General features: G+C 70.9%; 102 protein-coding genes, 1 other RNA gene and 1 pseudogene (2 of these 104 cut by a window edge). 32 read left to right on the plus strand and 72 right to left on the minus strand.

The features are described 5' to 3' along the window. The 13 genes in view from HQQ78_RS03460 to HQQ78_RS03520 are tightly spaced (at most 11 nt apart) and all read left to right on the plus strand, a layout consistent with a single transcriptional unit that may run on beyond the window. A protein-coding gene (locus HQQ78_RS03460) for a low molecular weight phosphatase family protein (RefSeq protein ID WP_173151038.1) crosses the window boundary here: on the plus strand, positions 1–139 show its final stretch. It extends 500 nt beyond the left edge of the window; 139 of the gene's 639 nt are visible here — the last part of the coding sequence; the start codon falls outside the window, past its left edge; its stop codon occupies positions 137–139. Next, on the plus strand, positions 139–1,113 hold the full coding sequence (locus HQQ78_RS03465; protein WP_173151039.1) for a hypothetical protein: 975 nt from the start codon (positions 139–141) through the stop codon (positions 1,111–1,113). Before HQQ78_RS03460 ends, HQQ78_RS03465 begins: the two co-directional genes overlap by 1 nt. Further along, the gene (locus HQQ78_RS03470; protein ID WP_371740332.1) at positions 1,110–2,930 is read left to right on the plus strand and encodes a polysaccharide biosynthesis protein; all 1,821 of its coding nucleotides are present in this window, start codon (positions 1,110–1,112) and stop codon (positions 2,928–2,930) included. The genes HQQ78_RS03465 and HQQ78_RS03470 overlap by 4 nt, the downstream gene beginning before the upstream one ends. Next, positions 2,927–3,940 carry a glycosyltransferase family 4 protein gene (locus tag HQQ78_RS03475; RefSeq protein ID WP_173151040.1) on the plus strand — a complete coding sequence of 338 codons (1,014 nt, stop codon included), beginning with the start codon at positions 2,927–2,929 and terminating at the stop codon, positions 3,938–3,940. Before HQQ78_RS03470 ends, HQQ78_RS03475 begins: the two co-directional genes overlap by 4 nt. Beyond that, the gene (locus HQQ78_RS03480) at positions 3,933–4,898 is read left to right on the plus strand and encodes an NAD(P)-dependent oxidoreductase (protein WP_173151041.1); all 966 of its coding nucleotides are present in this window, start codon (positions 3,933–3,935) and stop codon (positions 4,896–4,898) included. Before HQQ78_RS03475 ends, HQQ78_RS03480 begins: the two co-directional genes overlap by 8 nt. A gap of 11 nt (positions 4,899–4,909) precedes the next feature. Further along, positions 4,910–6,151 carry a glycosyltransferase family 4 protein gene (locus HQQ78_RS03485; RefSeq protein WP_173151042.1) on the plus strand — a complete coding sequence of 414 codons (1,242 nt, stop codon included), beginning with the start codon at positions 4,910–4,912 and terminating at the stop codon, positions 6,149–6,151. Then, positions 6,148–7,209, plus strand: a complete 1,062-nt coding sequence (locus HQQ78_RS03490; RefSeq protein WP_173151043.1) for an SDR family NAD(P)-dependent oxidoreductase — start codon at positions 6,148–6,150, stop codon at positions 7,207–7,209. The genes HQQ78_RS03485 and HQQ78_RS03490 overlap by 4 nt, the downstream gene beginning before the upstream one ends. After that, positions 7,206–8,300 carry an SDR family oxidoreductase gene (locus HQQ78_RS03495; protein WP_173151044.1) on the plus strand — a complete coding sequence of 365 codons (1,095 nt, stop codon included), beginning with the start codon at positions 7,206–7,208 and terminating at the stop codon, positions 8,298–8,300. Before HQQ78_RS03490 ends, HQQ78_RS03495 begins: the two co-directional genes overlap by 4 nt. Next, positions 8,297–9,448 (plus strand): non-hydrolyzing UDP-N-acetylglucosamine 2-epimerase, encoded by a 1,152-nt coding sequence (gene wecB / locus HQQ78_RS03500; RefSeq protein WP_173151045.1) that lies wholly within the window; start codon positions 8,297–8,299, stop codon positions 9,446–9,448. Before HQQ78_RS03495 ends, wecB begins: the two co-directional genes overlap by 4 nt. Continuing rightward, a complete protein-coding gene (locus HQQ78_RS03505; RefSeq protein WP_173151046.1) occupies positions 9,448–10,575 on the plus strand; it encodes a glycosyltransferase in 1,128 nt (375 codons plus the stop codon). Before wecB ends, HQQ78_RS03505 begins: the two co-directional genes overlap by 1 nt. Further along, positions 10,572–11,807: a lipopolysaccharide biosynthesis protein gene (locus HQQ78_RS03510; protein WP_173151047.1), complete on the plus strand. Its 1,236-nt coding sequence runs from the start codon at positions 10,572–10,574 to the stop codon at positions 11,805–11,807. The genes HQQ78_RS03505 and HQQ78_RS03510 overlap by 4 nt, the downstream gene beginning before the upstream one ends. Then, entirely contained in the window at positions 11,804–12,562 is a 759-nt protein-coding gene (locus HQQ78_RS03515) for a glycosyltransferase (RefSeq protein ID WP_173151048.1), read from the plus strand. The genes HQQ78_RS03510 and HQQ78_RS03515 overlap by 4 nt, the downstream gene beginning before the upstream one ends. A gap of 1 nt (position 12,563) precedes the next feature. Beyond that, entirely contained in the window at positions 12,564–13,835 is a 1,272-nt protein-coding gene (locus HQQ78_RS03520; protein WP_173151049.1) for an O-antigen ligase, read from the plus strand. Positions 13,836–13,914: 79 nt separating this feature from the next. Here HQQ78_RS03520 and HQQ78_RS03525 read toward each other — a convergent pair whose 3' ends face one another. The 10 genes from HQQ78_RS03525 to HQQ78_RS03570 all read right to left on the minus strand — a co-directional run bounded on the left by HQQ78_RS03525 (position 13,915) and on the right by HQQ78_RS03570 (position 27,671). Then, positions 13,915–15,012 carry an acyltransferase gene (locus HQQ78_RS03525; protein ID WP_173151050.1) on the minus strand — a complete coding sequence of 366 codons (1,098 nt, stop codon included), beginning with the start codon at positions 15,010–15,012 and terminating at the stop codon, positions 13,915–13,917. Between the two features lie 45 nt (positions 15,013–15,057). Further along, a complete protein-coding gene (locus HQQ78_RS03530) occupies positions 15,058–16,311 on the minus strand; it encodes a nucleotide sugar dehydrogenase (protein ID WP_173151051.1) in 1,254 nt (417 codons plus the stop codon). A 75-nt stretch (positions 16,312–16,386) separates the two neighbouring features. Then, positions 16,387–17,436 (minus strand): LCP family protein, encoded by a 1,050-nt coding sequence (locus tag HQQ78_RS03535; protein WP_173151052.1) that lies wholly within the window; start codon positions 17,434–17,436, stop codon positions 16,387–16,389. Between the two features lie 111 nt (positions 17,437–17,547). Then, a complete protein-coding gene (locus HQQ78_RS03540) occupies positions 17,548–20,178 on the minus strand; it encodes a glycoside hydrolase family 2 protein (protein ID WP_173151053.1) in 2,631 nt (876 codons plus the stop codon). 159 nt (positions 20,179–20,337) lie between these two features. After that, on the minus strand, positions 20,338–21,153 hold the full coding sequence (locus HQQ78_RS03545) for an ABC transporter ATP-binding protein (RefSeq protein ID WP_056046094.1): 816 nt from the start codon (positions 21,151–21,153) through the stop codon (positions 20,338–20,340). Beyond that, on the minus strand, positions 21,150–22,067 hold the full coding sequence (locus tag HQQ78_RS03550; RefSeq protein ID WP_173151054.1) for an ABC transporter ATP-binding protein: 918 nt from the start codon (positions 22,065–22,067) through the stop codon (positions 21,150–21,152). Before HQQ78_RS03550 ends, HQQ78_RS03545 begins: the two co-directional genes overlap by 4 nt. Further along, a complete protein-coding gene (locus HQQ78_RS03555) occupies positions 22,064–23,059 on the minus strand; it encodes an ABC transporter permease (protein WP_082460275.1) in 996 nt (331 codons plus the stop codon). The genes HQQ78_RS03550 and HQQ78_RS03555 overlap by 4 nt, the downstream gene beginning before the upstream one ends. Before the next feature lie 10 nt (positions 23,060–23,069). Beyond that, positions 23,070–24,059: an ABC transporter permease gene (locus tag HQQ78_RS03560; RefSeq protein ID WP_123570318.1), complete on the minus strand. Its 990-nt coding sequence runs from the start codon at positions 24,057–24,059 to the stop codon at positions 23,070–23,072. A gap of 34 nt (positions 24,060–24,093) precedes the next feature. Beyond that, positions 24,094–25,758, minus strand: a complete 1,665-nt coding sequence (locus HQQ78_RS03565) for an ABC transporter substrate-binding protein (RefSeq protein ID WP_173151055.1) — start codon at positions 25,756–25,758, stop codon at positions 24,094–24,096. 587 nt (positions 25,759–26,345) lie between these two features. Then, positions 26,346–27,671 (minus strand): ROK family transcriptional regulator, encoded by a 1,326-nt coding sequence (locus HQQ78_RS03570; RefSeq protein WP_216844149.1) that lies wholly within the window; start codon positions 27,669–27,671, stop codon positions 26,346–26,348. 41 nt (positions 27,672–27,712) lie between these two features. Between HQQ78_RS03570 and HQQ78_RS03575 the strand changes: the two genes are divergently transcribed. Both HQQ78_RS03575 and HQQ78_RS03580 read left to right on the plus strand, forming a co-directional pair. Continuing rightward, positions 27,713–28,597: a LacI family DNA-binding transcriptional regulator gene (locus tag HQQ78_RS03575; protein ID WP_173151056.1), complete on the plus strand. Its 885-nt coding sequence runs from the start codon at positions 27,713–27,715 to the stop codon at positions 28,595–28,597. Positions 28,598–28,827: 230 nt separating this feature from the next. Further along, positions 28,828–30,363, plus strand: a complete 1,536-nt coding sequence (locus tag HQQ78_RS03580; protein WP_173151057.1) for a hypothetical protein — start codon at positions 28,828–28,830, stop codon at positions 30,361–30,363. A 280-nt stretch (positions 30,364–30,643) separates the two neighbouring features. Here HQQ78_RS03580 and ssrA read toward each other — a convergent pair. The 13 genes from ssrA to HQQ78_RS03645 all read right to left on the minus strand — a co-directional run bounded on the left by ssrA (position 30,644) and on the right by HQQ78_RS03645 (position 42,548). Beyond that, positions 30,644–31,021: a transfer-messenger RNA gene (gene ssrA, locus HQQ78_RS03585) on the minus strand. Positions 31,022–31,150: 129 nt separating this feature from the next. Then, positions 31,151–31,627: an SsrA-binding protein SmpB gene (gene smpB, locus HQQ78_RS03590; RefSeq protein WP_056046102.1), complete on the minus strand. Its 477-nt coding sequence runs from the start codon at positions 31,625–31,627 to the stop codon at positions 31,151–31,153. 116 nt (positions 31,628–31,743) lie between these two features. Continuing rightward, positions 31,744–32,658 carry a permease-like cell division protein FtsX gene (gene ftsX, locus HQQ78_RS03595; RefSeq protein WP_123570322.1) on the minus strand — a complete coding sequence of 305 codons (915 nt, stop codon included), beginning with the start codon at positions 32,656–32,658 and terminating at the stop codon, positions 31,744–31,746. Beyond that, complete coding sequence (gene ftsE, locus HQQ78_RS03600; RefSeq protein ID WP_043593759.1) at positions 32,655–33,398, minus strand: cell division ATP-binding protein FtsE; 744 nt, start codon at positions 33,396–33,398, stop codon at positions 32,655–32,657. Before ftsE ends, ftsX begins: the two co-directional genes overlap by 4 nt. A 103-nt stretch (positions 33,399–33,501) precedes the next feature. Further along, a complete protein-coding gene (prfB, locus tag HQQ78_RS03605; protein WP_056046106.1) occupies positions 33,502–34,611 on the minus strand; it encodes a peptide chain release factor 2 in 1,110 nt (369 codons plus the stop codon). Between the two features lie 79 nt (positions 34,612–34,690). After that, entirely contained in the window at positions 34,691–35,560 is an 870-nt protein-coding gene (locus HQQ78_RS03610) for a hypothetical protein (RefSeq protein ID WP_173151058.1), read from the minus strand. Then, positions 35,557–36,147, minus strand: a complete 591-nt coding sequence (locus HQQ78_RS03615; RefSeq protein WP_173151059.1) for an RNA polymerase sigma factor — start codon at positions 36,145–36,147, stop codon at positions 35,557–35,559. The genes HQQ78_RS03610 and HQQ78_RS03615 overlap by 4 nt, the downstream gene beginning before the upstream one ends. 128 nt (positions 36,148–36,275) lie before the next feature. After that, positions 36,276–36,878 carry a hypothetical protein gene (locus HQQ78_RS03620; protein ID WP_173151060.1) on the minus strand — a complete coding sequence of 201 codons (603 nt, stop codon included), beginning with the start codon at positions 36,876–36,878 and terminating at the stop codon, positions 36,276–36,278. Positions 36,879–36,944: 66 nt separating this feature from the next. Then, positions 36,945–38,771, minus strand: coding sequence for a choice-of-anchor G family protein (locus HQQ78_RS03625; protein ID WP_173151061.1), 1,827 nt, complete (start codon positions 38,769–38,771; stop codon positions 36,945–36,947). Then, positions 38,768–39,769 (minus strand): hypothetical protein, encoded by a 1,002-nt coding sequence (locus tag HQQ78_RS16305; RefSeq protein WP_173151062.1) that lies wholly within the window; start codon positions 39,767–39,769, stop codon positions 38,768–38,770. Before HQQ78_RS16305 ends, HQQ78_RS03625 begins: the two co-directional genes overlap by 4 nt. 8 nt (positions 39,770–39,777) lie before the next feature. Beyond that, the gene (locus tag HQQ78_RS03635) at positions 39,778–40,386 is read right to left on the minus strand and encodes a signal peptidase I (protein WP_159826335.1); all 609 of its coding nucleotides are present in this window, start codon (positions 40,384–40,386) and stop codon (positions 39,778–39,780) included. Between the two features lie 11 nt (positions 40,387–40,397). Continuing rightward, the gene (locus HQQ78_RS03640) at positions 40,398–41,153 is read right to left on the minus strand and encodes an acyl-CoA dehydrogenase (RefSeq protein ID WP_173151063.1); all 756 of its coding nucleotides are present in this window, start codon (positions 41,151–41,153) and stop codon (positions 40,398–40,400) included. Between the two features lie 228 nt (positions 41,154–41,381). Continuing rightward, on the minus strand, positions 41,382–42,548 hold the full coding sequence (locus tag HQQ78_RS03645; RefSeq protein WP_056046118.1) for a cysteine desulfurase family protein: 1,167 nt from the start codon (positions 42,546–42,548) through the stop codon (positions 41,382–41,384). Positions 42,549–42,626: 78 nt separating this feature from the next. On the opposite strand from HQQ78_RS03645, the gene glgX reads away from it, so the two are divergent. From glgX to HQQ78_RS03660, 3 genes are all read left to right on the plus strand, one after another. Next, entirely contained in the window at positions 42,627–44,672 is a 2,046-nt protein-coding gene (gene glgX, locus HQQ78_RS03650; RefSeq protein WP_173151064.1) for a glycogen debranching protein GlgX, read from the plus strand. Beyond that, positions 44,669–45,172, plus strand: coding sequence for a Cys-tRNA(Pro) deacylase (gene ybaK, locus HQQ78_RS03655; RefSeq protein WP_056046122.1), 504 nt, complete (start codon positions 44,669–44,671; stop codon positions 45,170–45,172). The genes glgX and ybaK overlap by 4 nt, the downstream gene beginning before the upstream one ends. A 153-nt stretch (positions 45,173–45,325) precedes the next feature. Next, positions 45,326–45,967: a DUF1294 domain-containing protein gene (locus HQQ78_RS03660; RefSeq protein WP_173151065.1), complete on the plus strand. Its 642-nt coding sequence runs from the start codon at positions 45,326–45,328 to the stop codon at positions 45,965–45,967. 10 nt (positions 45,968–45,977) lie between these two features. Here HQQ78_RS03660 and HQQ78_RS03665 read toward each other — a convergent pair whose 3' ends face one another. From HQQ78_RS03665 to HQQ78_RS03675, 3 genes are read right to left on the minus strand one after another with little or no spacing between them, the layout of a single operon-like run. Further along, the gene (locus HQQ78_RS03665; RefSeq protein ID WP_173151066.1) at positions 45,978–48,095 is read right to left on the minus strand and encodes an ABC transporter ATP-binding protein; all 2,118 of its coding nucleotides are present in this window, start codon (positions 48,093–48,095) and stop codon (positions 45,978–45,980) included. After that, positions 48,092–49,189 carry an ABC transporter permease gene (locus HQQ78_RS03670; RefSeq protein WP_216844150.1) on the minus strand — a complete coding sequence of 366 codons (1,098 nt, stop codon included), beginning with the start codon at positions 49,187–49,189 and terminating at the stop codon, positions 48,092–48,094. Before HQQ78_RS03670 ends, HQQ78_RS03665 begins: the two co-directional genes overlap by 4 nt. Before the next feature lie 9 nt (positions 49,190–49,198). Then, positions 49,199–50,185, minus strand: a complete 987-nt coding sequence (locus tag HQQ78_RS03675) for an ABC transporter permease (protein WP_056046129.1) — start codon at positions 50,183–50,185, stop codon at positions 49,199–49,201. Between the two features lie 219 nt (positions 50,186–50,404). Here HQQ78_RS03675 and HQQ78_RS03680 point away from each other — a divergent pair, with 219 nt between their 5' ends. Beyond that, positions 50,405–52,078: an ABC transporter family substrate-binding protein gene (locus HQQ78_RS03680; RefSeq protein ID WP_158612847.1), complete on the plus strand. Its 1,674-nt coding sequence runs from the start codon at positions 50,405–50,407 to the stop codon at positions 52,076–52,078. 30 nt (positions 52,079–52,108) lie between these two features. Here HQQ78_RS03680 and HQQ78_RS03685 read toward each other — a convergent pair whose 3' ends face one another. From HQQ78_RS03685 to HQQ78_RS03705, 5 genes are all read right to left on the minus strand, one after another. Further along, positions 52,109–52,735, minus strand: coding sequence for a signal peptidase I (locus HQQ78_RS03685; RefSeq protein ID WP_371740336.1), 627 nt, complete (start codon positions 52,733–52,735; stop codon positions 52,109–52,111). Further along, the gene (locus HQQ78_RS03690) at positions 52,732–53,640 is read right to left on the minus strand and encodes a hypothetical protein (RefSeq protein WP_173151067.1); all 909 of its coding nucleotides are present in this window, start codon (positions 53,638–53,640) and stop codon (positions 52,732–52,734) included. Before HQQ78_RS03690 ends, HQQ78_RS03685 begins: the two co-directional genes overlap by 4 nt. Next, positions 53,631–54,590 (minus strand): hypothetical protein, encoded by a 960-nt coding sequence (locus HQQ78_RS03695; RefSeq protein ID WP_173151068.1) that lies wholly within the window; start codon positions 54,588–54,590, stop codon positions 53,631–53,633. Before HQQ78_RS03695 ends, HQQ78_RS03690 begins: the two co-directional genes overlap by 10 nt. Continuing rightward, positions 54,587–55,186 carry a TasA family protein gene (locus HQQ78_RS16245; RefSeq protein ID WP_056046140.1) on the minus strand — a complete coding sequence of 200 codons (600 nt, stop codon included), beginning with the start codon at positions 55,184–55,186 and terminating at the stop codon, positions 54,587–54,589. Before HQQ78_RS16245 ends, HQQ78_RS03695 begins: the two co-directional genes overlap by 4 nt. Positions 55,187–55,339: 153 nt before the next feature. Then, positions 55,340–55,918: an alternate-type signal peptide domain-containing protein gene (locus HQQ78_RS03705; protein WP_173151069.1), complete on the minus strand. Its 579-nt coding sequence runs from the start codon at positions 55,916–55,918 to the stop codon at positions 55,340–55,342. Between the two features lie 401 nt (positions 55,919–56,319). Between HQQ78_RS03705 and HQQ78_RS03710 the strand changes: the two genes are divergently transcribed. Both HQQ78_RS03710 and glgB read left to right on the plus strand, forming a co-directional pair. Further along, positions 56,320–58,320, plus strand: coding sequence for an alpha-1,4-glucan--maltose-1-phosphate maltosyltransferase (locus HQQ78_RS03710; RefSeq protein ID WP_371740337.1), 2,001 nt, complete (start codon positions 56,320–56,322; stop codon positions 58,318–58,320). A gap of 10 nt (positions 58,321–58,330) precedes the next feature. Then, positions 58,331–60,511, plus strand: coding sequence for a 1,4-alpha-glucan branching protein GlgB (gene glgB / locus HQQ78_RS03715; protein WP_173151071.1), 2,181 nt, complete (start codon positions 58,331–58,333; stop codon positions 60,509–60,511). 78 nt (positions 60,512–60,589) lie between these two features. On the opposite strand, the gene HQQ78_RS03720 is transcribed toward glgB, so the two are convergent. Both HQQ78_RS03720 and HQQ78_RS03725 read right to left on the minus strand, forming a co-directional pair. Then, positions 60,590–61,597, minus strand: coding sequence for a tetratricopeptide repeat protein (locus HQQ78_RS03720; protein ID WP_173151072.1), 1,008 nt, complete (start codon positions 61,595–61,597; stop codon positions 60,590–60,592). Next, a complete protein-coding gene (locus HQQ78_RS03725; protein WP_173151073.1) occupies positions 61,594–63,396 on the minus strand; it encodes a hypothetical protein in 1,803 nt (600 codons plus the stop codon). The genes HQQ78_RS03720 and HQQ78_RS03725 overlap by 4 nt, the downstream gene beginning before the upstream one ends. A 241-nt stretch (positions 63,397–63,637) precedes the next feature. Between HQQ78_RS03725 and HQQ78_RS03730 the strand changes: the two genes are divergently transcribed. After that, positions 63,638–65,521 (plus strand): DivIVA domain-containing protein, encoded by a 1,884-nt coding sequence (locus HQQ78_RS03730; RefSeq protein ID WP_173151074.1) that lies wholly within the window; start codon positions 63,638–63,640, stop codon positions 65,519–65,521. Between the two features lie 73 nt (positions 65,522–65,594). Further along, the gene (locus tag HQQ78_RS03735; protein WP_173151075.1) at positions 65,595–66,653 is read left to right on the plus strand and encodes an AI-2E family transporter; all 1,059 of its coding nucleotides are present in this window, start codon (positions 65,595–65,597) and stop codon (positions 66,651–66,653) included. Between the two features lie 72 nt (positions 66,654–66,725). Here the strand turns inward: HQQ78_RS03735 and HQQ78_RS03740 are convergent, their stop codons facing one another. From HQQ78_RS03740 to HQQ78_RS03785, 10 genes are all read right to left on the minus strand, one after another. Then, the gene (locus HQQ78_RS03740) at positions 66,726–67,469 is read right to left on the minus strand and encodes an alpha/beta hydrolase (RefSeq protein WP_371740338.1); all 744 of its coding nucleotides are present in this window, start codon (positions 67,467–67,469) and stop codon (positions 66,726–66,728) included. Further along, complete coding sequence (locus HQQ78_RS03745) at positions 67,466–67,765, minus strand: hypothetical protein (RefSeq protein ID WP_173151076.1); 300 nt, start codon at positions 67,763–67,765, stop codon at positions 67,466–67,468. Before HQQ78_RS03745 ends, HQQ78_RS03740 begins: the two co-directional genes overlap by 4 nt. Positions 67,766–67,813: 48 nt before the next feature. Next, on the minus strand, positions 67,814–68,434 hold the full coding sequence (locus HQQ78_RS03750) for a lytic transglycosylase domain-containing protein (RefSeq protein ID WP_371740339.1): 621 nt from the start codon (positions 68,432–68,434) through the stop codon (positions 67,814–67,816). A 302-nt stretch (positions 68,435–68,736) separates the two neighbouring features. Further along, positions 68,737–69,291: a DivIVA domain-containing protein gene (locus HQQ78_RS03755; protein WP_056047652.1), complete on the minus strand. Its 555-nt coding sequence runs from the start codon at positions 69,289–69,291 to the stop codon at positions 68,737–68,739. Between the two features lie 63 nt (positions 69,292–69,354). Continuing rightward, positions 69,355–70,353, minus strand: a complete 999-nt coding sequence (locus tag HQQ78_RS03760) for a phosphatidate cytidylyltransferase (RefSeq protein ID WP_173151078.1) — start codon at positions 70,351–70,353, stop codon at positions 69,355–69,357. Continuing rightward, positions 70,353–70,871, minus strand: coding sequence for a ribosome recycling factor (gene frr, locus HQQ78_RS03765; protein WP_054145670.1), 519 nt, complete (start codon positions 70,869–70,871; stop codon positions 70,353–70,355). The genes HQQ78_RS03760 and frr overlap by 1 nt, the downstream gene beginning before the upstream one ends. A 77-nt stretch (positions 70,872–70,948) precedes the next feature. After that, positions 70,949–71,668, minus strand: coding sequence for a UMP kinase (pyrH, locus tag HQQ78_RS03770; RefSeq protein WP_056046162.1), 720 nt, complete (start codon positions 71,666–71,668; stop codon positions 70,949–70,951). A 151-nt stretch (positions 71,669–71,819) separates the two neighbouring features. Then, complete coding sequence (tsf, locus tag HQQ78_RS03775) at positions 71,820–72,647, minus strand: translation elongation factor Ts (RefSeq protein ID WP_056046164.1); 828 nt, start codon at positions 72,645–72,647, stop codon at positions 71,820–71,822. 44 nt (positions 72,648–72,691) lie between these two features. Beyond that, a complete protein-coding gene (gene rpsB, locus HQQ78_RS03780; RefSeq protein ID WP_173151079.1) occupies positions 72,692–73,624 on the minus strand; it encodes a 30S ribosomal protein S2 in 933 nt (310 codons plus the stop codon). 356 nt (positions 73,625–73,980) lie between these two features. Next, entirely contained in the window at positions 73,981–75,429 is a 1,449-nt protein-coding gene (locus HQQ78_RS03785) for a sugar porter family MFS transporter (protein WP_173151080.1), read from the minus strand. A gap of 133 nt (positions 75,430–75,562) precedes the next feature. On the opposite strand from HQQ78_RS03785, the gene HQQ78_RS03790 reads away from it, so the two are divergent. Further along, entirely contained in the window at positions 75,563–76,123 is a 561-nt protein-coding gene (locus tag HQQ78_RS03790; RefSeq protein ID WP_173151081.1) for a murein hydrolase activator EnvC, read from the plus strand. A 93-nt stretch (positions 76,124–76,216) separates the two neighbouring features. Here HQQ78_RS03790 and HQQ78_RS03795 read toward each other — a convergent pair whose 3' ends face one another. The 9 genes from HQQ78_RS03795 to HQQ78_RS03835 form a co-directional block, all read right to left on the minus strand. Then, on the minus strand, positions 76,217–77,131 hold the full coding sequence (locus HQQ78_RS03795) for a tyrosine recombinase XerC (RefSeq protein ID WP_173151082.1): 915 nt from the start codon (positions 77,129–77,131) through the stop codon (positions 76,217–76,219). Between the two features lie 50 nt (positions 77,132–77,181). Beyond that, a complete protein-coding gene (gene dprA / locus HQQ78_RS03800; protein WP_216844152.1) occupies positions 77,182–78,444 on the minus strand; it encodes a DNA-processing protein DprA in 1,263 nt (420 codons plus the stop codon). Next, positions 78,441–79,970 carry a YifB family Mg chelatase-like AAA ATPase gene (locus HQQ78_RS03805; protein WP_173151083.1) on the minus strand — a complete coding sequence of 510 codons (1,530 nt, stop codon included), beginning with the start codon at positions 79,968–79,970 and terminating at the stop codon, positions 78,441–78,443. Before HQQ78_RS03805 ends, dprA begins: the two co-directional genes overlap by 4 nt. Further along, the gene (locus HQQ78_RS03810) at positions 79,967–80,332 is read right to left on the minus strand and encodes a YraN family protein (RefSeq protein ID WP_173151084.1); all 366 of its coding nucleotides are present in this window, start codon (positions 80,330–80,332) and stop codon (positions 79,967–79,969) included. The genes HQQ78_RS03805 and HQQ78_RS03810 overlap by 4 nt, the downstream gene beginning before the upstream one ends. 153 nt (positions 80,333–80,485) lie before the next feature. Beyond that, a complete protein-coding gene (locus HQQ78_RS03815; protein WP_056046179.1) occupies positions 80,486–80,809 on the minus strand; it encodes a DUF2469 domain-containing protein in 324 nt (107 codons plus the stop codon). A gap of 73 nt (positions 80,810–80,882) precedes the next feature. After that, on the minus strand, positions 80,883–81,521 hold the full coding sequence (locus HQQ78_RS03820; protein ID WP_123570348.1) for a ribonuclease HII: 639 nt from the start codon (positions 81,519–81,521) through the stop codon (positions 80,883–80,885). Further along, positions 81,518–82,267 (minus strand): signal peptidase I, encoded by a 750-nt coding sequence (gene lepB / locus HQQ78_RS03825; RefSeq protein ID WP_056046184.1) that lies wholly within the window; start codon positions 82,265–82,267, stop codon positions 81,518–81,520. Before lepB ends, HQQ78_RS03820 begins: the two co-directional genes overlap by 4 nt. 67 nt (positions 82,268–82,334) lie before the next feature. Next, on the minus strand, positions 82,335–82,682 hold the full coding sequence (rplS, locus tag HQQ78_RS03830) for a 50S ribosomal protein L19 (protein ID WP_043596315.1): 348 nt from the start codon (positions 82,680–82,682) through the stop codon (positions 82,335–82,337). Positions 82,683–82,842: 160 nt separating this feature from the next. Continuing rightward, the gene (locus tag HQQ78_RS03835) at positions 82,843–83,412 is read right to left on the minus strand and encodes a hypothetical protein (RefSeq protein ID WP_173151085.1); all 570 of its coding nucleotides are present in this window, start codon (positions 83,410–83,412) and stop codon (positions 82,843–82,845) included. 38 nt (positions 83,413–83,450) lie between these two features. On the opposite strand from HQQ78_RS03835, the gene map reads away from it, so the two are divergent. Further along, complete coding sequence (map, locus tag HQQ78_RS03840; protein ID WP_173151086.1) at positions 83,451–84,221, plus strand: type I methionyl aminopeptidase; 771 nt, start codon at positions 83,451–83,453, stop codon at positions 84,219–84,221. Between the two features lie 76 nt (positions 84,222–84,297). Here the strand turns inward: map and trmD are convergent, their stop codons facing one another. Genes trmD through rpsP form a run of 4 tightly spaced genes read right to left on the minus strand, consistent with a single transcriptional unit; the run spans position 84,298 to position 86,326 of the window. Beyond that, the gene (trmD, locus tag HQQ78_RS03845; RefSeq protein WP_173151087.1) at positions 84,298–84,990 is read right to left on the minus strand and encodes a tRNA (guanosine(37)-N1)-methyltransferase TrmD; all 693 of its coding nucleotides are present in this window, start codon (positions 84,988–84,990) and stop codon (positions 84,298–84,300) included. Between the two features lie 3 nt (positions 84,991–84,993). Further along, positions 84,994–85,665: a ribosome maturation factor RimM gene (gene rimM / locus HQQ78_RS03850; RefSeq protein WP_371740341.1), complete on the minus strand. Its 672-nt coding sequence runs from the start codon at positions 85,663–85,665 to the stop codon at positions 84,994–84,996. 4 nt (positions 85,666–85,669) lie between these two features. Beyond that, entirely contained in the window at positions 85,670–85,906 is a 237-nt protein-coding gene (locus HQQ78_RS03855; protein ID WP_043596309.1) for an RNA-binding protein, read from the minus strand. 3 nt (positions 85,907–85,909) lie between these two features. Continuing rightward, the gene (gene rpsP, locus HQQ78_RS03860; protein ID WP_123570351.1) at positions 85,910–86,326 is read right to left on the minus strand and encodes a 30S ribosomal protein S16; all 417 of its coding nucleotides are present in this window, start codon (positions 86,324–86,326) and stop codon (positions 85,910–85,912) included. Between the two features lie 303 nt (positions 86,327–86,629). Here rpsP and HQQ78_RS03865 point away from each other — a divergent pair, with 303 nt between their 5' ends. Beyond that, positions 86,630–87,775, plus strand: a complete 1,146-nt coding sequence (locus HQQ78_RS03865) for a glutamate--cysteine ligase (RefSeq protein WP_123570352.1) — start codon at positions 86,630–86,632, stop codon at positions 87,773–87,775. A 91-nt stretch (positions 87,776–87,866) separates the two neighbouring features. Here HQQ78_RS03865 and ffh read toward each other — a convergent pair whose 3' ends face one another. Then, positions 87,867–89,438 carry a signal recognition particle protein gene (gene ffh / locus HQQ78_RS03870; RefSeq protein WP_173151088.1) on the minus strand — a complete coding sequence of 524 codons (1,572 nt, stop codon included), beginning with the start codon at positions 89,436–89,438 and terminating at the stop codon, positions 87,867–87,869. Between the two features lie 104 nt (positions 89,439–89,542). Here ffh and lipB point away from each other — a divergent pair, with 104 nt between their 5' ends. Then, positions 89,543–90,226, plus strand: a complete 684-nt coding sequence (lipB, locus tag HQQ78_RS03875) for a lipoyl(octanoyl) transferase LipB (RefSeq protein ID WP_173151090.1) — start codon at positions 89,543–89,545, stop codon at positions 90,224–90,226. Beyond that, positions 90,223–91,209, plus strand: a complete 987-nt coding sequence (lipA, locus tag HQQ78_RS03880; protein ID WP_173151092.1) for a lipoyl synthase — start codon at positions 90,223–90,225, stop codon at positions 91,207–91,209. Before lipB ends, lipA begins: the two co-directional genes overlap by 4 nt. Before the next feature lie 20 nt (positions 91,210–91,229). Here lipA and ftsY read toward each other — a convergent pair whose 3' ends face one another. Then, positions 91,230–92,111, minus strand: a complete 882-nt coding sequence (gene ftsY, locus HQQ78_RS03885) for a signal recognition particle-docking protein FtsY (RefSeq protein ID WP_369794381.1) — start codon at positions 92,109–92,111, stop codon at positions 91,230–91,232. A gap of 197 nt (positions 92,112–92,308) precedes the next feature. Between ftsY and HQQ78_RS03890 the strand changes: the two genes are divergently transcribed. Beyond that, the gene (locus HQQ78_RS03890) at positions 92,309–93,325 is read left to right on the plus strand and encodes a TerC family protein (RefSeq protein WP_173151094.1); all 1,017 of its coding nucleotides are present in this window, start codon (positions 92,309–92,311) and stop codon (positions 93,323–93,325) included. An 87-nt stretch (positions 93,326–93,412) separates the two neighbouring features. Further along, entirely contained in the window at positions 93,413–93,994 is a 582-nt protein-coding gene (locus HQQ78_RS03895) for a histidine phosphatase family protein (RefSeq protein ID WP_056046205.1), read from the plus strand. 87 nt (positions 93,995–94,081) lie between these two features. On the opposite strand, the gene HQQ78_RS03900 is transcribed toward HQQ78_RS03895, so the two are convergent. The 11 genes and pseudogenes from HQQ78_RS03900 to HQQ78_RS03950 all read right to left on the minus strand — a co-directional run bounded on the left by HQQ78_RS03900 (position 94,082) and on the right by HQQ78_RS03950 (position 109,841). Next, on the minus strand, positions 94,082–97,816 hold the full coding sequence (locus HQQ78_RS03900) for an AAA family ATPase (RefSeq protein WP_173151096.1): 3,735 nt from the start codon (positions 97,814–97,816) through the stop codon (positions 94,082–94,084). A gap of 103 nt (positions 97,817–97,919) precedes the next feature. Further along, positions 97,920–98,932: pseudogene (locus HQQ78_RS03905) on the minus strand (Fpg/Nei family DNA glycosylase). Positions 98,933–98,934: 2 nt separating this feature from the next. Further along, positions 98,935–99,687, minus strand: coding sequence for a ribonuclease III (gene rnc, locus HQQ78_RS03910; RefSeq protein ID WP_056046210.1), 753 nt, complete (start codon positions 99,685–99,687; stop codon positions 98,935–98,937). Between the two features lie 37 nt (positions 99,688–99,724). Next, a complete protein-coding gene (gene rpmF, locus HQQ78_RS03915; protein WP_043593937.1) occupies positions 99,725–99,928 on the minus strand; it encodes a 50S ribosomal protein L32 in 204 nt (67 codons plus the stop codon). Between the two features lie 71 nt (positions 99,929–99,999). Further along, on the minus strand, positions 100,000–100,521 hold the full coding sequence (locus HQQ78_RS03920; protein ID WP_082452364.1) for a DUF177 domain-containing protein: 522 nt from the start codon (positions 100,519–100,521) through the stop codon (positions 100,000–100,002). A gap of 77 nt (positions 100,522–100,598) precedes the next feature. Continuing rightward, on the minus strand, positions 100,599–102,914 hold the full coding sequence (locus HQQ78_RS03925) for a DUF3488 and transglutaminase-like domain-containing protein (protein ID WP_173151098.1): 2,316 nt from the start codon (positions 102,912–102,914) through the stop codon (positions 100,599–100,601). Continuing rightward, the gene (locus HQQ78_RS03930; protein ID WP_173151100.1) at positions 102,907–104,235 is read right to left on the minus strand and encodes a DUF58 domain-containing protein; all 1,329 of its coding nucleotides are present in this window, start codon (positions 104,233–104,235) and stop codon (positions 102,907–102,909) included. The genes HQQ78_RS03925 and HQQ78_RS03930 overlap by 8 nt, the downstream gene beginning before the upstream one ends. A gap of 2 nt (positions 104,236–104,237) precedes the next feature. Then, positions 104,238–105,269: a MoxR family ATPase gene (locus HQQ78_RS03935; protein ID WP_369794384.1), complete on the minus strand. Its 1,032-nt coding sequence runs from the start codon at positions 105,267–105,269 to the stop codon at positions 104,238–104,240. Between the two features lie 29 nt (positions 105,270–105,298). Then, entirely contained in the window at positions 105,299–105,781 is a 483-nt protein-coding gene (gene coaD, locus HQQ78_RS03940) for a pantetheine-phosphate adenylyltransferase (protein ID WP_173151102.1), read from the minus strand. A gap of 81 nt (positions 105,782–105,862) precedes the next feature. Beyond that, on the minus strand, positions 105,863–108,073 hold the full coding sequence (locus HQQ78_RS03945) for an ATP-dependent DNA helicase RecG (protein WP_173151104.1): 2,211 nt from the start codon (positions 108,071–108,073) through the stop codon (positions 105,863–105,865). A gap of 61 nt (positions 108,074–108,134) precedes the next feature. Beyond that, entirely contained in the window at positions 108,135–109,841 is a 1,707-nt protein-coding gene (locus tag HQQ78_RS03950) for an acyl-CoA dehydrogenase family protein (RefSeq protein WP_173151106.1), read from the minus strand. Between the two features lie 150 nt (positions 109,842–109,991). Here HQQ78_RS03950 and rsmD point away from each other — a divergent pair, with 150 nt between their 5' ends. Continuing rightward, on the plus strand, positions 109,992–110,567 hold the full coding sequence (gene rsmD, locus HQQ78_RS03955; protein ID WP_173151107.1) for a 16S rRNA (guanine(966)-N(2))-methyltransferase RsmD: 576 nt from the start codon (positions 109,992–109,994) through the stop codon (positions 110,565–110,567). Between the two features lie 28 nt (positions 110,568–110,595). On the opposite strand, the gene thiL is transcribed toward rsmD, so the two are convergent. Beyond that, positions 110,596–111,615, minus strand: coding sequence for a thiamine-phosphate kinase (thiL, locus tag HQQ78_RS03960; RefSeq protein WP_173151108.1), 1,020 nt, complete (start codon positions 111,613–111,615; stop codon positions 110,596–110,598). A 24-nt stretch (positions 111,616–111,639) separates the two neighbouring features. Between thiL and HQQ78_RS03965 the strand changes: the two genes are divergently transcribed. Continuing rightward, complete coding sequence (locus HQQ78_RS03965; RefSeq protein ID WP_159826255.1) at positions 111,640–112,203, plus strand: DUF3515 family protein; 564 nt, start codon at positions 111,640–111,642, stop codon at positions 112,201–112,203. 28 nt (positions 112,204–112,231) lie between these two features. Here HQQ78_RS03965 and HQQ78_RS03970 read toward each other — a convergent pair whose 3' ends face one another. After that, positions 112,232–113,323: a D-alanine--D-alanine ligase family protein gene (locus tag HQQ78_RS03970; protein ID WP_371740399.1), complete on the minus strand. Its 1,092-nt coding sequence runs from the start codon at positions 113,321–113,323 to the stop codon at positions 112,232–112,234. Positions 113,324–113,491: 168 nt separating this feature from the next. Then, positions 113,492–114,426: the 3' portion of an NAD(P)H-dependent glycerol-3-phosphate dehydrogenase gene (locus HQQ78_RS03975; RefSeq protein ID WP_173152148.1), read on the minus strand. 79 nt of this gene lie beyond the right edge of the window; the window shows 935 of its 1,014 coding nt (coding positions 80–1,014); the start codon falls outside the window, past its right edge; the stop codon is at positions 113,492–113,494.

Here is a 114,426-nt window from a genome sequence, read left to right on the forward strand (position 1 = left end):
GCTGGACGACGACGTCGTCGATCCCTACCGCCGGTCGGACGAGACGTTCACCGAGTCGGGTCGCCAGCTGGTGCCCGCGGCCGACGTGCTCGTCGACCTGCTGACCCGCGCCGCCGCCCTCGACGGGGGTAACCGCTGATGCCCGACGCACGCCGCAAGAGGGGCTCGCGCGCACGCGCCCGCCGCCGCCTGGCCATCATCGGGATCGGGGCCTTCGTCCTCGTCGACCTCGGACTCGTCGCCCTGGCGCTCAACCGCGAACCGTCTGGTCTGGCTGCCGACGCCGAGCCCGTCGCCACGTCGACGCCTCGCCCGGTCGAGACCGAGAGCACACCGTCGCCCACCGCGACCCCCACCGCCGCCGCCGAGGCCGTGACGCCGACGCGCCTCCTGTCGGTCGTCGACGCGGGGACCGCCTGGCGCGCGCAGGCCGCGAGCTGCACCCCCGGCACCGTCGCGTCGCCGCCCGTCGTCGAACAGACGACGTCGGGAGGAGCCACCTGGTCGGCCACGTCGGTCGAGACCGGTGGCTCCCTCGCCGGCCTGGACCGCCTGCAGGCGACGGACGCGTCGTCGGCCTTCGTCGTCGGCCCCGCCGGGGACGACTGCACGCCGGCGTTCGCCCAGACCTTCAGCGGGGGTGCCGAGTACCGCGACTACCCCGAGCGACTGGCGGCGTCGTGGTACGTCGCCCGGACCGCGCCCGGCACCGTGCACTCCCCCTCGGGTGACCGTGCGGCCCCGTGCCCAACCGTCGTCGACCTCGCGGTCGTGAGCGACGCCGAGGCCGGTGTGCTGTGCAGCGACCGGACGTTCTTCCGCACCGGTGACGGCGCGACCACCTGGGACGCGGGCACCGTCGTCGACGGCGCCGTCGCCGTCACCGCTGCCTCGGGCTCGTACCTGGTCGCCTCGACCGGTGCCGCCGACTGTGACGGCACCGCCGTCGTGACGCCGCCGACCGCGTCGGGCGCGGCCGCGACGTCCGTGGGCTGCGCGCCGGCGTCCTCCGAGACGCCCGGAGCGATCGCGCTCTCGGCCTCGGCGGCGGCGGTCTGGCTCTGGGCCGACGACGACGTGTCGGTGTCGACGGACGGCGGGGCGACCTGGTGATCGACCGGTTCATGGCCTCGCCGGCGCGACGGACCGCCCTGCAGGTGGGGCTCGACGCCCTCTCGTGGGTCGTCGCGATCTTCTTCGCCGTGTCGCTGCGCTACGACTTCTGGTACGGCGACGTCACCTGGTCGGCGGTCTTCGGCGTCGCCGCCGTGACGGTCGTCGTCGGGGCGGCACTCGGCTACGCGACGGGGCTGTACCGTCGCCGGTTCGTGCCGGGCAGCTTCGCCGAGGTGCGCACCATCGTCACGGTGGTCGTCGCGACCGGGCTGATCGTGGGCATCCCCGTCCTCGCGATCGGGACCGAGATCATGTTGGCGCGCAGCACCGTGTTCATCGCCATGCCGGTCGTCTTCGTCTTCATGGGAGCCCTGCGCTACGTGGCCCGGCTCTACGTCGAGACGCAGAGCCGCCCCGGCGAGAGTGCCCAACCGACGCTCATCTTCGGAGCGGGTCGTCTCGCCAACCACCTCGTCCGCCGCATGCTGACCGACCCGGCCTCGCCGTACCTCCCCGTCGGCCTGATCGACGACGACCGCACGCGGTCGAGCCTGCGCATCGAGGGCGTCCGCGTCCTCGGGACGAGACAGGACCTCGTCGCCGCCGCCGAGCGGAGCGGGGCGAAGGCGATCATCATCGGCATCGCGAAGGCCGACGCCCCCCTGCTGCAGGACGTCACCGACCGGGCCGCCGAGGCCGGACTCCGCGTGATGGTCCTCCCGCTGCTCGACGAGATCCTCGAGGGCAAGTCGCGGCTCGGCGACGTGCGCGACATCGCCATCGAGGACATCATCGGCCGTCACCCGGTCGACACGCAGGTCGAGTCGATCGCGGGCTACCTGGCGGGCAAGCGCGTCCTCGTCACGGGAGCCGGCGGGTCGATCGGCAGCGAGTTGTGCCGCCAGATCGCCAAGTTCGGCCCTGCCGAGCTGATCATGCTCGACCGTGACGAGACCGGTCTGCAGCAGTCGCAGCTGTCGATCTCGGGCAACGGCCTGCTCGACACCAAGGAGGTCGTGCTGGCCGACATCAGGGACCCGGAGGCGCTGCGAGCGATCTTCGAGGACCGTCGACCCGAGGTGGTCTTCCATGCGGCGGCGCTGAAGCACCTGCCGATGCTCGAGCAGTACCCCGACGAGGCGTGGAAGACGAACGTGCTCGGCACCCAGAACGTGCTCGACGCGAGCAAGGCCGTCGGGGTGACGACGTTCGTCAACATCTCGACCGACAAGGCGGCGAACCCGACGAGCGTGCTCGGGCACTCGAAGCGCCTGGCCGAGCGGCTCACGGCCTGGACCGCCGACGAGACCGGTGCCCGCTACCTGTCGGTGCGGTTCGGCAACGTGCTGGGCAGCCGCGGGTCGATGCTGCCGGTGTTCACCTCGCTGATCGAGGCCGGCGGCCCGCTGACGATCACGCACCCCGACGTGACGCGGTTCTTCATGACCATCCCCGAGGCGTGCCACCTCGTGGTGCAGGCGGGGGGCATCGGCTCGCCCAGCGAGGTGCTCATCCTCGACATGGGCGAGCCCGTGCGGATCCTCGACATCGCCGAACGCATGATCGCCATGTCGGGCCGGGACATCGGCATCGTCTACACGGGCCTGCGCGAGGGCGAGAAGATGCACGAGGAGCTCGTCGGCCTCGGCGAGAGCGACAACCGGCCCGTGCACCCGAAGATCTCGCACACCACCGTGCCCGCGCTGCACCCGTCGCAGCTCGAGGGCGTGCACGCCCACGTGGGCCCGTGGACGGCGGAGCTCGCGCAACCCGGCGCCTCGGAGTCACCCACGCACGTCGAGGACCCCGCGTGAGCGTCGGTTTCTGGACCGCCGCCGTACTGTGCCTGCTCGCCTCGGCACTGCTCCCCTTCGCGGTGCGACCGCTCCTGTACCGTTTCGCCGTGGTCGACGTCCCGAGCGAACGCTCGTCCCACGTCCGCCCCACCCTTCGCGGTGGCGGGATCGCCCCCGGCATGGGGATCGTCCTCGGCACGCTCGTCCTGGCGGCCGCGGTCCCGGGCGTCAGCGGTCGACTGCTCGTCGTGATCGCCGTCGCCAGCGCGGCCTTCGCCATCCTGGGGTTCGCGGACGACGTGCGCAGCCTCGGCTCCCTCAGCCGTGCCGTCGTCCAGATGGTCATCGCCACCGTGGCCTGCGTGGCGATCGTGACCATCGCCGAGGGTCCGTGGTGGCTGTACGTCCTGGGCCCCGTCGCCGTCGCCGGCTACGTCAACGTCGCGAACTTCATGGACGGCATCAACACGGTGTCCGGCCTGCACGGAACCGTCGTGGGAGCCTCGTTCGTGGTGTCGGGGGCGTTGGCCGGACAGCCCTGGCTCACGGGCCTCGGCACGTGCATCGCCCTGGCCTTCCTGGCGTTCGTCCCCTGGAACGTCGTGGGTCGACGAATGTTCCTCGGTGACGTCGGAAGTTACCTGCTGGGCGGGACGATCGCCGTGGCCGCCGTGGCCGCCATCGCCGTCGGTGTGCCTCTGGTCGCCGTCGTCGCACCGCTCGTGCCTTACCTCGTCGACACGTCCAGCACCCTCGCCCGCCGGGTGGCGCGACGCGAGCGCTGGTTCGAGGCACACAACACCCACGTGTACCAAGTGCTGGCGCGTCGCCACGGCCACGTGCCCGCGTCGTCGATCGTGACCGCGGCCACCGTGGCCTGTGCCGCGGCCGGTTCGCTCGCGTTCGTCGGTCCGGTCGGTGCCGTCGCAGCGGTCGTCCTCTTCGCGGTGATCGCGGCCGTCTACCTGTCACTTCCGAGCTGGACCCTGCGGCTCACCCACCGAGAGGCGCGTGTCGAGCATGTCTGATACCCGTGACGCGACGACCTGGGTCGTGATCGGAGCGAGTGGCTTCGTCGGGAGTCGGATCGTCGCCGACGCCCGCTCGCGCGGCATCACGATCGTCGAGCTCGCGGCGCCCCGGCTGGAGGCGGTGCCCGCGTCGGTCGCGGCGGCGCGAACAGCCGCGGCCGGTGCCGTCGACGTCGTGGACGAGCTCGCCGCCGCCTTCCGCGGGGCAGGGGTCGTCGTCAACGCGGCGGGTCTCGCGACCCCCGACGCCGAGATGTCGGCATCCCTCGTCGGCGCCAACGCTGTCCTTCCCCTCGTCGCACTCGCCGCCGCTCGTCGGAGCGGCGCGAAGAGGTTCGTGCACCTGAGTTCCGCCGCCGTCCAGGGCCCGGTGCCCGTCCTCGACGAGTCGACCCGGACGATGCCCTTCTCGCCGTATTCGCAGAGCAAGGCCTGGGGCGAGCAACTGCTCGTCGAGGCGCGCGCCGAGGGCGCCCCGGTCGACGTGACGGAGGTTGTCGTCGTCCGTGCCACCTCCGTGCAGGGGCCCGGTCGCCCCACGACGGACCGTCTCCGACGCCTCGCGTCGTCACCCCTCGCGTCGGTCGCGTCACCGGGCGACGCACCCACGCCCGTGACCAGCGTCGCGGCCCTCGCCGAGTTCGTGACGGCGGTCGGGACCTTCGACGAAATCGTGCCCGCCGTCGTCCTGCAGCCCTGGGAGGGACTCACGGTCTCCTCCGTGCTCGAGGCGGCCGGCGGGCGGTCACCCCGACGCCTGCCACGCCTGCTGTGCCGCTTCGTCGTCGCTTCTGCCCGCGTCGTCTCGCGACTGATCGGTGGACGCCTCGCCGGGCCGATCCGACGGGTGGAGCTGATGTGGTTCGGTCAGGGCCAGACGAGCGGTTGGGCCGAGAGCGTGGGCATCCGTCCGACGCCCGCCGTCGCCGACCTGCTCCGCGGGGGTGACGCGTGAGGATCGGCATCTTGACCCAGTGGTACGACCCCGAACCGGGGCCAGCTGCGATCCCGGGTGTCCTGGCCCGCGAGTTCGCGGCGGCAGGGCACGAGGTCCGCGTGCTGACGGGGTTCCCGAACTACCCGACGGGACGTGTGTACCCCGGTCACCGCCAGACGTGGCGGAGGACGAGCACGGTCGACGGTGTCACGGTGACCCGCGTCCCGCTGTACGCGAGCCATGACTCGTCCTCCGTCGGACGAGCGCTGAACTACTTGAGCTTCGCCGTGTCGGCCACGGTCCTCGGGGCGAGGTCGCTGCGCGGCTGCGACATGGTCTGGGTCTACAACTCGCCGGCGACGGTGGCTTTGCCCCTGCTCGTGCACACCCGATGGGGACGTCTGCCGTACTTCTTGCACGTGCAGGACCTGTGGCCCGACTCGCTCGTCCACAGCGGCATGTTCCCGGACGGTCGTGCCGGACGCCTCGCCCTGGCCGCCGTCTCGAAGACGGTGTCGCTGACGGAACGCCTGGCGCGACGGGTCGGGGTCATCTCGCCCAGCGTCGCGGATCTCATCCAGCGACGGAACCGCCACGTCGGGCCGGACGACGTCGTCTACGTGCCGAACCCGACCGACGAGGGCCTCTTCACGTTCGACGAGGTGCGCGAGCGTCGCGACGGGGAACCGTTCGTCCTGATGTACTCGGGTGCCATCGGGGACGTCCAGGGGCTCGAGAACGTCGTCGAGGCCGTCGGGGCGTTGCCCTCGGACGTCGATCTGCGCCTCGTCCTGGTCGGTGACGGCATCGCCCTCGATCGCCTCAGAGCTCTCGCCTCACGAGTCGACGATGGAGGGCGCATCGAGTTCGTCGGCCGGGTGCCCAAGGAACGCGTGCCGGGTCTCATGACGCGAGCCCACGCTCACCTGGTCTCGCTAGGGGCATCGGAGTTCCTCGAGCACACGACGCCCAGCAAGATCCCGTCGTTGCTCGCGTCCGGCGCCGTGGTACTCGGCGTCATCGCCGGTGACGGTGCCCTCTTGATCACCGAGTCCGGTGCCGGCACCGTCGTCGCCCCGGGCGACGCTGGCGCTCTGCGGGACGCGCTCATCTCGCTGACCCACCTCACGACGGGCGACCTCCGGGGTCGAGGCCGCTCGGGTCGCCATCACTACGAAGCCCATTTCTCGGCCGATCGCGCAGCGGCCGCCATCATTGACGCAACGTCACCCACGAGTTCCGACCAGCACGCCACGAAGGACCGATCTTGACCACTGATGTCTCCGCCGATTACGTCGGCAAGAAGATTCTCATCACGGGCGGCACCGGTTCGTTCGGCCGTACCGTCACGCAGAAGCTGTTGAGCCGTGGTGTCGGCGAGGTGCGCGTCCTGAGCCGCGACGAGGCGAAGCAGGACCAGATGCGTCACGACCTGGGCGACGCCCGGGTCCGTTTCTACGTCGGCGACGTCCGCGACCACCTGAGCGTCGAGCGGGCCGTCCGCGACGTCGACTACGTGTTCCATGCCGCTGCCCTGAAGCAGGTTCCGTCGTGCGAGTTCTTCCCCATCGAGGCAGTCAAGACCAACGTGCTCGGTAGCGAGAACGTCGTCCGGGCCAGCGAGGCAGCGGGCGTCGAGTCGCTCGTCTGCCTCAGCACCGACAAAGCCGTCTATCCGGTCAACGCCATGGGGATGAGCAAGGCGATGATGGAGAAGGTCGCGCAGTCACACGGCCTGAACAATCCGAACGCCGTGACCACGGTGTCGTGCGTTCGCTACGGCAACGTCATGTACTCGCGCGGCTCGGTGATCCCCCTGTTCATCTCGCAGCTCAAGGCGGGCAAGGACCTGACGGTGACCGACCCGTCGATGACGCGCTTCATGATGTCGCTGCCGTCGTCCGTCGACCTCGTCGAGCACGCCTTCCGCAACGCTCATCAGGGCGACCTCTTCATCCGCAAGGCGGCGGCTTGCACCATGGGCGACCTCGCCCAGGCGGTCATCAACATCTTCCAGAGCGAGCGACGCGTCACCGTGATCGGCACCCGTCACGCCGAGAAGGTCTCGGAGGCGCTGGCCAACCGCGAGGAACTCTCGCGCGCCGAGGACATGGGCGACTACTTCCGCATCTCGGCGGACAAGCGCGACCTCAACTACGGCGCGTTCTTCGAGGAGGGCGACCCCGAGCAGGTCGAGTACTCCGACTACGACTCCCACACGGTCGACCGCATGACGGTGACCGACGTCGAGGCGATGCTCCTGGCCCTGCCCGAGGTACGTTCGGAGCTGGCCCTCGCGGGCATCCACCACCCCGAGGTCACCGCGTGAAGATCGCGATGACGGGGGCGGGTGGCTTCCTGGGGTGGCACACCCGCGCCCTCCTCCACTCGCTGGGTGAACCCGTCGTCCATCCGTTCGCCGTCGGCGATCGATTCGATGCTCAGCAGGCGGCGGAGGCCGTCTCGGGCAGTGACCGACTCGTCCTCATTGCGGGCGTCAACCGTGGCACGGATGACGAGGTCCACGCCGGAAACGTCCTGTTCGCCGAGCAGGCCGCCCGGGTCGTCCGCGCCGCCGAGGTGGCGCCGGCCTGCATCGTCTTCGCCAACTCCACCCAGGTCGGCAACGGCTCGACCTATGGCCTGGCGAAGGAGGCAGCGGCACGCATCATCCGTGACGCTGCCGCGGACGTCGGGGCACGTTTCGTCGACGTGCACCTCCCGAACCTGTTCGGCGAGCACGGACGCCCTTTCTACAACGCCGTGACAGCGACGTTCTGCCACCTGCTGAGCCGCGGCGAGACCCCCTCGGTCGACGTCGACCGTGAGCTGAGCCTGCTGCACGCTCAGCACGCCGCCGAGGCGCTCGTCGGCATCGACGGGGCCGAGGACGTCCTCGCCCGCGCGACGTCGACGAGGGTGTCGGAGTTGTTGGCGACCTTGTCGCGATTCGCCTCAGCGTATGCGAAGGGTGACGTGCCCGTGCTGGCGTCCGACTTCGAACGCGACTTGTTCAACACCTACAGGTCGTTCGCGTTCGAGGCGTCACACGTCATCCCGCTGACCCAGAACACCGACGGCCGAGGCAGCTTCACCGAGGTGATCCGGTCACATGGCGGGTCTGGGCAGACGTCGTTCTCGACGACGGCGCCCGGCGTGACTCGAGGTCAGCACTACCACCGGCGGAAGATGGAGCGATTCACCGTGGTGGCCGGAACGGCCGACATCCGGCTGCGGCGCCTGTTCTCGGACGAGGTGGTCACCGTCACCGTCGACGGTACGGCACCGTGTTCGGTCGACATGCCCACCTTCTGGGCCCACTCGATCACCAACACCGGTGACGACACCCTCTTCACGATGTTCTGGTCGAACGAGATCTTCGATCCGGCCGCCCCCGACACCATTCCGGAGACAGTATGAACACCCCTGCCCCTCGACTGAAGATCCTGACCGTCGTCGGCACGCGACCCGAGATCATCCGTCTTTCGGCCGTCATCAAGCGTCTCGACCAGCACGTCGACCACGTCCTCGTTCACACCGGTCAGAACTACGACTACGAACTGAACGAGGTGTTCTTCGAAGACCTCGGCCTACCCCGGCCCGACCACTTCCTCGAGGCCGACACGAGCAGCCTCGGAGCCGTCCTCGGCTCGATCCTGGTCAAGACCGAGCAGGTTCTTCTCGCAGAGAAGCCCGACGCGATGCTGATCCTCGGGGACACGAACAGCAGCATCTCGGCCGTGATCGCCAAGCGGATGAAAGTCCCCGTCTTCCACATGGAGGCCGGCAACCGGTCGTTCGACGAGAACGTCCCGGAAGAGACCAACCGGCGGCTCGTGGACCACGTGGCCGACTACAACCTCGTCTACACCGAGCATGCCCGCCGCAACCTCCTCGCCGAGGGCCTGCACCCTTCGCGCATCCGCCTCACCGGCTCGCCGATGAAGGAGGTGTTGGCCCAGAACGCCGATGGCGTCGCCGGCAGCACGGTGCTCGCCGACGAGCATCTGGAGGCAGACGGTTACTTCTTGGTCAGCCTGCACCGTGAGGAGAACGTCGACCATGCCGGTCGTCTGGCCTCCATCTTGCGAGGACTCAACGACGTCGGTGTCCGGTACGACCTCCCCGTCCTCGTGTCGACCCACCCGCGGACGAGGAAACGGCTCGAGGAGTTGGGTGAATCCTTCGAGCGGCTGGTGTTCCACAAGCCGTTCGGATTCCACGATTATCTGGCCCTGCAGGCGTCGGCCCGGCTCGTTCTGTCGGACAGCGGCACGATCGCCGAGGAATCTTCCCTCATGGGGTTCAGAGCGGTGACCCTGCGTGACGCCATCGAGCGTCCGGAGGCCGAGGACACGGGCAGCATCATCCTGACCGGCACCACGTCCTCGGGCATCCAGAGGGCCGTCGACTACGTGCTGCAGGGTTCGTCCACCGGAGCGGTGCCCACCGATTATCAGATCGACGACACCTCTCACCGCGTTCTGGGGAACATCTTGTCGTCCCTTCCCTCTCACCACGCACGGACGGGAATCCGGACTTCGACCCGCGAGGCAGAAAGCAACTGATGACGGAACGCGAACGAAAACCACGCGTGGCTGTCATCTGCCAGGTCATGGCTCATTATCGAGAGGCGGTTCACAAACAACTCGACGAGAGCAGCGAGTTGGACTTCGTGTTCGCTTCAGACCCTGACGGATCTCACTACGCCCTCAAGACGATGTCTCCGGATGGACTCCGGGAACACCTCGTGCTCAAGAACCGCTATTGGGGCCGAGCTACATGGCAGTCCGGCGTCACCCGCATGGCTTTGTCGAAGAGGTACGACTCGTACATCTTCACGGGCGACGTATCGGTCCTGAGCACGTGGGTGGGTGCAATCGTCGCCCGCTTGCGCGGGAAGCCTGTCCTGTTCTGGACAATCGGGTGGCATCGCCCGGAGGGGGGCATCAAATCGCTCGTTCGACTGGCGTTCTATCGGCTAGCCACCCGTCTGATGGTCTACGGCAACACCGCGAAGCAGCTCGGGGCTGCTGCCGGCTACCCGGAGGACCGCATCACCGTGATCTACAACAGCGTCGGGCAGGTACCCATCCGTTCTGACGAGCAGGGCGCAGTTCCGACTCATCGCGTGGTCAACGTCGGCGCCATTGCGAGACTGAAGAGTGCCAAGCGCTTCGACCTCTTGCTTCACGCGGCCTCCGAGCTGACCCGAAGCGGGACTCCCGTACGCGTCACTCTAGGAGGTGAGGGGCCTGAGCACCGCCCTCTCTACGATCTGGCCGCAGACCTCGGAGTCGACCTCACGCTCACCGGCCCGGTCTACGGTGCAGAGGACACGAAGGTCTTCTACGACTCACTCGACGTGACCGTCATCCCCACCTACGCCGGTCTCAGCATCATCCAGAGCCTCGGCCATGGCGTTCCCGTCGTGACGGACGATGACGTCTATGGCCAGGGGCCCGAGTGGGAAGCGGTCACGAATGAGACCGGGGGCATCTTTGAACACGGCGACATCACATCATTGGTGAACGCACTGGCACGTGTCATGAGTCGAGTCACGGCAGATCGATCAGGTGTTGCCGCTGCATGCCTGGCCGAAGTCGAGGAGCGATGGACGGCCCGATCACAAGCGGGCCGGATACTCGAGGCGATCCGAGACGCGTGGGACGTGAAGTCTCCCAGCGCCAAATGAAGACCTCAGGGCTACTGACGAATCGATTTGCGAGACAGTTCACAGCCGTCCTCAGCGGGTATGTCGGAAGCGCAATCATCCGTGCTGTCGCACTCGTTCTCCTCGCGCGGCTTGCTCTGCCGGACGATTTCGGATTCTTCTCGTCAGTGGCGGCTGCCATCGTGATCGCTCAGGCCATGACCGATCTGGGCCTGGCAAAGCTGATCTTGCGGGAACACAGCGCGAGGGTGGATCACGCCCTCGTGTCGGCGGCGTTGCGGACGAATTCACGCCTCTCGGCACTGCTGGCTCTGCTCCTGATCATCATGTTGCTGGGAGCCGGCTTGACCGCCGATTCGCGCTTCCTCTATCTGTTGCCCTTGGCCGTCGCTGCCGCTGCGGAGAAGAACGCGGATACGTTCTTGAGCATCGCCCTTGCCAACCAGCAGGCGTCCGTGAACACGACGAACATCATCGTGCGTCGCACCCTGTCTCTCCTCGTGTTCGTCTCCGCCACGTCACTCGGGCTTGATCCACTTTTCGCCTTTTCGGCTGGAGAGATGCTGGCTGCTTTGGTTTCTGCCGTCCTGGCTCGTCGTTACGCGTCCTCCAGGGTGCAGCCGGCGACCTCAGTTCCCTTCCGACTCGTGTTCCGAGCAGGGTTGCCGTTCTGGCTCAATTCGATGGCCGTCCAAGCCCGAAACTTCGACGTCCTGATGACCTCCGCGGTCTCGGGTACCACCCAAGCGGGGTTCTACGCGTCAGCGACCCGCCTGACGGGCCCTCTTCAGCTCGTTGCGAGTGCGGCGGCGACAGTCCTTCTCCCGTTCGCAACGAGAAGCACGGCCCGGCTCAGGATGGTGCACGCTTCGCTCGTCTTCCTGGTCGTCACGAGCATTGCTTATGTCTCGCTGGCGCTGCTCGTACCGTACGTCGTGCCGCTCGTTCTCGGAGACGCCTACGTTCCATCGATCCTCGTCATCCAGATCGTGCTGATCGGCTTGCCTTTCGCGTCCCTGACCGCGCTGTTGACCTCGGCTCTCCAGGGCTGGGGCCTGGCGAGGATGGCTGCGGTCGTCGCGATCGGCTTCACCATCGTCTGTCTGGCAGGGGTCTTCTCCGGGGCGTCACTGAACGGCGCCGTCGGCGCATCGATCGGCTTGACCATCGCCTACGTGTTACAAGCCATCGCAATAGTGCTGCTTGCACTCCGACACACATCCACCGCCCCCACCACGGAAAGTGACCGATGATGATCGAACGCGTTCGTGTGAGCGTGTGCATGGCTACGTTCAACGGTGCCCTGTACCTGACGGAGCAGATCGAGTCCATTCTGAGACAGTTACAGGCCGGGGACGAACTCGTCATCGTGGACGATGCCTCGACGGACGAGAGCGCTCAGATCGTCGCCTCGTTCGGCGACGCTCGCATTCGCCTCATGGTCAACGAGCACAATGCCGGCCACGTTCGCACCTTCGAACGAGCTCTCGCAGCTGCATCCGGGGACGTCCTCATGTTGAGTGATCAAGACGACGTCTGGGCCGAGGGTCGTGTCGCCTACCTGCTCCATGAACTCGAGGGGGTGGGCATGGTCGCCTCGAACTTCGACCATGTGTCTCTCGCCAGCGGAGAACCTTCCGAGCGCCGACTGAAAGCCTCGTCATCCACCGTGGGCGATCTCGTGGGCCTGGCCCTCGGCAGACGACCCTATTACGGCTGCACGATGGTCTTCACAAGGGAATTCATCACCCTCGCGCTCCCATTCCCGCCGGCGACCCAGGCGCATGACCATTGGCTCGCCATCTTGGGAATCGTGAGTCGCAGCCTGAGGCACGCACCCGAAGTGACCGTCCATCGCCGGCTACACGACGGCAACCTGTCGCCCCGCTCGCGTCGAGCCTTGGGCCCGGTGGTGCACACACGGGTACGAATGGCGTCCCATGTGTTCGACGCTGCGGTGCGCCTTGTGGTCGTCGCTTCCTCGAGGCTCCGACGGGAACGGACTTGACATGACCTTGGTTCTCGCATTCCTCGCCGTTCTCGGGATAGCCACCGCTTTCCTCCTCCCGAAGAGGGCCGTCGCGTTCGCACTCGGCGTCATCTTGCCGATCGACTTCATCTCCGGCGTCAACCCGACGTACCTCGATGCTTCGCGCTACGGGCTCCTCGTCATTCTGTTCGTTCGAACGCGCCGTGACACTTCGCGGGACGGAAACCCGTTCGTCTTGATGTGCTTCGCCGGTCTCGTCTTCATCGGCCTGGCCTCCGTCGCAAAAGGACTAGATGGCAGTCCGGAACAACTAGTTCGTGGAATCATCGGGATACTCTCCGCGCTGGCAGGAGTTCTGCTGTCTCAGAGGCGGGGGCTCCACAAGGACCTCCTGCGCGGTTTCATCCTCGGAATGGCCGCCAGCGCAGCCGACATCGCCCTCCAAGTCGCCGGCCTGCCCTTCTTCGGAATGCCCAGCGCATTCGGTTTCAGGTACTCGGGCTTCAGCTTCAACAGCACGACCCTGGCCCCGTTGCTCGCCATCGCCGCAGTCCTGACCTTGTCCTCGTGGTTGTGGCCGCGACCGCAAGGCGGGGCACGCTTGATCGTGCTGATTTTCCGACTTGTCGTACTGGCAGTTCTCCTCGGTGGCCTCTACGAGAGCCAAGGTCGTGGTGGGGTCCTCTCACTCGCCGTGGCGGTCGGAGCCATGCTCCTGCACAAGAGCCGCCGGAGCCGCATTCGCATCGCGCTCCTCGCGGGGCTCGGTCTCGCTGTCATGGTCCGCTTCAGGTCGCAGCTCGAGACGCTGATCCTGAGGTCCGACTCCTCGGATGTCACGACAGGCCGTGGTGACCTCAACGCGAAGGCGTGGCAGGCGTTCGTCGCAGACCCGGTCTTCGGGGCAACGCCCAACGATCTCGAGTCCCTCAACCCGCACACTCCGTTCTTGACGTTCGCGATCGAGGCAGGCTTCGTCGGGCTGATCGTGGCTGTCCTCCTCACCGTCGCCTTGTCCATCGTTCTGTTCAGGCGCCCGATACCGGGTGGGGGGCATGTGTTCGTCGTTCGTTGCATGGCGATCATCGTGCTCATGACTTCGCTGCTCGAGCCGGACGGCCTCTACGTCGGCTTGTCGAAGGTCTTGTTGCTCTCCATCGTGCTGGGCCAAGGTCTCCTGACACCGCGGGAAGCGCCGACCCCTTCGGACTTCGATGCGTCCCGGCCAGCGAGCCCCTTCGCGACCACCATCGACAAACCCCTCGCAGGGCCTCCCTCCCGTCGTATCTGAGGGCGTGAGGTTCGATCATCGACGGTGATCACCGTCGAGTCACCGGCGAAGCCAAGAGCCTGCTGGCGAGGGCGGCCCGTCAGGACCGGAGTGAATACCGCTTCAGGCGGAGAGCGGGCTTCTCCGCGAACCACCAAGACAGCAACGCCACTGCGACCGTTGCAGCAAGCACCATCGCAACGAGGGCCTCGCCGGTGAGGAGGCGGGCGAAGCCGGTCAGGAGAACCACGTTGATGAACACCTGGTGCCAGAGGTAAGAACTGAAACTCAAGTCGCCGACCCTGGAAGTGAAGCGCCGTAGAACGCGTGGCCCCTTCAGCCCGAGCCAAGTAGCGGAGTAAGCAAGCGGAATCGCCGCGGCAGCATTGACGAGTAGATCTGCCTGCGACGAGATACCCAACCCGTTGGTCGTGATGGCGAAGTAGAGCACCACAGCGATCAGAGCGACATCACCGCGCCAAGGAATGCTTCGCCACGTGTGGCCGATGATCATGCCGAGGGCGAAGTAGAAGAGGTACGGGGCAAAGGACAGCCCGAACAGGAGCCAGAGGCGAGACGCCGCCCCGTTGCCACCCACAGCGGCGTAGAGGAGGAGGCTGCCTATGCCAACGACCAGAACGATGGCGATCATCGAACGCCAATTCGTCTTGGCCCGCATCTTGACCAGCAGGGGCACGACGACGTAGAAGGACACCTCGACCGGAATCGTCCACAGGCTGCTGTTGACGATTCCGCCGCCGAAAGCGCCGACAAAGTCCGGGTTGTAGACCGGGACGAAGAAAAGGTAACTACCGACGAGCGCCAGAACCTCCCGTGGGCTGGCTGCGGCCAAGAATCCCGCGGCGGCGAGGATGAGAAGTGTTCCCGCGAGACAGATGTAGAGAGCGGGAGCGATCCGAAGGAAGCGGTTGAAGTAGAACTCGCGCCAGCGGCGGCCGGTGTCGGATGCTTTCTCCGCAGAGGCGTAGATGAGCATGCCACTCAGGATGAAGAAGAGGGGCACTCCGCCCGAGAACCACCAATTGTTCTCCCGAGTGACCCACAGGAATTGGACATCGACGTAGAAGACGACGTGATGCACCACGACGGTCAGCGCTGCGAGCAGCCGGAGGAAATCGAAGTTGTTGTCTCGGGGCAAGCCCTGTGACAATTTCGCGGCCGACGTGTCGGCAGCCACCGGCACCCTAGGCCACGTCTCGGAGACGGATGCCGGAACAGACCATCAGAGTCTTTCCACTTCTGGCCCCGTGACCACGTTTCTCGCATCGAATACGGGGACTCCCGACGTCGACAATACGTTCAGTTCGATGTCAGCATGGTTGGTCAAGACGATGACCAAGTCCGCTTCGTCGACCGCGGCCTCGACTGAGGGGACCCGGACGACGCCCGACGGCCATCGGTGGTCTTCGACGTGGGAGTCGAGGCCGCTCACGACGGCACCGAGACCGAGGAGTAGCTCGATGATTCGGATAGACGGCGCTTCTCTGATGTCACCAGTATTCGGTTTGTACGCGAGTCCAACGAGACTGATCCGGGCTCCTCGAACCGACTTCGATCGATCGTTCAGCATGGTCATCACCCGCTGCACCACATAATTCGGCATGTGGTCGTTCACGTCGTTCGCAAGCTCGACGAAGCGGAAGTTCATACCGAGTTGCTTGCGTACCTGCCACGACAGGTAGCTCGGATCGACGGGTAGACAATGACCCCCCACGCCCGGGCCCGGTGTGAACTTCATGAATCCGAATGGCTTCGACGACGCTGCTTCGATGCTCTCCCAGACGTTGACTCCGAGTTGATCGGCGAAGATGGCCAACTCGTTCACGAGGGCTATATTGACGTGTCGAAAGGTGTTCTCCAGCAACTTCGTGAGCTCGGCCTCCTTCGTACCGGACACTGGCACGGTGGTGTCTACGAGTTCGTCGTAAAAGCCCTGAACGCTCCTCAGCGAAACTGGATTCATGCCCGAGACGACCTTCGGCGTCTCCTTGAATCCCCAGACTTTGTTGCCGGGGTCGATGCGCTCGGGGCTGTATCCAACGTAGAAATCCACGCCTGCTCGAAGGCCTGATCCGCTTTCGAGAATGGGCGACAGGAGTTCTTCTGTGGTGCCCGGGTAGGTCGTCGACTCGAGAATGACCGTGACCCCAGGCCTGACGAATGGCGCCAGTGATGCGGCTGACTTCTCGATGAAACTGAGATCGGGCAGGGAATCCCGCAACGGGGTGGGTACGGTGATGACCGCAAAATCGAAGCCGTCGACGTCTTCGTAGTGGGTGGTCGCCAGATAGCGACCACTGTCAAGCGCGCTCGTCAGCGTGGCATCGCTGATGTCATCGACGTACGATGTGCCGGCTTGAAGCAGTTCGATTCGATTGACGTCGAGGTCGATGCCTACGACGACGTGGCCTGCCTCGACCGCCCTCATGGCGACCGGCAGTCCCACGTACCCCTGACCTACGATGACCGTCTTCATTTTCGTGACTCTCTTTTGATCGTGACGCGACGACGCGAACACGTGCGATGCGGCGTGATTGCCAGATGAGTGCTGCTACTGACTGATGGGCAGGGTGTTCAACGAGTCGTTGGCCAGGGCGGCCTTGACGGCGTCGAGGCCGGGTTGGTCGACGTTCACGATGGACTGGCCTCCGACCGAGCCGGTGCCGGCCGTCGGGACGGTGAAGAAGTGCATCTTGGACGCGTCGATCGACCGCAGGCTGACACCGAGCGAAGCGATCGTTCCGATGTCGAATTGCTTGTCGACAGTGAGGTAGGGCGACATCGCCGTGACGAAAGCCGAGACCTTGCCCGGGTCGGTCAGCGTCGACCGGCTCAGGACCGTGTTCGCCAGGCCCTTGACGAACGCCTGTTGGTTCTTGACGCGGGTGAAGTCCGCGTCGGCAAAAGCATGACGTTCCCGGACGAAGCGGAGAGCCCGGTCGCCTTCGAGCTTGTTCAGACCGGCTACGTACGAGTACTCACCGGCTGAGAACGCCTGCGGCGAGAACACGTCGACCCCGCCCAGCGCCGTGGTCATGCCCTTGAAGCCCTCGAAGTCGATGATGGCCACGTGGTCGATCCGGACGCCGAGTAGCTGCTCGACGGTCTGCACGGTCAGGGGTGAGCCGCCGTAGGCGAAGGCCGCGTTGATCTTGTTCGAGCCGTGGCCGGGGATCGGCACGTAGAGGTCGCGCATGATCGACATCACGTAGACGTTCTCGCGGTCGGCGTCGACGTGCACGAGCATCATCGAGTCGGTCCGCTGGTCCGACGACGACGGGTCGTCGATGGTCGTCGCGTCGGCCCGGGAGTCCGAGCCCATCAGCAGGATGTTCATCGCCCCGTCGGATGCCGGCGCCGGACGCGTCGACTCCTCGGGGAAGGCCTGCTCGATCTTCGTCGCATTGTCGTTGAACGAGTTCGCCAGTCGCGACGCGTAGACGCCGCCCACGACCCCGACGATCACGATGACCCCCACCAGCACCGATGCCAGCGTGATCAGAGCGATGACCGGCTTCGAGCGACGACGCCTGCGCTTCTTCTGCGGCGTCGGCTCGCCACCGTCGCCCTCGTCCGGCGTCAGCGTGAAGATGTCGCTCATGCGGCTCGCTCCCCTAGCACTCGGTCACGGATCTCGGCCACAGCGCACCTGACTATAACAAGGAGCCGACGATTCCTCGCCGGACTCCCCCGCCCCGGACGACGGCCTCCGTCACCCGACCAACTCGTTCGCGGTACGCAACACCCGTTGCGCGACGAACTCCTCCCCCACGCCCACCACCTCGGACGCCACCATGAACACGGCCGCTTCGCCCGGCAGCAGCGTCACGAGCATCTCGTCCACGGTCGCGGCAGGGTCGACCTTGTCGACGAGCAGGGCCAGGTCACGCACGAACGAACCCGCCGTCACCTCGACCCGGTAGCCCGCGCCCGACCCCGAACCCTCGCCCAGCGCGGTCACCGACGTCGACAGCGACGCCGCGGCGAGCGCCGAGTCCCGCGGCTCGACCGGGAACCACAGTCCTCGTGAGACCCCGTCCACCGACGCCACGAGCAGCTCCGACTCCGGAGCGCCGAACGCCGCCACGGCCGGGGGCACCGGCACGGTCACCGTGTCGCGGGCCGCCACCGTGAGCGACACCTGCTCCGAGGCGAGGACGCGACCGTCGTACGCGACGCGACGCACCGTGACCGGGCCGGCCAGCGCCTCCTCGGTGTCGTTGACCACGACCACCGCGAGGCCGCCGTCCCGGGGCTGGATCGTCACGAGCCGGTCGGCGAACGCGTGCCGCATCGCGTAGAGCAGCGGCTTGCGCTGCCCGTCGCCGTCGACGGCGGCCCACGACGTCACCGGCCAGCAGTCGTTGATCTGCCACACCACGGCACCCCTGCACCGCGGGGCGTGCGACCGGAAGTGCTCGAGCGCCACCTGCACCGCGTTCGCCTGGTTCAGCTGCATCGCCCAGTGCCACGCCTCGATCTCGTCGGGCAGCCGGTAGTGCGCCAGCAGGCCGTCGGTCAGCTTGTCGTTGCCCTGCATGGCCTTCTGGTGCACGATCATGCCGGGCGACTCGGGCGTCAGCGGCTCGTCGTGGATCGCGCGGGTCATCGCCGACCAGGTCGGCGGCCCCTGCCAGCCGAACTCGGCCACGAAGCGCGGCACGACGTCGCGGTACGTCGGGTAGTCCTTGCGGTTCCACTGCTCCCACAAGTGGACCGACCCGTGGTCGGGGTCGCTCTGCGCCACGTCGAGGCTGCCCGACCAGGGGCTGCCCGCCGCGTACGGACGCCCCGGGTCGAGCTCGCCCACCAGCGCCGGCAGCAGGTCGAGGTAGTAGCCCAGCCCCCAGGTCGCCCCGTCGAGCCGGCGCTCCCAGCCCCACTCGTCGTGGCCCCAGATGTTCTCGTTGTTGCCCGTCCACAGCACCAGGCTCGGGTGGGTCATGAGCCGCGTCACGTTGTCGCGCACCTCGGCCTCGACCTCGCCGCGCAGCGGGTCCTCCTCCGCGTAGGCGGCACAGGCGAAGAGGAAGTCCTGCCAGGTGAGCATGCCGCGCTCGTCGCACAGCTCGTAGAAGTCGTCGGACTCGAAGATGCCGCCGCCCCACACCCGCAGCAGGTTCACGTTGCCGAACTCGGCCTGCTCGATGCGCTCCCGGTAGCGGTCGCGTCCGATGCGGTGCGGGAACGCGTCGTCGGGGATCCAGTTCGCCCCCTTGATCCACAACGGCTCTCCGTTCACCACCACCGTGAAGCTCGTGCCGACCTCGTCGGGCTCGACCCGCACCTCGACGGTGCGGAACCCGATCCGCGACGACCACTCGTCGAGCACGTCGCCCGCCCGCTCCCCGTCACCCGAGGAGGCGCGGGTCGCGTCGACCCCGTCGCCGTCACCCCCCGAGGAGGCGCGGCCCGCGTCCCCGTCCCCTCCCCCGGTCACCGAGACCGTCACGTCGTAGAGCGGCTGCCCGCCGTGACCCCGCGGCCACCAGAGCTCGGGGTCGTCGACGACCACCTGCACGACGACGGAGTCCGCGCCCGGCTCGACCCGCGCCTCCTGCGTGACGTCGCCGACGGTCGCCCGGACGGTCACCGACTCGGCCGCCGCCCCGGCCGACGCCCCCGCCCGCTCGAGGTCGACGTGCACGTCGACGACGCCGCGCGACCCGTCGACCGTCACGACCGGTCGGACCGACGCCAGCCGCACCGACGACCACGACTCGAGCGTCACCGGCTTCCAGATGCCCGAGGTCGCCGTGTCGAGTCCCCAGTCCCAGCCGAAGCTGCACGCCATCTTGCGGATCGCGTTGTAGGGGTGGTGGTTCACGTGCGGCCTGTAGCCGAGTGCCAGGCTCTGCGCGTCGGCGTAGGCCACCGGCGACCCGAAACGCACCTCGAGATCGTTCGAGCCCTCGCGCAGCCGTCCGTCGACCCCGACCCGGTAGGTGCGGTGCTGGTTGCGCGTCTCGGCGACGACCTCGCCGTTGAGCAGCACGGTGGCCACGGTGTCGAGGCCCGCGAAGACCAGCTCGTGACGGTCGTGCCCGTCGGGCCGCCAGTCGAAGGTCGTCGCGTACGACCAGTCGGCCTGGCCGATCCAGGCGAGCAGGTGCTCGTTCGCGTCCAGGTACGGGTCGACGATCAGACCGGCCGCCAGCAGGTCGGTGTGCACCGTGCCCGGGACGGTCGCGGGCACGTCGACGGCCGCGATCTCGGGAGGCACGGGGCCCGCGGTGCTGCGCAGGCTCCAGCCGGTGTGCAGGGTGCGGACGGCGCGCTGCGTCGCGCGGGTCGTGGTGCCGGTGGTGGTGGTGTCGGTGGTGGTGGTGTCGGTGGTGCTCATGTCGCTCCCAGCGATCGAGGGTGTGGCGTGGGGTCGGGCCCGCCCACCATGAACCCCGTTTCGAACGAAACACCCGGAAGCAACGGGGTGCAACGTTCGAAACCGGGTTCATGGCCGGGCGGATGGGGCGCGGTTCAGGCGCAGGAGGGGCGGTGCCGGTCAGGCGCGGGCGGCGCGCCGCTCGGCGATGCGCTTCTCGGGGTCGGGCGCGGCCTCGGCGAGCTGCTGCGTGTAGGGGTGCTGCGGGTTCAGGATGACCTCGTCGGGGGTCCCGCGCTCGACCACCTGCCCCTTGTACATCACGAGGATCTCGTCCGAGAAGTGGCGGGCCGTCGCCAGGTCGTGCGTGATGTAGAGCACGCCGAGGTCCTCCTGCCGCTGCAGGTCGGCCAGCAGGTTGAGCACCCCGAGCCGGATCGACACGTCGAGCATCGAGACCGGCTCGTCCGCGATGAGGATGCGCGGCTCGGGCGCCAGGGCCCGGGCGATCGCCACGCGCTGCCGCTGCCCACCCGACAGCTCGTGCGGTCGACGCGCGGCGACGTCGGCGGCCGGGCCGAGCTGCACCCGCCCGAGCAGGTCGCGCACCTTCTCGTCGACCGTCGAGCGGGTCGCCTTGCCGTGCAGCAGCAGCGGCCGCGCCAGGTGGTGCCCGATCGAGTGGAACGGGTTGAGCGAGGCGAACGGGTCCTGGAAGACCATCTGCACGTCGCTGCGGTAGCGCCGGAGGGCCTCGCCGTGCCGGGGCGCCACCGCACCGTCGAGCACGATCGAGCCGCTCGTCGGCCGTTCGAGCTGCAGCAGCATCTTGGCGATGGTCGACTTGCCGCTGCCGCTCTCACCGACCAGGGCCACCGTCTTGCCGGCCTCCAGCGTGAAGCTGACGTCGTCCACCGCGCGCAGGCGACCCTTCTCGCCCCGGCCCCCGCGCACCCGGTAGTCCTTGACGACGTTCCGGAACTCGAGCGTGCTCACGCCGCGCCTCCTGTGCTCGTGGCGACGGACGTCGCCCGTTCGTGCCCCGAGGAGGCGCGGGTCGCGCCGTCCCCGGCCGTCTCGTCGACCCCGCTGCGGATGAACGCCCCGCGGTCGCCCGTGAGGCTCGGGAACGACCCGAGCAGCTTCTTCGTGTACTCGTGCTGCGGGTTCGTGTAGAGCTCGGTGGACTCCCCGATCTCGACGATCTCGCCCGCGCGCATCACGGCGATGCGGTCGCTGATCTCGAGCAGCAACGGCAGGTCGTGGGTGATGAAGATGACCGCGAAGCCCAACTCGTCGCGCAACCGCCCGATCTCGCGCAGGATCTCGCGCTGCACCACGACGTCGAGGGCGGTGGTCGGCTCGTCCATGATCATCATCTGCGGGCCGAGGGCGAGCGCCATCGCGATCATCACGCGCTGGCGCATGCCGCCCGAGAGTTCGTGCGGATACGACCGGAGCCGGTTGCGGTCGACCCCGACGGTCTCGAGCAGCTTGCCCGCCCGCTCGACGCGGTCGGCCTTCTTCCAGTACGGCCGGTGCGTCTTGAAGACGTCCTCGAGCTGGGCCTGGATCGTCGTCACCGGGTTGAGCGCGTTCATCGCCCCCTGGAACACCATCGACAGCTTGTCCCAGCGGAACGCCCGCAACGCCTTGTCGTCGAGCTCGGGCAGCAGGATGTCGGCGCCCTCGGCGTCGTGGAAGACCACCCGACCGCCCGTGATCACGGCCGGCGACTTGAGCAGCCGGTTGATGCCGTAGGCGAGCGTCGTCTTGCCGCAGCCCGACTCGCCCGCCAGCCCGAGGATCTCGCCCCGGGCCAGCTCGAAGCTGACGTTCTTGACGGCGTGCACGGGGTGCTCGACGGCGTAGTCGACGCTGAAGTCCTCGACGGTCAGGACGGTGCTCATGCGGTGGCCCCCTCGGTGGTGCCGGCGGCGGCCTCGGCCCGCGCCAGTCGCTTGCGGTCGGCCCGGCTGACGCCGGCCCGGGTCTGGTCGCGCAGCTTCGGGTTGATGATCTCGTCGATGGCGAAGTTCATCAGCGACAGCGCGCACCCCAGCAGCGCGATCATCAGCCCCGGCGGCACGAACCACCACCAGGCGCCGAGTCGTAGAGCGAGCCCGTTCTGCGCGAAGTAGAGCATCGAGCCCCAGGTGAACTGGCCCGAGACGCCGAGCCCCAGGAACGACAGTCCCGCCTCGGCGAGGATCGCGAAGATCACCGCGAACAAGAACTGGCTGGCCAGCACCGGCAGCACGTTGGGCAGGATCTCGACGGCGACGATGCGCCAGGTCTTCTCGCCCGACACCCGCGACGCGGCGACGTAGTCGCGCGACCGCAGGCTCAGCGTGATGGCGCGCAGCACGCGGGCGCTGGCCGCCCAGCTCGTGATGACGATCACGAAGGCGATCACCACGAGGCCCTTCTGCGGCACGTAGCTCGACACGATGATGGCGAGCGGCAGGCCGGGGATCACCAGCACGACGTTCGAGAACAGCGAGAACGCCTCGTCGACGAACCCGCCGACGTAGGTGCCGATCACGCCGAAGACGATGGCCAACGCCATCGCGACGACGCCGACCAGCACGCCGATCAGCAGCGAGCCGCGGGTCGCGTACGCCAGCTGGGCGAAGACGTCCTGCCCGGTCTGCGTGGTGCCGAGCAGGTGCTCGCCGCTCGGGGCGCTCAGGCCGACGTCGCTGATGGCCTGCGGGTTCTGGACGACGAACGGGAAGACCAGGCCGAACAGGGCGATGGCGGCGATCATGCCCGCCCCCACCCAGAGCTTGGGCGTCACGTGCGGGAAGACCCGCTTGAGGCCCTTCCGGCCGGTGCCCGCGCCGCTGTCGCCGGTGGGCGAGTTCGGGTCGGCGAGCTGGCCGAGGTCGATCGTGGACATGCTCGTCGTCCTAACGCTTGGCGCGCGTGCGCGGGTCGATGAAGCCGTACATCAGGTCGACGATGAAGTTCGTCCCCAGCACGGCGAGGGTGATGACCAGGAAGATGCCCTGCATCAGCGCGTAGTCGTTGTTCTGCGTCGCCGTGAAGAGCGCGTTGCCGATGCCCGGGTACGAGAACACCTGCTCGGTCACGATCGAGCCGGACACGACGAACCCGAGCGAGATCGCGAAGCCCGCGAACTGCGGCAGCACCGCGTTGCGGGCCGCATAGCTCTGGCGGATGCGCATCGGCGACAGGCCCTTGGCCTCGGCGGTGACGATGTAGTCCTCGCTGAGGGTCGACACCATCATGTTGCGCATGCCGAGCAGCCAGCCGCCGACCGACGAGATGATGATCGTCAACGCCGGCAGCGTGCCGTAGAGCACCGCGCTCTGGACGAACGTCCAGTTGAGCCCCGGCGTCGCCTCGTACACGTTGTAGCCGCCCGACAGCGGGAACACCCGCAGGACGCTGCCGAACACGTACAACAGGATGAGCGCGAGCCAGAAGTACGGCACCGCCTGGAACATCGTCGTCACCGGGATGAAGTTGTCCAGCACCGAGCCACGCTTCCAGCCGGCGAGGGTCCCGAGACCCACCCCGAAGACGAACGACAGGATCGTCGCGATGCCGATCAGGGCGATCGTCCACGGGATGGCCTGGCCGATGATGGTCGACACCCCGGCCGGGAAGTACGACACCGAGATGCCGAGGTCCCCCCGGGCCAGGTTGCCGAGGTACTGCACGTACTGCGAGAACAGGGGTTCGTCCGAGTCGGAACCGAGAAGGAGGCGCAGGCTGGTCACGGTCGCCTCGCTGACCGGTCCCTTCTGCTGCATCTTGGCCAGCAGGATGTCCACCGGGTCACCGGGCAGCAACCGCGGGATGAAGAAGTTCAGCGTCAGGGCCGCGAACAACGCGACCGCGTAGAAGCCGACCTTCTGCGCGACGTACCTCATCCGCGCCTCCTGACCTTCTCGGTCCCGACCACGGTCACTTGAGCTTCAGGTTCAGGACGGTCTGGGCGTTGTCCCAGGTCTTCCACGTCGCCGGGAAGTTCTCGGTGTCGTCGTCGCCCGTGGGCCAGCCGGTCACCTTCGCGCTGTTGAACTCGGTGAGCGTGGACTGCAGCAGCACGGGGATGTACGGCATGTCCGCCACGATCTCCTTCTGGATCGTGAAGTACTGCTCGGTCTTCGCCGCGACGTCGTCGGTCTGCTCGGCCGCGACGATCGCGGCGTCGACGGTCGGGTTCGAGTAGCGGGCGAAGTTGTTGATCGCCTGCTCGCCCACCGGCGAGGTCGTCGTCGAGTCGAAGTTGCCGTTGTAGAGGTAGTACGGGTCGGTCGAGGGGCCCTGGCCGAGCGAGTCCATCGTGAGCTGGAACTGCCCGTTGTTGCGGGCGGCGACCCACTCGTTGTACGACTTGGCGCTCTGCGTGATCTCGATGCCGACCGCGCGCAGCTGCTCGGCCATGGCGTCGATCGCCGCGATGTAGTCCGAGTAGCCGGTGACGACCTGGATCTCGAGCTGCAGCTTCTGGCCGTCCTTGGCGTAGATGCCGTCCGAGCCCTTCGCGTAGCCGGCCGACTGCAGGAGCGCGTCGGCGCCCGCGGTGTCGGCCGTCATCGGCGTCTCCTTCTCGACGTCGGGGCTGATGTAGTCGTCGTCACGACCGAGGGTCATGAAGGTCGGCGAGATCTGCTTGTTCGTGCCCGAGAAGGCCAGGTCGTTCAGCTGGTCGCGGTTCATCGCCTTGTAGATCGCCTGGCGCACGGCCGGGTCGGTCTGCGGGCCCGTGCAGCCGAGGTCGGCGTTCGAGCAGGTCATCAACGTGATCTGCTGCAGCGGGGTGGCGACGTAGCTGACGTCGGGGTTGCTGCCGAGCACCTTGTCGGCCTCGGGGATGAAGATGCTCGACCAGTCGAGGTCGCCGCCGACGATCGCGTCGGTGGCCGAGGTGTTGTTCGCCAGGGCGATGTACCGGATGCTCTTGACCTCGGGCTTGCCCGACTGCCAGTAGTTCGGGTTCGCCTTGTAGACGTAGCTCTGCGGGGTGAAGGTGTCGAGCATGTAGGGCCCGGTGCCGATCGGCTTCTCGACCGGGTCGGTCGCGATGTCGGCGAGCTTCGAGAAGACGTGCTCGGGCACGATCGCGGCCTGGCCGAGGATGTCCGGGCCCTTGACGAACGACGTGTCGGCGAAGGTGAAGACCACCGTGTCGTCGTCCGTGGCCTCGACGGTGCCCTCGAAGCCGACGCGGTTCAGCTCGGGCTTGTCGAGCATCGTCTGGAACGTGTACGCGACGTCGTCCGCCGTGAAGTCCTCGCCGTCGCTCCACTGCACGCCGGTGCGCAGGTCGACCGTCAGCTCGGTGCCGTCGTCGTTCCACTCGTAGTCCTCACCCAGCATGGGCTTGGGGTCGGCGCCGGTGAGCACGTTGTAGTAGAAGAGCTGCTCGTAGAGCAGGCCCTGCGAGGTGCTGTCGGCCGTGGCCGAGAACGGGTTGAAGTTGGCCGTGAGGTCGCCCGCCGGGCCCGTGTTGGCGGTGATGCCGCCTTCGTCGCCGCCGCTCGAGGCGCTGCAGCCGGTGAGCGCGAGGCCCGCGGCGGTCGCGAGTGCGATCGCACCGAACCCGACCCGTCGGCGGTTGGTCATGGAGAGAGGCATCGTCGACCCTTCGTCGTGCCAGGCGCCGTCGCCTGGTCCCGGGGTCTTTCTTAGACGACTTACGTAAGCGAGTCAAGAAAGTCGTGAGGACGTGTCGGGATCGTGACCCGCGCCTCCTGCGGTGCCGAGGCGAACCACACCGGCCCGACCCGCGCTCGCCCGGCCCGCACCACACCGCGTTTCGTGCACGGCACCCCGACTAGACGCGGTGTGCTGCACGGAACGCGGCGCGGAGACGTGCGGGCCCGCCCGGCAGCGGGTGCATGCCGTGCGGCGCACCTTCCCCACGCACCGCACCGCGTTTCGTGCACGGCACCCCGACGAGACGCGGTGTGCTGCACGGAACGCGGCGCGGAGGCGTGTGGGCCCGCCGGGCAGCGGGTGCATGCCGTGCGGCGCACCTTCCCCACACACCGCACCGCGTTTCGTGCACGGCACCCCGACTAGAGGCGGTGCGCTGCACGGAACGCGGCGCGGAGACGTGCGGGCCCGCCCGGGCCGCCGACCGGACCCGGTGCAGTGCACGACTCGCGGTGCCGAGGAGGCGCGGGCCGGGTCCGGGCACCGTCGCGGGGTCAGCGCGAGATGGCGCGTTGCACGACGAGGGCGGCCGCACCGATCGCGGCCGCGTCGCGCGGGTCGGTCGAGACCTCGACCCTCGTGGTGTGCACGCCCCGCGAGAACGCCGTGCGGGCCAGGGCCTCGACGGCCGCCCGGGCGTAGATCGAGCCGGCGACCGCGACCCCGGGGCCGCTCAGCACGACGCGGTCGAGGTCGAGCAGGTTGGCGAGCGTGACGACTCCCGCGGCCAGCTGCTCGGCGGCGCGCGTGACGAGCCCGTCGGCCGCGGCGTGACCGGCGATCGCCGCGCGGGCGAGCAGGTCGAAGTCGCGCGCGACCCCGCCCGGCGCCCAGGCGAGGCCGAGGTCGTCGAACGCGGCGGCGTCGCGACGGGCCCGGGCCACGACGGCCCCGGGCGACGCCGCGAGCTCGAGGCAGCCGCGGTTGCCGCAGTAGCAGGGCTCGCCGTCGAGGTCGATCGACACGTGGCCGAGCTCTCCGGCACCCGAACTCGCGCCCCGGTGCAGGGCCCCGTCGAGCACGATGCCCGAGCCGACCCCCGTGCCGAGGTAGACGCAGGCGAAGGTCTCGGAGCGCGGCACCTGGCGACTCCAGAACTCGCCGAGCGCGGCGGCCGCCGCATCGTTGTCGACGATCACGGGCAGGCCGAGGCGCAGGGCCAGCGCGGCGTGCAGCCCGGCGTGGAGGGCGCTCTCGGTCGACCGGGGCCCGGTGCGCACCCCGTGGGCGAGGGTGGCGCGGGGACCGACGACGGCCAGGCCGGCCACCGCCCCGCTCGCGAGGCCGAGGCTGCCGACGACGTCGTGGAAGCCGTCGACGATGCGGACCGCGGCGGCCGTGACGTCGTCGGACGTGGCGGGCCCGGCGTCGACCTGCAGGCGCCCGACGACTCCCCCGCGCATGTCGGTGACGACGTAGGTGAGCGCGTCCTCGCCGATCTGCACGCCCATGCCGTAGACGGCACGCGGGTTGATCTCGACCATCGTGCGCGGCTTGCCACCGGTCGACGCGACCCGGCCGGTCTCCCGGACGAGCCCCTCGTCCAGCAGCCGCCGGACGATCGTCGAGATCGACGCCTGCGTCAGCCCGCTGGCCTGGGCGAGCTCGACGCGGCTGATCGGGCCCGACGACCGCACGAGGTCGACCACGAGTTCGCGGCTGGTCTGCGGCGCGGGCTGGGGCGCCGGCTGGGGCGCCGGCTGCGAGGCGGGCTGCGTCGCGGGCTGTGCCGGGGTGGGCGGCGAGGCGTGCGACCGCCACGGCGTCGCGGGCCGGGCAGGGGGCTGCGTCGGGGTCCGGTCGGGGTCGCGGGTCACCACGGGCGTCGCTCCGACCTGTCGGGGGCTGTAGGTTCGGGCGCATGACCGACTCGATCGTCGACACCCGGGTGGCCCCTGCCGGGCCGGGCGACCGCCGTCGTGTCGGTCTCGCCCTCGTCCGCCCCGGCGAGATCTTGGGGGCGGAGCCGTTCTACCACGAACTGATCGCCGGCATCGAACGGGTGCTGCGCCCCCGCGGCCACACCCTGCTGCTGCAGGCCCTCGCCGACCGCGACGCCGAGCTGTCGGCCTACCGGCGGTGGGCGGCCTCGGGCGACTTCGGCGCGGTCGTGCTCGTCGACCTCACCGACGACGACCCCCGACCGGCCCTGCTGCGCGAGCTCGGCCTGCCCGCGGTCGTGCTCGGCGACCCCGCCCTCTCGGGAGACCTGCCCGCCGTCTGGACCGGCGACGGCGTCGCCATGCGCGACACCGTCGCCGCGCTCGTCGCGGACGGGCACCGTCGACTCGCGCACGTGTCGGGCCCGGGAGCGCTGCTGCACACGCAGGTCAGGCAGGAGGCGCTGGTCACCGCGAGTCGCGCCTCCTCGTCCGTGGTCGAGACGATCGAGGGCGACTACTCGTGGGACGCCGGCGCGGCCGCCCTCTCGCGTCTGCTCTCGGGGCCGACGCCGCCGACGGCCGTCGTCTTCGACAACGACCAGATGGCGCTCGGCGGCCTCGCCGCGGCGCAGCGACTCGGGGTCGAGGTGCCGACGCGACTGACGCTCGTGGCGTGGGACGACTCGTCGCAGTGCCAGTTGTCGACGCCCCCGCTCTCGGCGGTCAGCCACGACGTGCAACGCCTCGGCGAGGTGGCCGCGGGCATGCTGCTCGGCGTGCTGGCGGGAGAGGCCGTGGCGTCGGTCGAGGCGCCACCCGCGTCGCTCGTGCGGCGAGGGTCGTCGGGGCCCGCGCCGGTCTGACGCCCCGCCCGCCGAGCCGCCGGCCCCGGCGTCGACTCTCACCCAGGTGAAACAGGGGTGACGCGACAACCACCCTGCGCATTCCGGACAGTTCGGTGGGTTTCTCTCAGGTTCCGGATAGGTTCGATGGGCACGGGGGGTTCCCTTCGTGCTGCGCGTCTCACCCGGCGCTGGGCCGGGGGCGGACAAGCGATGACGCTTGCACCACCGATCAAGAAAGCACTCACCACGTGATCACCAAGTTCTCCTGGCGCCGTGCGGTGGCCGTCCCGGCCGTCCTCACGCTCGCCCTCGGAGGGGCCCTCCTCTCCACCACGGCGGCCCAGGCCGTCGACAGTGACCTGATCGTCACCTCGCCGACCGCCGCCTCGACCACGGACTCGCGTCTGGTCACCGTGGCGGGTACGGCGATCGCCGACGCCAACGTGATCATCAAGGACACCGACACCGACGGAGCCGTGCTCGCCCGCACGACCACCGACGCCACCGGCGCCTTCTCGACGACGATCCAGTACCCCGACACGGCGATCGTGGCGCAGACCATCTTCGTGGACGGCGAGAAGGGCTTCAGCGGCTTCGACCCGACCGTCACGCGCTCGTTCAGCCTGCCCGCCGTCGCCCCGGTCGAGGTCTTCGCGGTCACGACCCCCGAGGTCGGCCAGCAGCTCGCCTCGCGCACCGTCACCTTCTCGGGCACCGGCATCTCGGGTTCGACCGTCAACGTGCTCGGCACCGACGGCAACCGCCTCCCCGGCACCGGTGCCGTCGCCGTCGTCGACGGCCAGTGGTCGCTCCAGTACACCTACCCCGAGACCGTCGACCGCAACCAGAGCGTGCGCGTGACCCAGGTCACGGGTGGCTCCGGGACCGGCGACGCCCCCGTCGCGTTCGTCCTGCCGCAGGGCCAGACGCTCGTCGTCGAGACGCCCGCCGCGGACACCACCACCGCCACGCGTACCGTCACCTTCTCGGGAACCGGCACCTCCGGCTCGACCGTCAACGTCCTCGGCGCCGACGGCAACCGCCTCCCCGGCACCGGTGCGATCGTCGTCGTCGACGGCCGCTGGACGCTCGACTACACCTACCCGGACGACGCCACGGTGGCGCAGTCCGTCCGCGTGACCCAGGTCACGGGCGGCGCCGGCTCGGGTGACGTCCCCCGCTCGTTCAACCTGCCCGCCGTGGTCGTTCCGCCGACCGACGTCGTCCTCGACGCCCCGGTCATCACCTCGCCCACCCAGGGTCAGGTCGTCGTCGGTGACCAGGTCACCTTCGAGGGCACCGGCACCCCCGGCTCGAACATCCTGCTGGCCGTCGTCCCGACGGACCAGCTGGACGAGCTCGAGGCCGCCGAGAACGGACGCGCCGCCGCCGCTGCGGTCCCCGCCGACCCCGCCGACCCGATCGTGGTCGACGCCGCCGGCAACTGGACCGTCACCCTCGCCCTGACGCCGAACGACTACACGGCCGCCGCGGTGTCGTTCCTCCTCGACGCCGACGGCCTGCCGGTGCTCGACGCCGCCGGTCAGCCGATCGTCTCGGACCCCTCGGCCGACGTGGCGTTCAGCCTCGTCGCCGCCGTGACGCCCGCAGCCCTGCCCGCCACCCCGATCGCCACCGGCACCACGGGCCTGGCGTACACGGGTAGCGAGGGCACCGAGGCCGCCATCGGCATCGGCGCCGCCGTGCTGCTGCTCGGCTCGACGCTGATGGTCCTCGCTCGCCGCCGCGCGAAGCTCGCGACCACCGACGTGGCCGGCGAGTAACACCCGCACCACGACGACGGCCCCCGTCGCTGCCTCGGCAGCGGCGGGGGCCGTTCCGCGTCCGGCAAGGGCCGTGCCGCGTCCGGCGGCGGCCACACCCGGCCCCCGGTCCCCTTCGCAGGTGTCGCACCGCCGAGTGAACGTCGCACCGTCCACTTCGGCGGTGCGAAGCTCATCCGGCGGTGCGACACCGCGCAGACCGCTCAGGCCCGGGACGCACGAACGCCCCCGCCTCGAGAGGCGGGGGCGTTCGGTGTTCGAGAGGTGTGACGACGACCGGTGGTGGAGATGGGGGGAATTGAACCCCCGTCCATCGCTGAGATTGCACGCATTCTACGGGCGTAGCCAGATGAGGCGTTCTGCTCGGCTCCGACCTTTGTTACTGGCTTCTAGGTCGACGAGCCCAGCCCGAGTGCAAGTCCCGTGTGACCCCCAGGCGTAGTCACACAGCAAGCCATCTAAATGACGTCAGGATCTGGTTAGAAGGCGGTCACCAGACTGACGGACTCCATGTGGCTCTACTGCTTACGCAGCGAGAGCGAAGTCAGTGCGCTTGTTATTGGCACTTATTGTTTTCCAGAGATCGTTTACGAGATAACCCTGGATCCTCGGCCCGCTTCTCGTTCGCACACAGGCGATGTCGAAACCGATCATCCCCATGAGGGGGCCGTCGTCACACGCTCTTGAATTACCAACGCACGTTTCCGTGCGGCCCATCAGTCTACGTCGTCCGACGCGTTCGCGCCACCGTCGGCGACCCGCCCGCCTGTGCCCGACGACCGACCGGTCACTCTCCCAGGTGCTTGCGCGCCGACATCGCCGACTGCGCCTCGCGCGTCGCGGTGCGCTCGCGCAGGGTCTGGCGCTTGTCGTACTCGCGCTTGCCCTTCGCGAGGGCGATCTCGACCTTGGCCCGACCGTCGCTGAAGTAGATCTTGAGCGGGACGACCGTGAAGCCGCCCTCTTTGGTCTTCTGCCCGATCTTGTCGATCTCGTGGCGGTGCAGCAGCAGTTTGCGCTTGCGCCGGGGTGCGTGGTTGTTCCAGGTGCCCTCGGTGTACTCGGGGATGTGCACCGCGTCGAGCCAGGCCTCGCCGGCGTCGACGAACGCGTACCCGTCGACCAGCGACGCGCGGCCCTGCCGCAGCGACTTGACCTCGGTACCGCTCAGGACGATGCCCGCCTCGTACGTCGTCTCGATCGTGTAGTCGTGGCGCGCGCGGCGGTTCGTGGCCACGACCTTCTCACCGCGTTCTTTCGCCACGCTGGCCTCCTGGTCGTTCGGGTGGGGGTGCTGCCGACAGGCAGCCGTTCAGTATACAGCGAAGGAGGCGCAGTGCCCGTCTGACGGACACCGCGCCTCCTTCACGGGGCCGGCTTCTAGACCTTGAGGTAGCGCCTGATGGCGACGTTCGCGCTGAGGGCCGCGAGCAGGATGCCGACAACGATGACGATCGGCACGACCAGGGCGGCGTCCCGCAGGCCGATGAACGGCGTGCCCTGGAAGGTCACCGCCAGGTAGCCCTTGACGAAGAAGTTGACGATCGCGACGATCGCCCCACCGGCCAGCAACGAGCCCACGAGGGCCGCGATCACCCCCTCGAGGATGAACGGCGTCTGGATGAACCGGTTGGACGCCCCGACCAGCCGCATGATGCCGAGTTCTCGGCGACGACTGAACGCGCTCAACCGGATGGTCGTGGCGATCAGCAGCACGGCAGCGATCAACATGAGCGAGGCGATGCCGATGGCCGTGTAGCTCGCCGCGTTCAGCACCGAGAAGATCGGGTCGAGGTACCCGCGCTGGTCGACGACGCTCTGGACGCCCGCCAGGCTCGACAGGCTCTCGGTGAGGACGTCGGACTGCGTCGGGTCCTTGAGGTTCACCCAGAAGGTCTCGTTGAGGTAGGCCGGCTGCACGAACTCGGTGGCCGGGCTATCGGCGAACTGCTGCTTGAAGCGGTCGTAGGCCTGGGTCTGGTCCTCGAAGTAGAACTTGTCGACGTAGGGCGTCAGGACGTCGCTGTCGAGCTGGGCGCGGACGCCGCCGATCTGGTCCTTCGTCGCCATCGCCCCGGTGCAGTTGCCGGTCGTGTCGGTGTCGGTGCAGAGGTAGACGGCGACCTGGGCCTTGTCGTACCAGTAGCCCTTCATCTGCGTGATCTGCATCTGCAGCAGGGCCGCGGTGCCGACGAAGGTCAGCGAGATGAACGTGACGAGCACGACGGAGATGACCATCGAGGCGTTGCGACGGAGGCCGCTGCCGACCTCGCTCATGACGAGTCCGAGTCTCATGCGTCGGCCCCTCTCGTGCTGAGGTCCTCGACCCCGATGGCCTGGATGGGCACCGCCTGGGTCTGGTAGCCGCCGTGACGCTCGTCGCGGAGGATGTTGCCCGCGCTGAGCTCGATCACCCGTCGTTGCATCTGGTCGACGATGCCCGCGTCGTGGGTCGCCATGATGACCGTCGTGCCGCCGGCGTTGATGCGCTCGAGCAGGGTCATGATGCCGGCGCTGGTCGACGGGTCGAGGTTGCCGGTGGGCTCGTCGGCCAGCAGGATCGCCGGCTTGTTGACGATCGCACGGGCGATGGCGACGCGCTGCTGCTCGCCGCCCGAGAGCTCGTGCGGCAGACGGTGCTGCTTGCCGACCAGGCCGACCATCTTGAGGACGTCGGGCACGGCCTCCTGGATGAAGCCCTTGCTCTTGCCGATGACCTGGAGGCTGAACGCGACGTTATCGAACACGTTCTTCTGCGGCAGCAGCCGGAAGTCCTGGAACACGACGCCGAGGTTGCGCCGGAAGTACGGCACCTTGCGGCTCGAGAGCGTGCCCAGACGCTGCCCGAGGACGTGGATCTGGCCCTGGGACGGCTTCTCTTCCTTCAGCACGAGCCGCAGGAAGCTCGACTTGCCGGAGCCGCTCGCCCCGACGAGGAACACGAACTCGCCCTTGAGGATCTCGAGGGTGACGGCGTTCAGCGCGGGCCGGGGGTTGCCGACGTAGACCTTGGTGACTTCATCAAACCGAATCATGACGGGGATCACCCTAAGTGCGGCCGGCGACGATCGTCGCAGCGACTCGCTGCGGCGGGGCGGCTATGGATGTGCTGGGAGCCGCCGGGCGGGCGACGCCCGGTCAGTCCTGGTCGTCGCGCTTGCGCCAGCGGATACCCGCCGAGATGAAGCCGTCGAGATCGCCGTCGAAGACGTTCGAGGGGTTGTTGACCTCGTGCTCGCTGCGCAGGTCTTTGACCATCTGGTAGGGCGCCAGCACGTAGCTGCGGATCTGGTCGCCCCAGCTGGCGGTGATGTTGCCCGCCAGCTCTTTCTTCTTGGCGTTCTCGGCTTCTTTCTGCAGCAGCAGGAGGCGCGACTGCAGCACGCGCATGGCGGCGGCGCGGTTCTGGATCTGGCTCTTCTCGTTCTGCATCGAGACGACGGTGCCGGTCGGGATGTGCGTCAGCCGCACGGCCGAGTCGGTCGTGTTGACGCTCTGACCGCCGGGGCCCGAGGACCGGAAGACGTCGACGCGGATGTCGTTCTCGGGGATGTCGATCGACTCGGTCTCTTCCATCAGCGGGATGACCTCGACCGCGGCGAAGCTGGTCTGGCGCTTGCCGGCGGCGCCGAAGGGGCTCATGCGCACGAGCCGGTGCGTGCCGGCCTCGACGCTGAGTGTGCCAAACGCGTAGGGGGCGTCGATCTCGAAGGTGGCGCTCTTGATGCCGGCCTCTTCGGCGTAGCTGGTGTCCATGACGGTGGCGGACATGCCGTGCTTCTCGGCGTAGCGCAGGTACATGCGCAGCAGCATCTCGGCGAAGTCGGCGGCGTCGACCCCGCCGGCCCCGGCGCGGATCGTGATGACGGCCGGGCGCGGGTCGTACTCGCCGTCGAGCAGCGTCTGCACCTCGAGGACGTCCATCATCTTCTGCAGGGCCCTGAGCTCGGCCTGGGCCTCGTCGGCGCTCTCTTGGTCGTCGCCGTCGTTCGCCATCTCGACGAGCACCTCGAGGTCGTCGAGCCGCGCCTCGGTGGTCTCGAGCTTCTCGAGCTCGGACTGCCGGTGGCTGAGGGCGCTGGTGACCTTCTGGGCGTTGTCGGTGTCGTCCCACAGGTCGGGGGCCGAGGCCTGCTCGCTGAGCTCGGCGATCTCGGCGACGAGACGGTCTTGCCCGATCACCGCACGGATGTCTTCGAACGTGGCCCGGAGGGCGGCAATCTGCTCAGAGAAATCCAGTGCGATCATGGTCCCCGAGCTTACCCGGCCCGGGTGGGCCGGGCCTGCCCGTGCCCCGCGCCTCCCGGCCGAGGCGCGGGGTCGCGTCTCATCCGCAGTACTCGGGCGGGGCGATCCGCGTCGTGCCCACGCTCATCTGGGTGATCCGCTCGGAGGTCCCCACCACGAACACGAGGTAGCGCCCGTCGTCGCCGGCGACGGCGTACTGCGTCCCGTAGTTCTGGTCGTGGTCGAGCGTGAGCTCGGCGTCCGGGTACGCGGCGAGGAGTCGCCCCTCGTCGTCGCCGAGGCCGATGCCGGACGCGGTGCGGGGGGTGGCGCTCGCGAGGGCGGCAGGATCGACCGCCAGGGTGGAGGAGACGGTCGCGATCTCGGTCGTGTCCGGCGACGATGCCCGCGAGAGGGCGAGGTTCAGCCCCCGTCCGTCCGAGAAGAACGACGCCGGACAGCCGGAGCCGTCGTCCGGCCCCCGCTCGAACGTCGTCAGCAGAGCGGCCTGTTCCTCGAGCCGGCCGCCGAGGACGAGCGGTCCGATGCGATCGGTGGACACGACCCAGGTCGACGGGGCCGCCGGATCGTCGACCGCCGGCGTCGGGGCCGCGGGTGGGACCGGTGTCGCCGACGGCGTCCCCGCCGGCTCGACCACGCCCGGCGACGTGCCGGGGTCGTCCTCGGGTCGGTCGGACGGGAGCGCGGTGGGCCCCGCCTCGCCGCTGCCCGACGGCAGGGTGCCGCCCCCGGCGAGCGCGACGCCCCCGACGGCCAGCGCCACGGCGGCCGCGCCGGCCACCGACAGCAGGACGACCCGCCGGCGACGGACCGAACGGGCGCGGTCGGGTTCGCGCGCGACGGTCTCGATCAGGAGGCCGCGGACGGCCGCGGCCCGGTCGCGGTCGAGGCCGAGCGCGTCGTGCGCGTCGTGTGGGCCGTTCGGACGGTCGTTCGGTGCGTCGCTCATCGGTTCTCTCCGTTCAGGGTGACGGGTCGTCCGGAGGCCGACTCGGAAGCCGACATCGCTTTGGCGAGTCGCGACTTGGCCCGCGACAGTCGGGACTTGACGGTCCCGACGGGCACGCCGAGAGCCTCGGCCGCGGTCGCCATCGGGAACTCCTCGAGCACGCAGAGCCCGAGGACGTCGCGATCCACCTTGCCCAGGCCGTCCAGGGCGACTCTCAACCGCCGGTCCCGATCGACGACGTCGAGTCGCGCCGCGACGTCGTCGGCGGGATCGTCCACGTCGGCGTGCGGCGGCAGGGAGGCCAGGGCGATGCGGTGTCGACGGGTCGACCTCGCGAGGTTCTGGGCGACGTGGCCCGTGGTCACGAGCAACCACGCGAGGACCGACCCGTCGACGATGCGGACCGTGTCCCGACGGCGCCATGCCTCGAGGAAGACCATGGCCGTGACGTCCTCGGCGTCGTGCCGGTGCCGGCACAGCCGCAGGGCGTGGCCGTGCACCCGTGCCTGGTGGCGGTCGAAGACGGTCCCGAACGCGGCCGGGTCCCCCGCGACCGCCCGGGCCAAGACGTCGGCGTCCCCCGTCACCGGTCGTGCTCGCTTCTCGTCGTCATGTCGACGTCCCCTCTGATCCGTTGCTGCCTCCCGTACATGTCCGATCGCCCGGAAAGGTTCCCTCGTCTCCTCTCCCCGAGGTCGGCACCGGTCGGCCCGCGTCAGCGCCGGGCCACGCCCGCTTCCCGCAGGGCCACGTCGGCGAGGCGGCGGACGACCGCGGCATCCCCCGAGCGCCAGGCGGCCACCGGGTCGGGAGACACGGCGAGGGCGGCCTTCGCGTCGCGGCCGGTGAGTGCCCGCAGCGCGAGCAGGTCCTCGCCGCCCGGCAGGGCGAGCAGCGAACGGACCGAGGAGGCGCGGCGCACGAACGCGATCCGCCCGCGCAGCCAGACCCACAGCACCACGAGGCTCGGCACCCCGGCGACGACGAGTCCGGCGACCAGCGCCGCCCGGGCCACGCCGTCCTGCTGCTGCCGTCCGGCGTCGGCGAGGGATTCTCCGGCCCCGCTGGCCCCGTCGAACGGGGCGCTGGCCGCACCGCCGACCAGGGGCAGCCCTTCCAGCGCGCGCGACGCGTCCTGCATGGTGCCCTGGAAGCCGGCCCCCGCCTCCTCGAGTTGCCTCCCGAGGTCGGCGAACGTGCCGATGAAGGTCGCGATGCTCACCCCGAGCACGACGAAGAGGACGACGAGGCCGACGGCCACGACGTCTCCGGTCACCTGGCGGGTCCGGACGAGGGGCGAGGCCGAGTAGAGCTGCATGGCCCCAGTCTGACGCGAGGCGGCCCGCGAGGCGCGACCCGCGCCTCCTCGGGTCGGAGACGACGACTACCGGGGCACGGTGCTGACGGGTCCCACCCGCGAGGTCGCGAGGTCGAGCGAGGTGACCGTCGTCGCTCCGGCCGACAGGGCCACCCGCAACGCCCCCACCTGGTAGGGGACGGTCGTCCACTTGTCGGGCGGGACGCCGGTCACGACGCCGCCCGGGTAGCCGGCCTGGTCGGGGCGCAGGTTCACCCTCAGCGACAGGACGGACGGCAGGCGGGTGGTCAGGGTGCCGAGCGCCGTGAGCACCGGGGCGAGCGTGGTCGAGAGGGTGCTGCCGAGGGTGGTGACCGGGGTGACGAGCGTGGAGCGGACGAGCGTGGCCACCGACCCGAGCAGCGACCCGGCCGAGCCCGTCAACGCGGCGAGCAGCGGGTTCAGCACGTTGCCGAGCACGGTGGAGAGCGCCCCGCTCAGCACCCGCGTGGTGACCACCGCCGTCGCCGTCGACGGGGACGCGAGCAGCTGCCCCAGCGTTCCCCCCATCGCGACGTCGACGGCGAGCACGTCGACGGGGACGCCGAGCACCGTCGCCCGCAACGTCACCGTCAACGCCACCGACAGCTGCGCCGCCGACACCGCGGACTGCAGCGCCGCCACGACCCGTTGGGTCAGGCCGTCGAGCATCGACCCGACCGTGGTCGTGATCGAGGCCATCGCCGCCGCGCTCAGCACGAGTTCTGTGTTCGGGGCGAGCCCGTTCAGCCCGCCGGGCTGGCCGACCAGCGTCGCCAGGTCGACCGACACCACACCGGTCGACGGGGTGATGGTGACCGTGCCGTCCGTGCTGGTGACCGACCCCGCGAGCACCGGGTCCACCGCCGACTGCAGGGCCAGGCCGGTGAGGGTGACCGAACCCGTGACCCCGCCCAGGCTCAGCAGGTTCGTGAGGCCGTTCACGGTGGCGAGCACGCCGTCCCGGACGGTCCTCGAGATCGTGCCGTTGACGCCCGTCAGGCCGGCGGCGGCCGTGTTCAGGCTCGTGACCGTGCTCGACACCTGACCCGACAATCCCGCCACCGCCGGGCTGTGCAGCTCGAGGGCGAGACCGGCGATGCCGTAGTCGCGGGTCACCCCCGTCACGCTTCCGTCGCCCCAGATGCGGCTCTCGAGCGCTCGGCAGCCGTCGAGGGTCGCCGTCGACGCCACCGCGCCCACGGTCAGGTCGGCCCGGTCGAGGGCGGTCGAGGCGGGCAGCACCGAGGTGAGGCCGATGCGGGCGGGACCGGGCAGTGACGAGGCGGGGGTCGTCGGCGTCACGCCGAGCCCGCCCGAGTCGCTCACCAGGCCCGCGGCGGCCGCCGCCGTGCCGGTCGGGGCGACCCGCGTGAACTGGTTCAGGGCTCCGGCCGACCCCGCCGGCAGGTTCGTGCCGAGCCCGGTCAGGTCGAGGCCGACGAGACCCGACCCCGCGCTCGCCGACAGGGGATTGCGGAACGTCGTCGTGCCTCCCGCGTCCGTGGTCGGGGCGGGCGATGCCGGCGCCGCGGTGACGACGCCGGAGCGGGTGCGCGTCAGGTCCGCCCCACGCACGGCCGCGACGGTGTCGAGGTCGGTGCCGGCCAGGCTGCCGCGCACGAACCGGCTGGACGCGGCGGCGGCGTACCCGGTGTCGGTGCCGCAGGTGAACCTCGTGGTGCCGACGAGCCCGTACGTGCGCTCGGAGTCGGTCCAGGCGGCGGTCGTCACGGGCGGCGGGGGCACGATGACGGCACCCCCGACGGCGACCACGGCCGCCACGGCGACGACGGCCCGTCGCGCGGTGAGCGCCGCGACGAGGCGGGCGACACCCGTGGGGCGACGACGACGGCGGCCGTGCGTGCCGGTCACGACGTCACCGCCCGGCGTCGTCCGCGGAGGTGCAGCGAGAGGCCGACGACCAGGGCACCGGCACCCGCGATGGCCGGGCCGGACGAGAGGCCGCCGGTGAAGGCGAGCGCGCGCGGGGCGTCCACGCCGCTGAGGGTCACGTCGACGGGGCGTCCGTCGCCGGCGGAGTCGATGTCGGGGGCGTCGGCGCCGGGGCCGGTGCCGCCGGCGCCGGGACCGGTGCCGGGCGCCGCCGGGTCCGCCCCGCCCGGGCCGGGACCGGCCGGGTCGCCGGGCACGGCGGTCGTGACGGTCGGCTCGGGCTCGGGCTCGGGCTCGGCCGGGAGGGTCGCGACGGGGTCCAGCGCCGTCGCCGTGATGCCGACGCCGACCCGGGCGCTCCGGCCCATGGACGAGGCGTCGTCGCCGCGCCCACCGGCGAGACCGAGGCTGACGAGCACGAAGACCCGGCCCGAGCCCCCGACCGACCGCACCGGCCACGAGGGACTGCCGTCGACGAACGAGGAGGCGCGGGTCGGGGCGGTCACGGTCCGCGCCCCGGTCGCGCAGAGCGGCGTCGTCTCGACCCGCTGCCACTCGACGTCGCAGGTCTCGACCCCCAGCGTGAATCCGGCCTCGTCGTCGACGAGCGACCCCGAGCTGACGAGCTCGAGGCCGAGTGCCACCCGGTCGCCGGTCGTGACGTCGGTCGCGATCTGCCAGCGGCCCGGGGCCGCGGGCGCGATGTCCTCGGTGCCGGTCAGTTCGTCGGCCAGCACGAGGTGGCCGTCGAGGCCGGTCTCGGGCACGGGTTCGAGGGCACGGGCGGTGCCGGCCTGGACGGTGAGGGCACCGCCGAGCACGAACGCGGCCGTCCCCACGACGGCCAGGAGCGTCGTCGCGGCGCGGTGCCCGCGGGTCGTCCGGCCGCGGTGCGCACCGCGGCCGTGGTGCGCACCGCGGCCGTGGTGCCCGCCGCTCGGCCCGCCGGGCGCGCCGCCACTCGACTCCCCGTCCACGGTCGTCCTCACCCTCGGCGGACGGCGCCGCGTCGCGTCGGCCAGAAGGCCAGCACGACGGCGGCACCGACGACGGCGACCGCGAGCCCGCGGGCCGGCGGGGTCGACATCGTCGTCAGGACGAAGCCGAGGCCCGGGGCCGAGGCGACGACGATCCGGGCGTCGCGCACGACGTAGGGGTCGCGGTCGTCCGAGTCGTTGGCGTCGCCCCGCAGCACGAGGGAGCGCGCGGCGGCGTCGCCGGGCACGGCGGTCGTCGAGACGACTCGGTGGGTCACGGGGACGTCGAAGCCGGGTCGGGGCACCGTGACCACGTCGCCGGGCCGCACGTCGGCCGCCGCGATCGCCCGGGTGACGACGGCGCCGCCCGCGGGCACGGTGGGACTCATCGAGCCGGTCAGGACGACCACGAGCGAGAGGCCGAGGACCGTCGAGACGGCGAGCCAGAGGAGGCAGACCGCGCCGACGAGGCCGACCACCGACAGCAGGAGCGTGCTGACGACGTCGACCGGTCGGCGGCGAGGGCGTCGGCGACGGCGCTCACGGCGATCCGCCCGGCGCGGCTCGACCTCGGGGCCCCGACGTTCGGCCCGGGGCCGGGTCACGGTGTCGACCACCGGTCGGCCCGTCACTCGACGCTGGTCGAGGCGAACTCCCACGCCGGGGCGGCGGTACGGCCCTGGAGCGTCGAGCTCGCCGACGTGGCGGCACTCGCCGGCAGGGTCACCTCGAAGCAGTAGAACTGCGTGGTGCCGGACGCGGCGGCGAGTCGTTGGGTGGCCGTGGCACCCGTCGTCGAGAGCGAACCCGTGGCGATGGTCGTCGGCGCGGTGAACGCGGCGACGGTGCAGGTCGGCGCGGCACCCCCGGCCGTGACCTCGACGGTCGCGACGCGGACGGTCAGGGCGCTGAAGAGCGCTCCCCCGGCATCGGCCACGGTGACGCCGGTGGCGGGCACCGCGGCGCGGACCTGCACGTCGGCGGGGACGCTCGTCGTGGCCGTCGTCCGCAGGGCCACGCCCGAGTAGACGCTCTCGCCCGGGCTGAGGGTCTGCGCGCCCGGCGTGAAGACCGTGCCGCGACCCGGTGCGGTCTCGTAGTCGGAGAAGCCCGCCGTGTAGGGCGAGGTGACGCTCTGCTGCACCTCGAACGTGCCGGTGCCGATGCCGGGGCCGCCCGTGCCGTCCCCGGCGTAGACCCACTCGCTGTCGGTCCAGGCCGCGACGGTGTAGCCGAGTCCGCCGACGACGAGCGCACCGCCCGCGGCGAGCGCCGCGACCTTGCGGAGGCGACGAGGCCTCGGCGCCGACCGGTCGAGCGCCTCGACGTCGTCGCGCGGGACCTCGTCGCGAGGGGTGTCGGAGGCAGAGCGGTGCTGCGACATGGTGGTGCTCCTGATCCGCGTCGCCTGGTGGGGGCGGCGCTCGGGGTGGTGCGATGGACGCCCGTGGTGAGCGGGCGGCGGGCCGGGATGCGGCGGCGGCGCGGGGTGGTGGGGCCCGGCCGGTGAGGCGTGCTCACGTGTGTTGGGGACGAGTACACCACCCCCGCGCGGGGGCGACAACCCACCCGTTCGGGGGTCGCGGTCGGGCTGCCCTGCCCGGCAGGCGGATCAGCGGGCGCCGAGCACCGGGGCGCGGTCGGCGTATCCGGCCGTCGTGGCGCGCGCGACGGCGGTCGGGAGCGCCGCGAGCAGCGCGTCGACGTCGGCCTCGGTGCTCGTGTGGCCGATCGTCATGCGGAGCGCACCGCGGGCCGCGTCCGCCGGCAGGCCCATGCCGAGCAGCACGTGGGACGGTTCGGGGATGCCCGCCTGACAGGCCGATCCGGTCGAGACGCTGACCCCGGCGGCGTCGAGCAGGAACAGCAACGAGTCGCCCTCGCACCCGTCGAAGGTGAAGTGGGCGTTGCCGGGCAGCCGGTCGACGGGGTCGCCCCGCAGCACGGCCCCGGGCACCGACGCCAGCACCCCGGCGATCAGCCGGTCCCGCAACGGCTCGTAGGCCCCGTGCGGCTGCTCGGCCGCCACGGCGAAGGCGACGGCGGCCGGGGCGTCCTGCGTGCCCGAGCGCACCTGCCGCTGCTGTCCGCCCCCGTGGATCAGGGGCACGACGGTCGCCGACCGCGACAGCACGAGCGCGCCGATGCCGATGGGCCCGCCGATCTTGTGGGCGCTGACGCTGAGCGCCGCGAGCCCGGAGGCCGCGAAGTCGATCGGCACCTGCCCGTAGGCCGCGACGGCGTCCGAGTGCACCGGCACCCCGTGGGCGGCGGCGAGCGCCACGACCTCGTCGACGGGCTGCATCGTGCCGACCTCGTTGTTGGCCCAGAGCAGGCTGACCAGGGCGACGTCGTCGTGCTCGTCGAGGGCCGCGGCGAGGGCGTCGACGCGCAGCCGGCCCTGCTCGTCGAGCGGCAGCCAGGTGACGACGGCGCCCTCGTACCGTTCGAGCCACTCGACGGTGTCGACGGTGGCGTGGTGCTCGCCGGCGGGGACGAGGAGGCGCGGCCGCGGTCGGTCGGACTGCCTCGCCCACCACAGTCCCTTGATCGCGAGGTTGACCGCCTCGGTGCCGCCCGAGGTGAAGACGATCTCGATCGGGTCGCAGCCGAGGGTCGCGGCCACGCGCTCGCGGGCCTCTTCGAGGACGCGCTTGGCGTTCTGGCCGGCCGAGTGGATGGACGACGGGTTGCCGACCGTGCCGAGCGCCTCGGCGTAGGCGGCGATCGCCGCCGGGTGCATCGGCGTGGTGGCCGCGTGGTCGAGGTAGACGCTCATGTTCGGGTCCTCAGGCTGGGTGGGGCGGTGACGCTCGATGATTTCGGGGCCGACACGCGCCTCCTCTACTGTAAACGCGTGACCGACCCCGACCCCCTGCGCGATCTCGGCATCCGTTCCGGCCCCGACGGGCCGACGCTGCGCGTCTGGTCGGCGTCGGCGTCCCGGGTCGACGTCGTGATCGACGACGCCCCGCACGACCGTGTCGTCCCGATGGTCCGCGACGAACACGACGTGTGGAGCGCCACCGACGGCGCCCTCACCCCCGGGCGCCGGTACTGGCTGCGGGCGGACGGCCCCGCCGGGGGCGGCAACGCCTTCGATCCCTCGCTCGAGCTGCTCGACCCCTACGCGCGCGGGCTCGGTCGCACCGGACGTGGCACCTGGCAGTCGGCCGTCGTCGACGAGTCGTTCGACTGGGGCGGGGTGTCCAAGCCCCGCACGCCGCTCGACCGGGTGGTGGTCTACGAGGCGCACGTCCGCGGCCTCACCCGCCTGGCCCCCTTCGTGCCCGAAGAACTGCGCGGCAGCTACGCCGGCCTCGCGGCCGAGTCGACCATCGCCTACCTGACCGGCCTCGGCGTGACGGCGGTGCAGCTGTTGCCCGTGCACCAGCACGTCGACGAGCAGCGCCTCGTCGCGCAGGGCATCGAGAACTACTGGGGCTACAACACCCTCGGCTACTTCGCCCCGCACGCCGCCTACGCCAGCCGCGACGCGCAGCTGGCCGGCGCCTCGGCGATCCTCCGCGAGTTCAAGGGCATGGTGCGCCTGCTGCACGAGGCCGGCATCGAGGTCTACCTCGACGTGGTCTACAACCACACGGCCGAAGAGGGCGAGGTCGGCGGCCCGGTCACGAGCCTGCGCGGTCTCGACGGCTCCGGCTACTACCGACACGACGCCGAGGGTCGGCCGGTCGACGTGACGGGGTGCGGCAACTCGCTCGACACGAGCACGCCGGCCGCCTCGCGGCTCGTCCTCGACTCCCTGCGGTACTGGGCCGACGAGGTGCAGATCGACGGCTTCCGCTTCGACCTCGCCGCCACCCTCGGACGCGGTGCGGACCACGTCTTCGACCCCGATCACCCGCTGCTGAGCGCGATCGTGGACGATCCGGCGCTCGAGGGCGTCAAGATGATCGCCGAGCCGTGGGACGTCGGCATGGGCGGCTGGCAGACCGGCGCCTTCCCCGACGGCTGGATCGAGTGGAACGACCGGTTCCGCAACCGGGCCCGCGACTTCTGGCTGACCGACATCGCCGCGGCCCGGTCGCAGGGCGCTCCCCCGTCCGGGCTCGGCAGCTTCGCGTCGAAGCTCAGCGGGTCCAGCAACATCTACGCCCACGAGCGCGGTCCGCTGTCGGGCGTGAACTTCGTCACGGCGCACGACGGCTTCACCCTGCTCGACCTCGTGTCGTACGACGGCAAGCACAACCTCAGCAACGGCGAGGACAACCGCGACGGCACCGACGACAACCGCTCGTTCAACCACGGCGTCGAGGGCGACAGCGTCAACCCGTGGATCTCGGACGCCCGCCGCCGCTCGATGCGCAACCTGCTCGCCACCCTCTTCGTGTCGGCCGGCATCCCCATGCTGACCGCCGGCGACGAGCGCGGCCGCACCCAGCACGGCAACAACAACGCCTACTGCACCGACAGCGAGCTCACCTGGGTCGACTGGTCCGACGAACCCTGGCACCGGGACCTGCGCGACGACGTCGCCACGCTCTCCCGGCTGCGAGCCGAGAACCCCGCCTTGCGCCCGTCGCGGTTCGGCCTCGACGGCGCCTGCACGCTCAGCGCCAACGAGATGTCGTGGCACTCGGCCCCGGGCGACGAGATGCGTCCCGACGAGTGGAACGACCCCGCCGTCCGCACGATGCAGTACCTCGCGACCTCGACGCCCGAGCACGAGGCGCCCAACACGGTCCTCGTCGTGGTGCACGGGGCCGAGACCGCCGTCTCGGTGACGCTCCCCCGACACGACGGGGTGACGGCGTACGAGGCCCTGTGGTCGAGCGACGACCGCAGCCTGCCGCAGGCGACGGCCCCCGGTGACGACCTGCTCGTCTCGGGGCCGACCGTGGTGGTGTTCCGCGCCACGACGACCGAGGCCGCCTCGTGACCAGCAAGGCGTCCGGAGGGGCGCGCGGCCCCGCCACGCCGGCCACCGTCGCGCTCACCACGGCCGGCATCCCCTTCACGGCCCACACCTACGAACACCACGACACGGCGACGAACTTCGGCGAGGAGGCCGCCGCCGAGCTCGGCCTCTCGGCGGAACGCGTCTTCAAGACCCTCGTGGTCGACGCCGAGGGCACCCTCGTGGTGGGCGTCGTCCCCGTCTCGGGTCGCCTCGACCTCAAGGCGCTCGCGGCCGCCGTCGGGGCCAAGAAGGCCTCGCTGGCCGACCCCGCCCTGGTCGAACGCCGCACGGGCTACGTCGTGGGCGGCATCAGCCCCCTCGGGCAGCGGACCGCCGCGACGACCGTGGTCGACGCGAGCGCCGCCTCCTTCGCCTCGGTCTTCGTCAGCGGCGGGAGGCGCGGGTTCGACATCGAGATCGCACCCGACGACCTCGTGCGCGCCACCGGCGGCTCCTACGCGGCGATCCGTCGCGACTGACCCGCGCCGCGCCTCCTCGGATCTGCGGCCACGCCGCCACGCCGCCACGCCGCCACGAAGTGAACAATCCGCCACGCGAAAACGTGGCGGGATGTCGACCTCGTGGCGGGATGGCCGAATGCGTCACGGGCGACGCGGGCTAGGGTCGGGCGCATGACCGGCAGCCCGGCCCGGGTCGAGGGCACGCTCACCTCGTGGGACGACGACCGCGGCTTCGGGTTCCTCACCCCGGCCTCGGGACGCGGCCGGACGTTCGTCCACATCACGGCGTTCAGCCGCGGCACCGCCCGACCCCGGGTCGGTGACGCCTACTCGTACGAGGTCGACCGCCACGGCGACCGGGGGCCGGCCGCCGTGCGGGTGTCCTCCGTCGGATCGAGCTGGACGGCGCCCCGGGGACGAGCCCCGCGCCCGACACGGGCCGGCCGGGTCGCGCTCGTCGTCGGGCTGCTGCTCGTCGTGGCCGTCGCGGTCGTGGTGGGTGTCGTCGCCTCCACCGGGCCGTCCGCCCGGATCGACGGGGCCCTCCCCTGGCTCGTCGCCACAGCCGTCGCCCTCGGCCTGGTGACGGCGGCGGTCTACGCGGTCGACAAGTCCGCCGCCCGTCGAGGACGACGCCGCGTGCCCGAACGCGTCCTGCTGCTGCTCGGCCTGCTCGGGGGCTGGCCCGGGGCCCTCGCCGCGCAACAACTGCTGCGGCACAAGACGAGCAAGCGGTCGTTCCAGCTCGCCTTCTGGGGCACGGTCGCCGTGAACGTGGCGGCCGTCACCGCGGCCTCCGCGCTCGTCGGCTAGCGTCCGGGCCTCAGACCAACCGCTTCTCGCGGGCGAAGTGGCACGCGGCCGTGTGGTCGGCCCCGTCGCGTCCGTGCGGCAGCATCGCGGGGACCTCGTCCTCGCAGCGCGACCGCTGGGCCTCGGGCAGCATCGCGTAGAGCGGGCAGCGGCTGCGGAACCGGCAGCCGGTCTGCTTGACGGTCGGCGTGGGCGGGTCGCCCGGCAGCACGATGTGCTCGCGTGCCCGCTCCTTGACGGGGTCGGGCACCGGCACGGCCGACAGCAGCGCCTGCGTGTACGGGTGCAGCGGGTGTTCGAACACCTCGTCGACCGGGCCCGTCTCGACGGTGCGGCCGAGGTACATCACCGTGACGCGGTCGGCCACGTGACGGATGACCGAGAGGTCGTGCGACACGAACAGGTACGACAGGTCGAGCTTCGCCTTGAGCTCGGCCAGCAGGTTCAGCACGCCGGCCTGGATCGACACGTCCAGCGCCGACACCGGCTCGTCGAGCACGATGAGCTTCGGGTCGGCGGCGAGCGCCCGCGCGATCGAGATGCGCTGCCGCTGGCCACCCGAGAACTCGTGGGGGTAGCGCGTCGCGGCAGCGGGCTCGAGCCCGACGAGGCGCATCAGCTCGGGCACCCGACGCGACACCTCGTCGCGGGGTCGACCGATCGCGAGCAACGGCTCGGCGATGATGTCGCTGACCGGCTGCCTCGGGTCGAGGCTGGCCATCGGGTCCTGGAAGACCATGGACACGGCACCGCGCAGCCTCTTCACCGTCGACCCGTCGAGCTTGCGGTCGAGGGCCGTGCCGAGCAGCTCGATGGTGCCGGCCTCGGGCACCCGGAGGTCCATGATCTCGTGCAGCGTCGTGCTCTTGCCCGAACCGGACTCGCCGACCAGGCCGAGGGTCTCGCCCTCGCGCACGTCGAGGTCGACCCCGTCGACCGCCCAGACGCTGCCCACGCGTCGCTTGAAGACCGACCCCTTGGTGAGCGGGAACGTCTTGACGAGCCCGTCGACGTGCAGCACCCGGTCCCGCTCCGCCCGCGGGACGGCAGCGAGGCCCGAGGTCGGCACGGGCGGCAGGTCGTAGACGTCCTCGGGGTCGGTGCCCTCCCCCACCAGCTGGTCGGCGTGCAGGCAGGCCGCGCGGTGACCCGCCTCGACCGCCGGAGCCTGCTCGAGCGCGGGCTCGTCGACCCGGCACTCGGCCGTCGCCAGGGGGCACCGCGCCGCGAACGGGCAGCCCGGCGCCAGCGACAACAGCGACGGCGGCGTGCCGGGGATCGGCACGAGCGGCTGGTCCGACCGTTGGTCGAGGCGCGGCAGCGCGCCGATGAGACCCACGGTGTAGGGCATGCGCGGGTGGGCGAAGAGATCGTCGGCCGTCGCCGTCTCGACGACGCGGCCGGCGTACATCACGGCGATGCGGTCGGCGAACCCGGCGATGACGCCGAGGTCGTGGCTGACGAACAGCAGCGCGGCCCCGGTCTCGCGCTGCGCCGTGCGCAGCACCGAGATGACCTGCGCCTGGATCGTCACGTCGAGGGCCGTGGTCGGCTCGTCGGCGAGGATGACGTCGGGGTCGTTGGCGATCGCCATGGCGATCATCGCGCGCTGCCGCATGCCACCCGAGAACTCGTGCGGGAACGAGTCGACGCGTCGCTCCGGCTCGGGGATGCCCACGAGCCCCAGCAGCTCGATCGCCCGCTCACGAGCCTGCTTCTTCGTGCCGCCGCGGTGGATCAGGACGGTCTCGGCGATCTGCTGACCGACCGTGTACACCGGGGTGAACGCCGAGAGCGGGTCCTGGAAGACCATCGCGATCCGTTTGCCGCGGATCGCCGACATCGCCTTGTCGCCGCGGCCGAGCAGTTCTTCGCCGTCGAGCGTGATCGACCCCGTCACCTTGGCCGTGGCGGGCAGCAGGCCGAGCACGGCCAGGCTCGTGACCGACTTGCCCGAGCCCGACTCGCCCACGATGCCGAGCACCTCGCCGCGGCGCAGCGTCAGGTCGACGCCGCGGACGGCGCGCACGTCGCCGTCCGGGGTCGGGAAGGTCACGGTGAGGTCGTGCACCTCGAGCACCGGAGCCGAGGAGGCGCGGGTGCGGTCGACCGGTTCGGTGAGCGTCATGCGCGCTCCCCCTTCTCGTCGTTCGTACGGGTCGGCGCCGGCGAGCCGACGTCGGCCCCGGGGGCGGGGCTCGCGGCCTCGGAGACGCCGCCGGTGCGCCCGAGCGGCACCGCGCCTCCTCGGCTCTCGGCCGTCCGCCCGCGGGTGGGACGGCGACGACCGGTGCGCCCGGCCGTCGAGGTCGGGTCGAGCGCGTCCCGCAGCCCGTCACCCAGCAGGTTGCTGGCGAGGGCGAAGACGATCAGCGCACCGGCCGCGAAGAAGAACAGCCACGGCTTGGTGGTCGCCGCGCTCTGGTTCTGGGCGATCAGCGTGCCGAGCGAGACGTCGGGCGGCTGCACGCCGAAGCCGAAGTACGACAGCCCGGACTCGGTGAGCACCGCGGCCCCGATGGCGATGGTGGCGTCGATCACGAGGAACGAGGCCACGTTCGGCAGGATGTGCCGCACGATGATGGTGAAGTGGCCGATGCCCATGTACCGGGCGGCGCGGATGAACTCGCGCTCCTTGATGCTGAGGGTGAGCGAGCGCACCACGCGGGCCGTGATCATCCAGCCGAACAGGGCGAGCAGGGCCACCAGGATCAACCAGCCGTACTGCTTGAGGCGCGGCGACAGGATCGCGATGATCAAGAACGACGGCAGCACGAGCAGCAGGTCGACGAAGACCATCACGGCCCGGTCGATCCAGCCGCCGAAGTAGCCGGCCATCGCGCCGAGCATGCCCGCGATCACCGTCGAGAACAGGGCGACCAGCAGGCCGATCAGCAGCGACTTCTGCAGGCCGCGCGCGGTCTGTGCGAAGACGTCCTGGCCGATGTTGTTCGTGCCGAACCAGTGCGCCCCGGTCGGCGGCGACGACAGGGCCGTGTAGTCGATGTAGTTGTAGGCGTACGGCGAGACGAGCGGGCCGACGAAGGCGAAGACGAAGAGCAGCACGATCGTCACGAGCCCGACGGTGGCCCCGCGGTTGGCGAACAGGCGACGGAAGGTCAGCGCGAAGCGGTTCGTCGACTTGGCGGCGACCTCTTCTCGCGACTCGGGCACGACGGCGTCGGAGGGCCCCTCGAGCAGGTCGGGTGTGAACCGGGTCATGGGGCGGCCCTACTTCTGCGCTCGGACGCGCGGGTCGAGCACCGCGTTGAGCACGTCCGACACGAAGCCGGCGAGCAGCACGACGACGGCGCTGTAGAGGGTGTAGGTGACGACGACGTTGATGTCGTTGGCCTGGACGGCGTCGATGAACCAGGCACCGAGGCCGTTCCAGGCGAAGATCTTCTCGGTGAAGGTCGCACCGGTCAGCACCCCGAGGAACGCGAAGGCGAACAGCGTCGTCATCGGGATGAGCGCGGTGCGCAGTCCGTGCTTGAAGATCGCCGGGCGACGTCGCAGGCCCTTGGCCCGGGCGGTGCGGATGTAGTCGGCCTGCAGCACGTCGAGCATCGTCGCCCGTTGGTACCGGCTGTAGACGGCGATCAGGCCGACGCCGATCGAGATGGTGGGCAGCAGCAGGTGGGCGATGCGGTCCCAGGCGATCGTGCCGAGCCCGCCGGTCAGGTTGGGCGTCGCCTCGCCCGTGAAGGTGATCAGCTGGTACCCCAGGACGTCGTTGAGCTTCGTCGCCCCGATCTTGAGCAGCACCGCCGTGAGGAACACCGGCGTCGAGATCAGGACGAACGACAGCACCGACGACACGCGGTCCGAGAACGCGTACTGCCGGATGGCGTTCCAGGTGCCGACCACGACGGCCAGCACGATGCCGAGGATCGATCCCACCAGCAGGAGGCGCAGGCTGACGCCCAGCCTCGGCCCGAACTCCTGCGCCACCGGCTTGTCCTGGATGGTCTGCCCGAGGTCGCCCGTGAGGGCGCCGCCGACCCAGTGGACGTACCGCTCGCCGAGAGGGTCCTTGTCGTTGACCCCGATCGAGCTGAGCTTCGCGTCGACGATCTCGGTGGACGGACGCGGGTTGCGGTCGGCGTAGACGGAGCGCGGGTTGAGGGTCGCCGAGGCGAGGAAGTAGGTGAGCGACGTCGCGATGAAGACCAGGGCGACGTAGTACACCAGCCGGCGGGCGAGGAATCGAGCCATGGCAGATCACACTAGACGTACCCCGCGGCCCGACCAGCTGGCCAGGTTTCGAGCGTGTAACAAATTCACATGAAAGTTTGCGTGGATTCAAGGCGTCCGTACATTTGGGCACACGCGGTCAGCTCTCGGGAGGTGTCGCGACGCGTGCCCGCACGAGTCGATGACGATGCAGCATCCCGTCTGATCAGCACTTTTCACCACCCTTCAGTTCGGAGTGCCATGAAGATCACGAAGAAGCTCGGCCTCGCGGCCGGCCTCGTCAGCATCGCTCTCGTCGTCACGGCGTGCAGCGGTGGCGGCGGCAACGACGGCGACGGAGCCGCGAAGAACGGCCAGTTGTCCCCCGACGGCGACATCAACGCCACGGCGGCGGCCGATGTCGAGCAGGGCGGGACGCTGACCCTGCCGCTCAGCCAGCTGCCCTCGCAGTGGAACTACGGCCAGCTCGACGGCGCCCTGGCCGACGCCTCGCTGATCGAGAGCGCCGTGCTGCCCCAGCCGTTCCGCATCGACGAGAAGGGCGTCGCGCAGATCGACGAGAACCTCGTCACGAGTGCCGAGGCCACCAGCGAGGACCCGCTGGTCGTGACCTACGACATCAACCCCGACGCGGTGTGGAACGACGGCACCCCGATCACGGTCGCCGACTTCCAGGCCTGGAAGACCGCACTCGACGGCTCGAACCCCGAGTACCTCGTCGGCAGCACCCTCGGCCCCGACCGCATGGCCTCCGTCGAGGCGGGCTCGAGCGACAAACAGGTCGTCGTGACCTACGCCGAGCCGTTCTCGGACTGGAAGAGCATGTTCGCGCCGCTCTACCCGGCGAGCCTCTACAACGACCCGAACGCCTTCAACACGGCCTACGTCGACACCCTGCCCGTCTCGGGCGGCCCCTACAAGGTCGAGAAGATCGACACGACCGCCCAGACGGTCACGATCGTGCCCAACGAGACCTGGTGGGGCGACGCGCCGAAGCTGGACTCGGTGGTCTTCCGCGCCCTCGACAGCGACGCCGACGTCGACGCCTACCTGAACGGTGAGATCGACTTCGTCACGGGCAACTCGTCGGAGCGCTACGACCGCCTGAAGGACGCGAAGGACACCGACATCCGGGCGGCACCGTCGGCTCGCTACACGCACGTCGACTTCAGCACCAAGGGCGTGCTCGCCGACGAGAAGATCCGTCAGGCGATCCAGCACGCGGTCGACCGCGAGGCGCTCGGCAAGGTCATCACGGGCACCCTGCCCTACGAGCTGACCACGCTGAACAACCACCTGTTCCTCAGCACCGACGGTGCCTACCAGGACAACGCGAAGGAGACCGGGAACTACGACGTCGACGAGGCGAAGAAGATCCTGGCCGACGACGGGTGGGAGCTGAACGGCGACGTGCTCGAGAAGGACGGGAAGCAGCTCGAGATCGCCGTGACGATCCCGTCCGGCACGCCCATCTCGCAGCAGCTGTCCGAGGTCATGCAGAGCCAGCTCGCCGCGGTCGGCATCAAGCTGACGATCAACGCCGTCAGCGTCGACTCGTTCTTCGAGGACAACGTCACCCCGGGCAACTACGACATGACGATCTTCGTCTGGGCCGGCACCGGCTACCAGGCGTCCGGCGTCAGCATCTACAACTCGGACGAGCAGGGCCAGAACTACGGTCGCGTCTCGAGCCCCGAGATCGACGACCTGCTCAGCCAGGCAGTGGCCGAGGGCGACCCCGAGAAGGCCGCCGACCTGTACAACCAGGCCGACGAGAAGATCTGGGAGATCGGGCACTCGATGCCGATCATCCAGGCGCCGTACATCTCGTTCCAGAGCCCCAAGCTCGCGAACTTCGGCGCCCGCGCCGGTGCCAGCGACGTGGACTGGACGGTCGTCGGCTTCACGAAGTAGACGCCTCCCCCGGGCCCGTCCGGCCCCCGCTCAGCGCGGGGCCGGGCGGGCCTTCCGCGTCCCCGCCCGCCGTCGCTGCGCCTCCACCAGGCCGGCGGCCACCGAGTAGCCCGCGTAGCCGAGCAGCGCGATCGCCAGCAGCGGCACGATCCACGACCGGGCGTCGCCGTTCACGACCTGGTTGACGAAGCCGAGCCACGGCACCGAGTACCACAGCGTGCCGCGGACCTGTTCGGGCAGCACGAGCGCCTCGTCGGGTTCGGAGTTGTTGTCGCCCTGGGTGACGAACGCCGTGCCGCCGTCCGACGACGACACGATCTCGGTCACCCGGTGACTGATCACCTCGGGGCGGCCGCTCTCGATCTGGTAGGTCACGACGTCACCGATCCGGATCTCGTCGGTCGGGGTCGGCTTCACCACGATCAGCGTGCCCGGGGGCAGCCGCGGCTCCATCGAACTGGTCAACACGGTCAGGGGCGTCGCCCCCGCGACCTTCGGCACGACGACCAACACGGTCGCGAGGCCGAGCACGAGCACGAACAGCCCCGCACTGAGGCCGAGGCCGAGAGCGTGCAGCAGCCCCTTCTCACGCACGGCGGCGCGGCGGCCGCTCACGGCGGCGCGGCGGCCGCTCACGGCGGCGCGGCGGCCGCTCACGGCTGCTCCCCCGAGGGGTCGCCCTCGTCCGGGCGACGGCGTCCGACCGCCACGAACGCGCCCGACAGCACCGCGATCGCCGCGATCAGCAGCGGCAGCCAACTGCCCCGCAAGGGCTCCGGCACGAAGTCGTCGAGCACGTCCAGGGAGTGGACGGGCAGCTCGGTGTCCGCGCCCGACCCGTCGGCGGCCCCGCCCGAGGCGCCGTCGCCGACGGAGGGCGCCGTCTCGTCGGCCGCACCGGCCGAGGAGGCGCGGGTCGCCACCGCCTCGATCGTCGCGCTCGAGGCACGGTCGCCTCCCGCGCCTCCTGTGCTCGTCTCGGCGGGGTCCGCCGCGCCGGCGGTCCCGGCCGACGCGCAGCCGGCCGGCACGGCCGACCCGGCCAGCCCCGTGAGCGTGACGAGCACGGCGAAGTCCAGGGTCTGGTCACCGGTGCCCGCGGCGGCGGAGGCGTCGAGGTCGACCGAGACGGTGACCGGGGCCTCCTGCCCGGCGGCGAGGCGGACCGGCGCGAGCACGGGGGTGCACCCGTCGCCGGACAGGGTGACGGGCGGCAGGTCGCCGACGTCGAGGTCGGAGTGCGAGCGGACCGTGACCGCCTCGGCGAACGCGGGCGACGAGGTCGTGACGTCGACGAGGCGGGCGCTGAGCACGGCCGGCGCGCTCGAGAGGTTCTTGACCCAGAAGGTGCCCACCGTGCCGGCCCCGGGGACGAGCCGCAGCCCGTCACCGAAGAGCGCGGAGTCGAGGCGACCCTGCCAGTGCCGGCCGTCGTCGCTCACCATGAGGCGGGGCGCGGTCGAGGCCGTGGCGGGAGCCGCGGCCGTGACGACGCCGGGGCCCAGGACGACGGCCGCGACGGCGACGACGACCGCGACCGCCCGACCGCCGGTCACCCGCACTGGATGTTCCTCGTGCCGTACTGGTCGTAGACCACCGTGACCGTGCCGACGGCCATGAGGTCGGTCGGCTGCCCGTCGACCATCACGCGGATGTCGACCTGGATCGGGCCGTCGCCGAAGGGGTCCCTGGGCAGGTTGTCGCGGGTGAACGCGAAGTGCGGGTAGTCGCCGGTCCGCTCGTCGTTCGAGATCCGGGTGCCGCCGACGAAGGTCGCGTACCGGGTCGCGGTCGCCCGGGTCGACGGGTCGAAGTCGAGCCAGGCGTAGGCCTCGCCGTCGGTGCGGCAGACCGCCGTCTGCGGGGGGACGATCGTGTTGTTCTGGACGATCCGGCGGTCCTGCGGCGTGGCGGCCCACGACCCGGAGGCGAGCGACACCGTGAGGACCGGGTTCACGCGCCCGGTGGGAGAGGACGTCGCGATCGAGGTGCGGAGGCACCAGGTCGCGGCGGCCTTGCTCGCCAACGTCCCGGTGAGGTTCGGCACGGCGGACCAGGTGCCGCTGACGCTGCCCGGACCGACGGCGGTCGTCGACGTGCAGGCGGACGCGGCGGTCACCGGCCACGCGACGACGGCGATCGACGCGGCGAGGGCGGCGGAGCTGCCCGAGCTCAGGCTGCCGCTCGTCGAGTAGGACGCCGCGACCGTCCCCGAGTTCGTGAACGTCCAGGGCGCCGTGAGCGACCTGGTCGATCCGGCGTAGTCGGCCTGCAGGGCGTCGAGGGTGCCGGCCGTGAGGCCGACGGCGCCGGTCCTGACCTGTTCGGTGACGGTGGCGGACGCCGTCCAGAGGGCGGACGCCGCGCCTCCCGAGGCCAGGGCCACACCGACGATCACGCCCACGACGACGGCGGCCAGCGTCGATCGCGTGGTCGTCCGGGGCCGGCGCCCGCTCACGGTGCGGCGCCCGGTCACGGTGCGGCGCCCGGTCACGGTGCGGCGCCCGGTCACGGGGCCACCTGCGTCCCGGTCAGGACGAGCCCGATCGAGGAGGTCTGGTTCTGCAGGGTCGCCGGGACGTCCGAGTCGAGCGTGACGACGACGCAGCCGGTGACGGTGACTCCGGCCGGCAACGTGAAGTACCCGCTCCCCGTGTCGAACGCGGCGGGCCGGGCGGAGTAGCCGCCGACGCCGACGACGCAGTCCGCGGCCCTCGCCACGGCGGCGAGCCTGACGGTCAGCTCGCCGGGCAGGGCGGACGCGGACGCCGTGGTGGTCCCGGCCGACACCCGCATGGCCAGGTCGACCGACCCCGTGTTGGTCGCGGTGAACGTCCCCGCGGTCGCGCCGCCGGGGCCGAGCGCGGACGTGTCGAGGGCCTTGACGGCGCCGACCGAGAGGCCCGCCGTCCCCGACCCGACCGTGACGGCCGTCGGCTTGACGGAGGAGTTCCACAGCGCGTAGGTCCCCCCGGTCGCCACGAGGGCGACGGTGACCGCGCCGGCCACGACGGCGGTCGCCGCCCACAGCGAGCGGAGCGGACGGCGGGACGAGGAGGCGCGCTCGACCGAGCGGTGACGCGCGCGTCCGCGGGACGGTCCGGTCAACGTCTCACCCCCTGGTGGTCGATCGTGCGATGCGGCGGCCCGTGGGTCCCCGGGCGGGACGGACGGACGGAAGGGGGCGACCGGACCGCGTCGGGTGCGGTCCGGTCGCCGGTGGGTGACGGGGTGCGGTGGCCGTCGGGCCGCCGACACCCGCTACGCGATGGCGCGCTGCTTCAGCGTGAAGGTCAGCTTGCTCAGGTCGAGCGTGCCGCCCTGGCTGGCGGCGTCGGACACCGTGGAGGGCAGCTCGACGACGAAGGTCACGACGGCCGAGGTGCTGCCGGCGGAGACGGGAGCCACGACGTAGCTGCCGGCCGTGCTGCCCGCGGTCACGCCCGAGGGCAGCGTCGTGCCGCCGGCGGCCGTCGACAGGGCCATCGTGTTGGTCACGTACGGCTTGAGGCTGCCGGTGACCGAGGTCGCGTCGTAGGTCAGGTCGGCGCGCAGGTCGTTGCCCGAGGCGGCGATGGTGATCGGCTGCGTGAACTGCAGCTTGGTGCCCGGGACGATCTTGTAGGCGGCGACCTGGGCGGCCGTGAGGGCCGTGCTGCGACCGTTCGTCACGTCGGTCCAACTGCCCGCCGACGACTGGGTGAGCGAGAGCGTGCCCGAGGCGACGCTGGCGGCGTTGACCTCGGTGCTGGCGTTCCAGAGGGCGAAGGTCCCGGCGCCGCCGAGGAGGAGGGCGATGCCGGCGGCACCGGCGACGGCACCCGTGACGAGCTTGTTCATGTCGGTCCTGTTCCGCGCGCCGAGGCGCGCTCGAGCACCGCCGTGCGCCGTCGGTCGGGTCGACTTCGGGGTGGCGCACGGCGCTGCAGGGGCTGTCGGCTCCGGGTCGGGCGGCCGATCGGTGTCGTCGGGCGCCGGGCTCTCGAGGAGTTCGGGTTCTTCGGGCGGGCAGGCCGCGACGACAGGATCGACATTACGCGGTCCCCCAAAGTGCCGACAGGGGATTCATGCCGATGCATGCACCCAGTTGGGGGGACAAAACGGACCGGGGCGTCTGTCGGCGACAGGGTGGACACGTTTTTGTACCCCGAATCGCCTCTTCCGCACCCCGATCGTCGACCGTCGGCCCTGCAGGGCCCCGGGCCGGGACCGGGCGGGCCAGACCGGGTACGGTCGACAACGTGGCGACAGCATACGAACCCAGAGTCGGGCGGATCCCCATCACGGGCCTCACCCCGACGACCCCCGACCGAGTGTTCCCGACGAAGGCCTTCTCCGGCGAGGTGGTCACCTTCGGGGCGACCGTCTTCCGCGAGGGTCACGACCTGATCGGGGCCGACCTCGTCACGATCGACCCCGACGGTGCCGAGACCCGGCATCGCATGGTCGCCGGCATCCCCGGCACCGACCGGTGGACGGCCCAGGTGCAGCTCGAGGTCGAGGGCGACTGGTCCTGGCAGGTCGAGGCCTACACCGACGACTGGGCCACGTGGCTGCACGCGGCCGAGATCAAGGTCCCGGCCGGTCTCGACGTCGAGGTCACGTTCGCCCTCGGCAGTCGACTGCTGACCGAGGCCGTCGAGGACCACCCCGACACGACCTTGATCCGCGACGCGGCCAAGGCCCTCGCGAACCCCGCCCTCTCCCCCGCCTCGCGGCTCCGCGTCGCCACCGATCCGCGCCTCGCCGCGGTCCTCCTGGTCACGCCGCTCGCGAGCCTCGTCACGCGCAGCGCCCCCGAGGCGCTCCGCGTCGAACGCAGCCGCGCCGGCCTCGGCAGCTGGTACGAGTTCTTCCCCCGCAGCGAGGGCGCCCGCAAGCAGGCCGACGGCACCTGGAAGAGCGGCACGTTCCGCACCGCGGCCCGCCGCCTGCCCTCGATCGCTCGCATGGGCTTCGACGTCGTGTACATCCCGCCCGTGCACCCGATCGGGACGACCTTCCGCAAGGGCCCGAACAACACGTTGACCGCGGGGCCGAACGATCCCGGGTCGCCCTACGCGATCGGTTCGCCCGACGGCGGGCACGACGCGGTGCACCCCGACCTCGGCACGGTCGCCGACTTCCGCTGGTTCGTCGACGCGGCGAAGAACGCCGGTCTCGAGCTCGCGCTCGACCTGGCCCTGCAGTGCTCGCCCGACCACCCCTGGGTCACCGAGCACCCCGAGTGGTTCACGACCCTGCCCGACGGGACGATCGCCTACGCCGAGAACCCGCCGAAGAAGTACCAGGACATCTACCCCCTGAACTTCGACAACGACTACGAGGGCGTCAGCCGCGAGGTGCTGCGCATCGTCCGTCACTGGATCGAACTCGGCGTCACGATCTTCCGGGTCGACAACCCGCACACGAAGCCCGTGCGCTTCTGGGAGTGGCTGCTGCACGAGATCCGGCAGACGAACCCCGAGGTCGTCTTCCTCTCCGAGGCGTTCACGAAGCCGGCCATGATGCAGGCGTTGGCGCAGGTGGGGTTCCACCAGTCGTACACGTACTTCACCTGGCGCAACGAGAAGTGGGAGCTCGAGGAGTACCTCGACGAGCTGTCGAAGGAGACGAGCGCCTGGCTGCGCCCGAACTTCTTCGTCAACACGCACGACATCCTGACCCCCTACCTGCAGTTCGGCGGTCCCGCGGCCTACAAGATCCGTGCCGCGATCGCCGCGACGGCCTCGCCGACCTGGGGCGTCTACTCGGGCTACGAGCTCTTCGAGGACGTCGCCCGCCCAGGCAGCGAAGAGAACATCGACAACGAGAAGTACGAGTACAAGCCCCGCGACTGGGCCGCCGCCGAAGAGGCGGGGGCATCCCTTGCGCCGTACCTGACGCAGCTCAACCGCATCCGCGCCTCCCACCCGGCCCTGCGCCAGCTGCGCAACCTCGAGATCCACTCGAGCGACGACGAGTCGATCCTCGTGTTCTCGAAGTACCTGTCCCGTGCGCACACCCGCAGCGGACGCGCCGACGGCATCATCGTCGTCGCCAACGTCGACCCGCACTCGGCGCGCGAGACGACCGTCCACCTCGACGTCACGAAGTTCGGCTTGCAGCCCGGTGGCACCTACACCGTGCGCGACCTGATCACCGGTCAGTCGTGGACCTGGGGCGACGACAACTACGTCCGACTGGACGCCTTCGTCGAACCGGTGCACGTCCTCTCCGTCGACCTCAACCGAGCCCCGTAGGAGCGACCCGATGACCACCACTCCCCCGACCGAGCCCGACACCTCCTTCGCCCTGGGCGACGACGAGGTCTTCTCGGCCGCCAACGGCACCCATGGCCACCCGCACGCCGTCCTGGGTGCCCACCCCCGCGGCGGTCGCACCGCCGTCCGCGTCGTCCGACCGCTGGCCGACACCGTCACCGTGACCGGCGCCTCCGGGTCGTCCTTCGCCCTCGAGCACGTGGGCCACGGCCTCTGGCAGGGCGTCACGAGCGAGCCCGTCGGCGCGTACACCGTCGAGGCGACCTACGAAGGAGGCGCGGCGTGGGTCTCGGACGACCCCTACCGCTTCGCCCCCACCGTCACCGAGTTCGACCTGTACCTCTTCGGAGAGGGGCGCCACGAGCAGCTCTGGAAGATGCTCGGCAGCCACGTCCGCGAGCACGAGGGCGTGACCGGCACCTCCTTCGCCGTCTGGGCGCCGCACGCCCGCGCCGTCCGCGTCAAGGGCGACCTCAACGGCTGGGACGGCGAGCGGCACGCGATGCGCCGCCTCGACGGCAACGGCGTCTGGGAGCTCTTCGTGCCCGGCGTCACGGACGGGATCTACAAGTACGAGGTGCTCACCCCCGACGACGTCTGGGTCGAACGCGCCGACCCCATGGCGCGCACCTCCGAGGTGCCGCCGCTCACCGGGTCCGTCGTCACGAAGGCCGCCCACGCCTGGGCCGACGACGCCTGGATGACCGCCCGGGCCGAGAACGACGTCCACTCCGGACCGATGAGCGTGTACGAGCTGCACGTCGGCTCCTGGCGACCGGGCCTGAACTACCGCGAACTCGCCGACCAGCTCATCGAGTACGTCGGCGAGCTCGGCTTCACCCACGTCGAGTTCATGCCGCTCGCCGAGCACCCCTTCGGCGGCTCCTGGGGCTACCAGGTCACCGGCTACTACGCCGTGACCAGCCGCTTCGGCAGCCCGGACGACCTGCGCTACCTGATCGACCGCCTGCACCAGGCCGGGATCGGCGTCATCATGGACTGGGTGCCCGGGCACTTCCCGAAGGACGAGTGGGCCCTCGCGAAGTTCGACGGTCGCGCCGTCTACGAGCACTCCGACCCCCGCCGCGGCGAGCAGCCCGACTGGGGAACGTTGGTCTTCAACTTCGGCGACTCGCAGGTGCGCAACTTCCTCGTCTCGAACGCGCTGTACTGGCTCGAGGAGTTCCACATCGACGGGCTGCGCGTCGACGCCGTCGCCTCGATGCTCTACCTCGACTACAGCCGCAACGAGGGCGAGTGGTTGCCGAACGAGTTCGGCGGGCGCGAGAACCTCGAGGCGATCAGCTTCTTGCAAGAGGCGAACGCGACCGCGTACAAGCGCCACCCCGGCATCGTCATGATCGCGGAAGAGAGCACGAGCTGGCCCGGCGTCACCCGCCCGACCAGCGAGGGCGGCCTGGGCTTCGGCCTCAAGTGGAACATGGGCTGGATGCACGACACCCTCGGCTACGTCGCCGAGGACCCGCTCTACCGCTCGCACCACCACGGCGAGATCACGTTCTCGTTCGTGTACGCGTTCAGCGAGAACTTCATGTTGCCGATCAGCCACGACGAGGTCGTGCACGGCAAGGGGTCCCTGCTCAACAAGATGCCCGGCGACGAGTGGCAGAAGCTCGCGAACGTGCGGGCCTACCTCGCCTACATGTGGGGCCACCCCGGCAAGCAGCTGCTCTTCATGGGCAGCGAGTTCGGTCAGCCCGGTGAGTGGAGCGAAGAACGAGGGCTCGACTGGTGGATCCTCGACCAGCCCGCCCACCAGGGGCTCCACGGCCTGGTGGCCCGCCTCAACGAGGTCTACCGCGACGAGCCCGCTCTCTGGGCGCACGACTTCGACACCGACGGGTTCGAGTGGATCGACGGCGGTGCCGCGCAGCACAGCGTCGTGGCCTTCATGCGCAAGTCCGGCTCGGGCGAGTCGATCGCCGTCCTGGCGAACTTCTCGGGTGAACCGGTGCACATGCGCTTCGGCCTACCCGAGGCCGGTCGCTGGGACGAGATCCTCAACACCGACGCCGAGGTCTACGGCGGTTCGGGCGTGGGCAACTTCGGCGGAGTCACCGCCACCGACGAGCCCTGGGCCGGTCGACCCGCGGCCGCCGACGTCCAGCTGCCGCCGCTCGGGGTCGTCTGGCTCAAGCTGCGCCGCTGATCCGACGCCGGCACACGACGGAACCCCCGCGCCCCTTCCGGGTCGCGGGGGTTCCGTCGTCCGTGCAGGAGGCGCGGCTCAGTACAGCAGCATCGCCAGACGACGGCGGGCGGTCGCCACCCGGGGGTCGTCCACCCCGACGATCTCGAAGTACTCGAGCAGGCGGCCCCGGGCGGCGTCACGGCCGTGGGGGTCGAGCGACGGGAAGACGGTCAGCACGCGGTCGAAGGCGTCGTCGATGTGCCCCCCGCTGAGGTCGAGGTCGGCCACGTCGAGCTGGGCGTCGAGGTCGGTGGGGGCGGCGGCGGCCGCCGCACGGACGTCGGACAGCGACGCCCCCTGCAGCCGCTCGAGCAGTGAGACCTGGGCGAGGCCCGCCACGGCGAGCTGGTCACGAGGGTCCTGCGCGATGGCGGTCTTGTAGGCCGTGATGGCCGCGGCGTAGTCGCCCCGGTCGATCGCGTCGTAAGCGTCCTGGTGGTGCGGAGGCAGCGGTTCCGGCTCGGGCTCGACCTCGTCGGCCTCGCCCACCGGGGCGCCGTCGACGACCGCCGTGCCGGTCACGCCGTTCTGCGCGGCCAGCTCGAGCACCTGCTCGAAGACGTCGCGGACCTGGGCCTCGGGCAGGGCCCCGACGAAGAGCTGCACGGGACGACCGCCGATCACGGCGGCGACCGCCGGGATCGACTGCGCCTGGAAGGCCTGCGTCAGCTGGGGGTTGGCGTCGACGTCGACCTTGACGAGCAGCAGGCGGCCGGCGTACTCGCCGACCAGCTTGTCGAGGACGGGCGACAGCTGCTTGCACGGGCCGCACCACTCCGCCCACAGGTCGACGATCACGGGGACGGTGTTGCTGATCTCGAGGACCTGCGTGAAGGTGGCGTCGGTCGCGTCGAGCACGAGGCCCGGCACCGCGACCTGACCGGCGGACGGGGCCGGGACGCCACCCGCGCCTCCTGCGGGCGCACCGTCGACGGGCGCCCCGGCGGAGGGACCCGCCGGGGCGGGGGCCGGCGGACGGTTGACGAGCGACGAGAGGTCGACGGCGCCGCGGAGACCGGCGGGGACGGGAGGGAGGTTGGTCATGGCAGCTCCTTGGCAGAGGTGAGGGCCTGGCTGAAACCGAGCAGGACGATGGGGTCGTCGCTGCCGACGGGCGGGACGGAGAACAAGAGCTCGACGCCGTAGGTCGCCTCGATGCCCTTCGACGACTCGTCGAGCCCCAGCAGGGTCTTGACGGTGCCCTCGGGGTTGACCTTGGCACCCGTGGCCGTCGGCTTGACGGTCTCGATCTCGTTCAACGCGACCGAGACGATGGCACCGGCGTCGTTCGTGGCGAAGGCGACGGGGGTCTCGTCGTCGGCCTGGGACGTGTAGTCGATGGACGCCGTGGTGGGCAGGGCCGCACGCTTCGCGTCCTTGTAGGCCTTGCCGATCTTCTCGCGCAGCGTGTCGCCCTCGGTCTGGAACTGGGCGGCGTACTGGCTCTCGTCGCCGTTGCGCAGGATGTCGCCGTAGGCCTCGGCCAGCTGGTCGGGCTGCAGCGTGAGCAGCTTGACGTCGGGCGAGAGCCGGGCGGCGCCGATCGAGGCGGGTGCGACGGTCAACGGGGTCTGCGTCTGCAGGCTGACCGCGTACTCGACCTTGTACGGGTCGCGGGCGCTCTCCTGCTCGAGGGTGAGGGCGACGGGCGCCACGCTCGCGTCGGCGTCCTGCACGACGACGAACGCCGAGCGCGGCCACGAGTCGGCCTGCTGCGGCAGCGTCAGCGTGACGGTGCCCGTGGGGATCGCCAGGGGCGCGGCGGCGGCGGCGTCCTTGGAACGGATGGTGTAGTTCGCCTGACGCTGCTCGAGGGCCGGACCCGTGAAACGGGTGGCCGCGAGGTCGGCGTTCAGCGAGGCGTCGGCCTCGGTCGCCGTGGCCGAGATGCGTTCGACGATGCGCTTCGCCTGGGCGACGCTGATCACCGGGGGCTGCAGCGCGTTGCCCTGGTCGCCGGAGTCCGTGCCGTCGGTCGAGGTGGGCGTCGGGGTGGGCGTGGACGAGTCGGAACCCGCCGCCGGCGCCTGCTGCGGCCAGTAGTCGGCGGTGCACGCCGACAGGGCGAGCGAGGAGACCAGCACGATCGGCGCCACGGCGACGAACCGACGGATGCCGCGGGCACGACCACGGCCGGGCGCCAGGGTCTCGGTGCCGGCGGCGTCGAGCGCCTTGACCGCCTTGCGACCGGCCCGACGCGACAGGCGGGGTCGTTTCCCGTCACCCGAGCGCCGACGGGGGCCACGCGTCCGGCGGTGGTGCAGGATCGCCCAGACGTACAGGCCGATGCCGATCAGCAGGACCACGAGCCCACCGACGATCAGCGGCCCGGCCAGGGGCGTCGCGGTCGAGAGCGGCCAGGTGATGCGGACGTCGGACGGGGCGGGCTGGCTGCCGTCCGAGACGATGACGAGGGAGACGTCGTCGGGCGCGTCGAGCGAGAAGGTGAGGTCGTTGCCCGCGAACTGGTCGAACCAGAGGTCGGAGTCGGTCGGGTCGGGCACCTCGGTGGTGTCGCCGGCGACCGTGCGGCTGACGAGCCGACCGGACGCCTCGTCGTACTCGACCTCGTTGTAGCTGGCGTCGCCGACCCACCCGAGGACGTCCGACGTGCGGCCGTAGGCGGCGAAGGCGGTGTCGCCGCCCGACACCGAGACCGTCTGACGCCCGTCGCGGCCGTGCAGCGCCGAGGCCGGGACGACCGTGACGGTCGCGTCGGAGTCGGCGGTGTCGACCTGGGACGACACGCTCGGCGGCGGTGCGAAGACGGTGCGCTGGGCGAAGCCCAACGCCACCATCACCGCCGCCAGGACGACGACGACGACTGCGACGATGAAACGCACGTTTCTCTCCCTCCGAGCCACCATCCCGGTCGGGGCGCCAGGAACCGTCGTGGTCGACGACGGGCCTCGCACGAGCCTGGCCAGGGGGCCGGGCGCGGCAGCAGAATTTAAGACGGCTCAGCGTATCCGACGAGGCTGAGAGGCACCTAACCCGTGGATCGGGGTCCGTCGAGGGCCTCCCACTAGCATCGTGTCGCGGGCCGCGCTCCCCTGGTCCGAACCCTGCATCGAAGGAGACACCGTGGCTGCTGACGAAGCCGATTTCGGCATCGAACTCCGGGGCTACCGCAAGGACGAGGTCGACCGCGTGCTCGGTGACCTGCGGCGGGAACTCATCAAGGCCAACGCCGACCGGGCCGACCGGGTGAGCGAGGTCGCGTTCCTCCAGCAGCGGGTGGACGAGATCCGTGCCGAGCTCGAAGAGGCCGGCACCCCCACGTACTCCGGTCTCGGCAGCAAGCTCGAGCAGACCCTGCGTCTGGCCGAACAGCAGTCCACCCTGGTGATCAGCCAGGCCGACATCGACGCCGAGGCCCTGCGCTCGTCCTCGACGGCCGAGGCGAAGCGCCTGCTGGACGACGCGAGCGAACGGGCCACGTCCGTGCTCGACGACGCCCGGGGCCGCGCCGCAGCGCAGGTCGCCGAGTCCACCGCCGACGCCGACCGTCTGGTCGCACGCGCCAAGGCCGAAGCACGCGACCTGCTGCAAGAGGCCCAGCGCGACGCCATCTCGATCCGCGGCTCGGCCGCCACCGAGGCGGCCCAGAACGTCTCGACGGCTCGACGCGAAGCAGCCGCGCTGCGTGCCGAGGTCGAGCACGAAGTCGCCGAGCAGCGGGCCGCCGTGGCCCGCGACCTCGCCGAGGCCCGCGACGAGGCCGAGACCCTCGCCGCCGACACGCGCGAGGCCCGAGCCGTCTTCGAGAGCGACTCCGGGCGGCAGCGCGCCGACCTCGAGCGCGAGGGCGTCACCGTCCGCGCTGAGCTGGCCCGCCTCGACGAGACCACCCGCGCCGACCTCGACGCCGAGGTCGGCGCCCGCCGCGCCGAACTCGACCGCGAGATCACGGCCGCCCGCGCCGAGCTGGCCGACGACGTCGCGGCCCAGCGCGCCGAACTCGAACGCGACGTCGCCGCGGCCCGTGCCGAGCTCGCCCACGAGGTCGCCGAGACCCGCGCGCTCCTCGCCCGCGACGTCGACGCCACCCGTGCCGACCTCACCGACGAGGTCGAATCCACCCGGGTCGAGCTCGAGCGCGAGATCGCGACCGGTCGTGACCGCCTCGCGGCCGAGATCGCACAGGCCCGTGCCGAACTCGAGAAAGAGGTCGGCGACGCCCGCACCGAGCTCGACCGCGAGACCCGGCGCCGCCGCGACGAACTCGACCTCGCCGAGACCACGTCACGCGAACGCATCGCGCGCATCACCGTCGAGACCGACGAGCGCCTCACCCGCGAGAGCGAGGCGCAGGCCGACCGTCTCGCCCGCGAGGACGCCGACCGGCGGGCCGAACTCGCGACCGAGATCGAGCAGGCACGCGCCGAACTAGCCGCCGAGACCGCCGAGGCACGCGCCGCCCTGGCGGACGAGACCGAGGCCCAGCGCGCCCGCCTGGCCGCCGACGACGTCCGGGTCCGCGCCGGGCTCGAGGCCGACCGCGAACGGGCCATCGCCGACCTGCGCCGCGACGTCGACCAGGGGCGCGCCGACCTCGAGGTCGAACTGCTGGCCCGTCGCGACGAGGCGGAGGTCGAGCTCACGCAGCGACACCAGCACGCCGTCGCCGAGACCCAGGAGCTGCTCGACGCGGCGGCCGAGCAGCTCGCCGAGGCCACCCGTCGCGCCACCGAGGTCCGGCGCGAGGCCGACGACCTCGAACGCACCGCGCTCGAGTACGCCCGCACCACCCGGACGGACGCCGACGAGACGGCCCACGACGTGCTCACCAACGCCGACGAACGCTCGCGGTCGATCCTGGCCGATGCCCAGCAGCGGGCCGACGACCTCATCGGTGACGCCGAAGAACGCCTGGCCGAGATCACGGCCGAACGCGACGCCGTCGCGGAGTACTTCGAGAACCTGCGTGGCATGATCGGACAAGTCGGCGGCGGTACGTCAGAGTAGGGCGACAGGCCGTGTCGGGCAGTCGGTGCCGCCGTGACCTCGACCGGCCCGTGCCGTCGACAGGAGCCCGCCCGTGAAGATCCACAACCCGTTCCGCATCGGTCTGCTCGCGGGGCTGGGAGTGCTCGTCGCCCTCGTCATCGGGGGTGCCGTCGGCCAGCTCTCGACGATCCTGACCTACGTGGGCGCGGCCTTGTTCATCTCGCTGGGGCTCGACCCGGTCGTCTCGTGGCTCGAGAAGCGCCGGGTGCCCCGGGGCATCGCCATCGTGATCGTCCTCGTGGCCGTGGTGGGCGCCTTCGTGGGCGTCGTCTTCGCGATCGTGCCCGTCATCGTGCAGCAGACCACGAGCCTCATCCAGGCGCTGACGTCGTACCTGCAGAGCGTCACCACCCAGCAGTTCGTCGACAACCTGCAAGAACTCGTCCCCCAGAACGTCTTCGACGTGCAGGACGCGCTCGACTCCATCGTCGACTTCCTGACCAACCCCGACAACGTCGTCACGATCGGCGGCGGGGTCCTCGCCGTCGGCGTCGCGATCGGCAACGGCCTCTTCGGCACGGTCGTCGTGGTCATCCTGACGATCTACTTCACCTCGTCGATCAACAGCGTCAAGCGGGCGCTCTACCAGCTCGTCCCGGCCTCGAAGCGGGCCACGTTCGTCGACATCTCCGAACAGATCAGCCAATCGGTGGGTCGGTACGTCATCGGCCAGTTCACGCTCGCGGCGATCAACGGCATCCTGAGCTTCGTGTTCCTCACCATCATCGGAGCCCAACAGCCGGCGGTCTTCGCGTTCATCGCGTTCCTGGGGTCGATCATCCCCCTCGTCGGCACGATCAGCGGTTCGGCGATCATCGTGCTGGCACAGATCGCGCTGTTGCCCCAGTCACCGGCCACCTGGGTGACGACAGCCGTCTACTACCTGGTCTACATGCAGGTCGAGGCCTACCTGCTGAGCCCGCGCATCATGCGGCGGGCGGTCCGCGTCCCGGGCGTGATCGTCGTCATCGCGGCCCTCGTCGGTGGCACCCTGCTGGGAGTGCTCGGCGCACTCATCGCCATCCCCGTCGCCGCGTCGATCCTGCTGATCATCCGCGAGGTCTACGTGCCACGCCAGAACCAGCTCTGAGACGCGCCACGCCCCGGTCGCTCCGGGCCCGGCGTGGTGGACCGCCCGCCGTCCCGTCCGGCGAACGCACGGTCAGGAGGCGCGGGGCGGCCAGGTGGACGGCAGCGGCAGGGCACCGGGCGCGACCCGACGGACGATCTCGGTCAGCACGCGACTGGTCTGCTTCTCGCCGACCCAGAGGTGCTTGCCTCCCTCGACGGCGACCACCTCGGCCTCGGGAACGAGGGCGAAGCGACGTCGCGCCTCGTCGGGACGCAGGTAGTCGTCGAACTCGGGCACGACGGCCACCACGGGCCGCCCGGAGTCGTGCCACGCCCCGAGTTCGGCGTCGGACGTGCGGTGCAGTGGTGGGGACAGCAGCACGACGCCGGCCACCTCGACGTCGAGGCCGTGCTTCAAGGCGACTTCGGTGCCGAACGACCAACCCACCAACCACGGGGTGGGCAGACCGCGATCGCCCACGAAGGCCACGGCGGCGGCGAGGTCGGCCGCTTCGGCCACCCCCTCGCCGAACTCACCCTCGGACCGACCTCGCGGAGACGACACCCCTCGGAAGTTGAACCTGAGCACGGCGAGGTCGGCCAGGGCCGGAAGGCGGGCCGCGGCCTTCCTGATGACGTGGGAGTCCATGAACCCGCCGGCGGTGGGCAGAGGGTGCAACGCGACGATCGTGCCGACGGGCTCGCGGTCCGCCGGGAGGCTCAGCTCGCCCACCAGGGTCAGACCGTCGCCGGTGTGCAGTTCGACGTCCTCGCGGCGCGCGGGCAGCAGGACGCCCCCGCGGATCTCGAGAGGGTCGGCGTCGGGGGTCGTCACGAGATCCTCCAGCAGTGGGTGTGCCAATGGCGGCGGGCCGCCAGGTCGTCCTCGGCACCGAACAGCCCGTCGGCACGCCAGGCCACGACGTGCGGCGTCGCGGGAGCGATGCCCAAGGAGCAGCCGGGGCAGACGTACTCTTTGACGGCCGACGTCGCCGAGACCGACTGGACGTTGAACGAACGCCCGTGTTTGGTCTCGACCGTCAAGCCGCCGAACGACGCTCGGGTGACGTCGTAGTCCTCGTCGGCGTCACGCCGGTCGCGCGAGCGACGGGAGCGGTTGCTGCGGGGCATGACGACCAGCGTAGCAACGGCCCCCGAGGTCGAGGGCCGTGCGACGGATCAGTACCAGTTGTTGGCGACGGAATGGGCCCAGGCGCCGCAGGGGTTGCCGTAGCGGCCGCCGATGTAGTTCAGCCCCCACGTGATCTGCGTGGCGGGGTTGGTCTGCCAGTCGGCACCGACGGAGCCCATCTTGCTACCCGGCAGGGCCTGGGGAATGCCGTAGGCACCACTCGACCGGTTGGACGCGTAGACGTTCCAGCTCGACTCTTTCTGCCACAGCGACACCAGGCAGTCGTACTGGTCGGAACCCCAGCCGCGAGCGGCCACGAGTTCGGCGGCGACGGCCTTGGCGCTGCCCGGGTCGGGGGTTCCCGCCACGGGAGCAGACGACGACTTCTTGGCAGAGCCGGACGTCGCACCCGACGGGGCCTCGGGCTTCTCGGTCTCGGCCACCACGACGGGCGGGGGCGGCGGCGGCACGTACTCGGTCACGCCGTAGGCGTCCCGGTCGGCGACGGTCACGGCGGCACCGGCGACCGTGAGGGTCTGACCGGGGCCCGTCAGCACCGACGCAGCGCCCGGAACGGTCGTCGCGGCCTCGGCACCGGCCAAGGGGTTGACGAGCGAGGCCGACACGAAGGCGAACGACGCGCAGAAGCCGACGAGGGGCAGGGCCACCCGTCGAGGGAATCCAGGACGACGAGCGGCCGGTACGGCATCGCGGACGGGACCGGTGAAGGCGAGGGAGCCAGCTGCCGGGCGTCGGACGACACTCCGCGAGGCCGGCACGCGGACGCGCCGACGGGTCGAGGGTCGTTCGACCGCGGCCGGGTGCTCTCGTCGAGAGGGACCGGGGGTCGGATTCGCTGCGTGCCTGCCCATGAGTCCGTCCAGGCTAACCGATGGGACGCCCGAGGGCCAGGGACGACCCGTCAGCGTGTCGGAGGCTCGGGGGAAGAGGAGAGGCCCGGCCGTGACCGTCAGCGAACGGCGAGCATGACGTCGACCACCGTGTCGAGCACCAGGTCGACCTGGCTCTCGCGGTAACCGCCGCGCTTCGCCCGGAAGACCGACGCCCGGACGTCGTCGATGCTGAGGGGACGGCCGTCGGTGAAGTAGCCGTGCAGCCGCCGGGTGAGGCGGTCGACGTCTCGCGGGTGGTAGCCGGTCGTGAGGATGCCCACCCGGTCGAAGCGGTGGCCCTGCGGTCGCTCGAGACGGGCCACGATGTCTTCCGCCCCGGACCGCGCGGTCGAGAACCAGGTCGACTCGGCGCCCGACGAGACGGCCCGTTCGCGCTCCCGACTGGCGAAGGCGTCCTCGAGACGTTCGAGCGCTGCGTCGACGTGTGCCGTCGAGTACCCGTTCTTGGTCAACCCGAAGGCCGTGCGTCGGATGCGGGCGGAGTCGATGCCGAGGCCGGTCTCGCCGGCGTAGGCCTTCCGGGCCTCGACCAGGAACGCGTCGACCTCGTCGACGTCGTAACCCCGCTTGCCCTTGGGAACGATCGGGAATGTGCTGCTCACGGCCACCATCATGCCGCATGGGCCGATGGCAAGCCGCTGGACGCGCGGCCGGTCAGTTCCGGCGGACGGGCGTCACGCGAAGAGGAGGTACAGGGCGTAGGCCGCGGCGGCCGAGGGCAACGTGCTGTCGAGCCGGTCGAGGAACCCGCCGTGGCCGGGAAGCCAGGTGCTGATGTCTTTGATGCCCAGGTCGCGCTTGATGAGGGATTCGGACAGATCGCCGATGGTGGCGGTCACGATGATGACGCCACCGAAGACGAGACCGAACCACCACGGCTCGTCGAGCAGGAGGACCGACAACAGCACGGCCGCGATGAGGCTCGCGGCCACCGAACCGGCGAAGCCCTCCCAGGTCTTCTTGGGACTGATGCGGGGCGCCATCGGGTGCTTGCCGAAGTTCAGGCCGGTCGCATAGGCACCGGTGTCGACCGCGATCACGACGATGAGAGCCGACAGGGTCCACCACTGGCCGTCGGGTCGAGCAGCCATGAGGGCCATGAAGCTGCCGAGGAACGAGCAGTAGATCTGGACGAACGCACCGGCACCGAGATCACGACCCAGCGCGGAGGCGCCGGCTCGGTGCGAAGGACGGGCCGTCTCGACGAGGCGCCACACGGAGACGACGACGATGCCGCCCACCAGAGCGGCCCACTGGCCGCCGGCTCCGCCGTAGAAGGCCGCGGGGACCACGGCCACGCCGGCGAGGACGCTCGGGAGGCGGGGCACGTCGCGCCCGGCGAAGCGCAGGGCACTGGCGAGTTCGAAGCACAACGAACCGATCAGGGCCGCCGCCACGATGATGAAGAACGCCTTGACGAAGATCAGGCTCAACAAGACCGCGGCCCCGAGCAGGACACCCACGGCGATGGCGGCCGGCAGGTTGCGACCGGTGCGCGCCGTCAACTTCTCGTTGCGCGAGTCGAGGCGCGCCTTGCCTGCCCGCAGTTGGTTCTCGATGTCGTGGCGGGCCGCTTGCGCTCGAGCGTCGAAGTCGGCCCGGCGACTACCGAGAGTGCTCTTCTGAGCCGGTGACGAGTCGTCGGGGCCGGCGCCGTCGGGTCGCTGTCTCATCAGACCTCGAGCAGCTCCGCTTCTTTCTTCTTCAACGCGTCGTCGATGGAGTCGATATACCCCTTGGTGATCGACTCGAGCTCTTTCTCGGCACGAGCGACCTCGTCGTCGCCGACCTCGGTCTTCTGGGCGTCGAGCGCCTCCTTGGACTTGCGACGGACGTTGCGAACCTGCACCTTGGCGTCCTCGCCCTTGCTGCGCACGAGCTTGACGAACTCCTTGCGACGCTCTTGCGTCAGCTCGGGGATGGTGACGCGGACGATCGTGCCGTCGTTCGTCGGGTTGGCCCCCAGGTTCGGGAAGGTCGCGATGGCCTTCTCGATCTCTTTGAGGGCCGTCTTGTCGTAGGGGGTGACGATCATGGTGCGCGCCTCGGGCACCTGCAGCGAGGCGAGCTGGGCCAGCGGGGTCGGGGTCCCGTAGTAGTCGATCGGGATCTTCTGGAACAGAGCCGGGTTGATGCGGCCGGTGCGCACCGTCCCGAAGTCGTTCTTGGCGGCGTCGAGCGCCTTGTCCATCTTCTCGCGCGTCTCGGTGAGTACGTCGTTGATCGCCACTGGTGCTCCTTGTTCGGTTCGCGGTCGAGTTTAGTCGTCTAGTTGCTGACGATTGTTCCGATGCGTTCGCCGCGGATGGCGCGGGCGATGTTGCCCTCGCCTTCCATGCCGAACACGTGCATGGGCATGCCGTTGTCCATGCAGAGACTGAAGGCGGTCGAGTCGACGACCTTGAGCCCCTGCATCAGCGCCTCTTGGTACGTGAGCTGGTCGAGCTTGACCGCCGACGGGTCGTGTCGGGGGTCGGCCGAGTAGACGCCGTCCACGCCGTTCTTGGCGACGAGCACCTCGGAGGCCCCGATCTCGAGGGCTCGCTGGGCCGAGACGGTGTCGGTCGAGAAGTACGGCAGGCCGGCGCCGGCACCGAAGATGACGACGCGCCCCTTCTCGAGGTGCCGCTCGGCGCGACGGGGGATGTACGGCTCGGCGACCTGGGTCATCGCGATGGCGGACTGGACGCGGGTGGCAGCGCCGGCCTGCTCGAGGAAGTCCTGGAGGGCGAGGGCGTTCATGACGGTGCCCAGCATGCCCATGTAGTCGGCCCGGCCCCGGTCCATGCCGCGCTGACTGAGTTCGGCACCGCGGAAGAAGTTGCCGCCACCGACTACGATGGCGATCTCGACGTCGGTCGCCGCGTCGGCGATCTCACGGGCGATGGAGCCGACCACGTCGGGGTTCACGCCGAGCTGGCCGCCGCCGAAGGCCTCACCCGAGAGCTTCAGCAGGACGCGTCGTCGTCCGGTGGTTTCCGATGTCATGCGAGTCTCCGTCTCGTCGTGGCCGTAGCCAGGTTAGCGAGTTCGGGCTGGTCGCCGTCCGTCGCCGATGATGCACCCGACGTCGTCACCTCGGCCGGGCATGGGAACGGGGTCCGAGACACGTTCGTCTCGGACCCCGTCACGGTGCTGTCTAGGCGCCGACCTTGATGCGGGCGAAGCCCGTGATCGTCAGTCCGGCCTCGGCGACCACCTTGGCGACGGACAACTTGTTGTCCTTCGCGTAGGCCTGGTCGAGCAGGGCGATCTCCTTGAAGAAGCCGGTGAGGCGTCCCTCGATGATCTTGGGCAGGGCCGCTTCCGGCTTGCCCTCGTTCTTCGCGGTCTCCTCGACGATGGCTCGCTCCTTGTCGACCTGCTCGGTCGGCACGTCGTCGCGCGACAGGTACGTCGGCGCGGCGAAGGCGATGTGCTGAGCGATCGACCGAGCGGTCTCGGCGTCGTCACCCGTGTAGCCCACGACCACGCCGACCTGCGGGGGCAGGTCCTTCGAGGTCTTGTGCAGGTAGATGGCGAACTGCTCGCCCTCGATGCGGTTGACGGTGCGCAGTTCGACCTTCTCGCCCATGAGCGCGGCCTCGTCGTTGACGAAGGCCTCGACGGTCTGGCCGCCGATCGCGGCGGCGTTGCCCTCGGCGGCACTGGAGGCTCCGCCCGCGTGCACCGCCTCGAGGACCTGGTCGGCCAGGGCGACGAACTTCTCGTTCTTCGCGACGAAGTCGGTCTCGCTGGCGAGCTCGATCAGCGTGGCGTACCCCGAACCGGGCTTGGCGGCGACGAGACCCGCGGTGGTCTGACGGCCCTCGCGCTTGGCGACGCCCTTCAGTCCCTTGACGCGGAGGATCTCGACGGCCTTCTCGATGTCGCCGTCGGCTTCTTCGAGGGCGTTCTTGCTGTCGACCATGCCCGCGCCGAGGCGGTCACGGAGGATCTTGACGTCAGCGATGGTGTAGTTGGCCATGTGTCTGACTTCCTTTCGTGGAGTCGGAAGGGTGAAGGAGAGGACTACTTCGAGTCGGCGTCGGCCGGCTCGGCCGCGGTGGCCTCGGTCGCCTCGGCGACGGGCTCGACGACCGGCTCGCCCAGGGGCTTCGCGGCGACCTGCGCGTCGGCGTCGTTCTCCTCGACGGGGGCCTCGGCAGCAGGTGCCTCGGCGGCGGCGTCGGCGGCCTTGGCCTCGCCCTGCGCGAGCAGCTCGGCCTCCCATTCGGCCATGGGCTCGACGGGCTGGTCGGCGTCCTCGGGCTTCTGGTGACGCTGCACCAGACCCTCGGCGGCAGCGTCGGCGACGATGCGCGTCAGCAGGCCGACGGAACGGATGGCGTCATCGTTGCCCGGGATGGGGAAGTTGATCTCGTCGGGGTCGCAGTTCGTGTCGAGGATGCCGATGACCGGGATGCCCAGCTTCTTGGCCTCGTCGATCGCGAGGTGCTCTTTCTTGGTGTCGACGACCCAGAGGGCGGACGGCGTCTTGGTGAGGTTGCGGATTCCGCCGAGCGTCTTGTGGAGCTTGTCGAGCTCACGCTTCTTGATCAGCAGTTCTTTCTTGGTGAAGCCCTGCGTGGTGTCGTCGAAGTCGATGTCCTCGAGCTCTTTCATGCGGGCGAGGCGCTTCGAGACCGTCTGGAAGTTGGTCAGGAGGCCACCGAGCCAGCGCTGGTTGACGAAGGGCTGGCCGACGCGGTTCGCCTGCTCGGCGATGGAGCCCTGGGCCTGCTTCTTCGTGCCGACGAAGAGGATGGTGCCGCCGTGTGCGACGGTCTCCTTGACGAAGTCGTACGCCTTGTCGATGTAGCCGAGCGACTGCTGCAGGTCGATGATGTGGATGCCCGAGCGCTCGGCGAGGATGAAGCGCTTCACCTTCGGGTTCCAGCGGCGGGTCTGGTGTCCGAAGTGGACGCCGCTGTCGAGCAGCTGGCGGATGGTGACGACGGCCATGGTCGTTCTCCTTGTTCCTGGGCGCACCCGCGGGTGCGCCTGCTTGTCGGTTGTCGGGCGACCGGTCGGTCGCCACTGCCTGGTGCCCGGGCACACGTCCGCCGAGCCCACCGTGAGGCGGTTCGGACCGAATGGACGTGGAGGCCGGGAGCGGCGCGAGGCGACCAGGTCGCCTCGACGTCGGTGCGTCCGAGGACGCACAGGGCACGCGAAGTCAGCCTGCTGAGCAGGCTGCATCGCTAATGTTAGCACCACCACGGGCCCGGTGAGGTGGAGGTCGACCCCGGGCGGGGACCCCGACGTGCACGAACGTCCCGCCCAGGATCTGGACGGGACGTTCGTGGATCGTGTCGGGCTCAGGCCTTCGCCGACCGCCCCGCATCGGCCTGGACGGCCGAGGTGCCCATCTCCTCGAGCGAGCGCCCCTTCGTCTCGGGGATCTTCGCCAGCACGAAGAAGAACGACACGAGCGCGAAGAACGCGAAGATGCCGTACGACAGCGTGAGGCTGAGGGCGGCGAGGGTGGGGAAGGACACCGTCACGATGAAGTTGGCGATCCAGTTGGCCATGCTGCCCACGCCGAGTGCCGTGGCACGGATGCTGTTGGGGAACATCTCGCCGAGCAGCACCCACATGAGCGGGCCCCACGTGGCACCGAACGACACGACGAAGAGGTTGGCCGCGACGAGGGCCACGGGGCCCCAGGCGCCGGGCAGCGACGGGTCGCCGCTCGCCGAGGTGGTCGCCTGGCTGAAGGCCAGGGCGGTGACGGCGAGGCTGACGAACATGCCGATGGAGCCGGTGAGCAGCATGGGCCGACGGCCGACCTTGTCGACGAGCCCGATCGCGATGAACGTGACCGCGACGTTGACGACCGCGGTGATGGTCGAGATGAGGAACGAGTCCTCTTCCTGGAAGCCGACGGCCTGCCAGAGGGTGGTCGAGTAGTAGAAGATCACGTTGATGCCGACGAACTGCTGCAGCACGGCGAGGATGATCCCGACCCAGACGATGGGCTGGAGGCCGAAGCGGGTGCCGCGGATCGACGATTTCTTCTCGAGCTCTGCCTCGGTGCGGATCGAGTCCGTGATCTCTTTCAGGCTCGTCTCGACCGTCTCGGCCGGGACGATCGTCTGGAGGACCTTCTTGGCCTCGGTCTCGCGCCCGTCACCGGCGAGGTACCGCGGCGACTCGGGCAGACGCCAGGCCAGGATGCCGTAGACGACCGACGGGACGATTCCCACCAGGAACATCCAGCGCCACGCGGCGAGGCCGAAGAGCGACGGCTCGGATGCGCCACCCGCCGTGACCGCGAAGAGCTGGTCCGACAGCAGGGCGGCGAAGATGCCGAGGGTGATGGCGAGTTGCTGGAACGACGCCAGGCGACCGCGGATCGCCTTGGGCGACACCTCGCTGATGTAGGCGGGCGCGATGACCGACGCGATGCCGATGCCGAGGCCGCCGATGACGCGCCAGAGGACGAGGTCCCAGACGGCGAAGGCCGCGGCCGCACCGATCGAGCTGATCAGGAACAGACCGGCACCGATCAGCATCACCTTGATGCGACCCATCTTGTCGGCGAGGCGGCCGGCGACGTAGGCACCGATGGCACAACCGATCAGGGCCGAGGCGACCGCGAAGCCCGAAGCGAACTCGGTGAGACCGAACTCGTCGGTGATCGACTGGACGGCGCCGTTGATGACGGACGAGTCGAAACCGAACAGGAACCCGCCGATGGCCGCCGCCACGGCCAGCGCGGTCACCCGCCTGTTCAAGCTCTTCGTCGTTGCAGTGGTGTTCGACACCTGTACTCCTTCACGGCTCGAGGAGCAGGGCTCGTGGCCACGACTCCCCCACAAACGATGTGCACGGGGTGTTCGTGCACGGGTGAACCTTACGCCTCGCCGAGAAAGCTTGCGCAACCGGCAAGGTGCCGGTATGCGCTCTCACCTGCGGTCGACGACGCGGCTTCTCGTCACCCTCACGACGGCGGCCCTCGTCACGGTCCTCGCCGGGTCGCTCTCGGTCACGCCCGCGGTCGCGAACCCCCGGACAGCGAACCCCCGGGCAGCGAGCGCAGGAGGCGCGGTGTGGGCCTGGCCGGTCGCCTCGCCCCATCCGGTGGTCCGGCCCTTCGTCGGGCCGCCGAACCCGTGGTCGCCGGGGCACCGCGGCCTCGACGTCGGGACGGTCGAGGGCTCGGTCGTGACGGCCCCGGACGACGGCGTCGTGCACTTCGCCGGGGTCGTGGTGGACCGGCCGGTGCTGTCGATCGCCCACCCGGGTGGGGTGTTGAGCAGCGTCGAACCGGTGGTGGCCGACGTCTCGAAGGGCGACGCCGTCACGCGGGGGCAGACCGTCGGGGTGCTCGAGCGAGGGCACTGCCCCGACCGACCGTGCCTGCACCTGGGGGCGCGGATCGACGGCGAGTACGTCTCGCCTCTCTTGTTCCTGGGCGGGATCGAGCCGTCGGTGCTGCTGCCGACCACGCCCCGCTGAGCACCGGTCGGCACCGGCCGGGCCGACGACCGCAGCACGGTCGGGTGCTCGGAGGGTCCTCGGGCGTCGTGGGCGTCGTCGGGTGGAGCGTCGTCAGGCGCGCGGGTGTGCCGACCGGTAGCTGTCGCGCAGACGGTCGGTCGAGACGTGCGTGTAGATCTGCGTGGTGCCGAGGCTCGCATGACCGAGCAGCTCCTGGACGGCCCGGAGGTCGGCCCCTCCGTCGAGCAGATGGGTGGCGGCCGTGTGCCTCAATGCGTGCGGCCCCGCCGGCCCGCCGCCCGGGAGGTCGGCGAGCAGCCCGGCGACCAGTCGGTAGACGGCCCTCGTTCCGAGCCGCCCCCCGGTCGACCCCACGAAGAAGGCGGCGTCCGTGACCGGGGTGACGAGCGTCGGGCGGGCGAGGTCGGCGTACCGCCCCAGGGCCTCGGCCGCCGGCACCCCGAACGGCACGACGCGCTGCTTCGCCCCCTTGCCGGTCACCCGCACGGTCAGCCGTTCGAGGTCCACGTCGCCGAGGTCCGCCCCGACGAGCTCCGACACGCGCAGGCCCGCGCCGTAGAGCAGTTCGACGACCGCGAGGTCCCGGCGTGCCCCGGGGTCGCCCGTGTCCGCCCGGACGGCGAGGGACGCCAACAGGCCGTCGACCTGCTCGCGCGTGAGGACGCGCGGCAGGCGACTCTCGGGCTTCGGCGAACGCAGTCGGGCACCGACGTCGACCGTTGTGCGGTCGGTCTCGTCGAGCCACCGGGTGAAGGCCCGGACGCTCGCCGACCGCCGGGCGAGGGTGGCCCGGGCGAGCCCGGCCTGCGTGCCCTGCCAGAGCCAGTCGCGAAGCAGGTCGAGGTCGAGGTCGCCCACCTCACCCGGGCGACCGAGCCGGTTCTCGGCGAAGGCGACGAGGGAGTCGAGGTCGGCCGCGTACGACCGCACCGTGTGGTCGCTGAGCCCCCGGCCGTCGTGCAGGTGGTCGGCGAACCGTTCGACCTCGCCCAGGAGGCGCGTCACGGCAGCACCCGCCCCTCGCGTCTCGACCCCGGCTCGTGCATGCCGACAGGCTAACCATCGCGGCGCCCCCTCACCCGTCGCCACCCCGAGCCGGAGCGCCGGGCCGCACCCGAGAGGTCGAGCTCGGCGAGCACGTCGCGGACCGTCTCGAGCGACAGCCCGCTCGCGACGGCCAGTTCGTCGGTCTCGCGGGTCGCCGTCGTGCTGAGGGCGTCCAGCACCCGCATCGTCTCGGGGTCGAGCCGTCGGCCCTCGTACGAGGCGACGACGAGGTCGGTCGACACCCCCGCGAGTGCGAGGACCTCGTCGGCACCCGTCACGCACTCGGCCAGACCGGACCGGATCAGGGCGTGGCAGCCGACCGACGACGGCGAGGTGACCGGGCCGGGCACGGCCCCGACCGGACGACCGAGCGACTGCGCGTGGGCGGCCGTGTTCAGCGACCCCGAGCGGCCGCCGGCCTCGACCACGACGGTCGCGGCCGTCAACGCCGCGATCAGCCTGTTGCGTTGCAGGAACCGCCACCGCGACGGCTTGCCACCGCACGGAGCCTCGGAGATCACCAGACCCGTCTCGATGACGCGTCGCAGCAGGGCGTCGTGACCGGCCGGGTAGAGGTGGTCGACTCCCCCGGCCATGACGGCCACCGTCGTCGCCGAGGCGGCCAGGGCCGCCCGGTGGGCGGCACCGTCGATGCCGTAGGCGGCACCCGAGACGACCGCGAGACCTCGGTCGGCCACGCCGCCGGCGAGCTCGGCCGACACCTGCTCGCCGTAGGCCGTCGCCGCCCGCGAGCCGACGATCGCGATGCTCGACGTCGGCGCCGGAACGGACGCCGGACCTCGTGCCCAGAGGGCCACGGGAGCGTGATGGCCGAGGTCGTCGAGGGCCTCGGGCCACAGCGGGGTGCCCGGCACGAGCAGCCTCGATCCCACCACGGTCGCCGTGCGGAACGACCGGAGGATCACGCTGGTCTCGAGACGGGGCCGCCATCTCGTGAGCGTCCGTCCGAGGTCGAGCCGCTCCACGTCGCCGCGGGTGGCCCCTGCCTCGACCAGGGCCCCCGCGAGCAGACCCGCGCGGGGGTCGTCGTGACCGACCGCCGCTTCGAGCACGAGGCGGAGCCCCACGGTCGGCCCGAGCAGTGACCGGACGACGCCACCCACCGCGTCACCCGGTTCGACCACACCTGTCCAGGCGCCCAGGGCGAACGCCTCGAGGGTCTGTGCCTCGCTGAACTCGTGGGCGCCGGGCAGGAGGGGCCGGACGAGGTCGGCCAGCTCGGCGGGGGTAGCCCGGAGCAGGTCGCTCACAGCGACTGCCGCATGCTCAGTGCCCGCACGACGTGACGGCGGACGGGGGCAGGGTCGTCGTCGAGGTCGGCGAGGGTCCAGGCGACACGCAGCACGCGGTCGTAGCCCCTCATCGTCAGGGCACCGGTCTCGAGAGCCCGATCGATGGGCTGCGAGTCCGCCACGGCCAGGCGGTTCGCCGGATCACGCAGCCAGGTTCCCGGGACCTCGCCGGACGACCGCCAGGGTGTTCCCTCGAGCCGGCGGGCGGCACGGCCGCGCGCCCGGTCGACGCGTTCGCGGGCCTGGCGTGTCGTCGTCGGGACGACGTCGGCCGAGGCGCGGAACTGCGACGAGCTGATGCGGGCCACCCGCAACTGCAGGTCGATGCGGTCGACGAGAGGCCCGGAGAGCTTGCCCAGGTAGCGACGCCGCTGGTGCGGGGAACAACTGCAGTCGGAGTCGCGGGAGCCGTATTGCCCGCACGGACACGGGTTCGCCGCCGCGACCAGTTGGAACCTCGCGGGGAAACGCGCCACCGCCCGTGACCTGTGGACGACGGTCTCGCCCGACTCGAGGGGCTGGCGAAGACAGTCGAGGACCGTCTGTCGGAACTCGGGCGCCTCGTCGAGGAACAGTACGCCCCGGGTCGCCCTCGACGCGGCGCCGGGCCTGATGACCCCGCTGCCCCCGCCGACCAGGGCCGCCGCGCTGCAGGTGTGGTGGGGCGCCTCGAACGGCGGCCTCCGGTCGAGATCGCCCGTGACGGCGACACCGGCCAACGAACGGATCGACGCGACCTCGAGGGCCGAATCGGCGTCGAGGTCGGGCAGCAGCCCCGGCAGGCGGGCCGCCAGCATGCTCTTGCCCGCACCGGGAGGGCCCACCATGAGGAGGTGGTGGCCGCCGGCCGCGGCGACGACGAGCGCCTCGACGGCGTCGACGTTGCCGATGACGTCCGCGAGGTCGAGTTCGGCCGGCACCGTCGGTTCGGAGCGCGATCTCGTGATGGCCTCGACCGGTTCGGGTTCGAGACCTGCACCGTGCCAGATCGCTGCCTCACGCAGGCTCGGCACGGCCACCACGCGGATGCCGGGGACGAGGGCGGCCTCGTCTGCGTTGTCTGTCGGCACCATGACGGTGGCGGCCCCTGCCCGGCGCGCACCCAACACGGCGGGCAGGACCCCGTCGACGGGCCTGAGCCGGCCGTCGAGACCGAGCTCGCCCAGGTGGACGACGCCCTCGACGGACTCGGCGGGGACGACTTCGGCTGCGGCCAGGGCCGCGATGGCGATGCCGAGGTCGAAGGACGACCCCTGCTTGGGCAGCGACGCAGGTGACAGGTTGACGGTCAGCTTGCGCGCCGGCAAGGCGCACCCGGAGTTGGTCGCTGCGGACCGGACCCGGTCACGGGCCTCACCCAGCGACGTGTCGGGCAGTCCGATGATCACGAACGCCGGCAGCCCGGCACCCATGTCCGCCTCGATCTCGACGAGGGCTCCGTCGACGCCCAGCAGGGCGACCGCCCGCGTCCGCGCCACGCTCATGCTCCGGCCCCGCGGACGTGGTCGATCCGCTCGTGCCCCGCGCACCGCTCGACCGTGATGCCCACGACGTCGATGCGCAACCCCCGGGGCGTCGAGGTGGGATGCGCCTGGCACCAGGCCCCCGCCAGCCGTCGCAGACGGGCCAGCTTGGCCGGCGTCACGGCCTCGAGCGCGTGACCGTAGCCGGTGCCCGACCGCGTCTTGACCTCGACGACGACCACCTCGTCGCCGTCCAGGGCGACCACGTCGATCTCGCCCTCGCGGCACCGCCAGTTGCGCTCGACGACCCGCATGCCCTGCGCCTCGACGTACTCGGCCGCGACGTCTTCGCCGCGCCGACCCAATTCGTCCTTCTTCGCCATGTCTGACCTCCTGCCAGCAGGCTGGCGGAGGCGCGCCCCTCGGAGGGCGGGCGGAGCATCGGCTGGGGACGCCACCGACCCGGCCGCGGCTGGGGACGAGCCGAGTCGAGACGCAGCGCGTCCCGCGCCAGGAGGTCGCGTGGCGACGGACGACTACTCGTCGAGTGCGAGTTCTTTCGGGAGCTCGAGGTCGCGGCTCGTGAGCTCTTCGACGTTGACGTCCTTGAAGGTGAGCACCCGGACCGACTTGACGAAGCGGTCGGAGCGGTAGACGTCCCAGACCCAGACGTCGGTCATCGACAGTTCGAAGTAGAAGTCGTGCTCGGTGTCACGCCGGACCAGGTCGACCTCGTTGGCCAGGTAGAAACGCCGCTCGGTCTCGACCACGTAGCGGAACTGCGACACCACGTCGCGGTACTCGCGGTAGAGCGCGAGCTCGACCTCGCGGTCGTAGTCTTCGAAATCGTCCTCGTCCATCGGAGTCGAGCTTACGCGGCCCTCGGGGCAGCGGTCGCCGTCGTCCCTCTGCCGCCGGCGTAGGCGCTCGAGGTCAGTGCAGCCAGGTGAGGCGGTGCAGCGGCGACGGACCCAATTCGGACAGGGCCCCGTAGTGCGCCGACGAGCCGTAGCCCTTGTTGCCGGCCCAGGCGTAGCCCGGGTGGACGCCGTCGGCCTCGATCATCAGCCGGTCGCGTTCGACCTTGGCGATGACCGACGCCGCCGCCACCGACGCGCAGTCGCGGTCGGCCTTGACCCTGGTCGTGATGCGCGGAGGGGTGGCGAGCTGGGGTGACAGGTAGTCGTGGTTGCCGTCGAGCACCACCACGGACTGCATGATGCCCACACCGGCGTGGTGCAGCGCCGTGAGGGCACGCTTGCCGGCGAGCCCGAGGGCGACGACGATGCCCAGCCGGTCGACCTCGTGCGCTTCGGCGAAGCCCACCGCGTGATGGGACACCCACGACGTCGCCAGCGGGTAGAGGGCCTCGCGTCGCTTCTCGGACAGGAGCTTCGAGTCGCGCAGACCCGCGGGGACGTCGAGGCACTCGACGTGGACCGCCCCGAGCCCGACCGCGACCGGCCCGGCGATGGCTCCCCGACCGACCTCGTCGCAGCCGATCACCCAGGTCGCGCCGGCGGCGTGCAGCTCTCGTTCGTAGTCGAGGGTGGGGTCGACGACGGGGCTCATTCGCCCTCTCGCTCGGTGCCGCGGAAGACGTCGGGGTAGTCGCCGAGCCACGTCCAGCGCTCGGTCGGCCAGCTGATGACGAAGGCGCGTCCGACGACGTCGCTCATCGGGACGAACCCCTTGCTCGGGGTGGCGCCGTTGTAGCGGCTGTCCTTCGAGTTGTAGCGGTTGTCGCCCATCACCCAGAGGGAGTCGGCGGGCACCGTGACCGAGAAGTCGTCGGCCGAGACCCGGGTCTCGCCCGGGGGCAGGTTCACGTAGGGCTCGTCGAGGGGGACGCCGTTGACCGACATCTGGCCGAAGTCGTTGCAGCACTCGACGGTGTCGCCCGGCAGGCCGATGACCCGCTTGATCAGGTGGTCGTTGCTGTCTTGTGCGCCGAGCCCGACCAGCGTGAGGAACCACGAGAAGCCGTCGGACACCGGGTTGCCGGTGGTCGTGCTGATGGGAGCCGTGCCGTCGAGCCAACCGCCCGGGTCGGTGAACACGACCACGTCGCCCCGCTTGACGTCGACGAGGTCGGGCACCAGCTCGTTGACGATGATGCGGTCGTTGATCTGGAGCGTCTGCTCCATCGACCCGGAGGGGATGTAGAACGACCGGATCAGGAACGTCTTGATCAGGAACGAGATCAGGAGGGCCGCCAGGAAGATGACGAGCACGTCGCGCACGAAGGTGCCGATGCCGCGCTTTCCGCCGTCGTCGCGTCGAGGACGCAGGGCGCGCCTCACTGTGTCATTCGTCATTTAACCACCCGAGCTCCCCGCCATCTTAGATGGCGAGGAGCTCGCGTGATGTCGCTGAGGGGCGTGACTAGTTGTCGCGCTTCTCCTTGATCTTGGCCTTCTTGCCACGCAGTTCGCGCAGGTAGTAGAGCTTGGCGCGACGGACGGCACCGCGGCTGACGACCTCGATGTGGTCGATGACCGGGGAGTGCACCGGGAAGGTGCGCTCGACGCCGACCTGGAAGCTCACCTTGCGGACCGTGAAGGTCTCGCGGATGCCCTCGTTCTGCTTGCCGATGACGACACCCTGGAAGACCTGGACGCGCGAGCGCGTGCCTTCGATGATGTTGACGTGCACCTTGACGGTGTCGCCGGCGCGGAAGTCGGGGACGTCCGAGCGGAGGTTGGCGGAGTCAACCGCGTCGAGGATGTGCATTGTCGTTCGCTCTCTGCAACCGCCACAGGTCGACTGCGTGTCTGGGGCGCGTCACGCGCCCGTCATGATGAAGAAGGTGTGCTCTGGATCGGCAGACTCCCCTGTGGCAGAGTCGTGCGCAGGCACAAGCGCCTATTGTGCCACAGCGCGGGCACCCGTGTCAGCCTCGCGGCGTGATGGTGATGACGGGGCCGTCGTCGCCGTAGCCGGGCCGACGCCCCGCGGCGGCCCCGGTGCCCGACGCGACCCGCTCGAGATCGGCGAGCGACGTGGCCATGCGGGCCCGCGCCTCCTTCGCGAACTGCCAGAGAGCGCAGGCGAACAGGCCCACGCCCGCCGCGATCGTGACGACGGCGCAGAGGGCGAACAGGGCGGTCGAGAGGTCGAGGGACGAGACCCCGCCGGCGACCTGCGTGAAGGCCGACGCGGACGCGGACTCGGCGGAGCTGTCGACGATGAAGAACCCCAGGCCGAGCTGGCCGAGCCAGGACAGGGCGAGCAGACCCGCGTCGGCCCACGACACGGCCTTCGCCCGCCGGACGCTGCGGCGACCCACCACCACGCCGGTGGCAACCGCCTGCCCGATGAAGAGAAGAGGCACGAGCAGCAACTGGCCGACGAACTGCAGTCCCAACGGCACGCCGAAGAACGCCCGACCCAGCAGCACCCAGAGCGGCAGCACGAAGACGGCCACCCAGAGGAGGCGGTAGAAGATCCGGCGCATCGTCATGCGGTCGAGGCTACGAGGGCTTCGTGAAGAATGGCTGCATGATCGAACTGCGCACTCCCGACGAGATCGAACGAATGCGACCCGCCGGAGCCTTCGTCGCCCGCGTGCTCGAGGCGACCCGTGCGGCCGCGCGACCCGGCGTCGACCTGCTCGACCTCGACGCGCTCGCGCACCGCCTGATCCGCGAGGCGGGTGCCGAGAGCTGCTACGTCGACTACCACCCGTCGTTCGGGGCGAGCCCGTTCGGCAAGGTGATCTGCACGTCGGTCAACGACGCGGCCCTGCACGGCCTGCCGCATCACTACCGCCTGCGCGACGGAGACCTGCTCAGCCTCGACTTCGCCGCCTCGGTCGACGGTTGGGTCGCCGACTCGGCCGTGTCGTTCGTCGTCGGCGAGCAGGCGTCGGCCGAGGACCTCCGCCTGATCGAGACGTGCGAGGTGGCCCTCGACGCCGGCATCGCGGCCTTGAGGCCGGGCGCCAAGCTTGGCGACGTCTCGGCCGCGATCGGACAGGTCGCTCGCGGGGCGGGTTACGGCGTCAACCTGCAGTTCGGCGGCCACGGGGTCGGACGCACCATGCACGGCGACCCCCACGTGCCGAACGACGGGCGTGCGGGCCGCGGGTGGCCGGTCCGACCGGGGCTCGTCGTCGCGATCGAGCCGTGGCTGATGCGCGGCACGGACGCGATCGTGACCGACGCCGACGGCTGGACGCTCCGCAGCGTCGACGGCTCGCGGGCCGCGCACGTCGAGCACACCGTCGCCGCCACCGAGGACGGGCCGCTCGTGCTCACCGCGCGCGGATGACCCGGACGGGCCGTCCCCGGCGGACCCTCCCCGGCGGGTCGGGCCGGGACGCCCGGACCGCGCTGGCTCGGCCCGATCAGTCGAGCAGGTCGGGCCGTACCCGGCGGGTGCGTTCGAGCTGCTGCTCGCGACGCCAGGTCGCGATCGCCGCGTGGTTGCCGCTCAGCAGCACCGGAGGCACGTCGAGCCCTCGCCAGGACGCCGGCTTGGTGTAGCTGGGGTACTCGAGCAGGCCGTCTTCGTGGCTCTCTTCGGTGAGGCTCTCGGGGTTGCCCACGACGCCCGGGACGAGACGACCGATGGCCTCGATCATCGCCGTGACGGCGACCTCGCCACCGTTCAGCACGTAGTCGCCCAGGCTGATCTCGCGCACCGTCGCGCGATTGGCGGCGTGCTCGACGACGCGCTGGTCGATGCCCTCGTACCGGCCGCAGGTGAAGACCAGGTGCGGAGCGAACGCAAGCTCGCGAGCCGTGGCCTGGGTGAAGGGCGTGCCGGCCGGCGACGGGACGATCATGATCGTGTCGTCGGGCGTGGACGTCTCGCCGAAGACGTGGTCGAGCGCCTCGCCCCAGGGCTCGGGCCGCATGACCATGCCGGCGCCGCCACCGTAGGGGGTGTCGTCGACGGTGCGGTGCCGGTCGTGCGTGAAGTCACGCAGGTCGTGCACCTCGACGTCGAGCAGCTTCTGCTGCCGCGCCTTGCCGAGCAGCGAGATGTCGAGCACCCCGAAGAACTCGGGGAAGATCGACACGATGTCGATGCGCACGCGTCAGCGCTCGTCGTCGGGAGCGGACTCGCCGTCCGAGGCCGGTTCGTCGACGCCGTCGGCGACCGACTGGTCGACGTCGTCGGAGGCCGGCTCGTCGTCGGTGTCGGAGACCGGCACGTCGTCGGTGTCGTCGGCCAGCTCTTCGAAGAGCCCCTGCGGCGGGGTCACGACGACCACACCGGCCTCGACGTCGACCTTCGGCACGAGGGCCGAGACGAACGGGACGAGGACTTCGCCCGACGCGGTATCGACCGCGAGCAGGTCTTGGGCCGGCAGGTGGTCGACCCGGGCCACGGTGCCCACGACGACGCCGTCACGCTCGACGCGGAGGCCGACCAACTGGTGGTCGTACCAGGCGTCGTCCTCGTGAGGCAGTTCGTCGGCGTCCTGGTCGACCCAGAGGATCGCCTTGACGAGCGACTCGGCCGCCGTGCGGTCGTCGACCCCGTCGAAGAAGCCCACCGGGTGGCTGTTGTACCAGCGCAGCTCGGTGAGGGTGAGGGTCTTGTCGTGCCAGGCGCTGTCGGCGGGTACCTGGAGGCGGAACACGGCACCCGGCACGAAGCGTTGCTCGGGGGTGTCGGTGAAGAGTTCGAGCTTGAGGGCGCCCTTGAGGCCGTGGGCCTTGGTGAGGCGCCCCACCCGGAGTTCGGTCTTGCGGTCGGACGGCACGGTTCTAGAGATCGCCGTCGACGACGTCGACCCGGACCCGCTTGCCGTCGGCCAGCGCGGTGATCAGGGTCCGGAGGGCCTTGGCGGTGCGACCGGCACGGCCGATGACGCGACCGAGGTCGTCCGCGTGGACGTGCACCTCGAGGACGTCGCCTCGTGGGGAGTTCTTCTCCACGACCTGCACCTCGTCCGGGTGATCGACGATCCCCCGGACGAGGTGTTCGAGTGCAGGTGCGAGCACCGACTACGCCTCGGTGGTCTCGGCGTCGTCGCTGGACTCGGCCGGAGCCTCGGCCTTGGCCGCGGGCTTCTCGGTCTTGGGCACGAGGACCGGCTTCTTCTTCTCGTCGGCGACGAAGGCCTCTTTCGGAGCCTTGGTCTTGACGGTGCTGACGGCGTCGGCGTCGCCCTTGAACTTGCCCCAGTCGCCCGTGAGCTTCAGCAGCGCGGCGACCTGCTCGGTCGGCTGAGCGCCGACGCCGAGCCAGTACTGCGCACGCTCGGACTCGACCTCGATGAACGAGGGCTCCTCGGTGGGGTGGTACTTGCCGATCTCTTCGATGACGCGACCGTCGCGCTTGGTGCGCGAGTCGGCGACGACGATGCGGTAGTAGGGGGCGCGGATCTTGCCCATGCGCTTGAGACGGATCTTGACAGCCACAATTCTCCTGTGTGATGTGATGTGGGCGAGTTGCCAGCCGTGAGCGTGGGGGCACACTCGGCTCGAAAGCTCTGATGGGAGTCGAACGTCGTCTGATTAGAGGGTCGGACGACAGAAGACTCGACCTCCCATTGTTGCAGACGAAAGGCCATCTGCACGAATTGCGTCCCGTCGTGTCCGGCACCGCGCCTCCTCGGCGTCACCGGACGTCACGGGCGGCGCAGGCCGGCCCTCCGGACGGCCCCGACCCGCACCCGACTGGCAGGATGGAACCGCCCTGACGCCCACGGGAAGGCCACGCGGATGCGCATCGATTTCACGACCTCAGAGCGGTCGACCCTCGGCGTCGAGTGGGAGCTCGCCCTCGTCGACCACGAGTCGGGAGAACTGGCGCCGCACGCCCCGGCGATCCTCGCCGACCTGGCCCACGTCAACGACGGCGGTCCGGAACGGTTGACCACCGAACTGCTCACCAACACGGTCGAGGTCGTCACGGGCGTGCACCGCCGGGTCGCCGACGCCGTCGACGACCTCCGGGGCACGATCGACCTGGTCCGGGGCCCGGCCTCCGTGCTCGGCGCCGACCTCATGTGCGCCGGGACGCATCCCTACAGCCGCTACGCCGACCAGGAGGTGACGCCCGACAAGGAGCGTTACGCCACCCTGATCGACCGGACGCGGTGGTGGGGCCGCCAGATGATGATCTGGGGCGTCCACGTCCACGTCGGCATCGACGACCAGGACAAGGTGCTGCCCATCCTCAACGGCATGCTCACCTACCTGCCGCACTTCCAGGCGCTGACGGCGTCGAGCCCGTTCTGGGTCGGCGAGGAGACCGGGTACGCCTCGAACCGCGCCCTGATGTTCCAGCAGCTCCCGACGGCGGGCTTGCCGCCCCAGTTCGCGACCTGGTCCGAGTACGAGGCCATGGTCGCCGACATGACCCACACCGGCGTGATCGACGACCACAGCGAGTTGCGCTGGGACCTCCGCCCCTCACCGAAGTGGGGCACCCTCGAGACGCGCGTCTTCGACGGCATCGCGACGACCGACGAGCTCGCCGCCGTGACGGCACTGGTGCAGTGCCTCGTCGACGACATGTCCGAGCGGCTCGACCGCGGCGAGACCCTGACGAGCATGCAGCCGTGGTTCGTCCGCGAGAACAAGTGGCGCGCCGCCCGCTACGGCATGGACGCCATCGTGATCCAGAACGCGGCCGGCGACGAACGACTGGTGACGGACGACCTGCGCGAACTCGTGACGTCGCTCGAGCCGGCGGCCGAACGCCTCGGCTGCCTCGACGAACTGCACTCGCTCGCGACGATCACCGACCGCGGGGCCAGCTACCAGCGCCAGCTCACCGTCGCCGCCGCGCACGGGGGCGACCTGCGCCCCGTCGTGGCGTCGCTGGTCCGCGAGTTCGACGAAGGGCTGTCCGCAGCCGAGTGACCAGCCGCCTGCGGTGCGGCGGGCACACGACGACGCCCGCCCCGCAGCAGGCGGGGCGGGCGTCGAGGGCCGTCAGGAGGCGCGGGTCGGCTCAGCCGCGTCCGAGCATCTTCTGCAGCGACGCGAGTTCTTCGGGCGAGGGCGCCGCGCCACCCGCGGCGGCCCCGCCGCCGCCGAGCCCGAAGCCCGAGCCGCCCGGAGCCGAGGACGCCGACCTGGCACCCGTGGTGAGGGCGGCGTTCTGTGCGGCACGCTTGGCCGGGTTGCCGGCCTTGGAGCCCTTCTTCTTGGGCTGCGCCTTCTTGCCGGCGTACGAGGCCCCGGGGATCGGCCCCATGCCGGGCACCTGGGGCACGCCGCCCTTGGCGACGGTCTTCATCATCTTCGACGCCTGCTCGAAGCGCTGGACGAGCTGGTTGACGTCGGTGACCGTCATGCCCGAACCGCGGGCGATGCGGAGGCGACGCGAGCCGTTGAGCAGCTTGGGCATCGCTCGCTCTTGCTTGGTCATCGACTGGATGATCGCCTCGGTGCGGACGATCTCGCGTTCGTCGAAGTTCTCGAGTTGCTCGCGCATGCCCTTGGCACCCGGCAGCATCCCGAGCATGCCCTTGATCGAACCCATCTTGCGCAGCTGCTGCATCTGCGTGAGGAAGTCGTCGAGCGTGAAGGAGTCGGTCGCGATCTTCTGCGCGACCGCCATCGCCTCTTCTTCGTCGAAGGCCTGCTGGGCCTGCTCGATGAGCGAGAGGATGTCGCCGAGGTCGAGGATGCGGCTCGCCATGCGGTCGGGGTGGAACGGCTCGAAGTCGTCGAGCGACTCGCCCGTCGAGGCGAACATGATGGGGCGGCCGGTGACCGAGGCCACGCTGAGTGCGGCACCACCGCGGGCGTCTCCGTCGAGCTTGGAGAGCACGACGCCGGTGAAGTCCACCCCGTCTTGGAAGGCCTTGGCGGTCGCGACGGCGTCCTGACCGATCATCGCGTCGATGACGAAGAGCACCTCGTCGGGATCGACCGCCTTGCGGATGTTCGCGGCCTGCTTCATGAGCTCGGCGTCGACGCCGAGACGGCCGGCCGTGTCGACGATGACCGTGTCGTACTGCTTGTCGCGGGCGTACTTGATGGCCTGCTTCGCGACCTTGACGGGGTCGCCGACGCCGTTGCCCGGCTCGGGCGCGAAGACGTGGGCGCCGGCCTGCTCACCGACGACCTGCAGCTGCGTCACCGCGTTGGGGCGCTGGAGGTCGGCCGCCACGAGCATGGGCGTGTGGCCGTCCTTCGCGAGCCACTTGGCCAGCTTGCCCGCGAGGGTCGTCTTGCCGGCACCCTGGAGGCCCGCGAGCATGATCACGGTCGGCGGGTTCTTCGCGAACTCGAGCCGGCGCTGCTGACCACCGAGGATCTGCACCAGTTCTTCGTTCACGATCTGGACGACCTGCTGCGCCGGGTTCAGCGCCTTGCTGACCTCGTCGCCGAGGGCGCGGTCGCGGACCGTGTTCGTGAAGGCCTTGACGACGTCGAACGCGACGTCGGCGTCGAGCAGGGCACGACGGATCTCACGCACGGTGCCGTCGACGTCGGCGGGGCTCAGCTTGCCCTTGTTGCGGAGGTTCTTGAACGTTTCCGCGAGGCGGTCGGAGAGGGTTCCAAAAGTGGCCATGGTGCGCCCATCTTAACCGACCGTCGGCCTCCTGTGCTGCGTGGCCGCGCCTCCTTGGCCCACCGTTGTTGTACCGAGTGCATCAATGGGCTTAGCCTCGGGGTGTGACCACGACGCGACGCACGGGCCTCACGGGCCCGCCACTCGACTACGACGAGGGCCTGCGCCTGCAGCGCGAGCTGCACGCCGACGTCGTGGCCGGCCGACTGGACTCGGCCCTCGTCCTCTGCCAGCACCCGTCGGTGTACACGGCGGGCACGAGGACGCAGCCCGCCGACCTGCCGCGCGACGGCTCCCCCGTGACCCGGGTGGACCGCGGCGGACGCATCACGTGGCACGGCCCCGGCCAGCTCGTGGCGTACCCGATCGTCCGCCTGCCCGAACCGCTGGACGTCGTCGCCCACGTCCGGGCGCTCGAGGCGTGCCTGATCGCCGTGTGCTCGGGCGTCGGGGTGTCGGCCGTCCGCGTCGAGGGGCGCAGCGGCGCCTGGGTGCGCGGACCGCTCGGCGACGAGAAGGTCGCGGCGGTCGGTGTGCGGGTCGCCGAGGGAGTGACGATGCACGGCGTCGCCCTCAACTGCGACGCCGACCTGTCGCCGTACGCCGGGATCGTGCCCTGCGGCATCACCGACGCCGGCGTGACCAGCCTGACCCGCGCCTCCGGGAGGCGCGTGGCCGTCACCGACGTCGCGGACGCCCTCGAGACCTCCCTGACCGCCTACCTGACCAGCCTCGAGACCGTCGGCCGCGTGCCGGCCCGACCCGACCCCGTGGGCGCCCACCGATGACGACGACCGCCCCCGAGGGACGACGCCTGCTGCGCGTCGAGGCCCGCAACGCCGAGACCCCGATCGAGAAGAAGCCGACCTGGATCAGGACGACCGCGAGGCAGGGCCCCGAGTACCGCGCCCTGACCGAGCTCGTGGTCGACAAGAAGCTGCACACGGTCTGCCAGGAGGCCGGCTGCCCGAACATCTTCGAGTGCTGGGAGGACCGCGAGGCCACGTTCCTGATCGGCGGCTCGCAGTGCACGCGGCGCTGCGACTTCTGTCAGATCGACACGGGCAGGCCGAGCCCGATCGACCGCCGCGAGCCCCTCTCGGTCGCGGAGTCGGTGCGCGAGATGGGGCTGCGCTACGCGACCGTCACGGGCGTCGCGCGCGACGACCTGGACGACGGAGGCGCGTGGCTCTACGCCGAGACCATCCGTCGCATCCACGAGCTGAACCCGGGCACGGGCGTCGAGATCCTCGTCCCCGACTTCAACGGTCGCCCCGAACTGCTCGCGCAGGTCTTCGACGCCCGTCCCGAGGTCTTCGCCCACAACGTCGAGACCGTGCCGCGAATCTTCAAGCGCATCCGCCCCGCGTTCACCTTCGAGCGGTCGCTCGACGTCATCCGGCAGGGGCACGACGCCGGCCTGGTCACCAAGTCGAACCTCATCCTCGGCATGGGCGAGGAACGCGACGAGGTGATCGACGCCCTCGAGCGCCTGAGGGAGGCGCACACCGACGTCATCACGCTGACCCAGTACCTGCGTCCCAGCCCGCGACACCTGCCGGTGGCGCGATGGGTGCACCCGGACGAGTTCGTCGACTTCCGAGAGATCGCGGAGGACATGGGGTTCAGCGGCGTGCTGGCCGGGCCGCTCGTGCGCTCGTCGTACCGGGCGGGCCGCCTCTGGGCGAGGGCGACCGAGGCGCGGGGCGAGGTCGTGCCCGAGGCGCTGCGACACCTGCTCGAGGCCGGGGCCGGGCGCCAGGCCGTGTGACCCGTGCCCGCCGGGGCGCGCTACGCGATGAGGTTCTGGACGAACACGTGCGGCGTGAAGCCCGTGAGGTCGCCGATGCCCTCGCCTTGCCCGACCAGCTTGATCGGGATGCCCGTCTGTTCTTGCACCGCGAGGACGAAGCCGCCGCGAGCCGAACCGTCGAGCTTCGTCAGCACGAGGCCCGTGACCCCGGCGTGCTCGATGAAGGCCTGCGCCTGGGCGAGGCCGTTCTGACCCGTCGTCGCGTCGAGCACGAGCAGCACCTCGGCGATCTCGGTCTGCTTCTCGACGACGCGCTTGATCTTGCCGAGCTCGTCCATCAGGCCCGACTTCGTCTGCAGGCGCCCGGCGGTGTCGATCAGGACGATCTCGATGCCCTCGCGCATGGCGAGCTCGACCGTCTGGAACGCCACGGACGCGGGGTCCTGCCCCTGTTGCTGCGGGCGGACGATGCGCGCTCCCGCCCGATCGGCCCAGGTCGCGACCTGCTCGACGGCCGCGGCCCGGAACGTGTCGGCCGCGCCCACGACGACCGAGCGGTCGTAGTTGCGGAGGAACTTGGCGAACTTGCCGATGGTGGTCGTCTTGCCGACGCCGTTGACGCCGACCATGAGCACGACGGCGGGTCGCGCGCTGAGCTTGAGGGTCGAGTCGAGCTTGGAGAGGCGCTCTTCGAGGGTCTCGCGCAGCATGCGCTTGAGGTCGGCGGGGTCGGTGGTCGAGTAGCGCTGCACCTTCGCCTGCAGGTCGTCGATGATCTGCTCGGTCACGTCCGGGCCGAAGTCGGCGCCGATCAGGGCGGCCTCGAGGTCGTCCCACGTGGTCTCGTCGATCGTCTTCTTGGCGAACATGCCACGGAGGGCACCGGAGAGGGACCAGGGAGAAGCCATGCGGGCCAGCATATTCGGCCCCGGGCGAGACCGCGGACGTGCAGAGGCTGTAAGCTCGCCAGGTTGAAGGGGAGTACTCCCACGCGGTGGCGTCGTCAATACGGAAGAGACCGATCTCGACCCGGTGCACCGGTTCGCAGCCGTCCTGATCAGGACGCGTCGCGAGTGGAGGAGACCTTTGGTACCCGCTGCGTACTGGAGGTACACACATGGACGTCCACTTCTTGACCTGGGCGATCACCATCGCCGGCATCATCGGCCTGCTGTTCTTCGACTTCTTCAGTCACGTGCGCACGCCGCACGAGCCGACCATCCGCGAATCGGCGATCTGGTCGGGCGTGTACATCGGCATCGCCGTCCTGTTCGGCGTCGGGGTCGGCGTCTTCTCGAACTGGACCTTCGGTGGCGAGTACTTCGCCGGCTACATCACCGAGAAGGCCCTCTCGGTCGACAACCTGTTCGTCTTCCTGATCATCATGACGAGCTTCGCGGTGCCCCGCATCTACCAGCAGAAGGTGCTGCTCGTCGGCATCGCCATCGCCCTGCTGTCGCGTGGTCTGTTCATCGCGGCGGGCGTCGTCATCATCGAGAACTTCTCGTGGGTCTTCTACCTCTTCGGCATCCTGCTCTTCTGGCTCGCCTACAGCCAGGTCAAGGGCGGCCACGGCGACGACGAGAAGGACGAGGCGGACAGCAAGCTCATCCGCGCCCTGCGCCGCGTCATCCCCACCTCGCAGGACTACGACGGCCAGAAGCTGACCACCAAGGTCGACGGCAAGCGCCTCTTCACCCCGCTCTTCCTCGTGATGGTCGCGATCGGCCTGACCGACGTGCTCTTCGCGCTCGACTCGATCCCGGCCATCTTCGGCCTCACGCAAGAGGCCTACATCGTCTTCACGGCGAACGCGTTCTCGCTGCTCGGCTTGCGCCAGCTGTACTTCCTCATCTCGGGCCTGCTCGAGCGCCTCGTCTACCTCGCCCAGGGCCTCGCGGTCATCCTCGCCTTCATCGGCGTCAAGCTGCTGTTCCACGCCCTTCACGTCAACGAGGTGCCGTTCATCAACGGCGGCGAGCCGATCACCTGGATCCCCGAGATCCCGATCTGGTTCTCCCTCGGCTTCATCGTGCTGACGATCGCCGTCGCGACCGTCGCCAGCCTCGCGAAGACCCGTCGGGACGCCCGGACGAAAGCCGGCGTCACGGCGAACACCGACGACGACCACTGATCCCCCGACGGGCGGCCCCCACCGGGGCCGCCCGTCGCCACTCCCCCGCGGCACCCCCGCGGCCGCACCACGGAACGGAACACCCCGATGCGCCTCGAACTCATCCGCCACGGTCAGACCGACTGGAACCTCGCCGACAAGCTCCAGGGCTCCTCGGACATCCCCCTGAACGACACGGGCCGCGGCCAGGCCCTCGAGGCGGCTCGCCTGCTGGCCGGCGTCGAGTGGAGCGCCATCGTGTCGTCGCCGCTCGGGCGTGCCCGCGAGACCGCGGAGATCATCGCCGCCGAACTGGGCATTGAGCTGGGTGACGCCTACGACGAACTCATCGAGCGCGACTACGCGTCGCACGAGGGCCGCACCCCCGAGTCGCCGATCCCCGACCAGCCGAACGCGGACTACCCCGACATCGAACCGCGCGAGTCGGTCGCGGCCCGCGGCCTCGGCGCCCTCGAGATGATCCGCGACACGCGGCTGCCACTCGACGGTGACGACGCCCACATCGTCGTCGTCTGCCACGGCACGATCATCCGGTTCACCCTCGCCGAGATCCTCGGTCGCGAGGTGCCGCACATCGAGAACGCCGCGGCGAACACGGTCGAGTGGGACGGCACCGCCTGGCACGTGCTGAGCATCAACGGCGGGGTCGTCGACACGCCGATCGACTGACACCCCGGTGCCCCACGGGGCGCGACGAGAACGCAGGAGGCGCGGCCACGCAGGTCGCGCCTCCTGCGTTTCACGTCGCGGCGGAACTCAGGAGGCGTCGGCGATGTCGCGCTCGGCCGTGCCGCCCGCGGCGGTGCCGCGCTCGGCGACGACGCGCTGGCCGACGACGGCACTGACCCCGTCCTGACGCATCGAGACGCCGTAGAGCGCGTCGGCGATCTCCATCGTGCGCTTCTGGTGCGTGATGACGATCAGTTGGCTCGACTCGCGGAGGTCCTCGAAGATCGTCAACAACCGGCCGAGGTTGGCGTCGTCCAGGGCCGCCTCGACCTCGTCCATGATGTAGAACGGGCTCGGCCGGGCCTTGAAGATCGCGATCAGCAACGCCACGGCGGCCAACGACCGCTCGCCCCCGGACAGCAGCGAGAGCCGCTCGATCTTCTTGCCGGCGGGCTTCACCGTCACCTCGATCCCGGTCGCCAGCAGGTCGTCGGGGTCGGTCAGGTGGAGCGAACCGCTGCCCCCCGGGAAGAGGATCGGGAAGACCCGGTCGAAGGCGGCCTGGGTGTCGGCGAACGCGCTCGCGAAGATGGTCTGCATCTTGTCGTCGATCTCGTCGATGATAGTCAGCAGGTCCGCGCGGGTGCCGGTCAGGTCGGAGAGCTGCTCGGTCAGGAAGAGATGGCGCTGCTCGAGCGCCGCGAACTCCTCGAGGGCCAGGGGGTTCACCCGGCCGAGCCGGGCCAGCTTCTTCTCGGCCACGGCGAGCCGGCGCTGCTGCGTCGCCCGGTCGAAGGGCACGCCCCGAGGAGGCGCGGTGGCGGCCCCGGCGAGGGTCGCGTCGTCGAGGTCGGCGGCACCGTCGGCTCCCCGGGCGGCACGGCCAGCGCCCTCCCCCGCGGCGTCGTCCTCCCCCGCGGCGTCGTCCTCGCCCGCGGCGTCGACGTCGACCAGGTCGACCTCGTCGTCCACGGACGGGCGGGTCGCGACCTCGTCGTCGCTCGGCACGAGGACGTGCGGGCCGTACTCGGCGACGAGGACGTCCTCGACGAGGCCGAGCTCGGAGCCGGCCCGTTCGAGCAGCCCGGACAGGTGAAGCGTCTTCTCGTAGATCTCCATCTCGAGGCCGTGCACGCTCTCGGTCACGGTGGCGAGCCGGTCGCGCAGCTCGCGCTCGGCTCCGCGGAGCGCCTGCAGCTCGGTGTTCTGCTCGGTCCGGGCCGCCTCGGCCTCCGCCAGGACCGCGCGCGCCTCGGCCACCGACCGGGCCGCGGCGTGCAGGGTCGGCGGCAGGGCCTCGAGCACCGACGACGTGGCGGCCATCTGGCGATGCCGCACCACCGTCTGACGGGCCTGGAGTTCGGCGGCCGCCCGCTGCTCGTCGAGTTGTCGCTGCAGGGCCTCGGCCCGGGCGATCTCGGCCCGGACCCGTTCGCGGACGGTCTCGAGGGCGATGCGGCGCTCGGTCTCGACGGCGCGCGCCGTCTCGACCTCGGCCAGCAGGCCGTCCCGCGCCGACGCGTCGAGCATCGGACGCGGGCGGGCGGCGTGTTCGTCGTGGGCGGCCGCGGCGGCGTCGACGGCGCGGCTCGCGGCGTCGACGGCCTCGACCGACGCGTCGAGCGCGACCGAGAGCCGATCGACCTCGGCCTCGGCGGCCTCGACCCGGGCACGCAGACGACCGAGCTGCTGCCCGTGGGAGGTGACCCGCGCCTCCTCGTCCCGGGCGGCGGCCGCTGCCTCTTTCGCGCGGGTGCGCGTCGTGGCGAGCCGTTCCCGGAGCTCGGCGAGCCCGGGAGCGAGCCGCTCGATCTCGGTGGCCACGCCGGTGAGCCGCTCGGCGGCCGCATCACGCTCGGCGACGAGCTCGAGACGCGACCGCTCGACGCCCGACCCGCCGCGCAGCACGTAGTCGGTCAGCACCTCGCCGGCCCGCGTGATGACGGTCACGGGGACCGGGTGGCCCGCGAGTGCCCGCCAGGCCGAGCGAGCGACCGCGAGGTCGTCGGCCACGACGGTGGCGGCCAGCAGTCCGAGCACCCCGGGAGGCGCGGTGACGACGGCCGTGGCGGCGACGGTCCCGGCCGGGAGGTCGACGTCGAGCGTCGACCGGAGCCGCTCGGGCTCGGCCACGACGACCTCGACCCGACCGAGCTCGGCCTCGGTGGCGTGCGCGACCGCGTCGACGGCGGCCTCGACGTCGTCGGCCAGCACCGAGTCGACCACGCTGCCGAGCGCCGCCGCGACGGCGGCCTCGTAGCCGGGACTCACCTGCACGTGCTCGGCCACCAGGCCGCGGATGCCCGGTCGGGCCGCGGCGACCAGGGCGGCCGTGGCGTCGTTCTGGTCGAGGGCCAGCGAGAGCGCACTGCGGCGGGCCGCGAGGGCGTCGCGCTCACGCTCGGCCTCGTGCAGGCGGTCGCGCCGCTCGTCGATGCTCGCCGTGAGGGTCGACAGCTGTTCTTCGGCCTCGGCCTGGACGGCGGCGTGGTCGACGCCGTCGGCGTCGGCCCGCGGGGACCGCTGTTCGAGCTCGGCGTACTCGGCCCGCCCGGCGTCGCGACGCGCCTCGGCGGCCTCGAGTGCCGCGCGCTGCCGCAGCTGCTCGCCCCGGACGGCGGCGAGCCCCGACCGTGCCGCCTCGAGGGCACCGCGCAGGCGGGTGGCCTCGAGGTCGTGCTGCGAGACGAGGACGCTCTGGGCCTGGATCTCGACGTCGAGGGCGTCGAGGGACGCCCGGGCCGTGGCCAGGTCGGCCCCCGACTCCCCCACCGCCGCCTCGGCCTGCGAGACGTCGCCGCGCAGGCGCTCGGCCTCGTCGCGGGCGTCGGCGACCATGCCCGAGCTGACGGTGGTCGCCACAGCGGGTCGGTCCCCCTGCTGGGCGAGCAGCTGGAGTCGCTGCTGCGCGAGGCTCGACAGGCTGCGCAGGCGCTCGTGGACCGACTCGAGTCCGAAGACCACCCGGCGGGCCTCGTCGACGGCGTCGCCGACCATGGCCTGCTCGAGGCGATGCTCGCGCTGCTTGTTCTCGTCCAGGCGGCCCTGCAGGACGAGGCGCTCGCTCTTGCGCTCGGCCTCGCTGCTCGACCGGGCCGTGAGCGACTCGCGGAGGGCGACGACCTCGTCGGCCAGCAGACGGGCGCGGGCGTCGCGGACGACCGCCGCGATGGTCTGCGCCTCACGGGCGATCTCGGCCTGGCGCCCGAGCGGCTTGAGCTGACGACGGATCTCGCCCGCGAGGTCGCTGAGGCGCGTGAGGTTCGTCTGCATGGCCTCGAGCTTGCGGAGGGTCTTCTCCTTGCGACGACGGTGCTTGAGGATGCCGGCGGCCTCCTCGACGAAGCCCCGGCGGTCCTCGGGAGTGGCGCGCAACACGGCGTCGAGCTGCCCCTGCCCCACGATGACGTGCATCTCGCGGCCGAGGCCGGAGTCGCTGAGGAGCTCTTGCACGTCGAGCAGCCGACAGCCCTCGCCGTTGATGGCGTACTCGCTGCCCCCGTTGCGGAAGAGCGTCCGACTGATCGTCACCTCGGTGTAGTCGATGGGCAGGGCCCCGTCGGAGTTGTCGATCGTCAGCACGACCTGCGCCCGACCGAGCGGACCGCGGGTCGACGTGCCGGCGAAGATGACGTCCTCCATCTTGCCGCCGCGCAGGTTCTTCGCCCCCTGCTCGCCCATCACCCAGGCGAGGGCGTCGACGACGTTGCTCTTGCCCGAACCGTTCGGGCCGACGACGCAGGTGACCCCCGGCTCGAAGGCGAACGTGGTCGCGGAGGCGAACGACTTGAAGCCCTTGAGCGTGAGGCTCTTCAGGTACATGCGCCGCGCCTCCTCGGGACTCGTGACGGGTGGTGACCCGCGCTCCAGGATAGGGGCGGAGGCCCCGCGGACCGGGGAGGCGGACGCCCTCGGCCGTCGGGGTTCAGCGCGTGCGCACCCGCTGACAGCGGGGGCAGAAGTGGCTCGACCGGTTCATGAAGGCCTCGCGCACGATGAGCGTGCCGCACCGAGGGCACGGACGCCCCTGCTGCCCGTACGCCGCGAGGCTGTGGCTGAAGTAGCCCGACTGGCCGTTGACGTTGACGTACTGGGCGTCGAAGCTCGTGCCCCCCTCGCCGAGGGCCTTGAGCAGCACGACCCGCACCTCGGCCAGCAGCACCCGCGCCCGAGCCCTCGACAACGACTCGGTGGGCTGTTCGGGGTGCACCCGCGCGGCCCAGAGGCTCTCGTCGGCGTAGATGTTGCCCACCCCGCTCAGCAGACCCTGGTCGAGGAGCGCCCGCTTCACCGCCGTGCGGCGGTCCAGCAGACGGGTGATCACCCGCGCTTCGTCGAAGGCGGGGTCGAGCGGGTCGCGCGCGATGTGCGAGACCTGCTGCGGGACGCGGCGCACCCAGGCGGCCGGGTCGGCGTCGGTGCCGACGGCCGTGGTGGCGGTCGTGGTGCCGGGTGTGGCCTCCCCCGCGGCCAGGACGTCGGAACCGAGGAGGCGCGGGCCGCGAACCCCGCCGCGCGCCCGTCCAGGGTGGGCACCGTCTCGTCGAGGGCCATCGAGCCGAAGATGCGCTGGTCGACGAAGGCGAGCCGCACGGGGCCGAGCGACGGGCTCTCGACGTCGAGCCGGATGCGCATCAGGCGGTCGGGCTCGGCATCCCGGCTGCGGAGCAAGACCTGCCCGCTCATGCCGAGATGCGCGACCAGGGCCAGGGGCTGCTCGTGCCGCTCGACCGGTTCGAAGGGGAACCAGAGGAACTTGCCCCGGCGGACGGCCGAATCGATCGTGCCGCCGACGAGACGGTCGACGAAGTCGTCGCTCGGACCACGGTGTCGCTTGAGCGACCGCTGGTCGAGCACCTCGACGGCCGTCACCACGGCGCCGGACACCACCGGGTGCAGACCGGCACGGACGACCTCGACCTCGGGCAGTTCGGGCACGGTCAGTCGACGGAGGCGGCGGCCCGACGGGCGGCGGCGACGCCGGCAGCCGACGCGTTGAGGGACGTCCACGCCCCGAGGGCGGCGGCCATCTCGGCCTGCTTCTTGCTGCTGCCGGACCCCTCGGCGACTCCCTGGTCGTCGCCCAGGGCGACGACGGCGTGGAACCGTTTGTCGTGGTCGGGCCCACTGTCGGTCACCGAGTACGAGGGCATGCCCCTGCCGAGGGTCGCTGCTAGTTCTTGCAGGCTGGTCTTGGGGTCCATCGCGGCGCCGAAGCGATCCGGGTCGACCAGCAGAGGAGCCACGAGACGCAGCACGAGCGCCGTGGCGGCTTCACCGCCGGCCTCGAGGTAGGTCGCCCCGATGATGGCCTCGACCGTGTCGGCCAGGATCGAGTGCTTGTCGCGACCACCGGTCAGCTCTTCGCCGCGACCGAGGCGCAGGTGCGGGCCGAGGCCGATGATCCGCGCCACCTCGGCCAGGGCGACGGTGCTGACCAGGCTGGCCCGACGCTTGGCGAGGTCGCCCTCGTCGAGGTCGGGGTTCTCGGTGAAGAGCATGACCGTGACGGCCTGGCCCAGGATCGAGTCGCCGAGGAACTCGAGGCGCTCGTTGTTGCCCACGCCGCCGTGCTCGTACGAGTACGACCGGTGGGTCAGCGCCTGGTCGATCAGGTCGTCACTGAGCTCGATCTGCAGTCGGGACAAGAGAACAGCCCGGTCGGCACCAGGGCTCGACTCGGGCTGACTCATGCGCTCACCGCGAGGGTGGACGGGTTCACGTCGGTGATCAGACGTCGGCGACCTTGCGGCCCTTGTACTCCATGTACAGGGCGGTGCCGGCGCTGTCCTCGACGACCTTGGCACGGTGCGGGAGGCTGTAGGTGACCTTGCCGTTCTCGATCGTCTTGACGAGCTGGACCGGCGTGGCCTTCCACTGCGAACGACGAGCGTGCGTGTTGGAGCGTGACTGCTTGCGCTTCGGGACGGCCATGGGTTTCTCTTCTCTCTGTCGGCACCCTCGCGGGTGCCTGGGTCTGACGATGGTGGGTGACGCGGTGGTGTTCAGTGCTGCTCGTCGGCCGGGCGCTGGTCGTCGTGACCGGTGCCCTGTGACGTGCCGTCGGCGGGTGCCGATTCAGCCTGGAACCCTGCCAGTGCCGACCAGCGGGGGTCGGCGATCTCGCGGGGCTGGTAGTCGGGGATGTCGTCCACGCGCTCGCCCGTTTCGGGGTCGAGGCCCGGACAATCCGGCCGACAGACCGGCTGGAAGGGCAGTGACAGAACCACTGCGTCTCTGACCACGGGTTCAAGATCCACGTGATCGTCTTGAACCTGATAGTCAAAAGCTTCGTCGACATCGTACGCGAAAAGCTCGGCGAAATCGACTTCGACGGGCTCGGAGATGTCACGGAGGCACCGGCTGCACTCGCCGACCGCCGTGCCCGACACGTGTGCGGACACCAGGATGCCGTCGTGCAGCCCCTCGAGCTTGACGTCGATCGCGATCTCGGCACCCTTCGGCACCGAGATCTGGCCCTCGCCGAGTTTCTCGGGCACGACGACGTCGAGCTCGTGCTCGCGCATCTCGCCCGGACGGTGCACGAGGTCGAACACCGGGACGGTGTAGGGGGTCTGGGTGAAATGAGGCACGAACGAAGAGTTTACGCCGTCGAGCCGGACGCCGCCTCCGTACCCCCGACGAGTGATCGCGGCGCGATCGTGGCGGTGAGACGCTGCCCCACGGATGACGAGGCTCGGAGCCCGGCGATGACCCGACGCGCGTCCGCCTGCACCTGTCGGGCGGCCGGTTCGGCTCCGAAGCGCTCGGCCTGCAGGGCGTCCAGCAGCGCGACGGACGCGGCCCGCGCCTCCTGGGCCGTGGCCGTCCGGCCGGCGGACGGTGCCGGTGAGGCCGTCGCCGCGGCACCGTCGCCGAGAGCCGCGAGTCGCTGCGCCAGCAGGTCGGCGACGGCCGGAGGGGTCATCGCGGCCGTCACCGGGACGCCGAGGTCCCGAGCGGTGTCGACCACCTCGTGCCAGGCGTGCAGGGCCAGGTCGGGAGGCGACGCCGACAGGCGGCGGCGACGGCGACCGGCCCGCAGCCCCGAGGGGACGACGAGGGCCGCCAGCGCGAGCGCCGCGAGCACCGACAGGGCGATCGTCGGCACGGGACCGCCGCCGGCTCCCTGGCCGGAGGCGGTGGACGTCGGCGTGGCACTCGCGCCCGGGGCCGCGCTCGTCGGGGCGGCCGACGCCGAGGGTGCCGTGCTCGCGTCGGGCGCGGTGCTGGCATCGTCGCTCGGGACGTCGCTCGGTTCGACGCCGGTCTGCTGCAGGTACTGCTGCGGTGCGCCGAGGCCGACGGTCGGCTCGAAGGGGACCCACCCGAGTCCGGCGAAGTACAGCTCGGGCCAGGTGTGCAGGTCGTCGCTGCTGACCCGGAACGCGGCGTCGTCGCCGACGCCCTGCAGGTCGCCCGGCAGGAAGCCCACGGCCACCCGCGACGGGATGCCCAGCGTCCGCGCCATGACGGCCATCGCCGAGGCGAAGTGCACGCAGTACCCGCTGCGGACCTGCAGGAACGTCTCGATCGCGTCGAGGCCGCTGCCGTCGTAGCCGCGCTCGACCGGGGTGTCCTCCGAGTAGGTGAAGTCGCCGTCGCGGAAGAAGTCCTGCAGCTCGACGGCCGCGTCGAAGGGGTTCGCGGAACCGGCCGTCACCTGCGCCGCGAGGTCGGTGACGGACTGCGGCACCTCGTCCACCGAGAGATAGGGCGCCATGTCGGGCCCCGTGTCGTCGAGCGAGGCGACGACCTGCTCGGGGCTGGGATCGACGGGCCGGCTCGTCACCTCGTACTCGAGGCCCTGCGTGCCCTCGGAATCGCTGCGGACGGTGACGCCGCTCTCGTCGACGAACCGCCACCCGTCGTCCAGGCCCTCGATGGTCGCGGGCGGCACCGGCACGGGCAGGTACGGGCTGCGGAGCGCCCCGATCGTGACGTCGGTCGTGACGTCGCGTCGAGCGGTGCCGGGGTCGATTCCGGGAGCGTCGGGCAGCGCGTCGAGCGTGTTGAGCGGGTCGAGCGGCACGTCGGCGGGGCTCCAGGTGCGGCCCGAGAAGTCGACGAGGTCGACGAGCTTGAGGTAGTTGCCCTGCGGGTCGTCGGTCCGGTACGACAGGACGGTGACCGGGGCCCCCCGCCGGAGGTCGTCGCCGAGGTCGATGATCGGGTTGACGCCGGTCGCGAGTCCGGTCCCGGTGCCCGAACCGGTCAACGGCGCCACGCCCGTGAGCGGGACGACGGCCGTCAGCAACCCCGCCACGGCGACGGACGCGGCGGCTCCGACGAGGCCGGCGCGCGAGGGCCGTCGGCCGGTGGACACCATCAGCAGCACCAGGAAGGCCAGCACGGTGGCCACCACCCAGGGCCAGCTCGTGACGACGCCCGGGACGAAGGTCGGCACCGCCAGCACGAGGGCGGGGAAGACCCCGGTCACGACCGGCAGCTGCCCGACCGACGACAGCAGGTCGGTGACGACGGCGACGACGAGCACCGAGAGGGCGACCGTGACCAGCAGGCCGTCGTTGACCTCGACGGGGGCCGAGCCCTCGACGATCGCCGCGTTCGCCTGCGCGGACAGCTCGGGGAGGCGCGCGAAGGTGGACCCCGTCGGCACGACGCCCAGCAGGGCCGTGCCGCCCGAGGCGAACGCCGTCGTGACGAGGGCGCCCAGCACCGCCCCACCGACGACGCCCAGCCAGGAGGCGCCCCCCAGCGCCCGCACGACGAGGGAACCGCCCAGCACGACGGCGGCCACCACGGCCCCGGCCACCCACCAGCCGATCCCGACGAAGACGGGGTGCAGGCTCGCGAGCGACAGGACGAGCACGAGCCAGAGCAGGGCCGTGGTCTGCCCGCGGACGGCGCCCGTGGGCTCGGCACCGAAGAACCCCGTGCGGGTCGGCGACTCAGTCATCGAGGACTCCCGACGTCGTGATCAGGCGGCCGACGTCGACGCTCGAGTCGGTCTCGACGACCCGCCAGCCCGAGTCGCGCAGCGCACCGGCGACCTCGTCGGGGGCCAGCACGCGGTCGTCGGCCCGAGCACGACCGTCGGCGGGGCGGGTGGGTCGCGAGGTCAGGCCGGCGCCGAGGGGCAGCGCGGCCGTGACGACGACCGCGACCGCCGACGACCCGGGGGCCCTCGAGGCGACGAGCAGGTCGAGGTCGGGTCGGCCCAGCCCGGAGACGACCGCCACGACGGGCTCGCGGGGTGACGGGGCCGGAGCGGGCGCCCCGGGCGCGTCGTCGAGCCGCAGGTCGGCGAGGTCGTCGAGGAACATCGTGGTCGAGTCGGGATCGTGCCGGGCGACGAGCGTGCCGCCGGGTGTCGTCAGCACGGTCGCCGAGCCCGCGTGGCCCACCTCGACCGCGACCGTCGCGGCGAACGACACCGCCCATTCGAAGGCGTCGCTGACGAGAGGAATCGCGGCCGTCGCCGCCCTGACCCCGACCCTGCTCGTCGGGGGCAGGGTCGGACGGGCGTCCGGCCATCCCTCGGCCGCGACGGCGATGACGACCCGCGCACTCGGCAGGCCGTGCTGCTCTTCTTGCCGCACCATGAGCTCGCCGTGCCGCGCCGTGGCCTTCCAGTGCACCCGTCGCATCGGATCGCCCCGGCGGTACTCGCGGGTGACCGGATCGTCCTCGCCGCCGGCCAGGCTGTGCTCGCGCTGACGCCTCGACCCGTCGCCCAGCGCACGGGACTCGCGGCCGAGTCCCACCTCGACGACCTCGGGCACCACGACGAACTCCGCCACGCCGGAGGCCACGACCCGTCGACGGGCCACGCCGTACGACTCGACGAGGTCGACGTGCAGCGGGCCGATGCGGTGTCGGCCGCGCGGCAGGTCGTGGTGGCGGAAGACCGCCGAGGAGGCGCGGCCCGGCACCAACAGGACGGCTGCGGCCTCGGCGTCGGACAGTCGTCCGAACGGCAGCTGTTCGCGGACCTGCACGGTGCCGGAGGTCCGCCCCCCACGAGGGAGGACCGCGACCGTCTCGACGGCGGACCACCCCGCGACGCCCCGGTCGGGAGTGAAGCGACGGGTGACCCGCACGTCGGCCGTGCGGAACAGCAAGGAGATCGTGACGGCCACGATGAGCACGACCAGGGTCGTGCCGGCGAAGACGAGGGCGGGGGCCTGGAGCAGCCAGCCCACGAGCACGACCAGCACCCCGGCGGCGAGCACGCCGACGCCACGGCCGGTCGGCCTGGGGACCCCACCCGGTCCCATGGTCAGCGCGCGTCGGCCGCGTCGCCGAGCGGGACGGCGGTCTGCTCGACGATCTCGGCCACGAGGTCGTAGGCCGCCGAGGCGGCACCGGCACCGGCTCGACCGGCGAGGATCACCCGGTGACCGAGGACGGGACCGGAGAGGGCGTCGACGTCGTCGGGGACCACGTAGCCGCGGCCGTTGAGCGCGGCCCAGGACTTCGCCGCACGCATGAGCTGCAGGGTCGCGCGGGGACTGGCCCCGAGCCGCACGTCGGGGTGGACCCGGGTCGCCTGGACGATCCGCACGGCGTACTCCTCGACGGCCTGGGCGGTGTAGACGGTGCGGACGGCGGCGATCATGCGCGTGAGCTCGTCGAGCGACACCAGCGGGCGCAGGGTGTCGAGAGGGCTGACCCGCTCGCGTTGCTGCAGCATGCGCAGCTCGCTGCGGGCGTCCGGGTACCCCAGCGAGATGCGGGCCATGAACCGGTCGCGCTGGGCCTCGGGCAGGTTGTAGGTGCCCTCCATCTCGACGGGGTTCTGCGTCGCCACGACGAGGAAGGGCGACGGGAGGGGATGCGTGATGCCGTCGACCGTCACCTGGCGCTCTTCGAGGCTCTCGAGCAGCGCCGACTGCGTCTTCGGCGAGGCACGGTTGATCTCGTCGCCGATGACGACGTTGGCGAAGACCGGACCGGGCTTGAACTCGAAGCCGCCGCTCTGCCGGTCGTAGACCGAGACGCCCGTGATGTCGCTCGGCAGCAGGTCGGGGGTGAACTGGATGCGGGTCACGGTCGCGTCGACGGCCTTGGCGAGCGCTCGGGCGAGCTGGGTCTTGCCGACGCCGGGGACGTCCTCGATCAGCAGGTGGCCCTCGGCGAGCAACACGGTCAGCGCCGTCGAGATGGCGCCGTCCTTGCCGTCGATGACGGTGGCCACGGCCTCGAGGACGCCCCGTGCCCGCTGCTGGACCTCGTCGAGCGACATCGTGGGACCGGAGCCGGCCGCCCGGACGGCGGCGGGCTCGACGGTGGGGTCGTTGGTCGTGGTCATCGCGGCGTCCTCGTCGGGTGGGGTCGGGGTCAGGTCGTGCTGAGGTAGGCGGCGACGGCCGCCGGCACGTAGGACGACACGTCGCCGCCGAGCGAGGCCACCTGTCGCACCAGCGAGCTCGACACGTGCGCGTGGGCGGGATCGGGCAGCAGGAAGACGGTCTCGACACCGGCCAGACTGCGGTTCATGATCGCCATCGGGGTCTCGTAGGCGACGTCGACCTGCGAGCGGATGCCCTTGACGAGCACGCTCGCCCCGACCTCGGTGCAGTAGTCGACGAGCAACCCGACGCTCCAGCTGTGCACCGTGACGGCGTCGGGCAGCCCCGCCGCCCGGAGCGACTCGGTGAGCAACGAGACCCGCTGCGCCAGGGGCAACAACGCGCTCTTCTCGGGGTTGTGCACCACGAGGACGTGGACCTCGTCGAAGATGTTGGCGGCCCGGGCGATCACGTCCACGTGACCGAGGGTCACCGGGTCGAACGAACCCGGGACGACGGCGATCCTGCTCATCCGGTCACTGTAGCCCGCCGACCCCGGACGGATGCCCAGGGCGAGGACCGGGTCGAGGACGCGTCACGCGTCACCACCGGCTCAGTTCTTGCCCATGGCCTCGCGGCCCCGGTCGTCGAGGCGCCGCGCGATGGCGGCGGCGAGGGCGGGGTGGTCGACCAGGCGGGGATCGGCGTCGAGGACCTCGGCCGCGTGCTCGCGGGCGAGTCCGATGAGGTCGCCGTCACGGGCGACCCTCAGCAGCCGGAGCGACGAGCGGCCGCCCGACTGGAGGTTGCCGAGCACGTCGCCCTCTCGGCGCAGGTCGAGGTCGACCTGCGCGAGTTCGAAGCCGTCGAGCGTGGCCGCGACCGCGTCGACCCGCTCGCGGGCCACGGTGTCGGCCGCCGCGTGGGTGACGAGCAGGCAGAGGCCCGGGTGGCCGCCACGGCCGACGCGGCCGCGCAGCTGGTGGAGCTGCGAGACGCCGAAGCGGTCGGCGTCGAGCACGACCATGGTCGAAGCGTTCGGCACGTCGACCCCCACCTCGACGACCGTCGTCGCGACGAGGACGTCGATGTCGCCGGCCGCGAAGCGGCGCATGACGTCGTCCTTCTCGTCGGACGACATGCGGCCGTGCAGGGGCTCGACCCGCAGGCCCTGCAGCACGGGGATGGTGGGGACCCGGGCCATGACCCCCTCGACGCTGGCGCGTTCCGGTGCCGGTGCGTCGGAGGGCTCGGCGCCGTCGGGGTCGTCACCGGGCGCGACCTCGGCGTCGGGCGGGTCACCCGGTTCGGCCGTCACCGCGTCGATCGCCGGGCACACGACGAAGACCTGTCGCCCCTTCGCGACCTCTTCGGCCGAGCGTTGCCAGATGCGGCCGCCCCAGGTCGGGTGGTCGGCGAGGGGGACGACGAACGACTCGATGGGCTGACGGCCCTTCGGCAGCTCGGCGATGGTCGAGACGTCGAGGTCGCCGAAGACCGTCATGGCCACGGTGCGCGGGATCGGCGTCGCCGTGAGGACGAGCACGTGCGGCGGCGTGGCTCCCTTCTTGCGGAGCGCCTCGCGTTGGTCGACGCCGAAGCGGTGCTGCTCGTCGACGACGACGAGGCCGAGGTCGAAGAACTCGACGGCCTCGCTGATCAGTGCGTGGGTGCCCACCACGACGTGCGCCTGCCCGCTGACGATGGAGAGCAGTGCCTTCTTGCGCTGGGCCACCGTCATCTGGCCGGTCAGCAGGGTCGGGCGCAGTCGGGCGGCGAGGTCGGGCCCGAGGGTGGCCGTGATCGACCGCAGGTGCTGAGCCGCGAGCACCTCGGTCGGAGCCAGCAGGGCCGACTGCCCACCGCTCTCGGCCACGGCGAGCATCGCCCGGAGGGCGACGAGTGTCTTGCCCGAGCCGACCTCGCCCTGCACGAGGCGGTTCATGGGCACCTCGGCCTCGAGGTCGCGGGTGATCTCGTCGCCGACCAGGCGCTGGTCACCCGTCCGCTCGAACGGCAGGGCCGCGTCGAAGGCGGCGAGCAGGCCGTCGGGGGCGGCACGACGGGGGGTCGCGGCCGATCGACGCACGAGGGCCCGCTGTTGGAGCAGCGCGCTCTGCAGCACGAAGGCCTCGTCGAACCGCAGGGTGTCACGAGCCGTGAGGTGGTCACGATCGCTCTCGGGCCGGTGGATGCGCTCGTACGCCTCGGACACGGGCATGAGGTCGAGCTCGGACCGGACCGACGCCGGCACCGCGTCGTCGATCGGCGGCAGTCCGTCGAGCAGCACCTCGACCGACTTCTGCACCTGCCAGGACGCCACGGAGGCGCTGGCCGGGTAGATCGGGATGGGCTGCTTCGCCCACTTCTGGGCCTGCTGGTCGCCGACCCCGGCGACGGCCTCGTGCGAGGCGTCGAAGAGCTCGTAGTCGGGGTGCGCGAGCTGACGGAGCCCCCGGTAGTCGCCGACCTTGCCCGCGAAGATGCCGCGGGCGCCGGGCACGAGGTCCTTCGCCCGCCAGGCCTGGTTGAAGAAGGTGAGCGTGAGGATGCCCTGGCCGTCGCCGATGCGCACCTCGAGGATCGACCCGCGCCGGGCCCGCATCGTGCGTTCGCGGACGTCGAGCACCTGGGCGACGATGGTGACGGACTCGCCGAGCGGCAGCTGGTCGAGGGCGGTGAGCTCGCCCCGACGGGCGTAGCGCCGAGGGAAGTGCGTCAGCAGGTCGCCGACCGTGCGCAGGCCGAAGGCCTTCTGCAGGGCGGTGGCCGTCCGGCCGCCGAGGGCCCCGGCCAGCGACGCGTCGAGCGGTGAGTCGGGCACGCACACCACGCTAGCGCGCGCCCCCGACAGCGCCCGCCCCCGGCGGACGCGCCGCCCGGCGTCAGAGGGTGAAGGAGTACCCGCCGGAGGCGCGGGTCGCCTTCGCGAGGTCGGCCCCGTGCCCGTCGTCGTTGACCTCGAGGGCCCTCAGCTGCCGCCCCACCCCGCGCGCGGACTGCTTGCAGAAGCCGACGGCGAGGTGACGCTCCGCGTCGGAGTCGGCCCGCGCCTCCTGGAGGGCCGTCGAGGCCCGCGACAGGACGGCCGTCTGCGCGTAGATGCCGCTCGCCGCGTCGGCGAGGCGCTTCTGCACGAGCTGCTTCTCCTGCACCTTCTTGCCGTGCTTGCGGAGGGCGCCCTCGGTGCGCTCGCGCAGCCGCGAGACCTGGTCGCCGAGCTCGGCGGCCTGCTTGGCGAGCGCGGGATGGACCCCGACCGGCCGTTCGGGCCGGATGCGGCGCTGGACGCGGCCGGCGACGTACGGCGCGAGCACCCCGAGCGCCCGCCCGGGGTCGCCGATGCGGAGCGACGCCACGTCGGGCAGCTCCTCGCTGAGGGTCTTGAGCCCGTTGAGGGCGACGAACGCGCGGAGGACGTCGTTGGCCCCCTCGAAGATCGGGAAGATCCGGAAGTCGCGCAGGGCCTTCGACAGCGGGTGAGCTTCCATGTACGCCTCGCCGCCGTGCAGCTGGACGGCCCGGTTGAGGGCGTACCAGCCGGTGTCGCTCGCCGCGACCTTGGTCAGGGCGGACTCCAGGGCGAAGTCGGTGTCGCCGCGGTCGACGAGGCCCGTGGTCAGGTACGACATCGATTCGACGCCGTAGATCTGCTGGGTCATCCACGCGAGCTTGTCGCCGACCATCTCGAAGTCCGCGAGCGGTCTGCCGAACTGGTGACGCGTCTCCGTGTGCTCGAGGCTCAGCTCGAGGAACCGCTTCATGCCGCCCGCGATGGCCGTGCCCATCGACATGCGACCGTTGTTGAGCGTGTTGACGGCGATGCGGAAGCCGTCACCGGGCTCGCCCAGCAGGTTCTCGGCGGGCACGCGCACGTCCTTGAAGTGCACCCGCTGCAGGTGGTTGGCCTTGAGGCCGTGCGTCTCGAACCGCGGGCCGGCGCTCAGCCCCTCCATGCCCTTCTCGACGATGAGCGCGACGTGCCCGAGGTCGCTCTGCGCGAAGACCGTCAGGACGTCCTTGTCGCCGTTGCCGATCCACCGCTTCTCTCCGTTCAGCAGCCAGCTGCCGTCGCTCTGCCGCTCGGCGCGGGTCTCGAGCGCGTAGGCGTCGCTGCCCACGTTCGGCTCGGTGAGCACGAACGCCGCGAGCTTGCGGCCGCTCGCCAGGTCGGGCAGCCAGCGGGCCTTCTGGTCGTCGGTGCCGAAGAGGTGCAGCGGCTTGGTGCCGATCGACTGGTGCACCCCCATCACCGTGGCCAGGGTGCCGTCGACCCGACCGAACTCCTCGTACACGCGGCAGTAGGCGCTCTGGCCGAGCCCGAGGCCGCCGTACTCCTCGGCGACGAAGAGTCCCATCAGGCCCCGCTCGCCCAGCTCGCGCACCAGGTCGTCGCCGATCCACCCCTCGCGTTCCGCCTTCAGCGGGTCGTAGCCGGCGAGCACCTCGCGGGCGGACGCGGACACCGTCTCGACCCGGGACTTCTCGGCCGCCGTCATGTGCGGGTACGGGAAGGCGAGTTCGGAGGCGATGCGCCCCGCGAACAGCGACTTGGTGAACGAGGGCCTCACGGTGCGATCGACGCTGGTCATGGGACCCGATGCTGCCGACGCGGGCGGGCGGCGACAACTCGGTTGTGCAGGTCCGACGACCGGGCGCGGGAGTCGACGGTCGCGCGTTGTCGGGATGCTCGAACCCGACGGGCGACGGGTGGCGGGCGTCGACCTGGCAAGGTTGACCCCATGTCCCGCATCATCTCCGGCTTCGCCGACAACCTCTCGCTCGTCGTCCCCAAGGTCGGGACGCGGCCCACGAGCGACCGGGTCCGCGAGGCGCTGTTCTCGTCGCTGGACGCGCGCGACGAGATCCGGGGTCGGCGCGTCCTCGACCTCTACGCCGGGACGGGCGGCCTCGGGCTCGAGGCGGCGTCGCGAGGAGCCGCCTCGGTCGTGCTGGTCGAGAAGGCCCCGGCCGCCGCGAAGGTGCTGCGTCGCAACGTCGAGTCGGTGCTGGCCCGGGCTCCCCGCCCGCCGCGCGGCACTCCCCCGCGCGTCGACGTCGTGACCCAGCCCGTGCGGTCCTACCTCGAGGGCGGCTCGGCTCTCGTCGACCTCGTCTTCTTCGACCCGCCCTACGAGTTGTCGGCCGCCGACCTCACCGCCGACCTCACGGCCCTGCTGCCCTCGCTCGACGATCAGGCCCTCGTCGTCGTCGAGCGCGCCTCGCGCGACGGCGAACCGGGCTGGCCCGAGGGCCTCACCCTCGACGTGAAGAAGCAGTACGGCGACACGACCGTCTGGTTCGCGCTGCGCGACTGACCCCCCGCAGGAGGCGCGGGTCGGCTCGTCAGCCCTGCGCCCCCGACCACAGGCGGTACGGGTCCCACCCGCCGGCCTCGCCGGGTTCGGAACCGTCGACGATGACGCGGGGCGCGCCTCCTGCCGGATCACGGACCGTGCCGACGGCGCGGAACCCACCGGGCAACGCCACGTCGGGCGGGAACGTGGCGAACAGGGAGTGGTCCTCACCACCCGAGAGCGCGAGCCGTGGGTCGTCGCCGAGGGCAGGGCCCCACAGGTCGACCACGACACCGCTGGCGCGGGCCACCCGACCGGCGTCGAGGGCGAGGCCGTCCGACAGGTCGAGCATGGCGGTCGCCCCTGCCAGCGCCGCCGAGCGGCCGTCGGCCACGGGCGGGGTCGGGGCGAGGTGCCAGCCGACGTCCGGGTCGCGCTCGCGCAGGGCGGCGGCCGCGGCGGTGTCGGGCGACCCGTCGTGGTCGACGCCGAGACGGAACAGCAGGTCGAGCCCCCGCGCCGAGCGGCCGAGCGCGCCCGACACGGCGACGACGTCGCCGACGCGCGCCCCGTCCCGCCGCACGGGCGCGCGCCCCTCGAGGTCACCGAACGCCGTCACCGCGACCGTGAAGGTCGGCGACACCGAGAGGTCGCCGCCGACGACCCCCGCGCCCGGGGCCATCACGGAACAACCCGCGCGCAGACCGTCCGCGAAGGCCTCGAGTTCGGTGATGCCCGTGTCGCCGGGCACCGCGAGGGCGACCACCAGCGCCGTGGGCCGAGCGCCCATCGCCGCGACGTCGGACAGGTTCGACGCCGCGGCCTTCCAGCCGAGGTCGTACGACGTCGACCACGCGCGCCGGAAGTCGGGGCCGTGCACCATGAGGTCGGTCGTCACGACGAACCGACCGTCGGGCGCCGCGACGACGGCGGCGTCGTCGCCGGGACCGAGCAGCGTGTCGTCGCCGCGGGGCAGGCGGGGCAGGATGCGGGCGAGGGTGGCGAGCTCGCCGACGCCCTCGACGGTGTCGGCGTCGTCCGGGCGGGGGTCCGTGGAGCGTCGTTCCATGTGCTGAACGGTAGCCTGGATGCGATGTCGAACCCGTCCTCGCGCCTCACCGCGCGCCTCCGTCCCCGCCTTCGCGTCCCGGCCCTCGTGCTCGTCGGGGCCGGTCTCGCGACGACGCTCGTCGGCTGCTCGCAAGCGGTCCCGATGCAGCCCGCCGCGGGGGCGAACGACCCGGCCTGCGCGCAGGTCACCGTCCACCTGCCCGAGGTCGTCGACGACGGTCAGGACCGCCGCGAGACCGACGCGCAGGCGACCGGCGCCTGGGGTTCGCCGACGAGCGTGCTGCTGCACTGCGGCGTCGAGACGCCCGCTGTGTCCGACCTGCCCTGCTACGACATCCAGGGCGTGGACTGGCTCGTCGACCAGGACCCCGACGACGCCGACACCTCGATCCTCACCACGTACGGCCGTGAGCCGGGCGTTCAGGTGATCGTCGACACCACCAAGGCGAACGGCGGCAACGTGCTGCGCGACCTGGCCGACTCGGTCGGTTACCTGCCGAACGACGGCAAGGAGTGCGTCGGTGCGGGCGACCTGCCGGGCTCGGCCGGATCGGCCGACGACCCGTCGGCGACACCCACGCCGTAGGCCCGGTGGCCGGGACGGACGGGCTCCGTCAGCGCTCGGTCTCGAGGCCGAGGGCGATGAGCTCGTCGATCAGCTCGGGGTAGCTGAGTCCGCTCGCGAGCCAGCAGGCGGGGAACATCGAGATGGGCGTGAAGCCGGGCATCGTGTTGACCTCGTTGACGACCCAGCCGTCGTCGGTCAAGAAGAAGTCGACGCGGGCGAGGCCCGTGCCGTCGATGGCCTCGAAGGCCAGAGCGGCGAGACGCTGCATCTCGGTCAGGTCGCCGGGTGCGAGGTCGGCGGGGCAGACCAGGTCGGCCCCGGGGGCGCCGAGGTACTTCGACTCGAAGTCGTAGAACGTGTCTCCGGCGAGGACGATCTCGCCCGCGACCGAGGTGCGGGGAGGCGCGCCGTCGCGTCCGCCGAGCACGGCGCACTCGATCTCGCGGCCGACGACCGCGGACTCGACGAGCACCTTGTGGTCCTCGGCGAAGGCCTTCCGCATGGCCGCCGGGAGGCCGGCGGGCGAGTCGACGCGCGACACCCCCACGCTCGACCCGGCTCGGGCGGGCTTGACGAACATCGGGTAACCGAGCGCCTCGACGTCGGCGGCCACTCGCTCGGGCGCGGCGTCCCAGTCCCGACGACGCACGGTGCGCCAGGGGGCGACGACCACGCCGGCGGCCTGCAGCACGGTCTTGGTGAAGTGCTTGTCCATGCCGAGCGACGAGGCGAGCACGCCCGCGCCGACGTAGGGCAACCCGGTCAGCTCGAGCAGACCCTGCACCGTGCCGTCCTCGCCGAACGGACCGTGCAGGATCGGGAACACCACGTCCACCTCGCCCAGCAGACGCGTCGTGCCGTCGGGCTCGGTGACGGTCAGCTCGCGGGTGGTGGACGACTCGGGCCAGTGGATGCGGGTGCCGTTGTCGACGACGGTCGGCAGCGTCTCGGCGTCGAGCTCGAACCGTGCCGCGTCGTCGGGCTGGAGCGTGAACGCCCCCTCGACGGTGATGCCCACGGGCACCACGTCGTAGCGGGAGCGGTCGATCGCCGAGAGGACTCCCCCGGCCGTCGCGCAGCTGATCGAGTGCTCGCTCGAGCGGCCGCCGAAGAGGACGACCACGACGGTCTTCGCCACCCCGGGGGCCGAGGCGCCGACCGACGAGGCATCGGTCGCGGCGACGCGCGGGGTCGTGGTGGGCTCGGTGCTCGCCATGAGGGGCCTTTCGTCGGTGTCACGGCCCGCGGGCCGACCCGCGGTGGGCGGGCTCTGGTCGTCACGCGCCCCGGCACGGCCGACCAGCGGTCACTCGCCCTGCGGCTCGTCCGTCTCGGTCAGGTGCGGGGCGATGTTGCGCGGGTCGAGTGTACCGGCGAGCACCTCGGCCACCTGTTGGACGATGGGCATGTCGACGCCGCGGGACCGCGCGAGTTCGAGGATCGGAGCGACCGAGGCCAGTCCCTCGGCGGTCTGGTTCATCTGGCGAACGACGTCGCCGAAGGCGTAACCCTGACCGAGCAGTCGACCCGCGGTGTTGTTGCGCGAGAGGGGCGACTCGCACGTGGCGATGAGGTCGCCCAGGCCGGCGAGACCGGCGAGGGTCTCGGCCTTGGCCCCGAACGACACCGCGAACGCGGTCATCTCGGCCAGTCCGCGCGTGATGATCGAGGCCTTGGTGTTCTCGCCGTACCCCACGCCGTCGACGATGCCGATGGCGACCGCGATGAGGTTCTTGAGGACCCCGCCGAACTCGGTGCCGATCACGTCGGTGTTGACGAACGAACGGAAGTACGGGTTGGTGGCGGTGGCCGCGACCAGGGTCGCGGTGTCGAGGCTGTACGACGACACGACCGCGGCCGTGGGCTGCCGCTTCGCGATCTCGAGGGCGAGGTTGGGGCCCGACGCGACGGCGATCAGGTCGCGGTCGATGCCGAGCTCGGCCTCGATCACCTCGCTCATGCGCAACCCGGTGCCCTTCTCGACGCCCTTCATCAGGCTGACGACCGGCACCCCGGACGGGACCATTCCGCGGATGGCGGTCAGGTTGTCGCGGAGCGTCTGGCTGGGGACCGACAGGTAGACCTGCTCGGCACTCGCCAGAGCCTGTTCGACCGAGGGGGTGGCGACGAGGGTGCGGGGCAGGTTGATGCCCGGCAGGTAGTCGCTGTTGCGCTTGCTCTCGGTGATCTCGCGGGCCACCTCGGGACGGCGGGCCCAGAGCGTGACGTCCGCGCCCCCCT

The organism is Frigoribacterium sp. VKM Ac-2859, from assembly GCF_013204925.1.
Classification (GTDB): Bacteria; Actinomycetota; Actinomycetes; order Actinomycetales; family Microbacteriaceae; genus Frigoribacterium.

Excerpts from the sequence above, each read along its gene's own strand:
- HQQ78_RS03465 (WP_173151039.1), top strand. The coding sequence starts at position 139 with ATGCCCGACGCACGCCGCAAGAGGGGCTCGCGCGCACGCGCCCGCCGC.
- HQQ78_RS03480 (WP_173151041.1), top strand. The coding sequence starts at position 3,933 with ATGTCTGATACCCGTGACGCGACGACCTGGGTCGTGATCGGAGCGAGT.
- wecB (WP_173151045.1), top strand. The coding sequence starts at position 8,297 with ATGAACACCCCTGCCCCTCGACTGAAGATCCTGACCGTCGTCGGCACG.
- HQQ78_RS03505 (WP_173151046.1), top strand. The coding sequence starts at position 9,448 with ATGACGGAACGCGAACGAAAACCACGCGTGGCTGTCATCTGCCAGGTC.
- HQQ78_RS03510 (WP_173151047.1), top strand. The coding sequence starts at position 10,572 with ATGAAGACCTCAGGGCTACTGACGAATCGATTTGCGAGACAGTTCACA.
- HQQ78_RS03515 (WP_173151048.1), top strand. The coding sequence starts at position 11,804 with ATGATGATCGAACGCGTTCGTGTGAGCGTGTGCATGGCTACGTTCAAC.
- HQQ78_RS03520 (WP_173151049.1), top strand. The coding sequence starts at position 12,564 with ATGACCTTGGTTCTCGCATTCCTCGCCGTTCTCGGGATAGCCACCGCT.
- HQQ78_RS03530 (WP_173151051.1), bottom strand. The coding sequence starts at position 16,311 with ATGAAGACGGTCATCGTAGGTCAGGGGTACGTGGGACTGCCGGTCGCC.
- HQQ78_RS03535 (WP_173151052.1), bottom strand. The coding sequence starts at position 17,436 with ATGAGCGACATCTTCACGCTGACGCCGGACGAGGGCGACGGTGGCGAG.
- HQQ78_RS03540 (WP_173151053.1), bottom strand. The coding sequence starts at position 20,178 with ATGAGCACCACCGACACCACCACCACCGACACCACCACCACCGGCACC.
- HQQ78_RS03550 (WP_173151054.1), bottom strand. The coding sequence starts at position 22,067 with ATGAGCACCGTCCTGACCGTCGAGGACTTCAGCGTCGACTACGCCGTC.
- HQQ78_RS03555 (WP_082460275.1), bottom strand. The coding sequence starts at position 23,059 with ATGTCCACGATCGACCTCGGCCAGCTCGCCGACCCGAACTCGCCCACC.
- HQQ78_RS03560 (WP_123570318.1), bottom strand. The coding sequence starts at position 24,059 with ATGAGGTACGTCGCGCAGAAGGTCGGCTTCTACGCGGTCGCGTTGTTC.
- HQQ78_RS03565 (WP_173151055.1), bottom strand. The coding sequence starts at position 25,758 with ATGACCAACCGCCGACGGGTCGGGTTCGGTGCGATCGCACTCGCGACC.
- HQQ78_RS03575 (WP_173151056.1), top strand. The coding sequence starts at position 27,713 with ATGACCGACTCGATCGTCGACACCCGGGTGGCCCCTGCCGGGCCGGGC.
- ftsX (WP_123570322.1), bottom strand. The coding sequence starts at position 32,658 with ATGAGACTCGGACTCGTCATGAGCGAGGTCGGCAGCGGCCTCCGTCGC.
- ftsE (WP_043593759.1), bottom strand. The coding sequence starts at position 33,398 with ATGATTCGGTTTGATGAAGTCACCAAGGTCTACGTCGGCAACCCCCGG.
- prfB (WP_056046106.1), bottom strand. The coding sequence starts at position 34,611 with ATGATCGCACTGGATTTCTCTGAGCAGATTGCCGCCCTCCGGGCCACG.
- HQQ78_RS03610 (WP_173151058.1), bottom strand. The coding sequence starts at position 35,560 with ATGAGCGACGCACCGAACGACCGTCCGAACGGCCCACACGACGCGCAC.
- HQQ78_RS03620 (WP_173151060.1), bottom strand. The coding sequence starts at position 36,878 with ATGCAGCTCTACTCGGCCTCGCCCCTCGTCCGGACCCGCCAGGTGACC.
- HQQ78_RS03640 (WP_173151063.1), bottom strand. The coding sequence starts at position 41,153 with ATGTCGCAGCACCGCTCTGCCTCCGACACCCCTCGCGACGAGGTCCCG.
- HQQ78_RS03645 (WP_056046118.1), bottom strand. The coding sequence starts at position 42,548 with ATGAGCGTCTACCTCGACCACGCGGCCACCACGCCGATGCACCCGGCG.
- HQQ78_RS03660 (WP_173151065.1), top strand. The coding sequence starts at position 45,326 with ATGACCGGCAGCCCGGCCCGGGTCGAGGGCACGCTCACCTCGTGGGAC.
- HQQ78_RS03665 (WP_173151066.1), bottom strand. The coding sequence starts at position 48,095 with ATGACGCTCACCGAACCGGTCGACCGCACCCGCGCCTCCTCGGCTCCG.
- HQQ78_RS03670 (WP_216844150.1), bottom strand. The coding sequence starts at position 49,189 with ATGACCCGGTTCACACCCGACCTGCTCGAGGGGCCCTCCGACGCCGTC.
- HQQ78_RS03675 (WP_056046129.1), bottom strand. The coding sequence starts at position 50,185 with ATGGCTCGATTCCTCGCCCGCCGGCTGGTGTACTACGTCGCCCTGGTC.
- HQQ78_RS03680 (WP_158612847.1), top strand. The coding sequence starts at position 50,405 with ATGAAGATCACGAAGAAGCTCGGCCTCGCGGCCGGCCTCGTCAGCATC.
- HQQ78_RS03705 (WP_173151069.1), bottom strand. The coding sequence starts at position 55,918 with ATGAACAAGCTCGTCACGGGTGCCGTCGCCGGTGCCGCCGGCATCGCC.
- glgB (WP_173151071.1), top strand. The coding sequence starts at position 58,331 with ATGACCACCACTCCCCCGACCGAGCCCGACACCTCCTTCGCCCTGGGC.
- HQQ78_RS03720 (WP_173151072.1), bottom strand. The coding sequence starts at position 61,597 with ATGACCAACCTCCCTCCCGTCCCCGCCGGTCTCCGCGGCGCCGTCGAC.
- HQQ78_RS03745 (WP_173151076.1), bottom strand. The coding sequence starts at position 67,765 with ATGCCCCGCAGCAACCGCTCCCGTCGCTCGCGCGACCGGCGTGACGCC.
- HQQ78_RS03755 (WP_056047652.1), bottom strand. The coding sequence starts at position 69,291 with ATGGTGGCCGTGAGCAGCACATTCCCGATCGTTCCCAAGGGCAAGCGG.
- HQQ78_RS03760 (WP_173151078.1), bottom strand. The coding sequence starts at position 70,353 with ATGAGACAGCGACCCGACGGCGCCGGCCCCGACGACTCGTCACCGGCT.
- frr (WP_054145670.1), bottom strand. The coding sequence starts at position 70,871 with ATGGACAAGGCGCTCGACGCCGCCAAGAACGACTTCGGGACGGTGCGC.
- pyrH (WP_056046162.1), bottom strand. The coding sequence starts at position 71,668 with ATGACATCGGAAACCACCGGACGACGACGCGTCCTGCTGAAGCTCTCG.
- tsf (WP_056046164.1), bottom strand. The coding sequence starts at position 72,647 with ATGGCCAACTACACCATCGCTGACGTCAAGATCCTCCGTGACCGCCTC.
- rpsB (WP_173151079.1), bottom strand. The coding sequence starts at position 73,624 with ATGGCCGTCGTCACCATCCGCCAGCTGCTCGACAGCGGCGTCCACTTC.
- HQQ78_RS03790 (WP_173151081.1), top strand. The coding sequence starts at position 75,563 with ATGCGCTCTCACCTGCGGTCGACGACGCGGCTTCTCGTCACCCTCACG.
- HQQ78_RS03805 (WP_173151083.1), bottom strand. The coding sequence starts at position 79,970 with ATGAGCGTGGCGCGGACGCGGGCGGTCGCCCTGCTGGGCGTCGACGGA.
- HQQ78_RS03810 (WP_173151084.1), bottom strand. The coding sequence starts at position 80,332 with ATGGCGAAGAAGGACGAATTGGGTCGGCGCGGCGAAGACGTCGCGGCC.
- HQQ78_RS03815 (WP_056046179.1), bottom strand. The coding sequence starts at position 80,809 with ATGGACGAGGACGATTTCGAAGACTACGACCGCGAGGTCGAGCTCGCG.
- HQQ78_RS03820 (WP_123570348.1), bottom strand. The coding sequence starts at position 81,521 with ATGAGCCCCGTCGTCGACCCCACCCTCGACTACGAACGAGAGCTGCAC.
- lepB (WP_056046184.1), bottom strand. The coding sequence starts at position 82,267 with ATGACGAATGACACAGTGAGGCGCGCCCTGCGTCCTCGACGCGACGAC.
- rplS (WP_043596315.1), bottom strand. The coding sequence starts at position 82,682 with ATGCACATCCTCGACGCGGTTGACTCCGCCAACCTCCGCTCGGACGTC.
- HQQ78_RS03835 (WP_173151085.1), bottom strand. The coding sequence starts at position 83,412 with ATGACGATGCGCCGGATCTTCTACCGCCTCCTCTGGGTGGCCGTCTTC.
- map (WP_173151086.1), top strand. The coding sequence starts at position 83,451 with ATGATCGAACTGCGCACTCCCGACGAGATCGAACGAATGCGACCCGCC.
- HQQ78_RS03865 (WP_123570352.1), top strand. The coding sequence starts at position 86,630 with ATGCGCATCGATTTCACGACCTCAGAGCGGTCGACCCTCGGCGTCGAG.
- ffh (WP_173151088.1), bottom strand. The coding sequence starts at position 89,438 with ATGGCCACTTTTGGAACCCTCTCCGACCGCCTCGCGGAAACGTTCAAG.
- lipA (WP_173151092.1), top strand. The coding sequence starts at position 90,223 with ATGACGACGACCGCCCCCGAGGGACGACGCCTGCTGCGCGTCGAGGCC.
- ftsY (WP_369794381.1), bottom strand. The coding sequence starts at position 92,111 with ATGCTGGCCCGCATGGCTTCTCCCTGGTCCCTCTCCGGTGCCCTCCGT.
- HQQ78_RS03890 (WP_173151094.1), top strand. The coding sequence starts at position 92,309 with ATGGACGTCCACTTCTTGACCTGGGCGATCACCATCGCCGGCATCATC.
- HQQ78_RS03895 (WP_056046205.1), top strand. The coding sequence starts at position 93,413 with ATGCGCCTCGAACTCATCCGCCACGGTCAGACCGACTGGAACCTCGCC.
- HQQ78_RS03900 (WP_173151096.1), bottom strand. The coding sequence starts at position 97,816 with ATGTACCTGAAGAGCCTCACGCTCAAGGGCTTCAAGTCGTTCGCCTCC.
- rnc (WP_056046210.1), bottom strand. The coding sequence starts at position 99,687 with ATGAGTCAGCCCGAGTCGAGCCCTGGTGCCGACCGGGCTGTTCTCTTG.
- rpmF (WP_043593937.1), bottom strand. The coding sequence starts at position 99,928 with ATGGCCGTCCCGAAGCGCAAGCAGTCACGCTCCAACACGCACGCTCGT.
- HQQ78_RS03920 (WP_082452364.1), bottom strand. The coding sequence starts at position 100,521 with ATGCGCGAGCACGAGCTCGACGTCGTCGTGCCCGAGAAACTCGGCGAG.
- HQQ78_RS03925 (WP_173151098.1), bottom strand. The coding sequence starts at position 102,914 with ATGACTGAGTCGCCGACCCGCACGGGGTTCTTCGGTGCCGAGCCCACG.
- HQQ78_RS03930 (WP_173151100.1), bottom strand. The coding sequence starts at position 104,235 with ATGGGACCGGGTGGGGTCCCCAGGCCGACCGGCCGTGGCGTCGGCGTG.
- HQQ78_RS03935 (WP_369794384.1), bottom strand. The coding sequence starts at position 105,269 with ATGACCACGACCAACGACCCCACCGTCGAGCCCGCCGCCGTCCGGGCG.
- coaD (WP_173151102.1), bottom strand. The coding sequence starts at position 105,781 with ATGAGCAGGATCGCCGTCGTCCCGGGTTCGTTCGACCCGGTGACCCTC.
- HQQ78_RS03950 (WP_173151106.1), bottom strand. The coding sequence starts at position 109,841 with ATGACCAGCGTCGATCGCACCGTGAGGCCCTCGTTCACCAAGTCGCTG.
- rsmD (WP_173151107.1), top strand. The coding sequence starts at position 109,992 with ATGTCCCGCATCATCTCCGGCTTCGCCGACAACCTCTCGCTCGTCGTC.
- thiL (WP_173151108.1), bottom strand. The coding sequence starts at position 111,615 with ATGGAACGACGCTCCACGGACCCCCGCCCGGACGACGCCGACACCGTC.
- HQQ78_RS03965 (WP_159826255.1), top strand. The coding sequence starts at position 111,640 with ATGTCGAACCCGTCCTCGCGCCTCACCGCGCGCCTCCGTCCCCGCCTT.